Origin of the sequence: Candidatus Acidulodesulfobacterium ferriphilum (genome assembly GCA_004195035.1) — a bacterium.
Classification (GTDB): Bacteria; SZUA-79; SZUA-79; order Acidulodesulfobacterales; family Acidulodesulfobacteraceae; genus Acidulodesulfobacterium; species Acidulodesulfobacterium ferriphilum.
In genome coordinates, this window is record SGBD01000003.1 from 115344 (window position 1) to 227485 (window position 112142).

111 protein-coding genes and 1 tRNA gene (1 of these 112 only partly in view) are annotated in these 112142 nt (G+C 37.3%); 92 read left to right on the forward strand and 20 right to left on the reverse strand.

Annotated elements, in window-relative coordinates; translation table 11 throughout:
• The 3 genes from EVJ47_06470 to EVJ47_06480 all read right to left on the reverse strand — a co-directional run.
• Positions 1–262: the 5' portion of a hypothetical protein gene (locus tag EVJ47_06470; GenBank protein ID RZD14306.1), read on the reverse strand. Its footprint begins 326 nt before the window's first position; 262 of the gene's 588 nt are visible here — the first part of the coding sequence; its start codon is at positions 260–262; its stop codon lies off the left edge, out of view.
• A complete protein-coding gene (locus tag EVJ47_06475; protein RZD14307.1) occupies positions 256–699 on the reverse strand; it encodes a hypothetical protein in 444 nt (147 codons plus the stop codon). Before EVJ47_06475 ends, EVJ47_06470 begins: the two co-directional genes overlap by 7 nt.
• 175 nt (positions 700–874) lie before the next feature.
• Positions 875–1804, reverse strand: coding sequence for a hypothetical protein (locus EVJ47_06480; GenBank protein RZD14308.1), 930 nt, complete (start codon positions 1802–1804; stop codon positions 875–877).
• Between the two features lie 1060 nt (positions 1805–2864).
• Between EVJ47_06480 and EVJ47_06485 the strand changes: the two genes are divergently transcribed.
• On the forward strand, positions 2865–3101 hold the full coding sequence (locus tag EVJ47_06485) for a hypothetical protein (protein ID RZD14309.1): 237 nt from the start codon (positions 2865–2867) through the stop codon (positions 3099–3101).
• A gap of 530 nt (positions 3102–3631) precedes the next feature.
• Here EVJ47_06485 and EVJ47_06490 read toward each other — a convergent pair.
• Positions 3632–4243: an ImmA/IrrE family metallo-endopeptidase gene (locus tag EVJ47_06490; GenBank protein ID RZD14310.1), complete on the reverse strand. Its 612-nt coding sequence runs from the start codon at positions 4241–4243 to the stop codon at positions 3632–3634.
• Complete coding sequence (locus EVJ47_06495; protein RZD14311.1) at positions 4164–4769, reverse strand: XRE family transcriptional regulator; 606 nt, start codon at positions 4767–4769, stop codon at positions 4164–4166. The genes EVJ47_06490 and EVJ47_06495 overlap by 80 nt, the downstream gene beginning before the upstream one ends.
• 148 nt (positions 4770–4917) lie before the next feature.
• Here EVJ47_06495 and EVJ47_06500 point away from each other — a divergent pair, with 148 nt between their 5' ends.
• A complete protein-coding gene (locus EVJ47_06500; protein RZD14312.1) occupies positions 4918–5121 on the forward strand; it encodes an XRE family transcriptional regulator in 204 nt (67 codons plus the stop codon).
• A gap of 89 nt (positions 5122–5210) precedes the next feature.
• On the opposite strand, the gene EVJ47_06505 is transcribed toward EVJ47_06500, so the two are convergent.
• On the reverse strand, positions 5211–5414 hold the full coding sequence (locus EVJ47_06505; GenBank protein RZD14313.1) for a hypothetical protein: 204 nt from the start codon (positions 5412–5414) through the stop codon (positions 5211–5213).
• Positions 5415–5699: 285 nt separating this feature from the next.
• Between EVJ47_06505 and EVJ47_06510 the strand changes: the two genes are divergently transcribed.
• Positions 5700–5915 (forward strand): type II toxin-antitoxin system HicB family antitoxin, encoded by a 216-nt coding sequence (locus EVJ47_06510; protein ID RZD14314.1) that lies wholly within the window; start codon positions 5700–5702, stop codon positions 5913–5915.
• Complete coding sequence (locus EVJ47_06515; protein RZD14315.1) at positions 5908–6132, forward strand: addiction module toxin, HicA family; 225 nt, start codon at positions 5908–5910, stop codon at positions 6130–6132. The genes EVJ47_06510 and EVJ47_06515 overlap by 8 nt, the downstream gene beginning before the upstream one ends.
• 256 nt (positions 6133–6388) lie before the next feature.
• Here EVJ47_06515 and EVJ47_06520 read toward each other — a convergent pair whose 3' ends face one another.
• Positions 6389–6598, reverse strand: a complete 210-nt coding sequence (locus EVJ47_06520) for a type II toxin-antitoxin system HicB family antitoxin (GenBank protein ID RZD14316.1) — start codon at positions 6596–6598, stop codon at positions 6389–6391.
• A gap of 215 nt (positions 6599–6813) precedes the next feature.
• Between EVJ47_06520 and EVJ47_06525 the strand changes: the two genes are divergently transcribed.
• The 3 genes from EVJ47_06525 to EVJ47_06535 all read left to right on the forward strand — a co-directional run bounded on the left by EVJ47_06525 (position 6814) and on the right by EVJ47_06535 (position 10706).
• The gene (locus EVJ47_06525) at positions 6814–7146 is read left to right on the forward strand and encodes a nucleotidyltransferase domain-containing protein (protein RZD14317.1); all 333 of its coding nucleotides are present in this window, start codon (positions 6814–6816) and stop codon (positions 7144–7146) included.
• The gene (locus EVJ47_06530; GenBank protein RZD14318.1) at positions 7143–7406 is read left to right on the forward strand and encodes a HEPN domain-containing protein; all 264 of its coding nucleotides are present in this window, start codon (positions 7143–7145) and stop codon (positions 7404–7406) included. The genes EVJ47_06525 and EVJ47_06530 overlap by 4 nt, the downstream gene beginning before the upstream one ends.
• A 615-nt stretch (positions 7407–8021) precedes the next feature.
• Positions 8022–10706: a hypothetical protein gene (locus EVJ47_06535; protein RZD14319.1), complete on the forward strand. Its 2685-nt coding sequence runs from the start codon at positions 8022–8024 to the stop codon at positions 10704–10706.
• A 527-nt stretch (positions 10707–11233) separates the two neighbouring features.
• Here the strand turns inward: EVJ47_06535 and EVJ47_06540 are convergent.
• The 5 genes from EVJ47_06540 to EVJ47_06560 all read right to left on the reverse strand — a co-directional run bounded on the left by EVJ47_06540 (position 11234) and on the right by EVJ47_06560 (position 14080).
• Positions 11234–11608, reverse strand: a complete 375-nt coding sequence (locus EVJ47_06540; protein RZD14320.1) for a hypothetical protein — start codon at positions 11606–11608, stop codon at positions 11234–11236.
• A 4-nt stretch (positions 11609–11612) separates the two neighbouring features.
• Positions 11613–11903 carry a hypothetical protein gene (locus tag EVJ47_06545; protein RZD14321.1) on the reverse strand — a complete coding sequence of 97 codons (291 nt, stop codon included), beginning with the start codon at positions 11901–11903 and terminating at the stop codon, positions 11613–11615.
• Positions 11904–12359: 456 nt separating this feature from the next.
• Positions 12360–12545: a type II toxin-antitoxin system HicA family toxin gene (locus EVJ47_06550; protein ID RZD14322.1), complete on the reverse strand. Its 186-nt coding sequence runs from the start codon at positions 12543–12545 to the stop codon at positions 12360–12362.
• The gene (locus tag EVJ47_06555) at positions 12542–12745 is read right to left on the reverse strand and encodes a type II toxin-antitoxin system HicB family antitoxin (protein ID RZD14323.1); all 204 of its coding nucleotides are present in this window, start codon (positions 12743–12745) and stop codon (positions 12542–12544) included. Before EVJ47_06555 ends, EVJ47_06550 begins: the two co-directional genes overlap by 4 nt.
• 516 nt (positions 12746–13261) lie before the next feature.
• The gene (locus tag EVJ47_06560; protein ID RZD14324.1) at positions 13262–14080 is read right to left on the reverse strand and encodes an XRE family transcriptional regulator; all 819 of its coding nucleotides are present in this window, start codon (positions 14078–14080) and stop codon (positions 13262–13264) included.
• Between the two features lie 136 nt (positions 14081–14216).
• Between EVJ47_06560 and EVJ47_06565 the strand changes: the two genes are divergently transcribed.
• The 11 genes from EVJ47_06565 to EVJ47_06615 all read left to right on the forward strand — a co-directional run bounded on the left by EVJ47_06565 (position 14217) and on the right by EVJ47_06615 (position 21169).
• Positions 14217–14414, forward strand: coding sequence for a DNA-binding protein (locus EVJ47_06565; GenBank protein ID RZD14325.1), 198 nt, complete (start codon positions 14217–14219; stop codon positions 14412–14414).
• A complete protein-coding gene (locus tag EVJ47_06570) occupies positions 14407–14718 on the forward strand; it encodes a hypothetical protein (protein RZD14326.1) in 312 nt (103 codons plus the stop codon). Before EVJ47_06565 ends, EVJ47_06570 begins: the two co-directional genes overlap by 8 nt.
• Positions 14715–15617 carry a helix-turn-helix domain-containing protein gene (locus EVJ47_06575; GenBank protein RZD14327.1) on the forward strand — a complete coding sequence of 301 codons (903 nt, stop codon included), beginning with the start codon at positions 14715–14717 and terminating at the stop codon, positions 15615–15617. The genes EVJ47_06570 and EVJ47_06575 overlap by 4 nt, the downstream gene beginning before the upstream one ends.
• A 106-nt stretch (positions 15618–15723) precedes the next feature.
• Entirely contained in the window at positions 15724–15996 is a 273-nt protein-coding gene (locus tag EVJ47_06580; protein RZD14328.1) for a hypothetical protein, read from the forward strand.
• Positions 15997–16010: 14 nt separating this feature from the next.
• Positions 16011–16802, forward strand: coding sequence for a hypothetical protein (locus EVJ47_06585; protein RZD14329.1), 792 nt, complete (start codon positions 16011–16013; stop codon positions 16800–16802).
• 2 nt (positions 16803–16804) lie between these two features.
• Positions 16805–17902, forward strand: coding sequence for a hypothetical protein (locus tag EVJ47_06590; protein ID RZD14330.1), 1098 nt, complete (start codon positions 16805–16807; stop codon positions 17900–17902).
• Positions 17892–18107: a hypothetical protein gene (locus EVJ47_06595; GenBank protein ID RZD14331.1), complete on the forward strand. Its 216-nt coding sequence runs from the start codon at positions 17892–17894 to the stop codon at positions 18105–18107. The genes EVJ47_06590 and EVJ47_06595 overlap by 11 nt, the downstream gene beginning before the upstream one ends.
• Before the next feature lie 190 nt (positions 18108–18297).
• The gene (locus tag EVJ47_06600; protein ID RZD14332.1) at positions 18298–18573 is read left to right on the forward strand and encodes a hypothetical protein; all 276 of its coding nucleotides are present in this window, start codon (positions 18298–18300) and stop codon (positions 18571–18573) included.
• A 197-nt stretch (positions 18574–18770) separates the two neighbouring features.
• Positions 18771–19481: a hypothetical protein gene (locus EVJ47_06605; GenBank protein RZD14333.1), complete on the forward strand. Its 711-nt coding sequence runs from the start codon at positions 18771–18773 to the stop codon at positions 19479–19481.
• 387 nt (positions 19482–19868) lie between these two features.
• The gene (locus EVJ47_06610) at positions 19869–20060 is read left to right on the forward strand and encodes a DNA-binding protein (GenBank protein RZD14334.1); all 192 of its coding nucleotides are present in this window, start codon (positions 19869–19871) and stop codon (positions 20058–20060) included.
• A 23-nt stretch (positions 20061–20083) separates the two neighbouring features.
• On the forward strand, positions 20084–21169 hold the full coding sequence (locus tag EVJ47_06615; protein RZD14335.1) for a site-specific integrase: 1086 nt from the start codon (positions 20084–20086) through the stop codon (positions 21167–21169).
• A 5-nt stretch (positions 21170–21174) separates the two neighbouring features.
• On the opposite strand, the gene EVJ47_06620 is transcribed toward EVJ47_06615, so the two are convergent.
• A tRNA-Lys gene (locus tag EVJ47_06620) sits at positions 21175–21250 on the reverse strand.
• Positions 21251–21488: 238 nt separating this feature from the next.
• Here EVJ47_06620 and EVJ47_06625 point away from each other — a divergent pair.
• From EVJ47_06625 to EVJ47_06635, 3 genes are all read left to right on the forward strand, one after another.
• The gene (locus EVJ47_06625) at positions 21489–22139 is read left to right on the forward strand and encodes a phosphoribosyltransferase (GenBank protein RZD14336.1); all 651 of its coding nucleotides are present in this window, start codon (positions 21489–21491) and stop codon (positions 22137–22139) included.
• Positions 22140–22274: 135 nt separating this feature from the next.
• Positions 22275–22583 carry a DUF59 domain-containing protein gene (locus tag EVJ47_06630; protein ID RZD14337.1) on the forward strand — a complete coding sequence of 103 codons (309 nt, stop codon included), beginning with the start codon at positions 22275–22277 and terminating at the stop codon, positions 22581–22583.
• A gap of 43 nt (positions 22584–22626) precedes the next feature.
• Positions 22627–23889, forward strand: coding sequence for a hypothetical protein (locus EVJ47_06635; protein ID RZD14338.1), 1263 nt, complete (start codon positions 22627–22629; stop codon positions 23887–23889).
• A gap of 67 nt (positions 23890–23956) precedes the next feature.
• Here EVJ47_06635 and EVJ47_06640 read toward each other — a convergent pair whose 3' ends face one another.
• Positions 23957–24493, reverse strand: a complete 537-nt coding sequence (locus EVJ47_06640; GenBank protein RZD14339.1) for a DUF2249 domain-containing protein — start codon at positions 24491–24493, stop codon at positions 23957–23959.
• A 20-nt stretch (positions 24494–24513) separates the two neighbouring features.
• The gene (locus EVJ47_06645; GenBank protein ID RZD14340.1) at positions 24514–25008 is read right to left on the reverse strand and encodes a hemerythrin domain-containing protein; all 495 of its coding nucleotides are present in this window, start codon (positions 25006–25008) and stop codon (positions 24514–24516) included.
• Between the two features lie 359 nt (positions 25009–25367).
• On the opposite strand from EVJ47_06645, the gene EVJ47_06650 reads away from it, so the two are divergent.
• The 3 genes from EVJ47_06650 (at position 25368) to EVJ47_06660 (ending at position 27306) form a co-directional block, all read left to right on the forward strand.
• A complete protein-coding gene (locus EVJ47_06650) occupies positions 25368–25817 on the forward strand; it encodes a glycine cleavage system protein H (GenBank protein ID RZD14341.1) in 450 nt (149 codons plus the stop codon).
• A gap of 42 nt (positions 25818–25859) precedes the next feature.
• Positions 25860–26141 carry a thioredoxin family protein gene (locus EVJ47_06655; protein ID RZD14342.1) on the forward strand — a complete coding sequence of 94 codons (282 nt, stop codon included), beginning with the start codon at positions 25860–25862 and terminating at the stop codon, positions 26139–26141.
• 169 nt (positions 26142–26310) lie between these two features.
• Positions 26311–27306: a hypothetical protein gene (locus EVJ47_06660; protein ID RZD14343.1), complete on the forward strand. Its 996-nt coding sequence runs from the start codon at positions 26311–26313 to the stop codon at positions 27304–27306.
• Positions 27307–27364: 58 nt separating this feature from the next.
• On the opposite strand, the gene EVJ47_06665 is transcribed toward EVJ47_06660, so the two are convergent.
• Positions 27365–29803, reverse strand: coding sequence for a vitamin B12-dependent ribonucleotide reductase (locus tag EVJ47_06665; protein RZD14344.1), 2439 nt, complete (start codon positions 29801–29803; stop codon positions 27365–27367).
• Between the two features lie 286 nt (positions 29804–30089).
• On the opposite strand from EVJ47_06665, the gene tolQ reads away from it, so the two are divergent.
• From tolQ to EVJ47_06875, 42 genes are all read left to right on the forward strand, one after another.
• A complete protein-coding gene (gene tolQ / locus EVJ47_06670; protein ID RZD14413.1) occupies positions 30090–30767 on the forward strand; it encodes a protein TolQ in 678 nt (225 codons plus the stop codon).
• Positions 30768–30836: 69 nt separating this feature from the next.
• A complete protein-coding gene (locus tag EVJ47_06675; protein RZD14414.1) occupies positions 30837–31220 on the forward strand; it encodes a biopolymer transporter ExbD in 384 nt (127 codons plus the stop codon).
• Positions 31221–31271: 51 nt separating this feature from the next.
• On the forward strand, positions 31272–32042 hold the full coding sequence (locus EVJ47_06680) for a TonB family protein (protein RZD14345.1): 771 nt from the start codon (positions 31272–31274) through the stop codon (positions 32040–32042).
• A 40-nt stretch (positions 32043–32082) separates the two neighbouring features.
• Complete coding sequence (locus tag EVJ47_06685; protein ID RZD14346.1) at positions 32083–33453, forward strand: hypothetical protein; 1371 nt, start codon at positions 32083–32085, stop codon at positions 33451–33453.
• 86 nt (positions 33454–33539) lie between these two features.
• Positions 33540–34343, forward strand: a complete 804-nt coding sequence (locus EVJ47_06690; protein RZD14347.1) for a tetratricopeptide repeat protein — start codon at positions 33540–33542, stop codon at positions 34341–34343.
• The gene (gene tsaD / locus EVJ47_06695) at positions 34291–35391 is read left to right on the forward strand and encodes a tRNA (adenosine(37)-N6)-threonylcarbamoyltransferase complex transferase subunit TsaD (protein ID RZD14348.1); all 1101 of its coding nucleotides are present in this window, start codon (positions 34291–34293) and stop codon (positions 35389–35391) included. The genes EVJ47_06690 and tsaD overlap by 53 nt, the downstream gene beginning before the upstream one ends.
• Positions 35392–35397: 6 nt before the next feature.
• A complete protein-coding gene (gene rsmA / locus EVJ47_06700) occupies positions 35398–36267 on the forward strand; it encodes a ribosomal RNA small subunit methyltransferase A (protein ID RZD14349.1) in 870 nt (289 codons plus the stop codon).
• A gap of 25 nt (positions 36268–36292) precedes the next feature.
• Positions 36293–37774, forward strand: a complete 1482-nt coding sequence (gene glpK / locus EVJ47_06705; GenBank protein ID RZD14350.1) for a glycerol kinase — start codon at positions 36293–36295, stop codon at positions 37772–37774.
• A 96-nt stretch (positions 37775–37870) separates the two neighbouring features.
• Positions 37871–38230, forward strand: coding sequence for a hypothetical protein (locus EVJ47_06710; protein ID RZD14351.1), 360 nt, complete (start codon positions 37871–37873; stop codon positions 38228–38230).
• A gap of 4 nt (positions 38231–38234) precedes the next feature.
• Positions 38235–39161, forward strand: a complete 927-nt coding sequence (locus tag EVJ47_06715; GenBank protein ID RZD14352.1) for a hypothetical protein — start codon at positions 38235–38237, stop codon at positions 39159–39161.
• 21 nt (positions 39162–39182) lie between these two features.
• The gene (locus tag EVJ47_06720; GenBank protein ID RZD14353.1) at positions 39183–39647 is read left to right on the forward strand and encodes an FxsA family protein; all 465 of its coding nucleotides are present in this window, start codon (positions 39183–39185) and stop codon (positions 39645–39647) included.
• Positions 39648–39650: 3 nt separating this feature from the next.
• Positions 39651–40010: an aspartate 1-decarboxylase gene (locus EVJ47_06725; GenBank protein RZD14354.1), complete on the forward strand. Its 360-nt coding sequence runs from the start codon at positions 39651–39653 to the stop codon at positions 40008–40010.
• Between the two features lie 120 nt (positions 40011–40130).
• A complete protein-coding gene (locus EVJ47_06730; GenBank protein RZD14355.1) occupies positions 40131–41426 on the forward strand; it encodes a hypothetical protein in 1296 nt (431 codons plus the stop codon).
• A 51-nt stretch (positions 41427–41477) separates the two neighbouring features.
• Positions 41478–42341 (forward strand): pantoate--beta-alanine ligase, encoded by an 864-nt coding sequence (locus EVJ47_06735; GenBank protein RZD14356.1) that lies wholly within the window; start codon positions 41478–41480, stop codon positions 42339–42341.
• 71 nt (positions 42342–42412) lie between these two features.
• On the forward strand, positions 42413–43396 hold the full coding sequence (locus EVJ47_06740) for a DUF3365 domain-containing protein (GenBank protein ID RZD14357.1): 984 nt from the start codon (positions 42413–42415) through the stop codon (positions 43394–43396).
• Positions 43397–43420: 24 nt separating this feature from the next.
• Entirely contained in the window at positions 43421–44329 is a 909-nt protein-coding gene (locus EVJ47_06745; protein ID RZD14358.1) for a DUF3365 domain-containing protein, read from the forward strand.
• A gap of 130 nt (positions 44330–44459) precedes the next feature.
• The gene (locus tag EVJ47_06750; protein ID RZD14359.1) at positions 44460–45746 is read left to right on the forward strand and encodes a hypothetical protein; all 1287 of its coding nucleotides are present in this window, start codon (positions 44460–44462) and stop codon (positions 45744–45746) included.
• A 20-nt stretch (positions 45747–45766) separates the two neighbouring features.
• Positions 45767–47464: a DUF1957 domain-containing protein gene (locus EVJ47_06755; GenBank protein RZD14360.1), complete on the forward strand. Its 1698-nt coding sequence runs from the start codon at positions 45767–45769 to the stop codon at positions 47462–47464.
• Positions 47465–47493: 29 nt separating this feature from the next.
• A complete protein-coding gene (locus EVJ47_06760) occupies positions 47494–49308 on the forward strand; it encodes a hypothetical protein (GenBank protein ID RZD14361.1) in 1815 nt (604 codons plus the stop codon).
• 9 nt (positions 49309–49317) lie between these two features.
• A complete protein-coding gene (locus EVJ47_06765) occupies positions 49318–51429 on the forward strand; it encodes a DUF1925 domain-containing protein (GenBank protein ID RZD14362.1) in 2112 nt (703 codons plus the stop codon).
• Between the two features lie 100 nt (positions 51430–51529).
• Positions 51530–53227 carry a glycogen synthase gene (locus tag EVJ47_06770; GenBank protein RZD14363.1) on the forward strand — a complete coding sequence of 566 codons (1698 nt, stop codon included), beginning with the start codon at positions 51530–51532 and terminating at the stop codon, positions 53225–53227.
• A 45-nt stretch (positions 53228–53272) separates the two neighbouring features.
• Positions 53273–54649: a hypothetical protein gene (locus tag EVJ47_06775; protein ID RZD14364.1), complete on the forward strand. Its 1377-nt coding sequence runs from the start codon at positions 53273–53275 to the stop codon at positions 54647–54649.
• Positions 54636–56018: a sugar transferase gene (locus EVJ47_06780; protein RZD14365.1), complete on the forward strand. Its 1383-nt coding sequence runs from the start codon at positions 54636–54638 to the stop codon at positions 56016–56018. The genes EVJ47_06775 and EVJ47_06780 overlap by 14 nt, the downstream gene beginning before the upstream one ends.
• Positions 56015–57556, forward strand: coding sequence for a DUF445 domain-containing protein (locus EVJ47_06785; protein ID RZD14366.1), 1542 nt, complete (start codon positions 56015–56017; stop codon positions 57554–57556). The genes EVJ47_06780 and EVJ47_06785 overlap by 4 nt, the downstream gene beginning before the upstream one ends.
• Positions 57557–57631: 75 nt before the next feature.
• Positions 57632–58390 (forward strand): signal peptide peptidase SppA, encoded by a 759-nt coding sequence (sppA, locus tag EVJ47_06790; protein ID RZD14367.1) that lies wholly within the window; start codon positions 57632–57634, stop codon positions 58388–58390.
• 263 nt (positions 58391–58653) lie between these two features.
• Entirely contained in the window at positions 58654–60582 is a 1929-nt protein-coding gene (locus EVJ47_06795) for an aconitate hydratase (protein ID RZD14368.1), read from the forward strand.
• A gap of 66 nt (positions 60583–60648) precedes the next feature.
• Positions 60649–61497 (forward strand): NAD(+)/NADH kinase, encoded by an 849-nt coding sequence (locus tag EVJ47_06800; protein RZD14369.1) that lies wholly within the window; start codon positions 60649–60651, stop codon positions 61495–61497.
• Positions 61498–61527: 30 nt separating this feature from the next.
• Positions 61528–63228 carry a DNA repair protein RecN gene (recN, locus tag EVJ47_06805; GenBank protein ID RZD14370.1) on the forward strand — a complete coding sequence of 567 codons (1701 nt, stop codon included), beginning with the start codon at positions 61528–61530 and terminating at the stop codon, positions 63226–63228.
• A 91-nt stretch (positions 63229–63319) separates the two neighbouring features.
• Positions 63320–63814 carry an N-acetyltransferase gene (locus EVJ47_06810; GenBank protein RZD14415.1) on the forward strand — a complete coding sequence of 165 codons (495 nt, stop codon included), beginning with the start codon at positions 63320–63322 and terminating at the stop codon, positions 63812–63814.
• Positions 63815–63909: 95 nt separating this feature from the next.
• Positions 63910–64254 carry a rhodanese-like domain-containing protein gene (locus EVJ47_06815; GenBank protein RZD14416.1) on the forward strand — a complete coding sequence of 115 codons (345 nt, stop codon included), beginning with the start codon at positions 63910–63912 and terminating at the stop codon, positions 64252–64254.
• A 31-nt stretch (positions 64255–64285) separates the two neighbouring features.
• A complete protein-coding gene (locus EVJ47_06820; protein RZD14371.1) occupies positions 64286–65113 on the forward strand; it encodes a kinase/pyrophosphorylase in 828 nt (275 codons plus the stop codon).
• Between the two features lie 76 nt (positions 65114–65189).
• Positions 65190–66551: a TldD/PmbA family protein gene (locus EVJ47_06825; GenBank protein ID RZD14372.1), complete on the forward strand. Its 1362-nt coding sequence runs from the start codon at positions 65190–65192 to the stop codon at positions 66549–66551.
• A gap of 27 nt (positions 66552–66578) precedes the next feature.
• A complete protein-coding gene (secA, locus tag EVJ47_06830; protein ID RZD14373.1) occupies positions 66579–69224 on the forward strand; it encodes a preprotein translocase subunit SecA in 2646 nt (881 codons plus the stop codon).
• Complete coding sequence (argJ, locus tag EVJ47_06835) at positions 69163–70398, forward strand: bifunctional glutamate N-acetyltransferase/amino-acid acetyltransferase ArgJ (protein RZD14374.1); 1236 nt, start codon at positions 69163–69165, stop codon at positions 70396–70398. The genes secA and argJ overlap by 62 nt, the downstream gene beginning before the upstream one ends.
• A gap of 17 nt (positions 70399–70415) precedes the next feature.
• The gene (locus EVJ47_06840) at positions 70416–71123 is read left to right on the forward strand and encodes a polysaccharide deacetylase family protein (GenBank protein ID RZD14375.1); all 708 of its coding nucleotides are present in this window, start codon (positions 70416–70418) and stop codon (positions 71121–71123) included.
• A gap of 141 nt (positions 71124–71264) precedes the next feature.
• The gene (gene rpsB, locus EVJ47_06845) at positions 71265–72083 is read left to right on the forward strand and encodes a 30S ribosomal protein S2 (GenBank protein RZD14376.1); all 819 of its coding nucleotides are present in this window, start codon (positions 71265–71267) and stop codon (positions 72081–72083) included.
• Positions 72084–72202: 119 nt separating this feature from the next.
• Positions 72203–72757: an elongation factor Ts gene (locus EVJ47_06850; GenBank protein ID RZD14417.1), complete on the forward strand. Its 555-nt coding sequence runs from the start codon at positions 72203–72205 to the stop codon at positions 72755–72757.
• 1 nt (position 72758) lies between these two features.
• Positions 72759–73484, forward strand: a complete 726-nt coding sequence (locus EVJ47_06855; GenBank protein ID RZD14377.1) for a UMP kinase — start codon at positions 72759–72761, stop codon at positions 73482–73484.
• A 28-nt stretch (positions 73485–73512) separates the two neighbouring features.
• Positions 73513–74073, forward strand: a complete 561-nt coding sequence (locus EVJ47_06860) for a ribosome recycling factor (protein RZD14378.1) — start codon at positions 73513–73515, stop codon at positions 74071–74073.
• Positions 74074–74084: 11 nt separating this feature from the next.
• A complete protein-coding gene (locus tag EVJ47_06865) occupies positions 74085–74804 on the forward strand; it encodes an isoprenyl transferase (GenBank protein RZD14379.1) in 720 nt (239 codons plus the stop codon).
• Positions 74770–75612, forward strand: coding sequence for a hypothetical protein (locus EVJ47_06870; GenBank protein ID RZD14380.1), 843 nt, complete (start codon positions 74770–74772; stop codon positions 75610–75612). Before EVJ47_06865 ends, EVJ47_06870 begins: the two co-directional genes overlap by 35 nt.
• Positions 75613–76764, forward strand: a complete 1152-nt coding sequence (locus tag EVJ47_06875) for a 1-deoxy-D-xylulose-5-phosphate reductoisomerase (GenBank protein ID RZD14381.1) — start codon at positions 75613–75615, stop codon at positions 76762–76764.
• Here the strand turns inward: EVJ47_06875 and EVJ47_06880 are convergent.
• On the reverse strand, positions 76751–77122 hold the full coding sequence (locus EVJ47_06880; protein RZD14382.1) for a hypothetical protein: 372 nt from the start codon (positions 77120–77122) through the stop codon (positions 76751–76753). The two genes, EVJ47_06875 and EVJ47_06880, sit on opposite strands and share 14 nt — an antisense overlap.
• A 121-nt stretch (positions 77123–77243) precedes the next feature.
• Between EVJ47_06880 and EVJ47_06885 the strand changes: the two genes are divergently transcribed.
• The 8 genes from EVJ47_06885 to EVJ47_06920 all read left to right on the forward strand — a co-directional run bounded on the left by EVJ47_06885 (position 77244) and on the right by EVJ47_06920 (position 90391).
• Positions 77244–77762 carry a gamma carbonic anhydrase family protein gene (locus tag EVJ47_06885; GenBank protein ID RZD14383.1) on the forward strand — a complete coding sequence of 173 codons (519 nt, stop codon included), beginning with the start codon at positions 77244–77246 and terminating at the stop codon, positions 77760–77762.
• Between the two features lie 69 nt (positions 77763–77831).
• Complete coding sequence (locus tag EVJ47_06890) at positions 77832–78755, forward strand: Ppx/GppA family phosphatase (protein RZD14384.1); 924 nt, start codon at positions 77832–77834, stop codon at positions 78753–78755.
• Positions 78756–78825: 70 nt separating this feature from the next.
• The gene (gene guaB / locus EVJ47_06895) at positions 78826–80283 is read left to right on the forward strand and encodes an IMP dehydrogenase (protein ID RZD14385.1); all 1458 of its coding nucleotides are present in this window, start codon (positions 78826–78828) and stop codon (positions 80281–80283) included.
• A 6-nt stretch (positions 80284–80289) separates the two neighbouring features.
• Positions 80290–81834, forward strand: coding sequence for a glutamine-hydrolyzing GMP synthase (gene guaA / locus EVJ47_06900; GenBank protein ID RZD14386.1), 1545 nt, complete (start codon positions 80290–80292; stop codon positions 81832–81834).
• Positions 81835–81841: 7 nt separating this feature from the next.
• Positions 81842–85660: a DNA polymerase III subunit alpha gene (locus EVJ47_06905; protein RZD14387.1), complete on the forward strand. Its 3819-nt coding sequence runs from the start codon at positions 81842–81844 to the stop codon at positions 85658–85660.
• Between the two features lie 67 nt (positions 85661–85727).
• Positions 85728–86690: an acetyl-CoA carboxylase carboxyltransferase subunit alpha gene (locus EVJ47_06910; GenBank protein RZD14388.1), complete on the forward strand. Its 963-nt coding sequence runs from the start codon at positions 85728–85730 to the stop codon at positions 86688–86690.
• 160 nt (positions 86691–86850) lie between these two features.
• Positions 86851–88629, forward strand: a complete 1779-nt coding sequence (locus EVJ47_06915; protein RZD14389.1) for an HD domain-containing protein — start codon at positions 86851–86853, stop codon at positions 88627–88629.
• A 181-nt stretch (positions 88630–88810) separates the two neighbouring features.
• Complete coding sequence (locus EVJ47_06920; protein ID RZD14390.1) at positions 88811–90391, forward strand: cobyric acid synthase; 1581 nt, start codon at positions 88811–88813, stop codon at positions 90389–90391.
• Positions 90392–90568: 177 nt separating this feature from the next.
• Here the strand turns inward: EVJ47_06920 and EVJ47_06925 are convergent, their stop codons facing one another.
• From EVJ47_06925 to thiE, 3 genes are read right to left on the reverse strand one after another with little or no spacing between them, the layout of a single operon-like run.
• Complete coding sequence (locus EVJ47_06925) at positions 90569–91474, reverse strand: FtsX-like permease family protein (GenBank protein RZD14391.1); 906 nt, start codon at positions 91472–91474, stop codon at positions 90569–90571.
• Positions 91455–92093, reverse strand: coding sequence for a cell division ATP-binding protein FtsE (gene ftsE, locus EVJ47_06930; GenBank protein RZD14392.1), 639 nt, complete (start codon positions 92091–92093; stop codon positions 91455–91457). Before ftsE ends, EVJ47_06925 begins: the two co-directional genes overlap by 20 nt.
• Entirely contained in the window at positions 92080–92745 is a 666-nt protein-coding gene (gene thiE, locus EVJ47_06935) for a thiamine phosphate synthase (GenBank protein ID RZD14393.1), read from the reverse strand. The genes ftsE and thiE overlap by 14 nt, the downstream gene beginning before the upstream one ends.
• Before the next feature lie 166 nt (positions 92746–92911).
• On the opposite strand from thiE, the gene EVJ47_06940 reads away from it, so the two are divergent.
• From EVJ47_06940 to EVJ47_07025, 18 genes are all read left to right on the forward strand, one after another.
• Positions 92912–93097, forward strand: a complete 186-nt coding sequence (locus EVJ47_06940) for a hypothetical protein (GenBank protein ID RZD14418.1) — start codon at positions 92912–92914, stop codon at positions 93095–93097.
• 84 nt (positions 93098–93181) lie between these two features.
• A complete protein-coding gene (locus EVJ47_06945) occupies positions 93182–93871 on the forward strand; it encodes a hypothetical protein (GenBank protein RZD14394.1) in 690 nt (229 codons plus the stop codon).
• A gap of 10 nt (positions 93872–93881) precedes the next feature.
• On the forward strand, positions 93882–95204 hold the full coding sequence (locus tag EVJ47_06950; protein ID RZD14395.1) for a S41 family peptidase: 1323 nt from the start codon (positions 93882–93884) through the stop codon (positions 95202–95204).
• Positions 95198–96460 carry a divergent polysaccharide deacetylase family protein gene (locus tag EVJ47_06955; protein ID RZD14396.1) on the forward strand — a complete coding sequence of 421 codons (1263 nt, stop codon included), beginning with the start codon at positions 95198–95200 and terminating at the stop codon, positions 96458–96460. The genes EVJ47_06950 and EVJ47_06955 overlap by 7 nt, the downstream gene beginning before the upstream one ends.
• Before the next feature lie 20 nt (positions 96461–96480).
• Positions 96481–97329, forward strand: a complete 849-nt coding sequence (gene pyrF / locus EVJ47_06960; GenBank protein ID RZD14397.1) for an orotidine-5'-phosphate decarboxylase — start codon at positions 96481–96483, stop codon at positions 97327–97329.
• A 51-nt stretch (positions 97330–97380) separates the two neighbouring features.
• Positions 97381–98175, forward strand: coding sequence for a 23S rRNA (guanosine(2251)-2'-O)-methyltransferase RlmB (gene rlmB, locus EVJ47_06965; GenBank protein RZD14398.1), 795 nt, complete (start codon positions 97381–97383; stop codon positions 98173–98175).
• Between the two features lie 137 nt (positions 98176–98312).
• The gene (locus tag EVJ47_06970) at positions 98313–98516 is read left to right on the forward strand and encodes a cold-shock protein (protein RZD14399.1); all 204 of its coding nucleotides are present in this window, start codon (positions 98313–98315) and stop codon (positions 98514–98516) included.
• Between the two features lie 293 nt (positions 98517–98809).
• Positions 98810–100651 carry a translational GTPase TypA gene (gene typA, locus EVJ47_06975; protein RZD14400.1) on the forward strand — a complete coding sequence of 614 codons (1842 nt, stop codon included), beginning with the start codon at positions 98810–98812 and terminating at the stop codon, positions 100649–100651.
• Between the two features lie 30 nt (positions 100652–100681).
• Positions 100682–101503 carry an acyltransferase gene (locus tag EVJ47_06980; GenBank protein RZD14401.1) on the forward strand — a complete coding sequence of 274 codons (822 nt, stop codon included), beginning with the start codon at positions 100682–100684 and terminating at the stop codon, positions 101501–101503.
• A 9-nt stretch (positions 101504–101512) separates the two neighbouring features.
• On the forward strand, positions 101513–102169 hold the full coding sequence (gene rimI / locus EVJ47_06985; protein RZD14402.1) for a ribosomal-protein-alanine N-acetyltransferase: 657 nt from the start codon (positions 101513–101515) through the stop codon (positions 102167–102169).
• A complete protein-coding gene (locus EVJ47_06990) occupies positions 102145–104145 on the forward strand; it encodes a dihydroorotate dehydrogenase (GenBank protein RZD14403.1) in 2001 nt (666 codons plus the stop codon). The genes rimI and EVJ47_06990 overlap by 25 nt, the downstream gene beginning before the upstream one ends.
• Positions 104146–104186: 41 nt before the next feature.
• Positions 104187–104873: a hypothetical protein gene (locus EVJ47_06995; GenBank protein ID RZD14404.1), complete on the forward strand. Its 687-nt coding sequence runs from the start codon at positions 104187–104189 to the stop codon at positions 104871–104873.
• A gap of 28 nt (positions 104874–104901) precedes the next feature.
• Positions 104902–105852: a phosphate/phosphite/phosphonate ABC transporter substrate-binding protein gene (phnD, locus tag EVJ47_07000; GenBank protein ID RZD14405.1), complete on the forward strand. Its 951-nt coding sequence runs from the start codon at positions 104902–104904 to the stop codon at positions 105850–105852.
• Between the two features lie 39 nt (positions 105853–105891).
• On the forward strand, positions 105892–107319 hold the full coding sequence (locus EVJ47_07005; GenBank protein ID RZD14406.1) for a HAMP domain-containing protein: 1428 nt from the start codon (positions 105892–105894) through the stop codon (positions 107317–107319).
• A 14-nt stretch (positions 107320–107333) separates the two neighbouring features.
• Positions 107334–108002: a response regulator transcription factor gene (locus tag EVJ47_07010; GenBank protein RZD14407.1), complete on the forward strand. Its 669-nt coding sequence runs from the start codon at positions 107334–107336 to the stop codon at positions 108000–108002.
• 599 nt (positions 108003–108601) lie between these two features.
• Positions 108602–109414 (forward strand): 4Fe-4S dicluster domain-containing protein, encoded by an 813-nt coding sequence (locus EVJ47_07015; protein RZD14419.1) that lies wholly within the window; start codon positions 108602–108604, stop codon positions 109412–109414.
• 41 nt (positions 109415–109455) lie between these two features.
• Positions 109456–110625, forward strand: coding sequence for a polysulfide reductase (locus EVJ47_07020; GenBank protein RZD14408.1), 1170 nt, complete (start codon positions 109456–109458; stop codon positions 110623–110625).
• Between the two features lie 17 nt (positions 110626–110642).
• A partial coding sequence (locus tag EVJ47_07025) for a twin-arginine translocation signal domain-containing protein (protein ID RZD14420.1) occupies positions 110643–112142 on the forward strand: 1500 nt, incomplete at its 3' end.

Genomic DNA, 112142 nt, shown 5'->3' on the forward strand with positions numbered 1-112142 from the left:
ATACATACACGCTCCCCTTGCCTATGGCGGGGGAAAGAAAGATATTGAAGCCGGCGGCATTAAGATATTTTAAGTAAGATAACGACTTTGGATAGGTTTCGGCCGTCTGGTCTTTTAAAATTTTAATCTCGCCGGTCGAGAAATTTTTAGCTTTTACCGTAAATACTGTATCAGGCGGATATAATTTTAATTGCTCAAGTGATTTTTCTATCATATACTCCTTATTGTTAATAGTTGAGAAATTTTTCCCGAGTATTAACATTCAGAATTGCTTATTGTTAATACTTTGGACAAATTGTCCAAACTGTTAGCATTTAGAATATCTTTAGCTTTTTCTATTCCTTTATCGGTTAATTGAATACCATGCCAGAACGAATGTTCGCCTTCGTATGTTTCTATATATCCGGTTATTTCTAAATCCCGTAAAGAGCGGCCTGTGGCGACTTGATATTTATTAACATCTCCTTTAAATCTATAAATAGAACAGCAAACAGGATTAGTTTTACACCCGAAAAAATCTAATAGAATTTCCTGTCGAAACAGATATTGCCAGTAGAAATTTGTTTTGTCTTGCAATTTATCTTTGCGCCAGGCCCAGTTATTCAGGATTGTTAAATTAGAGTTATCATATAGAATTGTCTTTTTGTAACAAGTTGTAAGAATCCATTTTTGAAGCTTTGAAAATCTTGTTTTATTCATAATTTTAATACCCCCTATTCCGTGAATTTTTACTTTTTTTTTTGGGGGGGGGGATGACCCCCCGCTACTCAACATGCAACAATTATCAGCAACATCAATAACGCCAAATTCTAAAATTAAGTTTCATACTATATATATGGTTTTTTTTCACGTACTGAAAATTTTATGTATTTTTTTATTTACCAATGTAGGCACGAGAAATAGTTTCTCGTGTGTGTCCCAGCTCTGGAGCTATTGTTTTACAGGCATTATGATACAATTCTTTTTGATTTGCGTCCATTTTGGCATATTTTATACCACCTGCGGCAGGGGCGGTCATGCCCGTTATTTTATAGTATCTAAAGTGCGCATATTCATGTCTTAAACCGTGGGGATGTGCCTGATCTCCGTCTATTTTTTTAAGAGATGTAAATGTTCTATCTATCAAACCCCTTGTCTGTTGAATATTGCCGGTAATTTTATAATCTTTAACTAGTTCTTTTACTTCTTTTACCGTCGCGCCGCCGTCATGCATTTCGAACTCCCGATAATTGCCATTTTTAGTCCACGCCGGCATAAGGTAAATTTTGCCATTTTTAGTAATATCCCGTCCGTGAACCATTGCCCATGTTGCTTTTAGGGCTTCGTCTTTGCGAAAGCCATAGCTTTCCATTAGTTTGACTGACGCTTGAACTTCTATGGGTCTATTACCGATGTAATCTTTTGCTTTTTCTGAGAGAGAGTAAGACTTGTCTGAATTTGAAGTATTTAGAATATCCCTGCCCGAACCGATACCTAACTCGCCGTTATTAATTTTATAAAGAGTGTTGCCGGCTTCTTTCATGATGTGCCGTAAGGCCGTCATTTTGTTTTGCATTGTTCCTATATCGTAGGCTTTCGCAGTTTTCCAATATTCAACCAAATTTAGCATATCAGTTTTTGCGATCTGCGAAGGGCTTTGAAATTTTGTGTTGACTTTGTAGCCCATTTCTTTGAAATCTTTAGCGATTAATACTGCTTCGTCTCGAATATTAAAAGAAGTTTTATCGCTAAGTTTGTGAAAATCATCATTTAGTCTCGTGTTAATTTTGCTTGCGTACCATACCATTGAATTTTTTAGACTCATTTTTTTCTCCTTCTTTTCCCCTTGGGGGGTGTGTCTATTTTAGGCAAAACTCTTCCGACGGTCTTTTTGCCTTGGCCGGTAAAGGTGGTTGGTTTATTTTAAATCCTATAAACCGAAGGTTGAGTTTAAACTCGGACAGATTTTTTTACGGGAATCTTGTAACCCAGCAGACTTTTATAGTGTCCGCATAACTATTTGCTGTCCGTTTATCCAAGTTTGCGCTATTAAAAAAATACCTTTTACAGGTATTAGCGTTCTTACGGTATGGATAATAGGGGACGGACTCCCTGATATGATGACATTCTGGTTCAATTTTATTTCTGTCAAAAATAAAATTATAGACGTTGAAAATACCGTCATTTTTTTTAATATCTCTTTGAAAGTAGGTTTTATCTTGTTTTTATAAACTCGCTTCAGTATTTTTTATTTTCGCTTCTGCTCAAAAAAAAATACTTAAGCTCGTTTAGTTTTTTAAGGTGGTTTTTGCTGGCTTCAGTCTTGCTGTTTTTGCCTGTTTTTTTCTACGAAAAAAGAGCGGCAAAAAGAGCGCAAGCCTTACGGCGCAAAAACTAATCTGTCAGGGTTTTGGACAGGGGAGTTTTGTGGCGAAACTGTTTCGTCACAAAATAAGGTAATAGATAATAAATTCTCTATGATAGTTTTAAGGTAATTTAGGCAGAATTTGCCTATAAAAGATAAGATAATTTTTATTGATTATGAGACGAAACCATCCGTGAAATAAACGATAAATTTTATCAAGAAATAAAGATAAAATTTATGTTCTAATATAAATACAAGCGGAGTAAAAGTTTTCGGCGTAAGCTGATTATCATAAAGATAACGTTTTCATAACTCCGAACTGAAAACGGCATTGCCGATAGTCGTTATAATTAACGATAATATAAATATTAATTATAATATCTCATAAATAAAAAAGGTTGTCAAGAGAAATTTTTGAACAATCGGAGGGCTTAAAAGGGCAAATACGGGATTCTGGCAATGTGCGCAAATTCACATTGATTTTTTATAAGATTAATTTATAATAAATATTGGAGGGATTATGAGTATGACTACCGTCATAGTAATAGTTTTAACTGCCGCAGGCGTTATTATCGCCTTTTTTATTCAAATAAACATTAGAATTAAAGACTTAAAACAAGACTTAAAAGCGGAAATAGATAGTATTAGAAAAGAAATAAGAGACGATCGCAAGGAAATGGGAGACGACAATAAATGTCTTAGAGATTATATTTTTTCGTATATGAGCGATAAAGCTAAAAAAGAATCCTGCCCATAAACTCTTAAATAACTACATTGAGGGAACTCGCTTTTGACGACAAAAGCTATTCCCTCAAACTCCCTTAAGCAAAATCGGGAATGTCTTAGAAACCGTGCCAGTCCTTCCATGTGCCTGCTCCCGTTGGTCGCATAGTCCGATTTTTCTTTTTGGCGGCCATATGATATACTTATATTATCAATTAATATTCCGAAGCCGGGACGGCATTAAAAATACAAAAACGCATACATGTAATTTTTTAGAATATAAATTAATTAATAAAATCAATAAGTTAAAAAGAGCTATACTCTGCTTTGGGAGCAGGGTGTCGGAGGTTCAAATCCTCTCGCCCCGACCATTTTTCAAGCCTTTCAAGATGCATAAAAAAATCAAATTTTATGACTATGCCTAATTTTGTGCCCACATTTTATTTTTCCTTTAGAAACCGCTTATCCTTATTAATTAGTTACTTTTTATACTGGTAAGTATGTTCCGTACCTATCTACCAAAATAAAACATATCAAGGCAAAATAAGGCTGATTTTGCGGCATTTATTTAAGGTATTTATTTAAGCTGCAATAATCTTCATAAATTTTAAGCCTCGTATTTATAAGGTGCGTTAGAAGCTCTGTTTTTATGCTTTCTATCTGAAATTCGTTAAAAAACATGTTTGCCTCAAGCCTTCCGTATTTTTTCAGTTTTCTTTCGATAAATATAGTCGGATACCAGAATAAAAAGGCTATCACATTTGCTTCCCTTTCAAGTTCCGTTTCATGAAATAATGAAAATGGGGATTGATAAAGCGGATTCAAATTATGGTGGTCCAGCAGGAAATGTCCCAACTCGTGCCCTAAAAACAGGGTGAAAATATTTTCTTCCTTGTCGGGGTTATAATAAATATACCTGTGTTTGTTTAAAACAAAACTCTTCGAGTAGGGAATAGTTTCGTCGATTACGGTAATTATACCTGCATCCTCGGCAGTTTTGAGTAAATCTTCGGGCAGCATTCTTATTTTATTGAAACCTTTAATTCTAATCTCAAGACCATTAATGATTTTAGTTAAGTTCATAATTGTTTTATTTTTATTTTTTATTTTTGTTAATTTTTCCGGCGTCTTTTTGTATTTTACTGCGCCATTTGGAAATGAAGCCTGTGAACTCATTCCAGAGGGTTTCCTCTTCAATTTCTTTCCTTATATATTTATCGATTGCATCGTTTGATTCTAAAATGCCGTTAAAGCCCAAGACAGTAAATCTTTCCCCGTTATCGAGAGCATAATCGCATGCTTTTTGCCACATAAATCTGGCTCTTTTGATCGAGTTTAGCGGGAAATGGTTAGAATCGGCTTCGGAGGCGACTTTATGGAAATAGCTCTCGTTATAAAGCATGTCTATTAGTTCCATAATTTTCTTTTTGTCCGCGGCAGGCAAAGCATTATATTTTTCGTAAATATTATCCGAATTATCGCCGAAAAAATATGATACCGGAACTTTTAAAACATCCGCAAGTTTAATTAATAACCGGGTATCAGGGAATCTAACCTCCCGTTCAATCATAGAAATATATCCCGAGGTTGTTTCTATCTCGTTAGCAAGTTCAAGCTGGCTTAACCCTAATTGTTTTCTTCTTTCCTTTATTTTAAGCCCGACAGATTTTACTAATTTATTTTTATTTTTGCGAATTTTCATTTTTAGATTTTATTTTTTTATATAAGATAATACAAACACATTTGTTTAATTAATATTTGGCATATTTGTAATTGCGAAAATATAGTTGACTTTTACAAAAACAATAGTATTATTTAGATAAACATATTGTTTAAATTATGGAGCGGATGTGGGCTTGAAAGAATTAAGGCAGAGTATCGGATTCTCACAGACTTCACTGGCAAAAGAACTCGGTATAAGCAAAACGGCTATATCTTACATCGAAACAGGCAGGCGAAGACCACCCCTCGGTATAGCCTTAAGGCTTATTATTTTTTTTGGCAGCAAGGGCATAAAACTGACCATAGATGATATTTATCAATCATCCAGGTGAATTAAAAGAGCCCCTCCGCCGATGTCGTGATGACGGCCAATCGCCTAATTATTCTTACCACATGCGGAGATACCGTATAGTATAATTGATTATTCCGGCGAGGCATAATCCGGAGTTGAAACCTTTTTGTCTTTTTTGAGTTTTTCGAGATTAATATAAAAAGTTTTTAAAAAACGGCAAGACGTGACAAGACGGCACAAGACGGGACAAGACGGCGAGGTAAGCCTTGATAATCCTATATCTTTTGTCTCGTTTTTGTCTTGCCCGCGCACAGTTTTATGATAGTTGGACAAAACTCTAAAATTTTAAAATCAGAAAACCCTTGATTTTACCGGTGGGCTGTCCCAGGATCGAACCGCTGACATACTGATTAAGAGTAAATCCAATTAAATTTAATTAACATAGTAATAACAAGCAACGGCAGGCAGACGCTTACTTTTCTGATTTTTATATTTTACCTTAAATTATCCTCTTTTATAGCATTTTTTAGAAAAATCTTTACCGAAATTTTACCGCAAATTTAAAAGATGTGATATAATATTTATTAAAATAATTTCTTATTTCAAGAGAGGTTTACAATGTTTACAAAAGTTTTTACGGCAGTTATACACAAAGAAGGTAATATTTATGTTGCCGATTGTCCGGAAGTTTCTACTGTAAGTCAGGGCTATTCGATAGAAGAAGCCGTTGCAAATCTCAAAGAAGCAACAGAATTATATCTTGAAGAATTTCCGCTTTCGGAAGAAATATCAAAGCCGTTAACTACTACTTTTGAGGTTGCGGTTAATGCCTAAGTCGTTAAATTTATCCGGCGAAGATGTCATAAATAAACTTTCAAAACTTGGATTTTTTAGAGACCGCCAGCGTGGAAGCCACGTCGTATTAAAAAAACATACCGATAACGGTGATATAGGTTGCGTCGTTCCATTACATAAAGAAATAGCCAAAGGCACATTGCATAGTATTTTAAAGCAGGCAAAGATTACTTGGGAAGAATTTATAAGTATATAGATATTTTCTGTCCTGTATTTAGAAATTCAAATTTAATTTTTACTGTCCGCCGGGCGGACACCTCGAACACCTTTAAAATCCCTATAATCAATTTTAAGCCGTTTGATTTTAGGTTAATGGTTTTATACACCATTGTATTAAGATTGGTTAGATTATATCGGGCAAGACTAACATGAAATTTTAAACGGTTTCTTGAGCCCTAAATTACCTCGTATTGCTTCACTTCAAAGCACATAAGATTTTATGAAAATTAAATTTAAGCATACATCAGCCTGCCCTTCGGAAGAGGTATTTCTCTGCCGAATTCTTTGGCGGTTTCTATCCATTCGTCAATAATTACATGGATATTTTTAACGGCTTCTTCGTAAGTCTTGCCGTCCGCTATGAATCCGTGCAGTTCGGGAACCTCGGCGATAAAACTGCCGTCTTCTTCGCTCCAGTATATTATTATTTCGTATTTAGGCATTGTAATTTCCTAAAGCTTTAATTTATATTTTAAAATTATATTTCTAACCTGTCCAGTTAAAAACGAACAAGGCGTCCAGTTAAACCGAAATACGCATCCGGTACCTTTTTCTGTTGCTATAGAATTTTTATGCCGGTTATGGTCTTATTACAAAAAAAGCTCACACAGGACTTAAACGAATATTTCGTAAATTAAAAATATGATATAATAATTTTATGGAAAAGATAGCAGACAAAAACGTTGATATTGCAAAAAAAATTATTACGGAAGAAGTTGAAAAAGCCGGCTATCAGGTTGACAGGATAATTTTATTCGGTTCCAGAGCAAGAGGGGATTATAAGGAATACAGCGATTATGATTTATTTATTATATTAAAGCAAAATATACCTCATGATGTTGAAAATAAATTATTTGTAGCTTTCAATAGAAGAATGAATAAATTAAATATAGATAACGATATAATAATAACTTCTTCAGGCGAACTTAAAAAAAATAATAACGTCGGAAATATCACTTGCTACGCTCTTAAATATGGAGAGGCCGTATGAATGAGGAAACCGTTAATGAGCGGATTAAATATGCCGACGAGAGTTTAAATGCGGGAAAACAGCTTTTTAAAAATAATCCCGATGAATTTAAAACTACAGTATGTTTTCTCATGCAGCAGGGAGTAGAGAAATATCTTAAAGCATACTTAGTGTTCAACGACATTGAAATTAACGAAGCTAATAAAAATAAAATTCATAATATTGGAAAATTAATTAACGATTGCGAAAAAATAGATCCAAGTTTCAATAACCTTATTTAAAATCAATCCTGAAATTTTATCTAACTTCGCCGTAAATTCAAGATATCCATTTCTCTCTAAAACCATAACATTAGAAGATGAAAAAACAGCCGTATCAATTGCCGAAAAGGTAAAGACATTTATTAACGAAAAAATAAATATTAAAAAGAAAGGCTAAAATTCCAGATCACGGTCATTCTATATAAGGAACGATATGTATAAACATGACGAAAACATTATACCCGACTTTTTCGATTGCCGGTTTACCCCTATCACTTCCACGCAAATACAGGCGGGAGTAAGAGAATAAATAAATCTAACACCATTATTTCCCATTATTTCCATTATTTCGACACCATTATTTCTGGTGCATTTTTACTCCGCCGATGTGGTGCACTTTTAGATTGCCGTTGACAATTTAACCAAAAGCGGACATTTCTACTTTGCCTTGACAATAAATTTATTTCAACTTGACTATTTTTAGGGGGCGGGTATAATTTAACATAGATTATATAAGGCTAAAATAATAATTATATAATTATACCTATATTTATATGTATTAATTGATGATGTTTAAATTTATAAATAACCACGTACCGGTATTAAAGTGGCATTAAATTATTTACGGGGGTATGTATGAGATTTAAATTGAATTTAAAACGCTTACGCAAGATTTATTTATTAATTGCGCTGCTGATTACTTTTACCGCTACCCCATTTATTTTATCGGGCTGCGCTTCGTCCGGTCAGGGTCAGTCGCCGCTGCAATTTAATGGGACATCCATTAACGGGCCGGTGGTGTCTTTCAACTTGACCGGTCCGGTATTTGCACAGACGACGCAACCCTCTAATTTGTGGGGTAGCGTGGTTTGTCAGGGCATGGATTCAAATCACTTATTGCCGCTGAACTCGCAGTACCAAAGTATAGCTCTACTGCCGGGGGATTTAAGCGCCTCCTTTGGGACATGTTTGTCGCTTGGGACAGTGAACGCAGGGAGCCTGAAGAATATACAGGTAACAACTCCACCCCCATTAAGCAATGGTAGCAATGTAAACGTTCTGACCGCATACGACTTAAACACGACCGTTCCTGTACAGGTGAGCTTTACGGACGACACCTGCCTTACTCAAACTCAAAATTGCTATAATGACTATATGGGTATACATTCTACAGGACATTCATATTTAATGGGTTATTATAGTCTTAATTCAACAAAAGAAAACGATCCGTGGTTACTTGGCAACAAGGGCAATTACGTGGTTACTATACAGGAGTTTATAGACGTCATCCCGTCGCTTCAGCCCGGGCCCTCTCCCTCTATACCACAAAATATTACAACTTGTCCGCAAGGACAGACATGCACAAATGGGCCGGATGGGCAAATGGGGTATTGGGTGCCCCTTAACGCTCAGACTACTTACCTCTATGGATCGTCAGCTACGAGTTGCGGCAATGGAGACAAGACTTGTTTAGGGAATGATATTATTAACTCCGGCAATCAGGCCAGTCAAAGGGGGGCGGTCAGTCAAACTCTGGAAATACCGGTTGATTTGTTGCATGCCGCCGCTCTCAACTACTTAAGGGTGGTTATCACGGGCTATGAGGGCGATACCAGACCATGGCCGGAAGCCGTCTGGCATGAGGGGAATAAGAAGAAGAAAGGATACTGGACAAGCCTCAATAATCAGCAAGGATATAACTTCGACACGGGAGTTGCGTGGAACAAAGGACGGATAATAGCTGGGCAGCATTGCGTGAAAACCAACACCCCTGGAGGTAGAAAAACTATTTGTAATATCATTGACTACGGTTACCATTCTGGAAATCACAACTTTAATTATAGCGTGTTCAGCGAGCCGTTTGCGGTGCAGGTTGAGCCGATAGCTGTAGTGCAGTTGGCGGCGGTTCCGTACGCTATCGAATACATGCCGCCGGGCAGCAAGAGTTACTTAAATTACTCCGATACGATGACCGAAGGCACCCAATTTCAGATTGGCGAGAACGGCGGTGTAAGCAATGCGTCAGGCAGCGTGACAGGGACATGTACCGGCACAAATCTTGACTTCAATCTTGGAATATTCGGGGTTGGAGGAGGGTTTAAGAATAGCGACCTCAATTGTAATTCAAGTAGTAACTCCAGTGGTACTTCCCAGGGAACTTCTACGGCGGATACAGACTATATTAAAGCTGCATCGACAAATGGAAATAAGATTTATTCCGAAGGCTACATACCGGGTAATTATTTCAAAGAGGCATTCTGGAATGACGTATTTGAATTAGATATTGATCAGCCCTATGCCGTGTACGACGACAACGGGAATAGCGTCACCAGGTTTCTCCCTGTAACCGGCTACCCGGATTTAGCCAGCATTACTGTAGCCGAATTAGCGGCCTGTGCCGCAGGGGAAACTTCCATAACTATAACCGGCTTAGATGGAACACCACAAACAATAAACCCCTGCCAAGCCGGATTTATTGTTGCTAACCCTCCTAAACCTATGTACCTGACGGGGCCGCAAGCTTTATCTCTTCTGTCGTTGGATCCATTTTATCCAACCGGCCAATCCTTCGACCCCTCGTCCTCGCCTACATCGTCTAATCCGAACCGTTTCACCATCCCTCAAAACATACCAACGAAAAACTGCGGTCCTTATAATATAACAAGCCAGTTCTGTGGGACTGAAATTAAGAACAGCACGGAGGTGAGCGGCACAGCAGGTAATCAGACCGGCATTGTAACAGGGGTAACGGTCGCCAACACCAACAAGAACGCCTCGGACTGGGATATTAATTTAACGGGCACATATAAATCCGTCAGCGCCGGGGTTAGCGTAGGAGGGACCACGGTCAATATACTGGGCACTAGTAACAGCTCTGGCGCTCAGATGAACTATTACAATTCCACCACGCTTAGCGTTGAACAAGCGATTACCTTCCAGACCGAAGTGGCCGATTCCAATTATTATATTTTAATACTATCTCCTTCATCGATTCCCACCCCCTCATATTCGAATTGCGCTGATAACTTCAAAAATAATCTCATCACGCTATATCCTTATCAGGACAACAACTTCTCCACCTTGCTGTTCAGGGATCCATGCGCTCCTTCCCCGCCCTTTCCTTTTCATCCCTCTTTAAAGAGGGGAGCGCCGATGCCAAAAATACTAATACAGAAGGTATTTCAGGAGAATCCTTACCTTGTTAATGAAATCCTGAAGCGGCGGCAGTGGCAGCGGTCGCAATTCTTGAAGCATCTTAAGGCTGTCGTTCCGGCTAGCCGCCAGGGTGCTCTGGATATGAGCGGTAAGCCCCTTCGCTGATATTGATTGTTTTTACCGTTATGCTGAAGCGGGTCTCGGCCAGCTTCAGCTATGTCCCTGAGAAAGAGGAAATGATAGGCGAAAAAACATTAAAGAAAATAAGGAATTAATTGCCGATCCTAGTGTTAGATTAAAACGGAATACGCAAACAAGCCTGCTTGCTATGAAAGGGCGGATTTAACGATCGTTAAAAAAGCTAACTGGATACAAAGGCATTAAGATGACTTTAAGACATGCTCACTTGTCGCCGACGCACATAAAAAAGTGGTAGATATACTTGATGAAAAAGTAATTTCCACTGATTTAAAAATTCACAATTCCTTCATGATGCAAGAAATCTAAAAAATATTGGAGTTATGAAAGCCTTGTAAAATATGGTGGGCTGTCCCGGTATCGAACAGGGAACATACTGATTAAGATGCAACTTATCTAATAACGCAAGCTATTGATATTGTTGAGTATTTACCATTGTAAAAAATGCTATGGGACGATTTTGAGACAAAAGACTTGAATTCTTTTTATTTTTTTTAAACCGCTATTTCTAATCCTATTTTGCCGTATTCAACGGTGGGCATCGATTTATTGCCGCCTTCCGCCGTCTTTTTCATATCGATAAGGCCAAGGCTCTCAAGTATTTTAACGTCCGTCGCAATGCTTTTTATATCCCTGCCGGCAAACCTTGCAAGTTCGTTAATGCTTTCGGGATGTTTTTCCTTTATTATATGGAGCAGTTCAAGCCTTTTTACCGTAAGCGCTTTTCTGAACCCTTCTATGCTTTCAAAATAAATTGCCTTTTCGCTTCTAACCCTTTCCCCTTTTTCGATAGCTTCGGCCGCGCTTGCAAAATCTTCCAGAACTGATTTAACGCTTTTTATTCCTATTTTAATCTTCTTAACTTTCATAATATTAACCTCTTTTTTTATTTTTATAGACATTGATATCTTTCATAAAATCCCCGATAAGCCGCCTAATAGTTTTAAATTTATAGTATTCCATACTCTTTCGGTTGTGCTTATGATCGCCTTTGCCTTCGGCATTGTCATAACCTATAACCCGCTCTCCCTTTACTATATAAACGAGGGAATATTTGTAACCGTGAGGTTTGTCCGCCGAAACCGGCACCTGCCATAACTTGATTTCTATAATATTGCCGCTGTCTTCCCTGATTTTTATATGTTTTATTAATTTTGCTTTCATTATTGGTATTATATACCAATAATAATTTAGAGTCAAACTTTATATTAAATATCAAGAGCGTCTTTAATTATGAATATAAACGCAATTATCGATTAGTCTTGTTAGCACAATGTATGGCATTATTTATGACCGATTTAATTCACCATCCCATATCAAAAGCCTTCGAGATTTTAGACGAGCGTTGCAAAATCGTTGCAGTGGATAATGAAGAAAAAATCAACAAACTTTAAAGCCGTTGATTTTACGTGGTGGGCTGTCCCGGGATCGAACCGGGGACCTACTGATTAAGAGTAAATCCAATTAAATTTAATTAACATAGTAATAACAGGCAACGGCAGACAGACGCTTACTTTTCGGATTTTTATATTTTACCTTAAATTATCCTCTTTTATACCGTTTTTTAGAAAAAACTTTACCGAAACTTTACCGGTTTTTTAAATCGAGATTAATTCTTATTCAAGGAAGTGAAATACCTAAATCTTTGCATATTTTACGGGCAAGATTATCGTCTATCTCGTTATGTCTTGGAACAGTAGAATGTTTATTTAAAGAACGATTAAACCACCATGAATGATTACCGCCTTCACGTTCAAATTCGCAGCCGTTAGTCTTTAAGTGTTTTATAAGCTGCTTCCGTTTCATATGGCTATAAGTTCCGTTTCATAGCCATTGCCGGCTTCTTTAATAGCTTCGCCGCGGTAAATTTCCAGAGCCTCTTTAAGGGCTGATTTTAAAGATACTAAAAGTTCTTCTTTAGTTTTTTCTTGGCAGTTTACGCCCGGGATTTCTTCTATCCAACCTATCCACCAGGGACCAGATTTTTTAATTATAGCAGTAAACATTTTAACCCCTTTTTTAAATTTATTTAAATATATATCTTAAGTTTACATAAACTATTAACTTTTTGCAATTTTTCTTTTTTACTGTCCGCCCGGCGGACACCTCGAACACCTTTAAAATCCCTATAATCGATTTTAAGCCGTTTGATTTTTGGTTAATAGTAAATTACCTGTTTTAAGTTTATCGGGGCTTAAATCATAAATGCGGCGGTTCTTAAAGGGTAGATTTGATTATAAAAAGCGGTAATCGTCCTGTATGGACTAAAGATACCTTTTAAAGCTCTGGCAGGATTTAAACAGGCTAAAGCCTGCCGGTTAATCAACAGACAATTTATTAACGACAATCCAACAGCAAAAAGCCGCTATTGGATTGTCTAAAATTGCCTGCTACGCCTTATTTTACAGCGATAAAGCATACTATTAAATAAGGTTGATAAACCTTTTAAATCCAGCGGAATCGGCGGCGGAAAAAATCTTTTTTTTATAAAAGGGGGGAGCAAAAGCAAAAAACTGAAAAGATTAATCATTATCAAAATTTTTAACTGTAGGTCTTGGTTTAATTGCGGCGATAACTTCGCCAATAATTCTAATATCCTCTTTTTTAAAATAAAAATCATCATATACTAACCTTATATATTTAGCGGTTTCATAGTTTTCATTTACATATAAGAAAGCATAAAAAAGATTTTTTTTATAAGTATAATCGTGGATTATTTCAATATATCTGACTAACTTATCATTATTAGGTTTTTCAAGAATAAACAATTTTTTTGGAATTTGATGTCCTTTTCTAACTTCTTTTATGAAAAAATCAGAATAATCAAAATTATCTAAATACCTAATAATTAAATAATCGCCTGCAAAAGCGGTAGGAATTAAGGAATCGTCATTTATAACTACGGCGTAATAATTATGACCGTTAGTTTTAAAATCTTCACGAAAAGGGTCGTAAAATTTCCTTTCATCAACAAGTAAATTTCCTTTATTTCTAAATTGCAAGAAATCTAAATCCTTATCATTATCAATAAACCTGTCAGAAATTAAAAGTTTTAATTTATATTTTGGCGGAGTTTCCGGGAATAAATCAATTTCGGGGGTTAAAACTTTTCCAATTAATTCTTTCTCTTTAGATATTTTTATCTCTAATGCTTTAAATATTTTTTTTATAGTTGAATTGCTATATTTTTGCTGATAAGATTCAGCAAGCCCTATTAATGAACGAGTAATATTAGCCATTTCTGCAAGTTGAACCTGTGTTATGCCTTTTTTTATTCTTGCTCGCTTAATATAATCGATAATATCTTTATCTATTTGCTCTAAGGCAATAAGTTTTGTCATATTTTTTGTTTTTTTAAATTATTTTATTGACAATGTTAAATTTTATTGGCATAATTAATATTAATAACTAATGTTATATAATTTATAACATTATAGTTTATTTATTGTTAAATATTATATTTTAAAGGATATTAAAATGCAAATCGAAAAACTTGAAAATTATTACACTCTAAGAGAAACAGCGGAAAAATTACGAATAAAACCGACGACACTTTATGGTTGGGTGCGGAACAAAAAAATAACTTGTTATAAAAACGGCAGAAAATATCTTTTTACGGATAAAGACATCTTAAATAAACTTAATAAAAATCGTATCAATAATGATAATGAATAACGCCAACATAACGCCTGATTTTGACATAATCGAACTACTTAAAAGCAAAAAACTATCTTTAGATGAGTTAGGCTTATATGTGATGTTGTGGGCTATATCCGATAAATCGTTAATATTGCATAACATAACAGAATTAGCAAAGCTTGGGAACTGTGGCACAGATAAGGTTAGTGGACTAATCAAAAAATTAATCGAAAAGAAATTGTTAATAGAACGGCGCATAAACCAGCGGATATATTTTTTTAAAGTTATTCGTCCGGACGAAAACTATGAAACTGCTAAAATGGAGTTTTTAAAGCTATGACAGACAAAACCGACATATTAGATTTTGACCAAAAATACGGTTATGTTCAAGTTCCTAACGTGCTTGTCCTGAATATGTCAAAACTTCAATTATCCGGTAATGAGCTTGCTTTATTGATAATTATTCGGATGTTCGCATACCAAAGAAATTATAGCTTTCCGTCCTTAAAAACACTTCAAAAAATATCTGGTCTATCTCATCGAGGCGTCATCTATATTATTAAAACCCTCGAAAATAAAGGATATTTAGAAATAAAAAGAATTTCTCAAAAAAATAATTTCTACAGTTTCAAGCCCTTAAATGATTTATTAGAAAAGATTATGAATAATAATATAGATGAAGAGGTAGTCAAAAATTTTGACTACCCTAGTGCAAATTTTGCACTACCCCCAGTGCAAAATTTGCACCCGAATAAGAAGAATATAAATAAGAATAAAAACACACACACAAAGAAAGAAGAAAAAGAAAGCGTGTGTGATGAAATCAAAAAAACAAAAACTTTTCAAAATACCGAACCGGCAATTATCGAAAACCTTTTACAGAAAAACGGCGAAAAGGCAGTAATTGCCGCGAAGTATATCGAAAAGACATTTGCCGGACAGGCAATAAGAAATCCGGCAGGGCTTTTAATTAAAACCCTTGAACGTGGGACATATTCCGAATTGCCGCAGGAAACAAGAAATCTTGCCAGCATAAAAGCGGACATCGAAAGGCTTAACGATAAATATAAGGGCTTTTCCGTGTTTCAAGGGGAAAAGATAACAGAAATTTCAAATATCGGCGGCAGGATAGCATTTAGGACTAATGATATAACGAAGGATATGACGGTAACGCCGGCTAAAAGCTACGAAGAATTTGAAACATACCTGAATCGGCAAAAAGGCATAAATTCATCTTAACGGCGGGTATAAAACTATTAACACCTTTCAAACAAGGGCTTAAAACGCAAATTAGAAAGGGTTTTAAAATATAATTTACATTAAAATAACAAAAAAAGGTGAAATTATGAAAAAACTAATTTTAATCGCAGGGATAATAATTACGGGATTAGCTTTATCCGGGTGCGCTAAAAATCCGGCTATGGTTTATCATCGTTATTCATACTACACAAAGCACCATAAGCAAGCTTATAGGGTTTATGCGGCTTGCAAGAAAATTCCTGACTTCGTAAATCAAAAAAAATCAATAAATTTCGATGTGTCAAAAGAAAATAAGAATTGCTTTAACGCATATTATAATATTTTTTTTCACTTTCAGGGTAGGGGTTATGTACATTAATTAAAGGAGGATTTATGAAAAAGCTATTAATTATCGCAGTTTTTACGGTTATTTTTGGAATATCAAGCAGTGCCTATGCGCAAATGGCGGTTTTGTCAGTTCCAAACCCGCAGTCGTTAGCAACGCAGGCTGAAACTACGGCAACGGCGATTAATACTAAACTTCAAACAACTTTGCAGGACATAAGAAATGCGCAAGCGGTTCAGGAAGCGACTAATGCTTTTAACCAATTTCAAACATATCAGAACGACTACTACGAAGCGACCGGATTTTTGCAAAACTTAAAGCAATTAGACGGTGTAAGTAGCTTTTTGCAGAATTATACGCAATTTGTGCCGAGTGTTCAACTGAACACGCCTAACGGAAATCTGGATCAGTCGCTTGTTAATTATGTAAATGGAATGGGGGCAAGCGATTTAAATGCGGCGAACCCTTGGGATAATGCAATAGGTGTAAATTCGACGGCGGCGGACGCTCAGGCTATAAGTCAAGCCGCGATTAACAGCGAATCGTCAACGGCGGCATTAGACAGCAAAGAAGCGCAGACGGCTACTACGGCGGGACATTTAATATCAACGCAGGCTACAAGCGCAAACGGTCTTGACGCGGCAAGATTAAGCGCAAGCGCGGACGGCAAAATCATAGAATTATTAAGTGAAATACTTCAAAATCAGGCGGTAGAAAATCAGGCAAATGCGGCACAACAGGCGGAAACATTAAGGGCGAAACAGCAGGCAATATACGAAAGACAAAATAGCGAACAAACAAGCAAATCTTTAGCTAAAAACTTTGCGGCGGGGTGGTAATTATGAAAAAACTACTTATTTTAATAATTTTGTTTATATCGATAACGGCGGGAGTAAGGGCGGCTTATGCGCAGACGGCTACAACGGCGGGAAATACTACTGGACAAACAAATATTACGATTACGCAGTATCCGCAAATCGGCGTAACCTCGACGATACCGTCAACATTCGGAAATCTAATGAATAATAATATTATGCCGTTAGAAAAAACGATACTGCCTTTTTCTTTTCTCGTGTTTTTGTTCGCAATGGCTATAAGGCTATATTTAGGGGAAGAAAAAGGCTATATGAAAGAAATATTTTATATGATTTTCATAATGTCAATTTTGATTATGTATAACACTATTTTTCTATGGCTCAATTCAGTATGCGACGGCATAGCGCACGCTATAATGCCGGCAAACGAAGTTTCATTATTTTTAAGCTCGATACTTAATTGGAATCACCCGGGCATTAGCTTTCTTGCTTTTTCGTTATCCGGTTTTGCGGCAACGGCGGCGCTGACTCTTGCAAGCATTGCGATATGGATTCTTGAATGGCTAAGATATTTATTACTTTCTTTTATGTATTTAGTGGGTCCGATTACGATAAGTTTATCGATGATACCGCCGCTCCGACCATTCCTTAAGGCTTGGATAAAAGATACGATAGAAATAATGTGCTGGTTTATAGTTACTGCGGTTCTTTTCCAAGTCTTTAATACGATTCTATCGACGGGGAACACATACCCGTCTTTGCAAAATTTATCCCCTCTGGCAGTTGCAGGGATTTATACCTTTTTAGTCGTTCTGATAATTTTAACGCCATATCTGACATCAAAACTTTATCAAGGCGGAATGGGGGCTTTGGGGTCTATTGCAAGCTATGCGACAATTTCTTTGATAACCGGCGGAGCTTCGGCGGGACTCGGAGCGGCGGGAGTATCGGGGGGCGGACTTGCCGGTAATTTAGGGGCTAAACTTGCCGGTAAGGGCGGAACGACAGCGGCAAGACACGCGGCGGAATCGGGGGGCGGGTATTCATCGGCACAAATACGGGCGGCGGCAGGCAGACGCACAAATAAAAATCCATATAATAAAAGGGGGAACGATGAAGAATAAACTTGAATTTCTTAAAAAGAACAGGGTAAATATTACATCGATTTTTATTTTAGCATTTGCTTTGTATTATTATTTTGCCGGAAATATAAACGACGCTTTAGGATATATTCTTTTAGGAATTGTTTTAAATTTATTGAATTTGGCACATAATCACCTTAAACCAAAAGAAAACAACGGGGCTAATAAGCAAAATCAGCCCCGATAAACTTAAAACAGGTAATTTACTATTAACCAAAAATCAAACGGCTTAAAATCGATTATAGGGATTTTAAAGGTGTTCGAGGTGTCCGCCGGGCGGACAGTAAAAAATTAAATTATCGTGGCGAAACTGTTTCGCCACGAGAAAATTAAATCATCGTGCGGACACTGTGTCCGCACGATGAAAGGGGGACGATATGAAAAACGAAAACAAGAAACAAAATTACAGGGTCATCGTGAAAATTAACGAAATCGTAATAAGCTTTATAGCCGAAGACAAAGAACAAATGAGCGAACAGCTGAAATTTTTATACAAGGGAATAGATATTCCTAAGGAAAGATTATACAAGGAAGACGGGACGGACGGTATCGTCGAAGTTACCAATGATGTTATCGTTTCCGTTGTTAATGAAATTTTAGACTGCCACAGCTTCAGGCTACCTGAATATCAAAAATATATCGAAGAAATTTAAATATTCCGGGTCCGGAAAAAAGGGGGAACGATGATAATTGAAAAAAAGGACATTAACAACATCGCAAATATATGTGATTTCTTTGAAAGCCTAAAATTTAAGTATTCGGAATTGGACGGATTATATGATTTATCGGAAGATGTTGAGATAAGCATTGATAGACTATTAGCCGCAATGGAAGAAGAAAAGGGGCAATAATGGGCGCACATAAAAGGGTTGATTTTAGCGAAAGGGATAAACAATTATTATATCTTTTATATAAACATAGGTATTGTGATTTTACGGCTTTAACTATGTTGAATATTAAATATGATACTTTATATAGACGATTAAAGAAATTAATTAAATCCGATTATGTTAAAAAATTAAATTCTGAAAATATTAAAATCGAAATTTACAGCTTAACGCAAAAAGGCGAAAACTGGCTTACTCAAAACATCGAGCAGGAATTTAATAAACCGATTTTAAGTAAAATTAAAACATCGTCTTTATATAACTTTAATCATCACTTATTAATCGCAAGAATAGGCGCATTATTGGCAAGCAGAAATATCGATTATGAAATAGATTTAACCTGTAAAAAAGCATATCCAGAACTTAAAATAATACCGGATATAATCATTAAAAAATACGGCGGATTAATCTGCTTTGAAATCGAACTTGAATACAAAACGGCGGAAAAATACGCAAAGAAATTGTCGCAATTACAGAACAGCGCGGATATAAAAAAGTTAATATATTTGACACAGGGGAAGCCTGATAAATTACAAAATAAAATATCGATTATAGACCGATATAAGAAGGGTAAAAGTATAGATGAAAGATTTATTGATAACGAAACGAAAAACAAAATAATATTTGTAGAATTAAATAATTTTATTCAGAATATAGACGAATTTATATCCTAAAAAAGAACTAAAAAAATCACACACAAGAACGGACGGAGAAAATAAAAAGAAAATGAAAGAAACGAAAAAGATAAAAAATAATTCAAGTTTTGGCGGAAAAAAGATAAAAAATACCGTTCCGTTTTTCGTATGTTGCAGGTCGGAAGGGTATTTTTAGGGCAAAAGGCACTGTTCCCCTACTCCCACTTAGTAGGTGGTCGGGGAGTTTAAAAAGCCAAACTTCCCGACCACCTACTAAAAGCGTGTGGGAGTAGGGGAACAGCAAAGGCAAAAGCAGAAGCGAAAGACAAAAGCAAAAACCAAAGCAAAAGACAAAGGCAAACTGCGAAAGCAAAATTGAAAAAAAATTATTAATTATAAAAATAACTTCTACACGGAAAAAAAATTATGCTGATAAAAATTAAAGAGGTTGCCGGAATGTTAGCGATGAACCAAACAAGCATTTACAAACTTGTTTATCGTAAAGCTATTCCTTATGTCAAAATAGGCGGAGCTTTAAGGTTCGATAAGGATAAAATTATCGCTTGGATTAATCAGAATAGCTGTGATATGATTAATCCGAAAAGTAAGCGTTTGTAAATGTCGTTTAAGGGGGTGAATCAATGGGCATTTACAAAAAAGCTAACAGCAATAATTTTATGATGAGCAAAACGGTAAACGGTTTGACTTATTTTAAATCCAGCGGCACAAATTTAAAAATGGAAGCAAGGGCAACTTTCGACCGCTGGGTCATCGAGCTTAAAGAACAAATCCGGACCGGCGAGCCGGTAAAGCAGAAACAAGAACCTATAATAAATAATTCTACTTTTTCGGAGCTTGCCGATAAGTATTTGGAATATACCGCCGGACGCTTAAAAAGCCATAAAGGGCTTTTCACTTTTTACAAAAAACTAAACGGCTATTTCGGAAATAAAACCTTAACGACTATTTCAATAGAGGATGTCGAAAATATGCAGTCCGATATTTTAAAACAGGGGCTTTCAAACGCATATGCAAACAGGTTATTAATTCATTTTAAAAGAGCGTTAAAAAAAGCGGCCGATTGGGAAATAATATCCGACGATGTTCTTAATAAGTTTAAAAAGGTTAAACTCGTAAAAGGGGAAACAAAGCGGTTAAGGTATCTGTCCGAAGATGAGGCGCAAAGGTTTATCGGTAATTGCGATATTAATTTAAAATCTATCGTAATAACTGCTTTAAATACCGGTATGCGTAAATCGGAAATTCTGCATTTAGCTTGGGACAGGGTAGATTTAAAGAACCGGATAATCCTTTTAGATAAAACAAAGAACGGCGAAAGGCGAGAAATACCGATAAATCAAACACTTTACGATGTCCTGCTGCAGCTGCCGAGGCATATAAGCGGCTATGTATTTGCAAATCCTAAAACCGGCAAGCCTTACAATAACGTTAAAAAGAGCTTTGGATCGGCGTTAAGAAAAAGCCATATTTTTGATTTTAGGTTTCACGATTTAAGGCATACTTTTGCAAGCTGGCTTGTTATGGGCGGGGTAGATTTAACGACCGTTAAGGAACTGTTAGGGCATAAGGATGTCAGGATGACTTTAAGGTATTCTCATTTAGCGGCAAGTCATATATCTAATGCCGTTAAGGTTTTAGAAAAAAACTTTACCGTTTCTTTACCGCAGGAACAAAAGCAAAAATCCGAATATCTTGAAAGTGTTTAAATATCTGGTGGGCTGTCCCGGGATCGAACCGGGGACCTACTGATTAAGAGTCAGTTGCTCTACCGATTGAGCTAACAGCCCACATAAATGAATAAATAAAAAGGCAAGCGTATTATAAACATTATACTCGATAATTATATACTATTTTTATTTTTTTAGTCAATTCTTTTCACAATTAGTGATATACTTCTAAATAAGAGGCTGCATTTTAGGGTACCTGCTTAAAGCATTTACGGCAGGCGTAAAAGATAAAGGATAAAAATAACTTAAGTTTCTCGGTAAATGCGGGAGGCGGATAAAAAGATTATCCGAAAGGCATATGATATTTAAAAATCGGCAGGAAGCGGGAAAGCTTTTAGGGAAAAATTTATTAAAGCATAAATATAAACCGGAAAAAACTGTGGTTATAGGTTTATTACGGGGCGGGATTCCTGTTGCTTATGAAATTGCAAAGGCATTGAACGCGCCTTTAGATGTTGCATTAGTAAGAAAGATAGGCGCCCCGGATCAGGAAGAATTAGCCATAGGGGCGATAGTGGACGGTGAAAATCCGAAGGTTTATCTCAATAAATCTTTAATATCCCGTATCGCAATGCCCGAAGGTTATATCGATAGAGTTAAAGAGATTAAGCTCGAAGAAATCAGGAAAAGGGAAAAAATTTACAGAAAAGGGGGGGGAAGGATAGATGTTCACGGCAAAATAGCAATAGTTGTGGACGACGGTATTGCAACGGGCGCTTCCATCAAGGTTGTAATAGAGGCTTTAAAGGAAGAAAAACCTGAAAAAATAATAATCGCCGTTCCTGTTATCCCAAAAGACACTCTAAACGAATTAAAAAAAACTGTAGATGATGTTATAGTTCTGGATGCCCCCGAAGAGTTTTATGCCGTAGGAGAGTTTTATGAGGACTTTGGTCAGACAACGGATGAGGAAGTAATCTCGCTTCTTCAAAAATCGAAATCTAAATAGGTGAAAATTGTGATTTAAATCAATTTAATTGAATTATATATTTGATAAACTTAGATTTAGAGTTTTAGAAGAAAAGACATCTTATATTAATGTTAAGGCAAAAATTTATAAGGCTTTTTAAATCGGAGGTTTATCATGGCCATAGTTAATGAAAATGATATTTTAGAAAAATTAAAAGATATAGTTGACCCTGAACTCGAAGTTAATATAATTGATTTGGGGCTGGTTTATAAGGTGAATATAGATGATAACGGAAATGTTAGGATAGATATGACTCTAACGGCTAAAGGGTGTCCGATAAGCGATGTGATAAAGTACGAGGTAGAAGAAGCGCTCAAAAGTATTTCCGGTGTCAATGCCGTAAGCGTCAATTTTATTTGGGAGCCGGAATGGAGCCCGACGATGATAAAAGACGGCGCATTAAAAAGGCTAAAAACCCGTTAATTTTTTAACCAGTTTAATATTTTAATACAATTATAATATCATAATGAACGCAACTGACAGCTCCATTAATATAGCGCTGAGGCATATTAAAACGGCCTTGATATTTTTGCCGATTTTTTTCATCGTAATGTTCCTCGACTCAAGAAGCTTTAGCGTCTATTTTTTTATGAACACAAAAATAATTTCTCTTACGCATATATTTACTCTCGGTTTTTTGATGATGGTCATTATGGGCGCTTCTTATATGCTTTTACCGGTGGCGCTTGGCGTAAAAATTGCTTATGAAAAGCTTTTCTTCCCTGTTTATTATGTTTTTGTCGTTTCTTTATCGTTATTTGTTATAGGAATGCATTATTTAATTCCCGTTTTAATAGCAGTGGGCGGGCTTTTTTTATTTATTTCTATTTTGACTTATAACATTAATATACTCATAAGCTTAAAAAAAGTAAAAAAATGGGACTATTCGGCATTAGGAATTGCTTTCGCCTATTCTTATCTTTTTATAGGTTTATCGATAGGATTATATCTATCATTATCATTTTATTTTAATATAGGTTTTAATCTTTACGATATATTGAAAGACCATATTTATTTGATGTTTGCCGGCTTTGTCGCTATGCTTTTTATAGCTGTTTCCTACAGGCTTCTTCCGATGTTTTATATGACAAAAACGCCTCCTAATTACTTTTGGAAAACTGATTTAACAATTATTAATTTGGGTATTATTGCCATACTAATCTCGTCGTTTTTTAACGGAGGAACCGGTTATATTTATTTTTACTTGAACGATGCAGGCGAAACGCTTTTAGGTCTTGGAGTCTTGTCGTATTGCTTTATATTTTTTAATCTTATGCTGAAAAGGCTTAAAAAGAAACTTGATATCACTACATTTTATTTATATAGCGGAATTATATTTTTAGTTATAACGGCTACTGCCGGTTTATTGTTAATCATTATACCGCAAAGGACTATGGACTTAAATTACGGCATATATTATTCCTTTGGATTTACCGCTCTTTTTTGTTTTGCGGGTATGATTATCATCGGGTTTTTGCATAAAATATTCCCGTTTTTGATCAGTCTGAAAATATTTGAAAAGGCAAAGAAAGGAGCGTATAACAAACTTTTTAGCAATATGAAAGCCAAATATTTCGAATACTTAATCTTCGGTCTTTTTTTAACCGGCGGGCTGCTCGGTATGTTCTCCTTATTGCTTATTTACATGGTTCTAATTAAAATTACCGCCATTATTCTTTTAGTTTCTTCTATATTGCTTTTAATCCATATATTTTCAATGGAATGGTAAATAAATTATCCCTTCGCTCCTTTAAGGAATTGGCGCAGGCGATGGGCGAGCAGAGGGGGGTAATCAATTATCTCCAGACTTTTATCGTATAAAGGTCTTCGCCTGTTTCTTCCGTTAAAAACTTATACCCGGCGTCTTTTAACCTTGGGTATAAATGTATGGGTTTTCTTTCGTGGGTTATATATAAGGCTTCGCCCTCTTTAATATTTTCTAAGGTTTCAAATATCTTAAGAAGGGGTTGCGGCGGTTCAAGCCCTCTTACATCTATTTCCACGCCTTTTTTATGGGCTAAATTCTTAAGGTCTTCGTCGGTGAAGTTTTTTTCATCTGCTTCTTCCGATACCTTAATGGGTTTCTTGCCTGTTTTATCTCTAAAAAATATTATCTGAAATCCTTCCTGTGTTTTATTCGTGATGTGTTCAAAACCCTTATTTTTTAAAACGGAGTAAAGCGGAAACGGTTCAAAGCTGTTTGTTAAATCCAAAGCCTCATCCTCTTTTAATCCGTTAATCGCCTTCATAATTCTTTGAAACGGATCTGCGCCGTTTTTAATATCTTCCCTGACATCTAACTTAATTCGTTTTAAATTATTTATGGTTTCCATAATTATAACCTCCTACGTTTTTATTTGATTGTTCTCATCTTTTCCATTATGCCTTCTTTTTCGTCTGCGGTTAAGTGCATATCCGCCATATTGAATAATATGTGGTCTTCCTTGTCGATATGTTCCGATAAAAGGGAAGCAAATGAACCGCCGACGGATACGACGGTTTTATAGTTGCCGCCGGCTTGATAGTCTTTAATGCTTTTTTTAAAATCTTCCGAAAGCTCTCTGCTGTGCTTGTGTTCAATAAGCATAACATGTATAGGGCCTGTTTCTAAACCTATATAATTTCCGAGAACGGGGAATAAAGCCTCTTCCTCTTTTTTAAAATGAATTTCTAAATCCTTATCGATAAATGCGGTTATTTCATTAAGTTGATTTATAAGGTTTTTTCTTAAACTATCCGAGGAGCTTGCCCCAATCTTTTTTAAATACCCTTCAAGATTATTTAAAACTCCTCTGACGATTTCGTGGTCGCTTCTTAAAGACATAATTGGGTCGAGATTTGTATCCATAATCGATAGCTCCTTATTTGTTCTGATTTATTTAATTTATTTCCAACTTTTTAACAAATTAATGAAAGAACATAATATGATTTTATCATAATTTTATCATATAATTAATTTTACGCAGTGATAAATATCACAAAAATATAAAAAAAATTATATTAAAATATAATTAAATTATTGCAGGCATTTTATTTTATGTACGAATATTAATTATATATGTATAAGCGTGAGAAACATTGATAACATTATGTTATAATTTTAGATAATATATGATAATATATAACATGGCATAGCAATAAGCGGCAGCAGAAAATCGTAACTGCCAATCATAATCAAACCATAACCAAAAATAAAGGAGAGCGTAAATGGCTGAAGTACAGGGTTGCGAACTTCCGGAGGATTTATATTACGATGTCGAAAAGGACACATGGGCAAAGCCGTTAGGTAATAATATAATTATGCTCGGAATGACCGATGTGGCTCAAACTCAAGCGGGCAAGATTTTGCATGTAACATTTAAAAAAATAGGCAGTCTTGTTCAAAGAAGGGGTAATACCGCGACAATCGAAAGCGGTAAATGGGTTGGGCCCATTCCGTCCCCCGTTGCGGGCGAAATAGTCGAGGTTAACGAAGCCCTGTTAAAAGACCCTCTCCTATTAAATATATCTCCTTACAAAGACGCATGGGTGAGTAAAGTGAAAGCATTCGACTTGAGCGAATTAAAGAATCTTTTAACCGGCTCCGAGGCGGTGGAAAAATACAGAGAAAAAATAATAAAGGAACAGATTCAATGCATGAGGTGTTCAAGCCAGTAATAATATTTCATTAAAATTATCAAATTATCGTTATTATAAATTATGGCCGATGAAATTAACAAAATAAAGGCAAAGCATGATGTTATACTCCTTGTTTCCAAGTGGTGTGAAGAGTGCGTGCCTGCGGATAACGCGTGGAAGAGATTACATGAGGAACGCAAGGACTTTAATTATAGGTCTTTAGATGTTTCCGAACCCGAAGGAAGACGGCTTTCGATTGAACTTTACATAAGAAGCGTGCCATCCACCGTTATCGATGGAAAGCTTTCCTATGTCGGAATTCCCACCAAAGATGATGCCAATGAACTGCTCAATTTAGCTTGATTTATCAAAAAATCTAGATACCCTGCCTTTATTTATTAGTCCATTCATATATTTATATTATCTTATATTATTGCGTAAAATAGTTAAAAATTGTAATTGATTTATTTGTTTTAATATGTTAAAACAAACCAAAATTAATTAATTTTAAACTTAAACGGAGGGAGTTATTATGAGATTTTTTGCACGAAAACTATTATTAACCATGGCTTTGGGTTTTCTGTTCGTACTTATAGGTTCGGTTAATGTATTTGCGGCGACCTACGGCGTATTTACTCAGGTCGCCGTCAATGTTCCCGGAGATATTCCATCTGTTGTCCATAATATCAAATCTGCCTTGAATCATGCGGGTTGGAAGGTTGTGGGAACAACTAATATATCTCTTCCAAAAAGCGATACTCATAAAGCAATCGTCATAGCCGCAACGAATAACGTCTATAATAAATATATGGTCGATAACGGCAACAATCCGGCGGCCGCTTTCGGACTTCCATTAAGAGTAGAGGTCTATACCACGCCGGCCCAGGGTATTGTCGTCAGTATGTTAAATTTACCTGCTTTAGCAAGAACATTTTCCGGAAATTCTTATGTAGATTATGCAATTAAAGTAAATAATATGTTAAAGCATGCTATAAGGGGCGCGGTAGGCGGCACCCCTTCAAATCTGCAATACGGTCCGATGAGAAGCGGGAGGTTTCCCGGCGGTATCGGGGGCGGTTCTTTTCCCGGCAGTATTGACCAGATATCGAACTATTCCGGCAGTACTAATTCTAATTTAAGGGGCGTCGCACAATTAATAGAAGCGGGGATTGGCCGTAATAACGGCAGATGGCGGTTAGTTTACGAGATAAGCAAACCTTCGATAGGTTTTATAGAATTTGGCGTTACAAGGAATTCGACGGAAAGACACTCTATCGAAATCGACAGCGGCGCAAGGGCAACCTCCTCGTATAAAACCCCGGGGATAGACCATGGCGCGTCTTTTCCGATAGAAATACTTGTTTATAGGGACGGAAATTACACCGATGTGTCGATACTTGGCGAGATGTGGAGAATGAAATATTATTTTGCCGATGCGGGAATGTTAGCATTTATGACACATATGGGAATGCCGGGTTCCATACAGGGTTCTTTAAAACAGATGATTTTATACGGGTTGGCATACTAACCCCCACCCTGTCCCCTCTCCCATAAAGGGGGAGGGGACTAAGGAAGGATGATGCTTATCATCCGCAATCGGAGTATCCGCAATCAAGGCATACCGTGCAGCCTTCCGCATGTTTTAAATTAGAACCGCCGCACATCGGACAGGCGCCCCTTCCTTGAACTTTATATGTATCTATATGCCCGTTTTTCTGATTTTTATGAGATATTTTCAGACTTCCATTTTCCAACAGGCTTTTTTCAAGCGCTTTTCCGATAGCATCCGCGCATGAGTATATTATGTTATCGCCGAAACCGTGCGGTATATTACATCTAATGCCTTTTAGCTGGTTTATTATTTCTTCGGTGTCTATTCCCGACCTCAAAGCTAAGCTTACCATTCTGCCGGTTGATTCGGTTTGAGACTGCGCACAGCCGCCGGATTTGCCGATAGAATTAAATATTTCAAAAGGCCTTCCGTTTTCGTCGTAATTTATCGTTACATATAAAGGTCCGCAGCCGGTTATTGTTTTAATCGTAATTCCATGTATAATATCAGGCCTCTTTCTCGGCTCGATTCTTTTTTCGCCGCCGCTTTTTTTTTCAACGGCGGGTTCGATGCCGATAGGTTCGGTTACCGGAGAACCGCATACCGGACACTTATATTTGCCGTTTGCGGAAGGACCTGTCGTTAAGACCTGTTCCCTCGAGCCGTCTCTGTAAACCGTAATACCTTTCAAATTAAGATTATACGCAAGCAGATATACCTCTTTAATATCTTCTTTTTTTGCAGAGTTTGGAAAATTTACGGTTTTACTGACGGCATTGTCCGTATATTTTTGAAATGCCGCTTGAAGCATAACATGCCATTTTGGCGTAATATCGTGCGAGGTTATAAATATGCGGCTTAAATATTCATAGATTTCGGGGCTTAATAAATTAGGCGGCAAATCTTTATAAGAGTGCCCAAGATTACCGTTCTTAACGACAAAATCTATAAGTTCATTTGAATAAACGCCTAAACTTTCCAGTATATTTTTAAAATTTTTATCGGTTTCTATTAAAGTTTGATTGTCTAAGACATGCCTTTCATAAGCTAATGCAAATAACGGTTCTATTCCGCTGGATGCTCCGGCAATTATGCTTATTGTGCCGGTCGGGGCAATGGTTGTGGTTGTTCCGTTTCTCATAGCCTTATAGCCTTTTTCTTTCCAGACGGAGCCTTCAAAATTAGGAAAACTGCCCCTGACCGTCCCAAGTTCTTCCGATTTTAATTTTGATTCCTTATCTATAAAACCCATTATTTTTTCGGCTACTTTAAGCGCCAGGTCGCTATTATACGGTATTTTTAATTTTATAAGCGTATCGGCATATCCCATAATCCCCAGCCCTATTTTTCTATTGGAAAGCGTCATCTGTTTTATTTTTTCGATGGGATAATGATTTTTGTCTATCACATTGTCTAAGAAATGAACTGCCGTATGCACGGTTTTTTTAAGCGACTCAAAGTCAATAATATCAAGGTAATAAGGCAGGATAGCATCAGGCTTTTCATTAAGCCTTTTTAATGCCTCTTTATAATCAAATTTGCCTTTTTTGCTTTCATATCCCTTTATGAATTTTCCAAGATTAATGGAACCCAAATTGCAGGATTCGTAGGCAACTAAAGGCTGTTCCCCGCACGGATTAGTCGCCTCGATTTTGCCGGCTTTAGGGATAGGGTTAAGTTTGTTTATTCTGTCTATAAAAATAATTCCCGGTTCCCCGCTAGACCATGCCATTTCCACAATTAAATCGAAAACTTCTTTTGCATTGAGATGTTTAACGATTTCATTGTTTCTCGGGTTTATCAACGGGTAATTTTCGTTTTTAATAACGCGGCTCATAAAATCTTCCGTGATCGCAACGGATATATTAAAATTGTTAAGTTTTGAGGTATCTTTTTTAGAAGAGATAAAGTCTAATATATCAGGGTGGTCTATTCTTAAAATACCCATATTGGCTCCCCTTCTTGTTCCGCCTTGCTTTATCGCCTCCGTTGCGCTGTTAAATACCTGCATAAATGAAACAGGGCCGCTTGACACGCCCTTTGTGGAATGAACGGTATCATTTTTGGGTCTTAAATTAGAAAAAGAAAAGCCTGTTCCGCCGCCGCTCTGGTGTATTAGCGCTGTATTTTTTATTGTCTCGAAAATCGATTCCATAGAATCTTCGATTGGAAGAACAAAACAGGCGGAAAGCTGCTGCAGCGGTCTTCCCGCATTCATTAAGGTAGGGGAATTTGGTAAAAAGCGCAGGTTTGCCATCTCTTCGAAAAATATCCCTGCTATTGTTTCAGCCTCTTCTTTGGTTTTGCCGTAATTTAAATCGGCTTCGGAGATGTTCTTTGCCACCCTTTCAAACATTCCGGATATTGTTTCGATAATTTCACCCTTTTCGTTTTTAGCCAAATATCTCTTCTTTAAAACCGTTATTCCATTTTCGGAAAAGCTTTTTATAAGCGGGTCATTTTTATCTTTCATCTATACCTCCCCTTATATTAATTTTAATGAATATTTAATTTTAAAAATTTTTACAATTAACAATATGTAGATATTTTTTTTATTTCTATACAATATATTGTAATTTATCTTTTGTCAATATCTTTTTTTAATTACCGTTTTTAATTGTAAATCATTAAAAAAAGTTTTATAATTTTAAAATATGAACAAGAAATAATAAATAAAATAATAAATAATAAGAAATACATAAAAATTGCAAGGGGGATATTAAAATAAAATAATGCATAGTTTAAATTACCTGCATAGCATGAATATTTTAACCCACATTCTAAGCACAAACATCGTTGTAAAATTAGTCCTTTTAATTCTATTTTTTTTCTCTTTGGCGTCATGGGCTATTATTTTTTATAAATTAAATTATCTTAATAAAGCAAAAAAGGAAGATAAAGAGTTTCTCGATTTATTCTGGGAATCTAAAAGATTGGATTATGTTTATACGGCCACCAAAAATTTTAATTATAGTCCTGTAGCCTCTATGTTTAATGCTACATACAAAGAACTTGTGGACATTAAAAAAAAATCGGAAGAAAAGGATAAGCTTTTTGGTAAAGAAAATAATGGAGAGAATCAAGCATATATAGAAAGGGCTTTAAAAAAATCACAGCTCTCGTCTATTGCAAAACTTGAGATTTCCCTTCCATTTTTAGCGACGGTCGGCTCCACTGCCCCATTTATAGGCTTATTTGGAACGGTTTGGGGAATAATGACATCATTCGAAAGTATAGAAAAAGCAGGGACAGCCGGCTTGGCGATTGTAGCTCCGGGTATTGCTGATTCGCTTATTGCGACGGCGGCGGGTCTTTTTGCGGCGATCCCTGCCGTTATTGCATATAACTATTATTCAAATAAGGTAAGAGTGATAGCTAACGAGACTATCGATTTTGCATATGAATTTATGACAATAATCGAAAGGCAGATTCTATAATAATTAATTATGTTTATATCTTTTGGCGATAGAGACGATAAAAAAAGTTTTTCTTCCGGCTATAAGCTTATGTCCGATATAAACATTACGCCGTTTGTCGATGTAATGCTGGTTTTGCTCGTTATCTTTATGGTAACCGCCCCGATATTGGTTCACGGAATTAAGGTTCGCTTGCCGGCGGCTTCGGCGCGGGCATTAAAAGCCCCGGAAAAAACGATAGTCGTTTCGGTTACTTCCGGCAGGTATGTTTATATAAACAATTTGAGGGTAAGCCCCGCCCTTTTGACCCAAAAATTAAGGATTTTATATAAAAACAGGAGGGACAAGCAGATATTTCTTAAAGCAAGTTCAGTCCTGCCCTACGGCTATGTAATAAGGATAATGGCTGCAATAAAAGACGCCGGCATAACAAAAATCGGCATGGTAACGGCAAATCTCAGCCATGTTAAGTAATTAAGCAAACGCTTTTAGAAAATTATCGCATTTATTTTTTAGCAAGTTAAAATGTTTAACGAAAACCGAAGCGGAATTGGAAAATATTATATATATTCGATTTTATTTCATGCGGCTTTAATCGGTCTAATAATATATTTAGGGATAAGGTTTAAACCGGAAATTGAGTCTATCGGCTCAAAGGTAGTTGTCAGCGTTGTGAGCAGCGTTCCTGGACCGCCTGCTTCTGTTAAAGCGATATTAAAACCGCCTGTGCCAAAGATTAAAAGACAAATTATAAGCAAGCCCGCTCAGGCAAAAAAACCTGTGCAATTACCCGTTACTAAAAAGCCCTCATCTATGGTTTACCCGAAAAAGGTTCTGCCGAAGTCCGTTCCCGTTAAAAGATATGTTAAGAGGCAAGCCCCTGTTCCTGCGGTTAATTCCAGTGTCTATACAAATTTACATAATATGATAAGCCTTAATAACGCATATAGCAAGGTTCAGGAATCTTTGATCAGGGGAAATATCCATAACTTTCAGGGTTATGTCAATAAAATAGTGTCGATTATTACATCTCATTTCGATATTTCTCTTTCTAAATATTTGCACTACAAGTCCGTGGTTGCCTTCCAAATATCCGCTTCGGGAAGGATTTACGGCGTCAGGCTTGCCAAATCTTCAGGCAACGGCTATTTCGATTCTCAATCGATCGAAGCGGTAAAATTATCAAGCCCGCTGCCTTCGCCGCCCAAAGGGTTTATGAGCTTTATGAACTCTAAGAACGCAGGCGAGGGGGCTTTAATAGCCTTTAATCCGAGAGAGATTCTAAAAAATAAGTAATATTATAATAATATATAAGGGAGGAATAAGGCGGGCAAAAATGTTTAAATTTAAACCTAACGATTTTTATAGGTGTAAGGTTTTTTACACCATATTAACATCTTTTTCGATTTTATTTACTTTATTTTTATTTCCGGTAAATTCGTACGCAAAGGTATATATAAATATTTATGCGGCAAGAATTAAAAAAATCAGGGTTGCCGTTCCTAACTTTAAAAATATTTCAAAGTACGGACAGCATCAAAGAATCGCAAAAAAAATTGCCCGCATAATCAGGCACGACCTTTCCGTTATCGGATATTTTCACATAGTAAACCCGCTTTCGTATCTTGAAAACTCTAAATATGCCCCTGTAAGCGTTAAGAAAATAGATTTTACAAACTGGAGCGTGTTAAGCGCGCAATACTTGATTAACGGCGAATATAAAACTGAAAACGGTATTATAAAAATTAAAGCTAATCTTATAAGCATCTATTCTCAAAAATTACTTTTTACCGAGAAATTAGAAGGACATGATAAACAATACAGATATCTGGCAAATAAGTTTGCCGACGGTATATTGAAATTTTTAACCGGGATTAAGGGGCCGTTTACGACAAAAGTGTTTTTTGTCGGGGAACAGGACGGGGCAAAAAATATTTTTATGATGGATTTTGGCGGGCATAGGGTCAAAAGAATTACAGATAACCCGTCGATTAATATATTTCCGCATCCGTCTCCCGACGGCGGCAAGGCTGCCTATATTTCTTTTAAAGACGGTGATCCCGCCATTTTTATTAAAAATTTAAATACAGGCAGAACTGCAAGGTTTAATCTCCCTGGCCCTGCCGATTATGTCTCCTGGTCGCCTAAAGGAGATAATCTGGCTATAGCGCTCACCCCGGATCATTACAATACCGAGATATATACTATTAATATAAATGGAGGGAATCTTAAGCAGTTGACCGACATAGGCGGCATTAACACATCTCCGTCGTTTTCCCCCGGCGGAAATAGAATTGCCTTCGTGTCAAACAGGGGAGGAAGCCCGCAAATTTATGTAATGAATTCCGACGGAAGTAATCAGCATAGAATTACTTATAATAATAGCTATTATAATACGAGCCCCGCATGGTCCCCTAACGGGAAAAAGATAGCTTTTGCCTCATTCGTAAACGGCGCGCTTCAAGTGTGTATTATGAATGCGGACGGAACGGATGAAAGACAGATTACCGATACGCCGTATAGCGCCCAGCATCCCGCATGGACAAGGGATTCGAGGATAATTACTTTTGATACCGAAATTGCAGGAAGACAGGAATTATTTATGATAGATGTAAATGAAAGCGGCATGATAAGGCTGATGCCCCGCCTATTTCCCGAAATGCAAAATTATTATAGTCCCGAGTGGACATTAAAATCATCTTATTGACCTTATTCTCAAAATTATTGAAAAATATTGCTTTATATGATAAATTCAATGTAATATTTATAATTATAATACGAGGGCATTACATTATGAAAAATAAAAAATATTTTAGAGTTTTTCTTCTGCTTTTTGTTTTTTTATTTTTTACGGCGGCTTTTTTATCGGGATGCGCCGAGATGGAACCTGATACCATACACAATTTAAAGGTTCAGGTTAAGAAATTAAATAAAAAGACCGGCAAATTATCCCAAAGCAATACTTATTTAGAGCAAAAGCTTCATGACATTCAGGTAAATATAGCAAATCAAGGGGTAAAAATAGCTGATATAAATTCTAAACTAAGGGATATTTATGGAAAATATGAAGTAGAATCCCACAATCTCCATATGCTTCAAAAAAGGTTTAGAGATTATCGCTTAATTGTTAATAAAGAACTTATTACATTGCTTAAGCATGCTCAAATTAAACCTCCGGTAGAAAAAATCGCTCCGCCCAAAAAGGCGGTTATCAGTGTAAGCCCCAAGCTTATGGAGTTTAATAAGGGTATGGATTTATATAAAAAGAAAGATTACGCTAACGCCGTTTTAGCTTTCAATAAATTTATAAGTAAATATCCGCAGTCAAAAGACATCCCTGATGCCGTATTTTATAAAGCTGTATCAAACTTCAATCTTAAAAAATATCCCGTATCCATATTGGAGTTCCATAAATTTTCCGAAGTTTATCCAAAAAATTCCCATGTTCCTATGGCTATATATTTACAGGGAATGGGGTTTTTAAAGCTTTCCGATAAGTCCGACGCGTCGATTTTATTTCAACAGGTTGTCTCAAAATATCCGGATGCGGAGGCTTCAAAACTTTCGGCGGCAGAGCTTAAAAAACTTTCGAAATAAAAGTATGGGCTATTCCGAAAATATCATTAATCTGGCATTTGAGTCAAGTTGCGACGATTTTTCCTGCGCCGTGCTTTTAAAAGATAATAAAGGCATAAAAATTCTTTCTAATATAACATATTCGCAGGATTTTGTGCATGATATTTACGGAGGCGTCGTTCCCGAACTTGCTTCAAGGAATCATATAAAAGCATCTTTACCCGCCCTGTCGTTTGCTTTGTCAAAAGCCGCCATCGCACTAAAAGATGTCGGCTTAGTATCCGCTACGGCCGGACCGGGGCTTATCGGCTCCTTATTAATAGGACTTATGGAGGCAAAAACTATATCGTATGCGCTAAATATTCCGTTAGTAAAAATAAATCATATCGAAGGACACATATTCAGCCCCTTTTTGGAAAATAAAGAGGAGTTTCCCTTTATTGCATTGGTTATTTCAGGAGGACACACCCATATATATTTGGTAAAATCCCACAGCGATATAAAACTTATCGGAAAGACAAGGGATGACGCCTGTGGAGAACTGTTTGACAAGGTTTCTAATTACCTTGGCTTTGGTTATCCGGGCGGCAGGATTATAGACGAGCTTGCCGAAAAGGGTAATAAGAACGAATTTAAATTTACCCTTCCGATGGCGCATAGCCGTAATCTGGATATGAGCTTTAGCGGACTTAAGACAGCCGTTATTACATTGATAGATAAACTGGGGGGGCGGGGCAAGATTAAAGAAAAAATAGTTTTTGATATTTTTGCTTCTACAAGAGAAGCGGTAGCCAGGATTCTTTATAAAAAGACCTTAGATGCGTGTAATATTTACGGAATAAATACGGTAGCGGTTTCCGGCGGGGTTTCTGCTAATTCAAGGATAAGGTCTCTTTTTGGGGAACCCGCGAAAAATCCTTGTTTTAAAGTAATTTTTCCTTCTATTTCGCTTTCGACCGACAATGCCGCAATGATCGGTTACGCCGGTTTTTTTAAACCCCCGGTAGATCCCCTTAAAAATAAGGAAGAATTCTTAAATATTAACGCCGATTCCTCATGGGAGTTGTAAATTATAATGGAAAATTTACTTAGAAGCCGAAAAGTAATTTATGGGCAAAATTTTTTAATAAATAAGGAAACAGCCCGCAATATTATAGATTCATGCAATTTTTCTTTTAACGACAATGTTCTTGAAATAGGTCCAGGAGAAGGGATATTGACCGAATTTATTATAGGAAATACAAAAACATACACTATAATCGAAATAGACCCCTTTTATTATAATTTTATTAAAGGAAAATTTAATTTAAATAAATTTAGCGGAATCAATATCGTCAACGAAGATGCCCTTAAATTTGATTATACGGGATTAAGCCGCAATCTTTCCTCCAAAATAAGGGTTGTGTCAAATCTGCCTTACGAAATCTCAAGCCCTATCATAGAAAAATTTATAAGAGAAAAGGATGCTTTTTCGGATTTAACGCTCATGTTTCAAAAGGAGTTTGCACAGAGGCTTTATGCAAAAGAAAATGATTCGGAAAGAGGGGCTTTAAGCATTATTGCCGATATAAATTTTGAAATTATCAAACTTTTAGAGGTGGACAAATCAAATTTTAATCCCGTGCCAAAGGTTGATTCGACGGTATTAAGGATAATCCCAAAATATCATACGGATGATAATTATATTTGGGCGGTAAATTCCCCATTCTTTAGTTATTTTGTGCATCAAATTTTTAAGCTGAGAAGAAAAAAACTTAAAAACTCTATACATGCGTCGTTTTTTGGGGTGCCTCCCGACATAAAGATGAAAATATTTGCGGAATTAAACATCGATTTAAATAAAAGGCCGCAGGAATTAACGACAACCGAGTTTATAAAAGCGGCAAAAAAATACGACGACTATTTGAAAATTGCAGAAAAACGGTATAATAATATTAACGGTTAACAGTTAAGTCAGACAGGGTAAATTTATGAAAAAGGTAGTTATTGCCCTTGATTTGGGTACTACGGGCAACAGAGCTATAGCTTTTAACAAAGATGCCGTCATTACCGCCAGTTCTTATTATGAATTTCCGCAAATTTATCCCAAGCCTGCATGGGCTGAACAAAATCCGTACGATATTCTAAATTCCGCCGTAAAAGCCCTTAAGGAAACTATTGAAAAATGTAATTCGTATGAGATAACCTCCGTTTGCATTACAAACCAGAGAGAAACCGTCATATTGTGGAATAAAAGAACAGGGAAACCTGTTTATAATGCCATAGTCTGGCAATGCAGACGGACTGCAAAGTATTGCGAGGATTTAAGGGAATTTAGCCGTGGTATAAAAGAAAAAACAGGTTTATTTTTAGATCCGTATTTTTCTGCAACCAAAATCAGGTGGATAATGGATAATGTTAAAGGCGTTAAAAGTTTAACGGACAGAGGGGAAATAGCCTTTGGAACGGTCGATAGCTGGATTTTGTGGAATTTAACGGGCGGGAAAGTCCACGCTACGGACGCTTCAAATGCTTCGCGGACGCTTTTATATAACATTAACACATTAAAATACGATGAAGAACTTCTTGAAATATTTAATATTCCCTGGTCGGTTCTTCCGGAGGTGGGCGACAGCAACCGCAATTTCGGCTGCACGGATAAGTCTGCGGCAGGCAAATCCATTCCCATAATCGGAATTTTGGGCGATCAGCAGGCTTCCCTGTTTGCCCACGGCGGCTTTGAAACGGGCATAATAAAAAATACATACGGAACGGGGCTTTTTGCGATGATAGAAACCGGCAATAAAATTTATAACTCTAAGAAATTGATTTCGACGATTGCATGGAAATTGGACAGCCTCCCGTATTACGCTCTGGAAGGAAGCATTTTTACCGGCGGCGAGATTATACGCTATATTAAAGACAATTTTAACTTTATAAATTCGGCAGGGGAATCTTCCGATGCGGCTAACGGCATAGATTCCAACGGCGGCGTATATTTTGTTCCGGCGTTAACCGGTCTTGGCGCGCCGTTTTGGGACCCGTGCGCAAGAGGGCTGATTATCGGCCTTACAGGCGCCGCCTCCAAAAACCATATTATCAGGGCGGCATTAGAATCGTTAGCTTATCAAACAAAAGATGTTATTTTGGAATTTAAAAATTCGTTAAAAAAAGATTTGAACTTATCAAAATATAAATTAAGGGTCGATGGAAAAGCAAGCGAAAACGAGTTTTTAATGCAGTTTCAGTCCGATATTTTAAATATGACCGTCGAAAAAACGGTTTTTACGGAGATGACGGCCTTTGGAGCCGCTGGGCTTAGCGCAATAACCACCGGCTTTTGGACAATCGACGAATTTTATAATCTTAAAAAAATAGAGCGTGTTTATAATCCGCAAATGGACGATAAAACAAGAAACGGTTATTATGACAGGTGGAAAAGGGCAGTGTCAAAATCTTTGAAATGGGCATAGTAATGGATTAAAGTTAGACAAGCAGTGTTCAATGTGATATAATTTAGTCTAAGTTTAAGGATGTCCAATTAAAAATAAGTTAAATAAGGGGGTAAAATGCGTAAAATTACTATCTTAACTTTAATTTTAATATTATCCTTGGTTGTATTTTCAAAAGATTCTTGGGCAGCCAAAATGTCAGGCCAGGCCAATGTCCATAGCGCTAAATTTCAATATGAAAAAGGCCTTGGCGCAATGAAAGGGGGTTATTACTATACTGCGGTTCAACATTTTCAAAAGGCTATTCTTGTAAAACCGCATTTCGCATTAGCCTGGGCGCAGATGGGGGTGGCTTTATATAAACTTGGGTTTCCGTCTCTGGGCATAGTCAGTCTTCAAAAGGGGTTAAAATATAATCCAAATATCAAATGGGCAAAAATTAAATTAAAAGAATACCTTGCCTCTCCAAAAAGATAACTAAATGATTTTTGATAAAGTTGAAGCCGGGGGTAAACCCGCAGGTTCTTACAGGGGTTTTGGCAAATTTGCAAAGTCATCCATATTTAAAAACATTATCAAAGAAAAGGCTTTGAGTCTTAATATCGCTTTTGTCTGCTTTTACGGATCAAGAAATTATAACCTTGAAACAGACAAAAGCGATTATGATTTTTTTATTGTCTATTATCCCGCCTTTGATAATTTCTACGCCAATAGATTTGAAAGATTTTCGGTTATAGAAAAGGAGTACGACTATTTTATAACCCCGATCCATGAATACTTTAACCATGCAATGAAGGGTAATATAAAGTTTATAGAACCTATCATATGCGGGACGGTTTTTGAGATAAAGAATTTTAAAGCCGTAAAGGTCAGAGATGACGGCAAAGCTCCCGGACGATTCCGTCCCCGTGAAGTTCCTTCGGGACTTTCCGGATTATTAGAAAAAGTAAGAAAATTTATTTTGATTAATTATAAAAAAAATTTTAATGCTATGATGGGAATAGTAAATAACAAAAAACTAAATATCGTTAAAGGATTGTACACATCAAGCACATTAAAATACAAAGAGACTCACGGGTATGACATTAAAGAGGCAATAAATTCTTTAAGGATACTTTGCTTACTTGAAAATTATATTAAAAGCGGACAGTTCTCTTTCAGGGTTAAAGGAAACCCTGTTTATAAAGAGTTTGAAGATTATATGCTTAAAATAAACGAGGGGATTATCTCGAAAGAGATTTATTTAGAAATAGTAGGTAAAAAAGTAAACGATGTTTTAAAATTAAAAAATAACTTAGATATATTATATGAAGAGCAAAAACAGGCTGTCATAGAAGCCGAAGAAGAAATTAAAGATTGCGTTAAGAAACTTTGCAGAGATTATATCTGTTTTGCAAAACAGATATAATATGTTATATAATTATTAATTATGGGTGTTTTAGCAAAAATATTTTTTTCTATTTTAATTTATCTGTTTGTCGAGATTTATGTCTTTGTGGAGGCTTCTATCCTGATAGGCTTTTTTCCCGCCGCTATTTTGCTAATTTCCTTTAGCATAATAGGGTATATGATTACAAAAAGAATAAAAGGCATCTCTTTTCAAAAAGCGGCGGCGGATTACGCAAACGGCGAATCCCCGTCTAAAAATTTAGTTAAGACGGCAGGTTTTTTTATAGCGGGCGTGCTGTTTCTTATGCCCGGGTTTATTACCGATTTTATTGCAATACTTTTTTTAATCCCATTTTTAAACTATTATTTAATGTATTTAATTTTTAGATATTTTAAAAATAAATTTAATGGTTCCTATGTCTATCAAAGTCAAAACGGGGGCGGTGATTTTAATGGCGGCGCTTTCACATTTATTTCGCTGCCTTTTAAAAAGAACGGAAAATAATATATGTATAAAATTTTACTAAAATCAAAAATTCACAGGGTTAAGATAACCGATGCCAATCTTGAATACGAGGGCTCTATTTCCATAGATGAGGAACTTATGGATAAAGCCAATATTTTGCCGTATGAGAAAGTTAATATTTGGGATATAAACAACGGCAAAAGGTTCGAGACATACGCGATCCCCGCTACGAAACACTCGGGGGATATTGTCGTTAACGGGGCCGCTTCAAGAATGGTTCAGGTAAACGACATTATAATTATTGCAACCTTCGGGCTTTATGACGAAAAAGAGCTAAACGGATTTAAACCCACGCTGGTTTATGTTGACGGGAAGAATCACATAAGCGATGTGGTTAAATAATTTCGTATATTTATAGTATTTATCATTCGTCATTTCGCAGGACGCGGGAAGGGCGAACGGATTTTTGCCACAAATGCCTGAGCGGCACGGATTTGCGCCTATGGCCCGAACGAGACGTAAATGATTAAAAAGTATTTTGCCGATTATATCTTTATATCTCAGGCGGCTTCCCAGCCGTTTATCGAAAACGGCGAGCTAATAGCGGATGAAATATCCGGCAAAATTTTATCCGTTCTGAAAAGCAATAAAAAAAACTATCCGTCCGTGGAAAGAAGTGGGGATTTCCGAACAATCATCATCCCCGGCTTTATAAACTCTCATACCCATACCGATCTTACTATTAAACCCGATGATAAAACGCCCGAAGTCTTTTCAAAATGGGTCATGTCTTTAATAGAAAAAAGGAAATCCTTCAGCCCCGATAAACAAAATAGGCTCAGGATTAAAGCTTTTAAGGAGTTTGTAAAAAGCGGGACGACTCTTATCGGCGATATAATCCCGTTAGATTCATTTTATAATATAAACGACTCCCTTTTAAAAACCAAACTTGTTCCTAAGGTTAAGGGGTTTATTGAATTAAGGGGTCTTGACCCTCTCCGCGCGCCTGCAATATTAAATGAATTTAGAGCGTTTCATAAAAAATACAATAATATTTTAAGGAAAAGCAAAAATTATTTTTCCTTGGGCATTTCTCCTCATTCTATCTATTCCGTATCGGAAGAGCTGTTTAAAGAAATAATAAAAGAAAATTCAAAAATAAGGCTTAAAGTAGCAATCCATGTCTCCGAACATTTGGCCGAAACCCTGTTTATATCGGGAAACGGCGGGGATATAGCAGTCAATCTTTTACCGGCATTAAATCTGACCAAATTTTCAAAACCGCTTAAAATATTTTCGTCACCCATATCTTATCTGGATTATTTAAAAATCTTGAATCAAAATACATCGATAATTCATGCGAATGAAATAAACGATGAGGATATCGAGATTATAAAAAAATCAGGCGCGAATATTATTCACTGTCCGAGAAGCAACGCCTTTTTTAATTCAAAAAAACTTCCGTTAAAAAAAATATTAGATAAAGGCATTACGGTTTCATTGGGGACGGATAGCCTGTATTCAAATAAAACGCTGAGCATCCTTGACGAACTCAGGTATGCAAAAAAAATACATTCCGATATTTCTTCTAAAGACTTATTTGCTATGGCAACGATTAACGGCGCTAAAATCCTTTCTTTTCCAAATGTTACCGGAACGCTGGAGCCAAATTCTTACGGGGATTTTACCGTTTTTAAAATAGATAAAAATATAAAAGTAAACGAAGGCAATATCTATGATAATATATTATCGTTTAAAAAAACTGACATAATAAAGATTGTAATAAACGGAAATGTTGTCTATAATAAACTTAATTAAATGAGGTAATACTATTTATAATAATTATAATAAATATAAATATATGAATATTTGATTAAATTATATTATAAAATTAAACTTGCGATGAACATTATAACGAGTATTGCCGAAATGAAAAAAATTTCAAAGGATTTAAAGGAATCATCGAGGCAGATTTCTTTCATTCCTACGATGGGTAAGCTTCATGACGGACATCTAAAGCTTATAGAAGAAGGCAAAAAATACGGCGAAGTTATCGTTTCGATTTTTGTCAACCCTGCACAGTTTGGTCATGATGAAGATTTTGAGAATTATCCGAGAGATTTCGAGAATGATGTTAAAATATTAAAAGATTTAAATATCGGTTATCTTTTTCATCCGCAGGCAGATATAATCAAAAATACGGCGACATTTTTAATTAACCCCGAATATGCGAACAGGCTTGAGGGCGTTTTCAGGCCAACCCATTTTCAGGGCGTCCTTACGATAGTGATGAAACTATTTTGTATAATAAATCCGGATTTTGCTTTTTTCGGACTGAAAGATTACCAGCAATATATTTTAATAAAGAAAATGGTTGAAGATTATTTTCTGGATGTAAGGGTAATCCCTGTTCCTACCGTAAGGGAAAAGTGCGGACTTGCAATGAGTTCAAGAAACGCGTATCTCGATGAAAAGGATAAAAAAATTGCCTGCAATTTTTACGGGTCGTTAAAAAAAACAACAGATTTATTTAAGGCGGGCGAAATATCGGGAGAAAAGCTGACCGTTTCAGCCATAAAAGAATTGATTAAAAGTGGATTTAAAATAGATTATATAAAAATTATGGACCAAGGGTTAAATACTGAAAAACGAACCGTTGATTCCGGCGATATTCTGCTCGCCGCCGCAAAATTTAAAGGAGTAAGGCTGATAGACAATATTTTTTTCGAATAATTTCCTAAAGATTTCAAGTAATTTTAATTTGAATTTTTAAAAAAATAAAAAATGGGGAGTAAGGAGGTCTTATGTTCAAAAATCTTTCTTTAAAAACTAAATTTACCCTGATTATGGCGATTGTCGGATTCGCGGCAATTCTTGCCAGCCTGATCTGGACTTTAAGTTTATTTCATTATTTCGGCAGGAAAGTTCTTATCCATGAAGCACACATAATATTAAATTTTGAAAATTCCACCAGATATTATGTTTCTCAAAAATTAAGGCCGGAGGCGATAAATAGAAATAATAATTTTAATAACATACCCTATGATGCCGACGATATAGGCAGAAATGCAAAACTGCAAAAAATAATAAGCGAAAATAACGATTTTTATATACACGCTTATTCGGGGACATCCGTTGCCATGCATGTAGGAAAATTAATGAGGGAATTCGTGCCCCCCTTCATTTATTCGGAACCCGCGTTGAGTCCGTTGAACTTAAGAGATAAAGCAAATCCGTTCGAGATTAGCGTTATAGGTAAATTTAAATCTAATCCGTCTTTAAAATCAGTCAGCGGCTTTCATGTTTTTAACGGGAAATCATATTTTTATTTAATGGAGCCGGTTATCGTCAAGAAAAGCTGCATGGTTTGCCACGGAAATCCGTCAAACCCTTCGCCTATAACCGCGGCGGTAGTAAAAAGATACGGGGATACGCACGGCTGGCACTGGAAGGTTGGAACGGCGGCCGGAGTCTTAAGCATCTTAGTTCCGACTAAACACAGGGCAAATATTGCATTGCACAATGCTATCATAATAACGACGGCTTTCCTTATCCTATTTATTTTAGCTTTTATAATCGCAATCTATTTTATTAATAAGGCTATCATTAAGCCGATACACGAGATGACCAAATTGGCGGAGGATGTTTCGGTAGGCAAATCCAACGAAGATTTTAAAGTTAAAGGAAACGACGAAATAGGCGCCCTTGCTAAATCATTTAACAGGCTTAAAAAGAGCTATTTAAAAGCCGTTCAGTTATTGGCGGATAGAAATAAAGAAAAAAAATAAAAAAACAGGGTTAGGGGAGGTCTTATGTTTAAAAATCTTTCTTTGAAAAAGAAATTTACCGTAATTATGTTAATTGTCGGGTTCGCTGCAAACTTAACCGTTGCCGTGGGCGCTTTTTATTATATTCAGCAATTTAAGAAAAACGAGCTGATGCATGAAGCAAAAATGGTTCTTTTTGCGGAAAAGGCGGCAAGAGATTACGATTCCGGCAGTTTAAGACCCGCGGTTATGAAAGCAACCGACAAATTTGTTATTCAGGCCGAATCAGCCACATTTTTAGCCCTCGGCGTTGCAAAATTGATTAAAAAGTTTCTGCCTCATTATACATATTCTGAGCCGACGCTTAACCCTTTAAATTTAAAAAATAAGGCAAATTCATTTCAGGAAAAAATCATAGACAGGTTTAAATCCAGCCCTTTTTTAAAATCGGTAAGCGGTTATCACACATTTAACGGTTTATCTTACTTTTATGTGATGAAGCCCGTTGTGGCAAAACAGGGATGCATGGTTTGCCACGGCAATCCCGAAAATAATTCTCCTATAACCCAGGCCATTGTTAAAAAATACGGAGATACGCACGGCTGGCACTGGAAGGTTGGGACGGTCATAGGGGCTCTGAGTGTTTGGGTTCCTACAAAATACATAGACCAGGCCGCTGTTAACGATTCTATTATAATAGGCGTCGCAATCTTTGTCCTGCCGTTTTTGGCATTCTTAATAGCGCTTTTATTTATAGACAAAGTTATTATAAATCCGATACACGATATGGCGAAATTGGCGGAGGATGTTTCGGTCGGCAAGTCAAACGAGGATTTTAAAGCCAGAGGAAACGACGAAATAGGCGCTCTTGCCAAATCATTTAACAGGCTTAAAAAGAGCTATTTAAAAGCCGTTCAGTTATTGGTGGAGAGAAATAAAGACAAAGATAAATAAAAATATTTTTGTTATCCTTGAAAAAATATATTTTCGAGATATACTTAAAGCAGATGCGGTAAAAAAGAAATAATAAGGCGTAATGCTTAAGGTCCTGTTTTATCTAACGGGATGCGGGGTTTACAGGCAAATGGAAAATAAAAATAGCTTGAAGGTTACTCTTGTGTTTAATCGGGATTTGTTAAATAAAGCCGAAATAAAAAAGATAATCTATGTTAAAATTCCCGACGAGAAAAAGAAAAATAATTTAATTAAAAAATTAGAAGTAAAGGCCTTAGATGAAAATATCCGGTTTCAAAAAAGAAAGCTTCCGCAGTCTTTTAATCCCGTATTTAAAGGGCATATCCTTTTTTCAGAAAAAATAGAATTAAGCGATAAAAAACTTATCGATTTTGCAAATATATTTTTTGAGAGATTGGAAGAAAATTTTGGAATAAATGTCATAAATTATAGTTTGATAGATGCCAAAAAAGGCGCTCTGAAAGAAAATTACAAATTAAAATTGTTTGATTTCGAGATATTTAATTATAATTTTATTGAGCATAGGGCTATAAAAAAGGGGTTAACCGTCGCAGGCGGCGCAAAAGAAATTAACGAACTTGCGGAAACCATTTTTGTTAAACCGGAATTAAAAATTAGAGTCAGAGAGAAAAAACCTGCAAAGCCCGCCCTGAAAAAGGCGTTTAAGATAAAAGAGGAAAAGGCGCTTAAAACACCGGGGGAAAAAGCCAAACCTAAAAAAATCGTTAATAAAAAAGCCATCCGCGGTAAAGCAGTAAAAGAAAATGAGCCTGCCGAGGCTTTCAGGGCATTTGAAGCCCCCGAAGAACAGGCAGCCGGAGCGGTAGAAGTTAGCGAAGCCAATACTTCCGCCGGTACCCGCGAACAGGTAAGCTTAATCTCTTTGAATTGGAGCTTATTAAGCCCGTCAGAAAGCCTTCCTGTGCTTGAGAATGGCGAGCCTGAGGAGATAAGGCAAAATAGCTGGGTAAGGATTTATTTTCAAAAACCGAGCGTCAGGCAGGTTGTTTGGAGATTAAGGGATAAACCGGGAACAAATTCTGCGAGACCTATTCTAAGAGTTTATGTCGATGATAAAATGCTTTGGTATGAACTGTTAGATAATCAATTTGGAAGCAGGTACATTATTTTTCCCGATGATTATGAATTAGCTAAGACATGGGTGGAGATCGGATATATATTAGAAAAAGGGGAATTTATATTTATAGCGAGAAGTCCTATCTGGCCGCCTGCCTGCTTATTTAAAAGGCTGCCGAAAATAAATTCCAAAAAAAGAATTCCTAAAGGGGTCGCCTTAATAGGCGCAACGGAAAGTATCCCCGGAGGCAGGCATCTTCCGGTTAATTTATCCGGCGGTTCGGGGGCAGGCTTTTTTGTTTCGGGCGCAGGAAAATAAGTAAGGTAATAATTTTACATATGAACAATAAAACAGGAAAATGGATTCCCGTCCTGCATTTTCACTTACCGTTTGTCAGGCATCCGGAAAGTCCGAAATATTTGGAAGAGGAGTGGTATTTCGAAGCGGTTACCGAAACATATCTCCCTTTATTGGAGGTTTTTGAAAATCTTGAAAGAGACAATGTGGATTATTGTCTCACAATGTCTTTGACGCCGACACTTTTGAGTATGATGAATGACGATTTGCTTTCCGAACGGCTGGGGGAGTATGTCAGACTTCGTTTAAAGGTTTTGGATGAAGAGGCGTTCAGAACGGAAGGCGACCCCGATTTTCACCCTGTTACCCTTTTTTACAGGCAAAGGTATAAAAATTGGTACGAAAGAATAAAAAACGGCGGCGGGAAATACCTTATAAATGGGTTTTTAAGTCACTATGCAAAAGGGCATTTAGATATTATAACCTCTGCCGCCACCCATGGATTTCTTATGTCTATGGTGGGGGAACCTGAGGCCATAACCGCCCAAATCGAGGTTGGGATAGAAACGCATAAAAATATTTTAGGAATAACCCCGACGGGCATATGGCTTCCGGAGTGCGGCTATACCGGCGGGTTCGATGCGATTCTTGAGCGGCATGGTTTAAAATACACATTTCTTGACCAGCACGGAATCGAATTAGCCGAGCCTGAACCGCCTAACGGCTGTTTTTCTCCTATTATCTCTCCGTTTAATGTCGTAATGTTCGGCAGGGATCCTGAAAGCTCAAGGCAAGTGTGGTCTTCAAAAGAGGGGTACCCGGGTACTCCCGTTTATCGCGAGTTTTATAGGGATGTCGGATTTGATTTAGACCTGCCGCATCTGACCCCTTTAAGGCATGGCGGCATTAAGACTTTTACGGGGCTTAAATATTATGCCATTACCGGAAGCGGAACATATAAAGAGGCTTATAGGCCTTCAGCCGCAAAAAGAAAGGCTTATGAACACGGCGCTCAGTTTGTCTATCACAGGGAACTTCAATCAAATTATCTTAAGGAGTTTATCGATGAACCGCTTATCGTTTCTATGTATGACGCCGAACTCTTTGGGCACTGGTGGTTTGAAGGACCGTGGTGGTTTGAATCCGTGTTTAGAAGAATGCATGAAAATAATTTTATAAAAGGGGTTACGGCAAAGGAGGTCGCGGAAACTTCATTACGCAGATACAATGAGACGGTAAAATATATCCGCAAAAGTGAAAAGGACGGAGACAATGAAAATGAAAGTTTTTCGGAGTTTGCCGCCAATGTTTATGATAGGAATAATATTTGGGTCGCGGAGCCTGCGACATCCTCATGGGGCGGCGGCGGGTATGCAGAAGTGTGGCTTAATGGAAAAAACGACATCATACAGCCTTTTTTGACGGATTTAGTTATGGAATTAATCGATATTTGCGCAAACAGATATGATGATGTAAAATATCAGGAGGTAATTAATCAGGCGGCAAGAGAACTTCTTTTAGCCCAGTCCAGCGATTGGCCGTTTTTGCTTACGACCGGGCAGGCGGTAAGTTATGCGGAAAGGCGGGTTAAGGCGCACCTGGCAAGAGCCAGAAGGTGTATTTTAATGTCCGTCGGCAAAGAACCGTATGATGAAAAATGGTTTAAGGATATAGCGGGTAAAGACAATATATTTCCATGGATAAATGCTAAGGCTCTATACGGCAAAAGTATTTGTTAACGCATTTTTACGGGGAGAATATAAATTAAATGGATTTAGTTCTGTGGTGGCATATGCATCAGCCTGATTACAGGGACTTAAACGGCGAATTTATGCTTCCATGGGTTTACCTCCATGCCATAAAAGATTATATCGATATGCCTTTAAATATAATGGCAAACCCGGGCATGAAGGCTAATATAAATATTACCCCGGTTTTAATAGACGAATGGCAGGATTATAATTATTTATTAAAAAAGGCCTTGAACGAGATAGATGCGGTTAAAGCCGTTCAAATAATACCCGACCCTTTTTTAAGACCGCTTCTTCTTCAAAAATTGGATGATAAAACAAAATCATGGATGATAGTGCATTATAAATGGGCAAATTATGAAAGAATGGTGAAGCGGTTTGAACATTATAAAACGCTTTTTGATATAACATCGTCAGCTTTCAATGTTTTTTATCTCAACGATTCTTACTATTTCGATTTGTGCGTCTGGTTTCATCTTGCCTGGTGCGGGGAATGGATGAAAAGATATGACCCCGTGATCAATTATTTTTTTAAGAAAGGGCATAATTTTACTATCGACGACAGGCGTTTACTTCTTAAAAGACTGGCAGAATGGATGAATTACGGCGTATCTTTATATGGATTTCCGGCGGTTAAAGGTGGAAAAAATCCAACCCTGCCCCCCAAATATCCAAATTTTATCGAAAAAGATAAACTGAACGAATTAAATAAAAAAAGGGCGGGCGAGTATTTCGTGACGCTTTCCCCAAATTATCATCCGATTATTCCCCTCCTTATCGATATTCATGGAGGAGCCATTTCCGCTCAAATGACCGATATAAACTATGAACCCGTCAACATTCCTGAATATCCCGAAGGCCTTGACAGCGCCAAAAAACACCTCGATATACTAAATGATTACTGGGCCGAGTCTGGCAAGGATATCAAGGCGTTATGGCCGTCCGAAGGGGCGCTGTCTTCGCAATCGCTTGACCTTTTTAATGAGTACGGCATAGATATTTGCGCAAGCGGAGAAGAACTTCTTTCCATGTCCATGGGAATAGATGTACGCAAGCCGGCTTCAACCCACGGCAGAAATGTTATACCCCTCTATAAGGTTTACAAATGGAAAAATACGAATCTTAAAATAATTTTTAGAGACTCCGGACTTTCCGATTTAATAGGATTTACTTATGCTAACTGGAGGGGGGACGATGCGGCAAACAATCTTGTGGGTAAACTGAATTCTATAGATGATTTTGATAAAGAGGCTGTTGTCGCTATTATATTAGACGGCGAAAACGCTTGGGAATATTATCACGAAAACGGGTTTTATTTCTTAAATGATTTATATTCGTTAATTTCCTCGTCAATTAAAATAAATCCGTTATTTATAGACGATATTTATAAAAATTACGATGCGGATAACTGCATTAGACTTGACTATATATATCCAGGCTCATGGGTAAATGGCAATCTGGGTATGTGGGTCGGGGAAGAGCAGAAAAATAAGGCATGGGTTTTGCTCTGCAATGCAAAGGAAGAATTCTTAAACTGGGTTAATGGCTTAATGGATAACGAGGAAAATAGCAACAACAAAATAATCAAAAAAAGGATTAATTCGGCATTAAGACTGCTTATGGCGGCAGAAGGGTCGGATTGGTTTTGGTGGCTTGGGAAGGATAGCCCTCTTTTTTCTCAATACTCTATGGAGAAAATTTTCAGGAATTTTTTAAAAAATCTTTATATAACAATGGACAAGCCCGTGCCAAACAACCTTTTCCGTTCTTTAGCTTCCACAGAAAAAACTATTGCGGAAATGGGCGGAGCAATGCAAAGGGGGCATAAGTGAAAATTCGCCATGGTTAATTTTATTTTAGGTTTTCACTGCCATCAACCCGAAGGAAATTTTGATTTCGTTTTTCAAGAGATTCACAAAAAATCGTACAGTCCGCTTATCAGAACCCTTTTAAAATATAATGTAAAGTTTTGTTTTCATGCCTCGGGGGTATTACTTGAGTGGTTGGGGGAAAATGACCCTGAATTATTAAGCCTAATTGCAAAAGCGGTCAAATCCGATCAAATCGAATTAATGGGCGGCGGCTATTATGAACCGATACTTGCAATGGTGCCGCAAAAGGACAGGATAGCCCAGCTTGAAATGTTGAGCGAAAGCCTATTCAGGCTTTTCGGGAAATATCCGCAAGGGGCGTGGATTACGGAAAGAATATGGCAGCCTGACATAATTAAGGATTTAAAAGAAGTTGGTTTAAGTTATGCCTTTTTGGATGATTTTCAATTTTTTCAGGCAGGTATATCTCCTAACGATATAGATAGTATTTTCAGGACGGAATATGACGGGGCATATCTGGATATATTTCCTATACATGAAAGACTGAGATACAAACTCCCCTTCGCAAACCCGGACGAGTCATTAAACGAGGTTTTATATTTAAACGGCAGGATTTCAAACCTTTCCGTGATGTTTGACGACGGCGAAAAAATGGGGGGATGGCCCGATACTCATGAATGGGTTTACGGCAAAGACGGCAAAGAGGGATGGCTCGATAATTTTATAAAACTGGCAAATAATAGTCATTTGCCGCTAAAATTTGAGCTTCCTTCAAGTATTTTAAATAATACATCCAAAAGGGTCCCTGTATATTTGCCTATTTCGAGTTACAGGGAAATGGGGGAGTGGACACTGCCCGTAGAAAAGAGGCATAATTATGAAATTATAAAGTCGGAAAATCCTTTGGCGCCGTTAGGCGGAGGTATATGGCATAATTTTTTAACAAGGTATCCCGAAGCAAATTTACTTCACAAAAGAATGCTGAATTTAAGCTATAAAATCAATTATGCAATTAAAACATACCGTAAAAACCTTAAAGAGGCTTTAAACGAGCTTCTAAAGTCTCAGGCTAACGATGCGTACTGGCACGGCGTTTTTGGCGGGATTTATCTTCCCCACCTTAGAAGGGCTGTTCATAAAGCCCTTATCACATCTTATTTGCTGTATAAGGAGAAGGTTAAAGAAGGTATGGAAATAGAAATGTATGATTTTGATATGGACGGGGAAAAAGAAATCCAGCTTTCCAATAATTGCTGGCTTATCATATATAAGCCGTCTGCAGGCTCTTTTTTGGCGTTAGATTATTTAGGTAAGGGCTTAATTCATTCTCTAAGCGATGTTTTTTGTCTTCATAACGAGTATGATATTATGAAATTAAAAGAAAATAATTTTAAAAAAGACGGCAAGAACTTAGATAATAATAAAGAAAATAATGAAAATCCTCCGCAAACAATCCACAAAGATGTAAAATACCCTTCGGATTTGTCGGAAAAGGATTTAATAATATACCCAGATTTATTGCCGGCATTTGAAATTAAATTTAACGACAGGCAGATTTACTTTAAGGGCGGGTCGGTTAAAAAGAATAAAGATAAAAAATCCATTACAATTAAAACTTCAGGCTTTCTTAATAATAATCTTAACGATGATAATTATAAAAATGATGATGAGATTTTCACAAGTTTAAAGATAGAAATAGGTAAATCTATCGGCTTTTTCATTGATTCTAAATCCATGGCAAGCGGAAATTTAGATATAATTATAAGGCTTACGCTTCCCGGCGGAAACGGACCTGCAGTGAATATTACAACCTTCGGGGATATAAAAGGTTTAAGCGATTATTTCAAAAAAGAATTAAGCGCAGGCGTTGACAGCGCTGTTTATATCAGCGATTCTTTTTGGGGCGGGAATATTATTATCAAACAGCAGGCAGGCGGCAAATTCTCTAAAAAATATGATTTTGTTTTCAGCCCTATAACCACAATTTCTTTGTCGGAAAGCGGATTTGAAAGGATTTTTCAGGGCATAGAGATTAAATATAGTTTTAATTTAGTTATGGAAGAGGTTTTTCGGAGTATAATAATATTAGATATAGAAAAGATTAAAAAGAACAATACCTAATTGCCGCTCGTCTTTTGCAGACAAAAGACGAACGGCAATAACAATTATATAATTTCAAATCACTGTCAGAAACTATTGTAATTGTTTGAACATATTATAAATGCTGGATTATCGCTTCGCTCTCGTGCCTTACGGCACTCGTGAAGTTCCTTTGGAACTTTCCCGCCTTCGCGGGAATGGCGGGCATAAGAAGGATAAGGCGGGAAACATGGGACAATTTAATAACGAAATATGGTTTGTGGGAGCGGAAATGGCGCCCTTGGTTAAGGCCGGCGGTTTAGGCGATGTAATGGGCAGTCTTCCGGGCGTGCTGTTAAAAGCGGATATAAATGTAAGGGTCGTTATCCCGTATTATAAAAATTTAATCCCGCAAAATCTTATAGAAATTAAAGAAAGCTATCCTGCCGGCAGGGTTAATTTTGGAGAAATTCCTTTTGAATTTGGAATTAAAACCGGAATTACAAACGGGGGGATACCCTTGATATTGATAGAGCAGAATCATTTTTTTAATCGCGAAGAAGTTTACGGTTCCCATGGCGGAATTCAGGGTTATAAGGACAATTTGTGGCGGTTTGCCATGCTTGCCCATGGTGCGGCTTATGCAATGAGGATTTTTGGGATTCCGCTTATAATTCACACGCATGATTGGTCCGGCGGTTTTGTTCCCGCCGTTATAAGACAGACATTCGGCGATAAAAAAGTCCGGTTTGCGGGCGCAGGCATATTAAATGCAAAGTTAAGCAAACATATAAGCGCGGACGGTTTGAGGCCTGCCGTAATTTTTACCATCCATAACCTCGGGTATCAGGGGGTTTACGGCATCGACGATTTTTACGATATTGGAATAGATTTTAGATATAATTCTTCTTCCGCTTATGAACATTTTGGAACCTTAAACAGTTTGAAAGGAGGGATGCTTCTTAGCGATTTTGTCACAACCGTCAGCCCCACATACGCAAACGAGATCACGACCCCTGTTTTCGGTTTCGGGCTTGACGGAGAGTTGAAAAATCTTTATAACGACGGTAAATTAAAGGGAATACTTAACGGAATAGACTTAGATTACTGGAATCCGAAAACCGATAATCTTATACCGCACAATTTGAATTTACAGGAAAATAATTATAAGCCGAAAGATTACAAGGAGTGGAAAGAGTTTAAACTTAAAAATAAAAAGGCATTATTTTCGGAAGTTTCGCTGCCGCTAAAAATAGGCAGGAACGGCAAGCCCTTGCCTCTTTTGGGTATTGTAAGCAGGTTTACCGAGGAAAAAGGGATAGATATATTTTTAGATTCGCTTTTTAATTGGGATAATTTTCCGTTTCAGGTTATCATATTGGGGAGCGGCAAAGATTACATCGAGGGGAAGGCATTATATCTGTCGGAAATATACAGAGATAAGGTTTATTCCCATATAGGCAAATATGATGAAGCCTTATCCCATAAAATATACGCCGCATCGGATATTTTTGTTATGCCGTCAAAATTCGAGCCGTGCGGATTGTCCCAAATGATAGCTATGAGATATGGCGGCGTCATTGCAGCGGGAGATACCGGCGGGCTTCACGATACGGTTTCGGATATAATGGATACAAATGCAGGGAAACCGTCCGGCATTTTCATTAAACATTTGGACGCAAACGGTGTTTCATGGGCGCTTAATGAGTTGTATAATATTTACATGAGTAATAATGACGAAATATGGGGTAATCTGGTTATTAATTCTGCAAATAAGCATTTTGGATGGGATAATTCAGCCAAAATTTATGAAAATTTATATTATAATATCATAAAATAGTTTCTAAATCGGGATTTGGGAGGAAATTAAATTGAGGTTTTTGGCTTGAACATCCTGTTATTTATTAAAATAGCCGTAATAGCCGTATCATGCATTATTTTAATCGCAATAGCCGTAAAACGACCGGATTTAGCCGGCTTCTTTGAAAAGGCGGCGCTTTTCGGAATATTTTTATTTGCCCTTTTCATACCTATTAAAGACGGATTTGCCCTGTTCGGCATGGTTACAGCTATTGTTTTCTTCATCGCATATAAAATTGCAAAGCGGGATGCTTCTATTCCTAAAACAGGTTTTAATATACCTATTCTGGTTTATACGGGTATCTGCGCGGCTTCTTTTTTATGGACATACAGCATGAAAGACAGCATTAACGAAGGCGGCGAAATAATTTATTTTGTCCTGTTCTTTTTTGCGGCGGCAACTTTATTGAACGCAAAAAAAAGAATAAATTTTATGGTTTATACATTTACATTTTCAATAAGCATTGCTATAATTTACGGTTTTTTTCAGGGAATTTTTATAAACGCTATTCATTCGCCAAACAGATTAACGGGGCTTATAGGCAACTGGACAGGCTTTCCGGTTCAGGTTTCCTATGGTTTAGTTGTTATAATGGCATATTATTTGATAAATTTTAAAAAACAAAACAAAAGGACATGTGCTTTTTTGTTCTGGATATTAATATCGGCGGCAGGATTTTTCGATATAGTATTTTCTAAGGCAAGATCCGCATGGATAGGGATTATACCGGCCGTTTTTGTTCTGATGTATTTAAGGTCGAAAAGACTTTTTTGGGCAGCTTTGGTTTTGCTTTTAGTGTTAAATATCGGAATGTTTTCCGTTTCAAAAACATTTAAAAGCAGAATGCTGGCGATGTTTAATCCAAAAATTTATAAAATGGAATTAAAAAATCACGGAGATATAGAAAGCCATCTTGCTCTAATAAAATCCGCATGGGCTGTTTTTAAAAGATTTCCTTTAACAGGTGTAGGAGTCGGGGCGTTCTCAAAATATTTTGACGAGCATAAAGGGGTTCATTTCCCATGGTATTATAACCCTGAGACGGGAGAAAAAATTTACGACCTGTATGATAACTGGCCCGAAAACGGCTATATGCAAACCTTAGCCGAAACAGGGTTGTTTAGCTTTCTGGCATTGATGTGGCTTTTTTTTCTTGCATTAAAGCAGCCGGTTAAACTTTTCAGGAGTACGGATGACGAATTTAAACGAAAAATAGCCGCATTGACCCTGGGAGTAAGTATTGTTTTTTACGGTTCTTTTGCGGGGGTTTCCAATATGTCTAACGACCAGCTTGCCAACCTCTGGCTTTTTTTCTTAGCTTTATTTGCGGCAGTAAATTTAATGCCTGGGGTAATACCAAAATCAAAAGATTTTCAAAACCAAAACGATGTTATCTCATAGAAGTAAAATCCTTGCGCAATATCTTTATGTTTTATCCGTTATCTTTGTGTGCGGAAGTTTTTTCCTTGCATTTATAACTTATGATACGATAAGTCCTTTAATTATCGGTTATAAGTTATATGGTATAACGGATTATATCTGGCTTTTGATCCCTACCTGTATTATTTTATATCTACTCCTTTTTGCCTTTGGAATGTATTTGAACTTAAATATTAAGAATTTTAAATCCGATGCCGTAAAGCTTTTAGAGATAACGGTTATAGCGATATTTTTAATTTACGCAATTTTATTTATGTTTAAGATAACATATATTTCAAGGCTTTTTATAGGATATTTTGCGGTTTATTCATTTTTATCGCTTGTTTTGGCGGATTACATAGGAAGGAAACTTGCAAAAGGCCTAAAAAGGCGCGGTTATTCCATTAGAAATATTCTTCTTGTAAGCGGCGATGGCAGTAATTTTAATGCCGATGTTAAAGAAACGATTGCATCGCAGGAGTACCTCGGGATAAAATTGGTCAAAGAAATAAACAAGGGGGATTTAAATGAGCTGGGGGATTTTGTTTTAAATAATCCGATAGATGAGGTTATATTTGACATTAAGGGCAATGAATTAAGCGGTATTAAGGATACGATACTTTTCTTAGAGGAAAAGGGGATAACGGTTAAAATATTAACCAATTTTATTCCATTTAAAAATTCTAAGGTTTCCTTTGAAAAATTAGGCGGCTTTCCCATTATTTCCTTTTACACGTCTCCGGAGGACGATATACGGCTTTTTGCAAAAAGGGTATTAGATATCGCCGGTTCGATTATTGCCGTAACAATATTTTTTATACCAGCCGTCATTATAGCAGTTTTAATTAAACTAACATCTGACGGCAAGGTGTTATATAAGAGCAAAAGGGTCGGTAAAAACGGAAGGCTGTTTACATTTTATAAGTTTAGAACGATGTATGCGGGAAGCGATGAACTGAGGGAAGAGCTTATAAAAAAGTATAGCAGGGACGGAATAGAGATTAAGATTAAAAATGACCCGAGGCTTACAAAGATAGGCTGGTTTTTACGAAAAACCAGCCTTGATGAACTCCCCCAATTTTATAATGTATTACGGGGCGATATGAGCCTTGTCGGTCCCCGCCCGCCGATGCCCGACGAGGTTAAAAAATATTCGATAAAGCAGAGGCGGAGAATTTCTATGAAGCCCGGAATCACCTGTCTCTGGCAGATTAGCGGAAGAAGCGAGCTAAGTTTTAACGACAGGGTTGAGCTGGACTTAAAATACATCGATAACTGGTCGTTGAAACTTGATTTTATAATTCTTTTGAAAACGGTTCCCGCCGTTTTGTTTGCTAAAGGGGCATTATGAAATACGGCAATAAAGCTTTTGCAAATCTTTTTCTTTTAATTGCGTTTTTTCTTTTTATCGGCACTTTTTTAATCAATATATCAAGTATCTGGATATATATACTTCAAAGGGCATCGGAGGCTGCGTTGATTGGCGGGATTGCGGACTGGTTTGCGGTTACCGCCCTTTTTAAGCATCCGTTTAATCTTCGCATTCCTCATACCAATATTATCGAAAACAACAAGGAAAGGCTTATAAATACGGTAAGCAATATGGTTAACGATACATGGCTCGGAAAAAATTTTCTTGGCGCGGAGATAAATAAAATAGATTTTTATGGCATTATTATAAAAATCATAGAAAAAGATAAATATAACAAAAAAATAAGATTTTATTCACGGAAATATCTTATTAAATTTTTAAAATATGTGAAAACCGATAAATTTAATAAATTTGTAAACGGCAAAATCGGTGAGGCTTTAGATGAAAATTTATCGGAAAGGATTGTGAACGGTATAACATTATTTGTGAAAGGCGGTGATTTCGATAAAACTTACGGCATATTAGCGGGTTATATTAAAAATTATGCAGCCAAATATGAAACGAAGGACATCACAAAAAAGATTATAGAATTGTCATCTTTGGAAATAATGAATTCGATAAAAATTTCAGGAAAAAGATTAATAAATGATAATTTTGATAACGCCATAATAAATTTGTGTGATTTTGCAAATATAACCATAGACAAAAACGAATCCTCTTTGAAAAAGCAGATAAGGGAAGTGATTGAAAAATATAAAGACGATTCGGTTATAAAAAAGATTTTTATATTTGTTGCACGGGAGACGAATGTTTTGGATGTGGAACTTTTATCGAATGAAATTATAGCAAAAATAAAGAATTTTATTAATGAAATAAGAAATGATCCCTTAAATGATATAAGATTGAATATAAAGGATTATGCCTTAAGTATTTTGGACAACCTGGATGAAGAGGTTAAGCATCAAGTATTAAATAATATTGAAACGATTATTCATAAAAATTCCGATAACTTAAGAGATTATCTCTTAAGTTATTTAGATAAGGCATCAGGAAAGAGATTTATTAAAAACCGGCTGTTAAGTTTTATAAAGTCCGATGGAAATAATATTATGAGCCAATTTAACGAACCAATCAAAAATGGGCTTATGACGGCAGGCTTGAACACAGTTAAGGCAATAATAGAAAATAATAAGTCATACATACTTAATAAAAATTTATTTAAAGAAAAATTTGATTACGGAATAAGCTTAATTCGGGATGAGATTTCAGAGAAAAGCGGCGAGATAAATAGTTTTTTTAGGAGAAATACCGTCTATGCAATGAAGCTTAACCATTCCATAATCGGAAAACTAGTAAAAAGGTATTTAGAAAGTTTGGACCATAAAAAATTGGTCGGTCAAATAGAATCCAAAATCGGAAATGATTTGCAATATATAAGGATAAACGGAGCATTAGTAGGTTCCATTGTGGGCATACTTATTGCGCTTATCGGCTTGTTTTTGAAAAGCGTCAGGTAAAGTGTCATGGTTCGGAAAAATTATGATATAATATAATGCACTTTGCATCAAAAATCTTTAACGAGGTTTAGAATTATGTCTATATTTAAACGGAATAAGGTGGCGGTAATCCGCTATTCAGGCGCTATTACATCGCAAAGCGTATCGCCTTATATTAATATTTTTAAAAAGATAGAAAAGATTAAATCCATAAAAGGAATAATATTTATAATAGACAGCCCCGGCGGCAGCGCCATACATTCGGAGCTTTTATATTTCGCAATTAAAAGGCTTCAAGAAAAGGGCAAAAAGCTTTACGGCTATCTTGAAGTTTCTGCTTCGGGCGGTTATATGATTGCCTGCGCTTTAGAAAGACTGTACGCCCCTTCCTCGGCTATTATAGGTTCCATCGGCGTTATAAGTATGAAGCCTGTGTTAAAAGATATACTGGAAAAGTTAGGTATTGGTTATGAAGTGATAAAAAAGGGAAAACACAAGGATATGTGGCTTTTTACAAGAAAATATTCGGACGAGGAAAGAGCGAGCATTGACGAACTTCAGGAGGATATTTATACGCGCTTCATTGAAATAGTGTCGGGCGGGAGAAAAATTCCTCAGGAGGATATTTTAAAACTTGCAACGGGTGAGCTATTTTCATCCAAAAAATCCCTTGCAAACAAATTAATCGATGAAATATCGGACTTCGATAAAGCCCTTGAAGACCTTTGTAAAGAGGTTAATGTCGATCCATCTAGAACCGTTTATATGAGCATAAAAAAACCGTTTTTTCAAAGAATAATAGGCGGCTCCATCCTTAATGCGATAGAAGATATATATTACAGGGCGATATATTAGCCAACCGCAAGAAGTTTTATCCGCTGCCGGAAACCATAAAATCTGTTTACTTTTTTAAAAAATAATATTATAATAACTGAAATTTTTTTAAACCTTTTTAGTTTTAACCCGAAAAAATACCTTAAACATTAAATTTGCGTATAATTAAAGCGATACTTAAAAATAAAACACCTGTTTAACTTTTTTAAATAAATTTATTTATTAAAAAAATATTGATAACTTTTTGCAATAATATTAATATTTAATCAGGAGGAAATTAATTTATGGGACTTAGCTTAACGGACAAAATTTTAAAAGCGCATCTCGCAAAAGGCGAATTGAAGCCTGGAGAGGAGATAGCAATCAAAATCGACAGAACATTGACCCAGGATGCCACAGGCACTATGGCCTATCTCCAGTTTGAAGCGATTGGCGTTCCAAGCGTTAGAACCGATTTATCTGTAAGCTTTATCGATCATAATACCCTTCAAACAGGCTTTGAAAATGCGGATGACCATAAGTTTTTACAAACCGTTGCCGCAAAGTACGGTATATATTATTCGAAGGCAGGAAACGGGATTTGCCATCAGGTTAATCTTGAAAGATTCGGCGTTCCAGGAAAGACGCTTTTAGGCTCCGACAGCCATACCCCTACGGCAGGCGGCGTGGGCATGATTGCCATCGGCGCAGGCGGACTCGATGTTGCCGTTGCTATGGGCGGCGGGGCATTTTATATGACTGCTCCAAAGGTCGTTTTAGTAAAACTTTCGGGAAAACTTTCGGAGTGGGTTTCCGCTAAGGATGTGATTCTTGAGCTTTTAAAGAGATTGACGGTAAAGGGTGGCGTCGGAAAGATTTTTGAGTACGGCGGAGAGGGCGTTAAAACCTTAACCGTTCCTGAGAGAGCCGTTATCACGAATATGGGCGCGGAACTTGGGGCTACTACATCTATTTTTCCAAGCGATGAAAAAACCCTTGAATTCTTAAAAGCCGAGGGCAGGATTGACGATTATGCGCCGCTCGCCGCCGATGAAGGCGCTGCCTACGATGAAGTTATAGAAATAGATTTAAGCTCTTTGATTCCCTTGACTGCCAAACCGCATATGCCGGATCAGGTGGCCAAGGTTAGCGAGCTAAAAGACATAAAGGTTGACCAGGTTGCTATCGGAAGCTGCACCAATTCTTCTTATGTCGATTTAATGACTGTTGCAAGCGTATTAAAAGGAAAAAAGGTTCATCCCGATGTGAGCCTTGTAATATCCCCCGGTTCAAAGCAGGTTTATGAAATGATAGCCAAAAACGGGGCGCTGGCCGACCTTATAGCATCCGGCGCCAGAATACTTGAATCTACCTGCGGCCCCTGCATCGGCATGGGGCAGGCTCCAAGATCCGGGGCTGTTTCATTGAGGACATTTAATCGTAATTTTGAAGGGAGAAGCGGAACTAAAGATGCGAAAATTTACCTTGTTTCCGTTCAAACCGCCGCGGCTTCCGCATTAACGGGGTATATTACTGATCCAAGGACGATGGGCAAGGCTCCCGATATTAAAATGCCCGAAAAATTTGACATAGACGATTCTATGATATTGCCTCCATCGACAAATCCGGACGAGGTCGAGGTTTATCGGGGGCCAAATATTAAACCGCTTCCGGTTCAGCAGAAACTTCCCGAATCTTTAACGGGAAAGGTTCTTCTTAAAGTGGGGGATAATATTACGACCGACCATATAATGCCTGCCGGTTCTAAAATACTTCCGTTAAGGTCAAACATACCCGCAATATCGAAATATGTCTTTGAGTCTGTCGATGCCGCTTTCTCCGAAAGGGCTTTAAAAGAAAAAGGGGGTTTTGTAATAGGCGGGGAAAACTACGGTCAGGGTTCGAGCAGGGAACATGCCGCGCTTGCTCCGATGTATCTGGGGGTGAAGGCTGTTATTGCAAAATCGTTTGCAAGGATTCATTTTGCAAACCTTATTAATTTTGGAATTTTGCCTTTGATATTTGAAAATCCTTCGGATTATGATAAAATAGGACAGGGAGACGAGCTTTACGCGCCGAATATTCTAAAAGAGCTTGGCGAGCATAAACCTGTTACATTTATTAATAAGACGAAGAATAACGAAGAGTATAAATTTAAGTATAATTTAACAGGCAGACAGGTTAAAATTATTAAAGAGGGCGGATTGCTAAACGAGACGAAAAATTCAAATTAATTTAACCGTCATTCCAGCTAAAGTGGGAATGACGAACTGCGGTATTTGACGGCATTAACAATTTTAATGTTTGCATCCGAATTCAATAAAAATATTAAAAGAGTTCTTATCTCCTATAAAAAAGACGCCGAAGAAGCCTTTAAATCTGCGAACTATGTTCGTGAATTTATAAAAACAAAGGGTATCGATGCGGCGGTGAAGCCAAGTATGAACATAACCGCCGCAGATACCGAAAATGTCGGGCTTGTTGTGGTTTGCGGCGGAGACGGAACCCTTTTGATTACCTTTGGAAAGATTTTTCCTTTAGAAGTTCCCATTATAGGAATAAATTTTGGAAAACTCGGGTTTCTTGTCGAGGTTTCGGAGTCTTTAAGGGATGAGGCGCTTAAAAAGATTTTCGACGGTTCTTTGGAATTTCACCCAAGAATGGCTTTAGACATTAATGTGATAAGGAGCGGCAGATCAATTTCCAAATTCGTTTCGTTAAATGAAGCGACTATCGCAAGGGAAAAAAGTATTCATGCAAGGATTATCGATTTAAGCGTTCATGTCAACGATGTATGGTTGAATGATTTTAGGGCGGACGGTCTCATTATTGCAACTCCAGCAGGTTCTACCGCTTATTCGTTATCAGCCGGGGGGCCTATTGTTCAGCCCGATGTCGAGGCGTTTATTCTCACGCCTATCTGCCCGCATACCCTTACAAATAGGCCTGTAATAATAAACCCGTGTGAATTAAAGATAAAAATTGCGCCGCAGGAGCGGAATATTTTTATATCGGCTGACGGAAGAGACGGTATAAAACTTTGCGATAATGATGAAATAATCATCAAAAAACATCCTTCCAAGGTCTATCTTTCCGCATCTTTAAGTCTTAATTATTGGGATATACTGAGATCGAAACTAAATTGGTAAAACAATTTATTTATTTAATTCCCATATGCGATGATAAAAAAGATATATATAAAAAATTTTGCTACGATAGATTTTTTAGAGGTTGATTTTTGCGAAAATTTAAATGTCTTAAGCGGTGAAACCGGCGCCGGCAAGAGCATTATAATAGAATCTCTCAATTTTTTATTTGGAAAAACAAAAGGAGAGGGCGTCATAAGGACAGGTGAAAAAGAAGGATATGTCAGCGCAGTATTCGATGCCCTTAGCGGGAAAGTTAAAGCCAATTTGGCGCAGATTTTTGAGGAAAATGGGATAAACTTTGAAGAGGACGAAGATATAATAGTAAAGAGAGCAATCTCTATAAACGGCAAGAGCAAATATTTTATAAATAATGAACCTGTAAATAAAACTGCCGCCGAAAGGTTAGAGGGGAGCCTTGTCAATATCTTCGGGCAAAACGATAAAAGGTTTTTAATATCAAATGACAGCCAGCTGGCTTTTTTGGACGAATTTGCCGAAAATATCAAGCTATTATCGGATATTAAAGGCATATATAACGATATTAGCAGACTTGAAAGCGAAAAGGAAAAAGTTAAGAAAAAAATAGGCGACATATCAAGGATTAAGACCCTTAATGCGTATATTATAGACGATGTGGAAAAACTTGAAATTAAATCGGAAAATGATGATATAATATTGCAGGAAGAGCTTAAAAGACTTGAAAACATCAATAGCATAAAAGAATATATCTCCGCATCGATAAATTTAATTGATAATGAAGAATACGGCATACTAAAAAATTTAACCCCGTTAGTATCAAATCTTTTAAAGCTGGCAGATGTCGATTCCAATTTTAAGAAAACGGAAGAATTTAAAAATGCCGAAAGCGCTAAAATTTTAATAGAAGATATACTTTTGTTTTTAGAAAAATATGCGGATTTTGAATTTGATGAACAGAGATTGAGCGAAATCAGATTGAAAATAGACAGAATAATAAGCGCGGAAAATAAGTACTCCGTTTCCGGCCTGAAGGAACTTATAGACTTATATAACAAAGCTAAAATCGAGTTAGAAAGCGTTGCAAATCTCGAAGAAAGGGTAGAGGAGCTTGAAAACAACATCAATGGTTTAAAGGACAGGTTTCTTGGCGCGGCAGATGTTTTGCATAAAAGAAGAGCAGATTCCGCTTCCGTTCTCGAAAAAAAAATAGAAGCGGAGCTTTCATCTTTAGGGATTAAACCTGTCTTTAAGATAGAATTAAATAAACTGGATTTTAAGGAAGGTTTTTCCGAGACGGGACTCGATGAATGTAAATTTATGTTTTCGGCTAACCCTGGTGAAGACCCGAAACCGCTTTCTATGGTCGCTTCGGGCGGGGAACTCTCCAGACTCAGCCTTTGTATGCTAAAGATTGTAAATGTAAAAAGGGGCTCATCTTCTTTTATATTTGACGAGATAGATTCCGGAATCGGGGGAGATGTCGCCAATTTTGTCGGAGGGGCGCTTAAAAACATATCTAATGTTAATCAGGTTATTCTTGTTACGCATCTTGCGCAGGTAGCCTCTTTCGCAGGGAGGCATCTTTTTGTTTACAAAGAAGTAATAAACGGAAAAACATATACTAAAATAAGAGAGCTTTCGCCTGAAGAAAGGGTTAATGAAATTGCAAGAATGCTTTCGGGCTATGCAAAAAGCGAAGCTGCAACCGCTCATGCGAAGGAAATATTAAAGAGGAGAGGTTTTATTGTATAAAACAACAGGCAGGCAGAGGTATGAAAAGAGTGGAAATGTTATATATTATCCATCTAAAGTAAAAATCGAAGTAGATGGGGAGATTTTCGAGATAGTTCTGCGAAGGGCGCTAATGTGCGATGTCAAAGCTCTTTATAATCTTTTCTCGGAATATTCGAAAGCGGGAGAGATGCTCCCCCGTTCAATGAGCGATATATACGAACATTTAAGGGATTTCTATATTGCGGAAATAGAACATTTTGACGAAGAAGATTCGAGCGAAATCATCGGGGCCTGCGCCTTAACCATAGTATGGGAAAACCTTGCCGAAATAAGGTCGTTAGCCGTTAAAAAGCCTTACACAAGAAAGCTTATCGGGACAGAATTAATAACAAAATGTATCGAGGAAGCAAGATTTTTTAAGATAACGAGAATATTTGCCCTTACTTATAAACCGCAATTTTTTCAGAAATCAGGTTTTAAAATAATAGACAAATCGGAACTCCCGCATAAGATATGGAGCGATTGCATAAATTGCGTTAAATTTCCCGATTGCGACGAGACTGCCGTGATGCTCGAGTTTGATAAATTTAACGGTGTAATTTAATAGACAAAATAAAAACTATATATTATAATATCATAATATACATTCTATAAAAATGGAGGCATTACAAATTGTTTAATATTTTTAGAAGGGAAGGACTGTCCGAAGAAATAGAACAGATTACTCCCGAAGAGGCGCTTAAAAAAATATCGGAAGAGCATACAGGCGGGAAGGCTTTAATAATAGATGTCAGAGAACCGCATGAATTTAACGGTAATTTGGGACATATAGAAAATGCAAAACTGATACCCCTAAGACTTTTACCGTTAAAAATAAAAGAACTGGAACATTCCAAAGATAAAGAGATTATTGCTGTTTGCCATAGCGGCGCCAGAAGTTATTCGGCCTGCACGATGCTTAAAAGGCACGGCTTTAATAAAGTCCACAATTTAAAGGGCGGCATGCTTTTGTGGAAAAAAAACGGGTTAAAGTCCCATATCTAATTAATTTAGTAGCGCAGCATACATAATAGGCATGAATCATAAAATAGATTCTAAAAGCGGGGATTTTTATGTTTTTGTGGTATCCGATTCTACGGGTGAAACCGCAGAAAAGGTCGCAAGGGCCGCAATTTCACAATTTTCTATTCCGGATGTCCACTTAAAAAGATTTCTATTAGTAGATTCGGAGTTAAAGCTAAGAGAAATTATTACCGAAGCTTCGGAAAAAAAGGCCCTGATTATTTTTACTTTAGTTAAAGACGGCCTTAGAAATATTATGCTTCAGGAGTCAAATGAAAAGGGTATTACAAGCATCGATATTATCGGTCCCGTGTTAAACTCCATTTCATATATCCTAAACCTCTCTCCTGAACGGAAACCGGGATTGATACACCGTGTAAACGACGAATATTTTAGAAGAATAGACGCGCTCGAGTATGCCGTAAAACATGATGACGGACAGAGAATAGACGAGATCAACGAAGCCGACGCGCTTGTTTTGGGGGTTTCTAGAACATCCAAGACTCCTCTTTGCTTATTTCTTGCCCAAAGAGGATTTAAGGCCGCCAATATTCCCATAATAGACGAACAGAGTATCAGCGATGTTATCTATAAAATTCCCAGAGGAAAGATATTCGGCTTAGTTTCGGATGCCGGCAGAATCTCTAATCTGAGAAAAGAAAGATTAAAAAGAATGGGGCTTCCCTTTTCGACGGATTATATCTCGAAAGAATCTATAGAAAAAGAACTGGCTCATTCAAAAGATTTATATGCCAAACTAAATGCTTTTGTTATAGATATTACCGATAAATCTATCGAGGAAGCCGCCGCCGATATCATCTCCCACATAAATAATAAATAAAGACTCGCCGAATGCTTGTTAAAAATTTTGTTAAGTAATAAAATAAAATAAATTTAATAAAAGGAATGAATTTTAAATGAATTTTGACGATGTAATTTCATTAATAGACGATTATTCTAGGAAAAAGGGTATAAAATACGTGGTTTATCTTTTCAATTCAAAGGTTTTAAAGATGGAGTCGGAAAATAGTTCGATATCAAATTTTATTAATGCCGAAATAAATGGATTTAATTTAAGATTATTGAATAATAAGAGGATGAGCTTTTCGTATTGTCTGGGGCTTGAAGAGCAAAAGATAAGGGATACTTTTGATAACGGACTATCCTTATTAAGCTTTATGGAAGAAAACGAGTATGCTGATTTAGCCCCTTCCTTACATGAATCAGCCGCCGTTCAGGCACCTGATTTTGAAGAAAAATTGGGAATTTATTCTTCAAAATCAGATAAAATAGATATGGATAAAAAAAAAGGATGCCTGATAGAGATGGAAGAAACTGCATATTCCTATGATAAAAAAATATACAAAGTTGATAAGCCAACCTATCACGAGTCATTAACTGCAAAAAGGATTTGCAATTCAAATGGTTTAAATTTATCATCCAGAAAAACCTCTTACGAAGTTTTCTTATCGGTTGCCGCAAGGCAAGGCGCCGACACCGGTTCGGGGTTTGATTTTGATTTTTCCCACGAATTCGATAAACTGCAATTTAAAAAGGTTTCCATGAATGCCGCAAAGAGGGGCGTAGACCAGCTTGGGGCGAGGGTTATAAGCAGCGGAAGCTATAATATACTATTCGATAATTTTACGGCATCAGAGTTTTTGGGGATATTAAAACAGTCCTTCTATGCCAATAATGTTTATAAGAAAAAGTCTATTTTGAGGGGGAAGCTAGGCCAAAAGGTTTTTTCGAGCAAACTTAATATTATCGACGACGGGCTTTTGCCTGGCGGGTGGGCGACGGACATATTTGACTACGACGGGATAAATATGCAAAGAAAACCTCTTTGTATTAACGGCGTTATAAATTCTTTTCTTTACGACATAGAATATGCAAATAGATTTAATACGAAATCTACGGGAAATTCCGCTATGCAGTCGCATACGCTTCCGCCCGAGGTTGGTTCAACCAATTTTTTTATAGAAAACGGGGAAACTCCGCTCGTCGATATTATTTTGTCGATGAAAGAGGGCATGTACATAAATGAACTTATGGGGCTTCATATGGCCAAACCTTATACGGGTGAATTTTCACTCGGGGCATCCGGTTTTTATATAAAAAACGGTAAAATTGAATTTCCGGTTAAAGGGATTGTCGTAAGCGGCAATTTGCTGCATCTCTTTAATAGCATAACAGGCATTGCAAACGATATTCGATTTTTCGGTTCTACGGGTTCGCCCTCAATTTTATTTGAAAATGTTGAGGTTTCCGGCAAATAAATTATAAAATTCACGGAGCAGGATAAAGTGGCGATTAAGTTATTAAAAAGTATTTTTGGAACAAGCAATCAAAGAGAGATTTCAAAATTAAAACATGTATTAGAAAAGATTAATTCCTTAGAGGTCAAATATTCGGGTTTTACAGATGAGGAGCTTAAAGGAATGAGCTTTAAGTTTAAAGAGGAACTTAAGGGGCTTTCAAAAGATAAGCAGGATAAAACATTAGAAGAAATTTTACCAGAAACCTTTGCCGTTGCAAGGGAAGGTGCTAAAAGGGCGTTAAATATGCGTCCGTTTGATGTTCAGCTTATCGGGGGAATGGTGCTGCATTCGGGTAAAATAGCCGAGATGGCAACGGGGGAGGGTAAAACGCTCGTAGCCGTTCTTCCCGTTTATCTTAACAGTTTAACGGGAAGAGGTGTTCATGTCATAACGGTTAACGACTATCTTGCCAAGAGGGATTCGGAGTGGATGGGCAAGGCTTATAATCTTTTGGGTCTTTCCGTAGGCGTAATAACGAATGATTTAGACGACGACGGTAGAAAAAAAGCTTATAATTGCGATGTGACTTACGGTACTAATAACGAATTCGGTTTTGATTATTTAAGGGATAACATGAAGTTTTCTTTAGATGACTATGTTCAGAGAGAGCTTAATTATGCGATTATAGATGAGGTTGACTCGGTATTAATCGATGAAGCAAGGACCCCGCTTATAATTTCCGGCGAATCCGACGAAGCTACCGAATTATATTATAAAGCCGATAGGGCTGTCCTGCATTTACATAAGGATGCCGATTATACCGTCGATGAAAAGTTAAAAACCGCGATTTTAACAGAAGAAGGGATAGAGCGCGTCGAAAAGGAATTGGATATAAAAAATATTTACGATCCGAGGCACCTTGATGCCCTTCACTCCATAAATCAAGCTTTGCGGGCACACGCATGTTACTTTAGGGATGTAGATTATTTAGTTCAGGATAACTCGGTTGTCATAGTCGATGAATTTACTGGCCGCCTTATGAACGGAAGGCGCTACGGGGAAGGGCTTCATCAGGCGCTGGAAGCTAAAGAACGCCTTAAAGTCGAGGGTGAAAATCAGACTCTTGCCACTATCACCTTTCAAAATTTTTTCAGGATGTATAATAAGCTCGCGGGAATGACGGGAACGGCGGATACCGAAGCCGAAGAATTCAAAAAGATATACAATTTGGATGTCGTTGTTATTCCAACCAATAAGCCTATGATCAGGCAGGATTATACCGATCTGGTTTTTGCCACGGAGGCCGAAAAATTTGACGCCGTTTCGGAAGAAATTATAGAAAATTATAAAAAGGGTCAGCCGGTTCTTGTTGGAACGGTTTCCGTCGAGAAATCCGAAAGGCTCAGCGCCATTTTAAAGAAAAAGGGTATCCCTCATTCCGTTCTAAATGCAAAAAACCATGCAAAAGAGGCGCACATTATTGCCCAGGCCGGCCAAAAAAAATCTGTGACAATTTCAACAAATATGGCGGGCAGGGGAACCGACATTGTCCTGGGCGACGGGGTGGTGGAATTAGGCGGCCTGCATGTCATAGGAACGGAAAGACATGAAGCGAGGCGGATAGATAATCAGCTCAGAGGCAGGTCCGGCAGGCAGGGCGATGTCGGCTCTTCAAGGTTTTATGTTTCGCTTGAAGACGACCTTATGAGGATATTCGGTTCCGAAAGGCTTGCCCCGTTTCTTGAAAGGTTAGGATTAAAGGATGGACAGGCAATCGAACACAAGATGATTTCAAAGGCTATAGAAAACGCTCAAAAAAAGGTTGAAGGACATAACTTCGATATAAGAAAAAATCTTATAGACTACGATAATGTTATGAATAAGCAAAGGGAGCTAATTTATGCTTACAGAAAAAGGATACTCCATACCTTTAATCTTGACGAGATTTATGACGAGATAATATTTGACATTAAATCCTTAGTAGAATCATATTTTGAAAGTTATATTCCCGAAAAGTCTCACAGTGAAAATTGGGATATAGACGGGCTCGTAGATGTTATTAAAGTTAATTTAGATGTGGATATTCCCTCATTGCTTGCCGGGGTTCCAGAACTAAATATTCGGGATTCTAAAGATAAGGATAAAGAAGCGGCGAAAACGGCTTTGACGGAGAGGTTTAAAAGGCTCGGCAGGGATGAATTGCTAAATAATATTACAGAGCTGATTAAAAAGCAAATCGATTTAAAAATTTCCGGATTTCCGGAAGAGGAAAGGGTAAACATAATTAAAGCATTATATTTGCAGACGGTTGACAGCCTCTGGAAAGATGCCTTAACATCCTTAGAGAGCTTGAAGGAAGGCATCGGGCTCAGGGGATATGCACAGGTAAACCCGTTAATCGAATATCAAAAAGAGGCATATGGATTATTTATTAATATGCAATTCAGAATGAAGGAAGAAGCTATAAATTCTATTATGACCGTCCAACTGGAAGAAAATTTGGCGGCAGGGGATCTTTTTGCCGGAGCAGGGCTTTACGGCGGCAACTTGATTTTATCGCATGACGGAATACTTCCCGAAAATGAAACAGGACAAAAGCCTATTGTAAAACCTAAAAAGATTGGAAGAAATGAACCATGTCCATGCGGAAGCGGGAAAAAATATAAAAATTGCCATGGAAAAAATCAATAATTTTTTATTTTCGGGTAAATCCTGCGGGTTAAAAAAGAATGGGGGTTTGGATGTCGGATTAATGGTATCTAAAATTCCTTTGAGGGTGAGCGCGGTTTTTACAAAAAACAAAATAAAAGCGGCGCCCGTTATTATTTCAAAAAACCATTCCAAAAATATTATTAATGCGCTGATTGTAAATTCCGGAAACGCAAATGCATGCAACGGCAAATATGGGATATTGGATGCCCGCAGGGTTACAAAAGCAGTTTCTAAAGAACTCGGGTTTATGGAAAATAATATTTTTGTGTGTTCTACCGGCGTGATCGGGGAAAGGCTTAATGCTTCACTGATAGAAAATGCGGTGCCGGAATTGGCTAAATCGGCAAGTTCCGATAAACTTGAGGATTTTGCAAAATCCATAATGACGACAGACACCTTTTTTAAGACGGCATCCAAAGATGTTTTATTAGACGGCGTAAAGTATAAAATAACCGGAACGGCAAAAGGCTCGGGTATGATAATGCCGAATATGGCAACGATGCTCGCATTTATTTTTACCGATATTCCGATTAAGAAGGAATTGGCAGATGTTATGTTTAAAAAGTGTGTCGAAACCTCTTTTAATTCCATTACCGTTGACGGAGACACTTCGACAAACGACACAGCCGCGTTTTTTTATCCCGATGCGGAGCAGGGTTCCCATAAATTTTTAATTAAAAAATCGGATGCGAATTACCTGTTAGTGAAAAAAGCCCTTAGCGGGATATGTTTTGAACTGGCAAAAATGATTGTGAAAGACGGGGAAGGAGCGACTAAGCTCATAACGATTACCGTATCGAACGCTTATACCGAAACCGGGGCAAAAAAAGTTGCTTTTACCGTTGCAAATTCTCCTCTGTTTAAGACCATGATTACGGGAGAGGATTTAAATTGGGGGAGGATAATGGCGGCGATAGGAAGGTCTTCTGTCAAGATAAAGCCGAACGATGTCGATATTTATATAAACGATAAAATCATAGTCGAAAATTCCGCCGCATCTAAAGAACTAAACAAAAATATCGAAAAAACGGTTTTATCCCCGAAGGAAATAAATTTCAAAATAGACCTGAAATGCGGCAAGGCTTCCCGGACGGTTTTGACCTGCAATCTTACGAAGGAGTACATAGACATAAACGCTTCATATAGAAGTTAGCCCTCAAACTTAAATTTATGAAAATACCCGTTTTATATTACCATAAAATAGATTTTCCAAAAAAAAATGCGGTATATAAAGGATTATATGTAACTCCAAAGCAGTTTAAAAGGCAGATGGCTTTATTAAAAATCCTGGGTTATAGCGCCATAAAGCCTGAAGACCTTATATCTTTTATAAAAGGGCATAAACTTAGCGTAAAAAAACCTGTATTGATTACCTTCGACGACGGGTACGAAAATAACTTTATCAATGCTTATCCCATATTAAAAAATTTAGGCTTTACCTCTTTAATTTTTATCAGCACGGGATTTATCGGGAAAAAAAAATCCGTACCGGATGAGAGAGAAAGCGCTCCCGAAGATTTTTTAGATGAAAATGAGATTAAGTCGATGTATGATGGCGGATTTTCGATTGGTTCGCACGGCATCAACCATTATTATCTCGATAAATTAGACGAAGGCGTTTTGATAGACGAATTAACCTTTTCAAAGGCTTATTTAGAAAACCTGTTAAAAACAGACATAAATTTTTTTTCATATCCGTTCGGGGCTTATAATGCTAATGTCATGAGGGCAATTAAAAAGGCGGGTTATTCAGGAGCATTTACGACGGCAAAAGGCAAGGTCGCCGCCGGGGATAACTCTTATGAATTAAAAAGGATAGCCGTTAATGGGTATAACACTATTTTTAATTTTCTTTATAAAATAATTTTCTTGCAATAAAAATGTAAAAATGATAAAAAGTTAAATTTAGTATTTGTAATGTTCGCGTTTTTTATTTTAAATTAACCAAAATCGTACCCGTCTGTCAATGGTGCTTGTTTAACTTACAGGCGGGGAGAAAAAAGCACTTAAGGAGAAGAAATGCCATTTAATGTTACAATTAAGCAGTTATTAGAAGCAGGGGTTCATTTTGGACATCAAACGAAAAGATGGAATCCAAAGATGAGACCTTATATTTACGGGTCAAGAAATGGGATACATATCGTTGACCTTCAAAAATCTATTTCTTATTTTCAATCGGCATACAATAAGTTGCTGGAAATCGCGCAAGACGGAGGGACGATTCTTTTTATCGGCACAAAAAAGCAGGCAAATCCTATCGTTGCAGAAGAAGCAAAAAGGTGCAATATGCCTTATGTTAATGAGAGGTGGCTCGGGGGCATGCTTACTAATTTTGCCACCATTAAGCTTTCCATCCAAAGATTAAAAGAACTTGAAGGACTTAAAGAATCGGAAGAATTTGCTAAATTTACAAAAAAAGAAATGTCAAAGATGGATAAAGAGATTTTAAAACTTCAAAAAATTCTTAACGGAATTAGAGATGTTGAGAAAATTCCCGATGCCGTTTTTATCGTAGATATTCACCATGAAATAATTGCGGCTAAAGAAGCAAAGAGACTTAATGTTCCAATTATAGGCGTTGCGGATACAAATGCCGATCCAGCGCTTGCCGACTATTTAATACCTGGAAACGACGATGCTATCAGAGCGATTAAACTCGTTTTGAGTACAATGGCTGATGCGGTCATAGAAGGGAGAAAAATTTACGAAGAAAGATTCAGCAAAGGGAAAACAAGCGAAAATATGGCAGAGGGTATTAGCGAAGAAACATTTGCGGTACCAGGCGCAGCGGATGAAGGCACAAATTCCGGCAACGAAGATGCGGATGTTTCCATCTAAATCAAAACATAATTATGCTTAATAAAGGTTTAATTTTTAAAGTTAAAAGTTAAGAAGGGGGGAGATAATTGGAAAAATCATCAAACATCGATGCAGGGCTGGTTAAAGACTTGCGTTCAATGACAGGCGCCGGTTTTGTTGACTGCAAAAATGCTCTTATAGAAACTAACGGAAATATCGATAAAGCGGTTGACATATTGAGAAAAAAGGGGCTTGCAAAGGCGCAAAAAAAGGCTAACAGGGAGGCTAAAGAGGGGTTAATTTACTCTTATATCCATGCCGGAGGAAGAATCGGCGTTCTGTTGGAAATTAATTGCGAGACCGATTTTGTCGCAAGGACTTCCGAGTTTCAAGAGCTTGCTAAAAACATTGCGATGCACATAGCCGCTTCAAATCCCCTTTATATAAAAAGAGAACTTGTTTCACCCGAACTCATATCAAAGGAAAGGGAGATATACAAAGAGCAGCTTACCGCAATGGATAAACCGCAAGCCGTTAAAGAAAAGATAGTGGACGGGAAACTCGAAAAATATTATCAGGATGTTTGTTTATTGGAACAGCCCTTTATAAAAGACCCTTCAAAAAACATTGCCGAAATAATAGATAACGAAGTGGCAAAATTGGGAGAAAATATAGTTTTAAAAAGATTTGTAAGATACCAGTTAGGGGAATGAAGTGGGCGGATTCCGGTACAAAAGAATATTACTTAAAGTTAGCGGAGAGGCTTTAGCCGGCGGGAATAAGTGCGGTATCGACCCCGCCGTTATCAATTTTGTTTCCAACGAAATAAAATCGGTGGTAGATTTGGGCGTTGAGGTAGCTATCGTTATCGGCGGCGGCAACATATTCAGGGGGTTTGGCTCGTCGTCAAAAGGCCTTGGCATAGAGAGATCCTCCGCCGATTATATGGGCATGCTTGCAACGGTTATAAATGCGCTGGCATTACAGGCAAGTTTAGAAGATAAAGGGGTTATATCAAGGGTTCAGACGGCTATCGCTATGCAGCAGGTCGCAGAACCTTACATCAGGCGAAGAGCATTAAGGCATTTGGAAAAAAAGAGGGTCGTCATATTTGCCGCAGGAACCGGAAACCCTTATTTTACGACAGATACCGCCGCTTCTCTCAGGGCAATGGAAATACATGCCGATGTGATACTTAAAGCAACCAGAATAGACGGGGTTTATAGCGACGACCCGTTTTTAAACAAAGATGCGACAAAATATAATAAACTTTCATATATCGATGTATTAAACAAAAATTTAAAGGTAATGGATTCTACATCCATTTCCATGTGCATGGATAATATGCTTCCCATAGTAGTTTTTAATCTGCTGATTCCTGGCAATTTATTAAAGGTTGCTCAGGGTGAACCTATCGGAACCATAATTACAAATCCTTAACTTTTAGCTTTAAATTTAAGGTGAAATCATGAATGAAACAGAGATAGTAAATGAAATAAAAACAAAGATGACCCATGCCATTTCGAGTTATAAAAGCGAATTATCGAGGATTAGAACGGGCAGGGCATCCACAGGGCTCATAGATAGCATCAATGTCGAATATTACGGCTCTGTTTCACCGCTTATAAGGCTCGCCTCTATCTCCATTCCTGATAGCAAGACCATAATGATAAATCCATGGGATATTAATTCGCTTGCAGCCATAGAAAAGGCAATACAAAAATACGACCCATCGCTAAATCCGTCAAATGACGGTAAAAGCATAAGTATTATAATACCTCAATTAACAGAAGAAAGGCGAAAGGAAATAATAAAGCAATTAAATAAACTTGCCGAGTCTATAAAGCAGGAGATAAGAAATCACAGACGGACTTTTAACGAAAGGATAAAGGCGTCTGAAAAGTCAAAAGAAATATCGGAGGATATGTCTGCCAGATTTCAAAAAAGGATTCAGGAATTAACCGATGGTTTTGTTAAAGAGGTGGATGAAATAACAAAGCACAAAGAAAAGGAAATAATGGCGGTTTAAAATTTCTTGAAATGGTTAAAAAAATAGATTTTAAAAATATTCCAAACCATCTTGCCATTATTATGGATGGAAATGGAAGGTGGGCAAAAAAAAGAAACTTAGACAGGATAAACGGGCATATAGAAGGAATAAAATCTTTAAGAGCCGTTACTTCAGCCGTAATGGAATACGGAATTAAATATCTTACCGTTTACGCTTTTTCCTCCGAAAATTGGCAAAGACCGAAAACAGAAGTAGATTCCTTAATGCTCCTATTGGACGAATACCTTAACATGGAACTTCCGTTTCTTATAAAAAATAAAATCAGGCTTAATTTTATAGGCAATATAGAAAGGATTCCCGAAAGCTCGAAAAAAACGCTTTTAAGAGTTATCGATAAGACAAAAGAATGCGACAATTTATATTTAACCCTTGCGTTAAGCTACGGCTCCAGAGAAGAGATATTGGCGGCCGCGGTTAGAATGGCCAAGGATATGAAAAACGGTAAAATTAAAATAGAAGACGCGGATGAAAATCTTTTTTCATCTTATCTGTATTCTAAAGATATGCCAAATCCGGATTTTCTTATTCGAACAAGCGGAGAAAAAAGGGTATCCAACTTCATGCTTTATCAGATTGCTTATGCCGAAATCTACTTTACAAAGACTTTATGGCCTGATTTTGGCAGGAAAGAATTAATCAGGGCATTAAAAAATTATGAAAAGAGAGTCAGAAGATTTGGAAAAACTTAAGTTCGATTTTAAGAGGTTTATATTCGGCATTCTTTTCGGCTTCGTTATAATCCTTTCTATATTTTTGTTTAATAAACTTGAATTTTTCTTTATCTGCGTTATTTTAATAACATTGTCGGTTTACGAGTTATTTTTGATATTTGACTTAAACGAGTATAAATATTTTATTCTCCCCGAAATTATTTCTATTTTAATTGCCTTTGCTTTTGTTTTTTTAAGCCCGTCCGTATTTGCTTTTGCGGTACTTTTGTCCATTTTTTTGATTCTTTTTAAAAATGTCCTTTTTTTTAAAAATGATGGCGGCAAAAGCATATTCTTAGATGTATTTTCTATTTTTTACACTGGTTTTTTTATTTCCTATTTATTAAAAATATTCGATATGAATAACGGGAGATTATTGCTAATACTCCTGTTTATTTTAGTTTGGGCGTCCGATATATTTGCGTATTACGGCGGAAGGCATTTTGGAAGGCACAGGTTGTTTTTTTCGTTAAGTCCTAAAAAAACGGTAGAAGGCGCTTTAATCGGACTTTTCCTCGCTATATTAACCGCTCTTGTATTCAGAATTTTTGTAACGGACTACAGGATGTTTACCCTTTTTTCATTTATTGCCGTATCCGCCTTAACGGTAATTTTTGGAATGATCGGCGACTTAACGGAATCTTTAATAAAAAGGGTTGGCGGAAAAAAAGATTCGGGATTTTTAATTCCCGGCCATGGCGGGATTTTGGACAGAATTGACAGCCTGATATTGGCCGCCCCATTTTTTTATTATATCACGCTGTTTTTTTTAAACCATAAAAATTAAATGAAAAATATATTTATTGCAGGGTCCACAGGGTCGATAGGGAAAAGCGCGGTTGAAGTAGCGCTTTCATACCCGGAAAAATTGTCGGTAAAAGCCATAGCTGCAGGGCATTTTACCGGGGAATTAAAGGGACAGATTATTAAGTTAAACCCGTCATATTGCATTCTTTCCTTAAAGGCCGAAATGGATAAGGCAAAATCGGAAATAAGCAATCTGCCTGATATTAAAACTAAATTTCTTTACGGCGAAGACAGTTTTAAAGAATTGGTATTTAATGAAGATATTGATGTTATTTTAAATGCGATTAGCGGTTCTTCCGGGCTTATGCTTTCATACGGAAGCGTGAAAGCGGGTAAAAACTTAGCCCTTGCAAACAAAGAATCTATGGTTATGGCAGGGGATATTTTAAATAGAATTGCAAAATTTAATAAGGCAGATATAATCCCGGTTGATTCTGAACACTCCGCTTTATTTCAGTGTTTGAATTGCGGTAATAAGTCCGATTTAAAGAAATTAATTCTTACCGCTTCCGGCGGTCCTTTTTATGATTTACCGAAAGAAGCGTTATGCGGCGTTACAAAAGATATGGCGTTAAACCATCCAAAATGGAAAATGGGCAAAAAGATAACGATAGATTCCTCCACCCTTGCAAATAAAGGCCTTGAGGTAATAGAAGCCCATTATTTATTCGGCGTTGACGAAAAAGACATCGATGTCTTAATACATCCGCAGGCTATAGTTCATTCTATGGCGGAGTTTATGGACGGTTCAATTATGGCTCAAATGGCGCAAGCCGATATGAAGGGACCAATAGGCTACGCTCTTTCTTATCCGGATCGTTTTCATGGTTTAATGAAGCCGCTCAGCCTTTCCCAAATTGGAAGACTTGAGTTTTTTGAACCGGATACGCTGAAATTTCCCCTCTTAAATATTGCAAGAGAGGCTTTAAGGGCTGGAAAAAGCATGCCTGCCGTTTTTTGCGAGGCTAATGAATTTTTTGTAAATTCCTTTCTGCGTAACGAGATTTCTTTTACCGATATAGCATCTAATGTTCAAAAGGTCATGGAAAGGCACAGTCCTTTCGATATTAATGAAATAGAAGATGTTCTCGAGGCAAAAAAACAGGCGTTTATGATGTCTAAAACTCTTTGAATTCAAGATTGATTAATCTTTTTATAAGTTTTGAAGCCTCATTATATTTAACATCAAAAGGTACATCTATAATAATTAAATCTATTAATTTTAAAATTCCCTTTTTTAAATAAGTGTTTACCTTTTGTTTTATCATGAAATCCGATAAATTGTGTATTTTTTCTTCCCCGATAGAGGGCGACGGACCTAATTTTTCCTGCTCTTTATACAGCGAAAGAATATCTAAGAGCACCGACCTTAATGTATAAATCATAAAGGGATCCGTCTCCATATTTACAAGAAGTTCCGGTAAAACCGAAACTATATTTTCTTCCGACAAATCCTTATTTAAAATATCCTTAATTTTATTTAATTCCATCGTAAAATTTTTTCCAATTTTAATATATTTGTTATATAATAGCACAGATAACAACATAATTTAAATACCTAAAATATCTGCAAATTAAATAAATATGCAATATATTACAGGGAGCGCTTTTATGATAATATTGCCTTATTTAGGTAAGTATCCTAAGATTAACGAAACGGTTTATTTATGTGACAACACGGTCATTATAGGAGATGTCGAGATAGAAAATGGGTCAAGCGTATGGTTTGGGGCGGTTATAAGAGGGGATGTGAATTACATAAGAATCGGCAAAAATACCAATATTCAGGATAATAGCGTTCTTCATGTGCAGCACGACACGGGTCCGCTTATAATAGGAAACGGCGTCACGGTGGGACACAATGCTAATCTCCACGGCTGCAAGATTGGAGATAACTGCCTTATCGGTATCGGGGCGATAGTTTTAACAGGCGCCCGTGTCGGGAAAAATTGCATAATCGCCGCAGGGGCGGTTGTAAAGGAAAATGCCGTTATTCAGGATGGCTCTTTAGTTGCAGGTGTTCCCGGGTCGGTAAAAAAAAGTCTTGGCGAAATCGAAATAAGCTCTATTAAGGAATCGGCAAATAATTATATAAAGTATGTTAAAAACTTTAGAAGGGGGGTAATTTAATTTGGAGGAGGGTAAGGCATTTTGTATATTCGTAAAACAGGGTTTGGAACGAGGGAAGGTAGGTAAGTAATGCTTGCTTCTATTGATATCGGAACAAATACGATACGATGCCTGATTGTTTCTTCGGATAAAGATGTTTTAACCCCTGAATATGTGGATATGAAAATAATCAGATTGGGTGAAAACTTTACAAAAGAGAGAATTATCACAGAGGCTTCTATTTTAAGATTAAAAGATGCTTTAAATTATTACGCCGAAAAGCTTAAAAGATTTGGAATTAAACCGGATAAAGTTGCTATTACAGGCACAAGCGTTTTGAGAGACGCTCCCAACAGCGCGGAAATATTAGAAAGTATTTATAAAGAATTTGGATTAAATATCCGTATTCTTAGCGGAGACAAAGAGGCGTCCGTGACGCTTGCGGGGATCGCTTCATGCTTTAAAGATTTAAAGGAATTTTATGCGCTGGATATCGGCGGCGGTTCCACGGAATATTCCTGTTTCAAAAGCGGGCAGCCTTTCTGGAAATATAGCTTGAATATGGGGGTTGTTCATTTAACGGAAGAAATAGTGAAATCAGACCCTGTATCTGCCCATGATTTGTTAAAAATGGAAAAAGAGATAGATAATAGCCTTAATTCATTAAAACAAAAGATACTTAAAAGCGGTTATAAATTTGAGCCTTTAAATTTGCTCGGAACAGCCGGAACAGCGACGACCCTTGCTATGGTCGATCTGGAATTAAAAGGTTATGACAGGCTTAAAGTGCACGGCTATGTTTTAAAAAAAGAAAATGTCCTAAAGATTTACAAAAAATTTATAGAAAAAAAGGCATATGAAAGACTTAATATAACGGGAGTTGAAAGCGGAAGAGAGGACCTTGTTTTAGCAGGAACCGCTATAATGCTAAAAAGTATGGATTTTTTTGAAGCGGATAAGCTTACCGTTTCGGAATGCGGGTTATTGGAAGGGCTTATAGCGGCGGATATATAATAAATAAATTAAATCATTAAGGATGTTGAGCCGGCTGTATGCCCGGGATTATTAAAAAGGGGGAAGTAAAATGAAGGAGATTATTAAAGAAGCGTTAAGTTTTGACGATGTTCTCATAGTTCCCGATTACTCCGATATTCTTCCAAAAGATGTCGATTTAACAACCAAATTTTCAAGAAATATAAATTTAAACATTCCATTGGTCAGCGCGGCAATGGACACGGTTACAGAAGCAAAAACCGCAATTTCTCTGGCTCGCGAAGGCGGAATCGGTGTAATTCATAAAAATTTAACGGTAGAAGAGCAAAAGATCGAGGTCGATAAGGTAAAAAAATCCGAAAGCGGGATGATTACCAACCCTGTGACGGTTAATCCCGATGATAAAATATCTCATGCCCTCGACCTTATGAAAAAATATATGATTTCGGGCGTTCCGGTAATAAAAGGAACTAAACTCGTCGGAATACTTACGAATAGAGATTTAAGATTTGCCGTAAATTTAGGCGAAAAGATAGATAAGGTGATGACAAAAGAAAACCTTGTTACTGTACCCGTGGGAACTACATTAGAAGAAGCAAAAAAAACCCTGCATGAAAAAAAGATAGAAAAATTACTTGTTGTGGATAAAGATTACAATTTAAAGGGTTTGATAACGATTAAAGATATAGAAAAAATTAAAAAATATCCCAATTCGTGCAAAGATTCGCTTGGAAGGCTCAGGGTTGCCGCAGCCGTCGGTATTTCCAAAGACACGGAAGAAAGGGTTAGCGCGCTGACAAAAACCGAAGTAGATGCAATCGTTATAGATACCGCTCACGGGTATTCCAAAGGTGTTATAGAAATGGTAAAATATTTAAAAAGGCATTATAATCTGGATATTATTGCGGGAAATATAGCCACGATTGATGCAGCGGAAGCCCTTGTTAAGGCAGGTGTTGACGCCGTGAAGGTTGGAATAGGCCCCGGTTCCATTTGCACCACAAGGGTTGTTGCGGGGGTCGGCGTCCCTCAGCTATCCGCAATAATGGATTGCTCAGAGGTTTATAATAAATATGGCGTTCCCGTAATATCGGACGGGGGCATTAAATTTTCCGGCGATATCCCAAAGGCTATTGCTGCGGGGGCCAGCAGCGTGATGATAGGAAACCTTTTTGCGGGAACAGAAGAAAGTCCCGGTGAAACGGTGATTTACCAGGGTAGAAGCTATAAGGTTTATAGAGGCATGGGTTCTCTGGGTGCAATGGTAAGCGGCTCAAAAGATAGATATTTTCAATCCCATATAAAAGAAGAATCAAAATTTGTCCCCGAAGGAATCGAGGGGAGAGTGCCGTATAGAGGGACGCTTTCTGAGGCGGTTAATCAGTTAATCGGCGGATTGCGGGCTGGAATGGGATATTGCGGCGTTCACTCTATAGAAGAACTTAGAACCAGAACAAGATTTATGAGGATAACTTCATCGGGTCTTAAAGAAAGCCATGTTCATGATGTCATAATTACAAGGGAAGCGCCCAATTACAGGCTCGATTAATTTAATATGGAAAAAGTATTTTCTAAAATTCTAATAATCGATTTTGGGTCTCAATATACCCAGCTTATCGCAAGAAAGATAAGGGAAAGCGAAGTATATTGCGAAATATATCCTTTTAATTCATCCTACAAAAAGATAAAGGATTTTAAGCCGGATGCAATTATACTTTCCGGCGGCCCGTCATCCGTTTATGACGGCGGCGCCCCTTTTATAACAAAGGAAATATTTAATATCGATGTTCCTTTTTTGGGGATTTGCTATGGTATGCAAATTATGGCGTATCTCCTTTCAGGGGAGGTTAAGCCCGCAAAAAATAGAGAATATGGACATTCAAAACTCGCTATAATAAAAGAAAGCAAGCTATTTAAGGGGTGTGAAAAATCAAGCCTTGTATGGATGAGCCACGGGGATATTATCGTAAAAACTCCGCCGGACTTTGTTGTAACCTCTCAAACCGAAAATTGTTCCGTTGCTTCATTCGAAAACAGCGAGAGAAAACTTTACGGACTTCAGTTTCATCCCGAGGTTGCGCATACCGCTTGCGGACGGAAAATATTAAATAATTTTCTATTTAATATCGCAAAAGTTAAAAAAACATGGAAGCTCGAAGATTTTATAGAGAATAAAGTGAGGGAGATTAAGAATCTTGCAGACGGTAAAAAAGCTATATGCGCCCTTTCGGGAGGAGTTGATTCCACCGTTGCCGCCGTTCTCGCAAATAAAGCCATAGGGGATAAACTCAGGTGTATATTTGTTGACAACGGTCTTTTAAGAGAAAACGAGGGAAAAGCCGTTATAAAGTTTTATAAAGAAAATTTAAAATTAAATGTAAAACTTGTAAATGCATCTAATTTATTCCTAAAAGCATTAAAAGGGGTTAAAGATCCTGAAAAGAAAAGAAAAATTATCGGAAAACTTTTTATAGAGATATTCGAAAAAGAGGCTAAAAAAATAGCGGATGCGGGTTTTCTTGTGCAGGGGACGCTGTATCCCGATGTTATCGAATCCGTCAGGGTATTCGGCGCTTCAAGCATTATTAAAAGTCATCATAATGTCGGCGGCCTTCCAAAAAAATTAAATTTAAAATTAATCGAGCCGCTAAGGGAATTATTTAAAGACGAGGTTCGCATAATAGGAAAGAATCTAAGAATTCCCGCGGAAATCATTAGCAGGCAGCCGTTTCCCGGTCCGGGACTTGCCATAAGGATAATCGGGGATGTCGATAAAAATAAACTTAACACATTAAGGCAAGCCGATGCCATTGTCACGGAAGAGATAAAAAAATCTGGATTAGAAGGTAAGGTTTGGCAGTCTTTCCCTGTGTTAATTCCGGTTAAAACAGTCGGCGTTATGGGGGACAAAAGAAGCTATGAATCCCTTATAGCGCTTCGGGCGGTGAGTTCGTCGGACGGTATGACGGCAGATTTTGTGAAATTGGATTACGATATTCTAAGGACGATTTCGGCGCGGATAATTTCTGAAGTAGAGGGAATAAACAGGGTGGTTTATGATATTACATCAAAACCGCCTTCGACAATAGAGTGGGAGTAATAATTTTATGGATAAATTCGTTCATCTCCATTTGCATTCGCATTACAGCCTTTTAGACGGCGCTATTAAAATCGACGATATTATAAGCAAGGCCATAGAGTTTAATATGTCCGCCGCGGCAATTACCGACCACGGGAATATGTTCGGCGCTATCGAGTTTTATGAAAAGGCATTAAAAAAATCCGTTAAACCCTTGATCGGATGCGAAATGTATGTTTCAAGATCGGATATGACGCTTAAAAATTCAAATGAAAAATTATATTATCATTTAATTTTACTTGCCAAAAATGAAGAAGGGTATCAAAATCTTTCGAGGCTTATATCAAAATCTTATACCGACGGCTTTTATTATAAACCGAGAATAGATAAAAATATTTTAAAAGAAAACCATAGCGGCTTAATTGCGTTATCCGCCTGTTTAAAGGGGGAAATACCTTATAATTTAATTCAAGGCAAAATGGATTTGGCAGAAAAGAACCTTCAATATTATTTGGATCTGTTTGGTGATGATTTTTATTTAGAAATGCAGATGCAGGGTATAGAAGAACAAAAAAGGGCAAATGCAGGAATAGTCGAATTATCCAAAAAATATGGCGTTCCGCTTGTGGCTACCAATGACTGCCATTATCTTTTGAAAGACGATTACGAAGCCCACGATGTTCTTTTATGTATTCAAACCGGAAAAACGGTAGAAGACAAAGACAGGATGAGATTTTCTACAAAGGATTTATATTTTAAATCACAGGAAGAAATGATAGATATATTTAGCGAGTATCCTGCCGAAGCCATTTCTAACACAAAAATAATAGAAAGCAAATGCAATTTTTCTTTTAAACTTAAAGAAGGACATCATTTTCCGCAGTTTATAATCAAAGCAAACAATGATGACGCGCTTAAGCCCTGCATATCTATACTTGATTTTTTTGAAAAAAAAGTAAAAGAAGGATTTCATGAAAGATTTATAAAGAATCCAACCGCAATGGCAAAAGAATCATACTTAAACAATGCGGAAGCCTATGAAAAAAGATTAGATATGGAGATAGAAGTTATTAAAAAATCTAATTTTGCAGGATATTTCTTAATAGTTTCCGATTTTATCAGGTATGCAAAGGATAACGATATTCCCGTTGGACCTGGAAGGGGTTCCGCCGCAGGGAGCCTTGCGGCATATTGTCTAAAAATTACGGACATAGATCCGATTCAATATGATTTAATGTTTGAAAGATTTCTTAATCCCGAACGAATCAGTATGCCCGATATAGATTCCGATTTTTGTATAAACGGGAGGGATGAAGTAATCAAATATGTTTCCAGAAAATATGGAGAGGAAAATGTCTCCCAAATAATTACATTTGGAACAATGCAGGCAAAAGCCGCCATAAGAGATACAGGGAGAGCGCTTAATATGCCTTATGCCGAGGTCGATAAAATAGCCAAGCTTGTTCCGAACACGCTTGGCATTACACTCGAAGAGGCTGTCAAAGAAGAGCCGAAACTTCAAAATTTAATAAATACCGATTTTAAAGTTAAAAAATTAATAGAGATAGCCAGAAGGCTTGAGGGGCTGGCAAGGCACGCCAGCACCCACGCCGCCGGCGTTGTAATATCCAATAAACCTATTCTTAATTTTATGCCTTTATATAAGGGTTCAAAGGAAACCGATGTTATAACGACTCAATATACGGGGCAAGATTTGGAAAAATTGGGATTTATCAAATTTGATTTTTTGGGTTTAAAAACTCTTACGGTAATGAATGAGGCTATTAAGCTTATAAACGGTAAAAAAACAGGGCAGTCCAATAAACATGAAGGCATGGAACATCCCGCCCCGCTTGCGTCCCCTGCCCCAATCAGGGAGGAGAACGATTTTAACATATATAATATAGATCTAAACGATCAAAAAACATATAAACTTTTATCTTCGGGAGACACCACTGGGGTATTTCAGCTTGAAAGTTCCGGCATGAAAGAGTTGATTAAAAAATTAGCCCCCGAATCGTTTGAGGATTTAATCCCTCTTGTTGCTTTATACAGGCCAGGGCCGCTCGGGAGCGGGATGGTTGACGATTTTATCAATGCAAAGCACGGAAGGGTTAAAATACGCTATATCCATCCTTTATTAAAGGATATACTGAGCGATACTTACGGCGTGATACTCTATCAGGAGCAAATAATGAGAATAGCGACATCCCTTGCCGGATTTTCTATGGGAGAGGCGGATGTCCTAAGAAAGGGCGTCGGCAAGAAACAGGCCGAACTTATAAGCCAGATGAAAGACAAATTTATTAGCGGGTGTGAAAATAAGGGAATAGATAAAAACAAAGCGGAAAAGATTTTTTCGTTAATTACGAAGTTCGGCGAATACGGCTTTAATAAATCACATTCGACGGCTTACGCATATATCGCATATATGACTGCCTATTTGAAGGCAAATTATAAAGAGCATTTTACGGCAGCCCTTTTATCGAGCGAAATGTCCAATACCGATAAACTGGCAAAGATAATCAATGAAGCAAAATCAGGTTTCTATAGCTGTGATATATTACCTCCTTCGGTTAACTATTCGATGGAAAGATTTACGATCGTCAGCAGCAACGGTAACGGGCTTGCAATCAGGGTAGGACTGGGAGCCGTTAAAAATGTCGGCAAGTCCGCGATTGAATCCGTTTTGCAAATACGGCAAGAGGGTTTATTTAAAGACCTGCTCGATTTTTGTTCAAGGGTCGATACAAGAAAGGTGAACAAGAGAACGATAGAAAACTTAATAAAAAGCGGAGCTCTCGATATAAGCGGGGAATCCCGAAAATGGATGCTGAACAATCTCGAAAGCGTGATGGGAGAGGCTAATTTTCTGAGGGAAAAAAGAAACTCCGATCAGTTTGAACTCCCTCTTTTTTCGGGAGAAAATGTTGAAAATGGAGATGGGGACGGAGGCGCGGTTTTTAAGACGGAGGATAAGAAAGATGATAAAAAATCGGTGCTTGCTTATGAGAAAGAATCTTTAGGATTTTATCTTTCAGGACATCCTTTAGACGGATATGAGGAAAAAATTAAACTTATCGGCGAAGGTTCGGTTGCGGAGATTGTAAACAAATATTTAAGTTCGGGGGGGAAAACAAAAGATGAGGCATATGCAATCTGCGGGGTTATAAATCAGTTAAAGATTCACAAAACTAAAAATAATGAAAAAATGGCTTCATTTGTATTAAATGATAAAAATTTGAATGTTCAGGTTGTATTTTTCCCCAAAAATTACTTAAAATACGAAGACATTTTTGATACAAACGAACCGGTGGTTTTGACGGGAAGGATTGATTTCTCTGGATTAACGGCAAATAACAGCAACGAGAGAAACGGGATTGCCGCAGGGGTTTGGCTAAAGGACGATATAGACGGCAATTTTGACGAAGAAAATTATAAAGGCGCCGAAGGCCGGCGGACATCAAATGATAAAATAGACAATATAAGCGACGGGGATATAGAACTTAACATCAAAATTATCGGAGAAAAGATTGAGTTTTTGGATAGCTATAAAATTAAACAAAAGAACAATATCGATATACCAGTGGTAAAAACTAACGGGACGCAAGTCCAGCCATGCCCGCCGATATGCGTTATCGAAATAACCGAAAAAGAAATCCCGCATGATAACGATGCATTAAGGAATTTTTTGGCTGAGTTAAAAGATATGCTATATAATTCAAAAGGGAATAATAAGGTAATTTTGAAGGCGATGGGTTATGAGATTATTTTAAACGGTAATATTTCGGTCGATAAGGAATTGCTTAAATCTAAACCGTTATGCAGGTATTTGAATATTGCATAGCTAAAATAAATAATAAATCTAAAATAAAATATTAATATTTTATTTTTATAACAAACGGAATTCATTTATGGCATTACAGTATCTTGATTTTGAGAAGCCGATAATCGAATTAGATCAAAAAATAGAAGAGCTCAAGACCTTTAATCTTAGCGGCATTACAAATGTTGACGATGAGATAAAAAATCTTGAATCCAAGCGGGATAAACTTATTAAAGATATATTTAAAAATATCGGCAACTGGCAGATAACCCAGCTATCTAGACACCCTTTAAGGCCGTACACCCTTGATTACATTGAGCTGATAACGGAAAATTTTACAGAGCTTCACGGCGACAGGCTTTTTATGGATGATAAAGCAGTCGTAGGCGGCTTCTGTTTTATTAAAAGCAATAATAACGGCGGTTACAGGCAAAGAGTATTGATAGTAGGACATCAAAAGGGGCGCAATACCAAGGACAAGATGTGCAGAAATTTTGGCATGCCTCATCCCGAAGGTTACAGGAAAGCGCAAAGACTCTTTAGATTGGCCGAAAAATATTCTATTCCGATTATAACCTTAATAGATACCCCGGGGGCTTACCCCGGACTTGGAGCCGAGGAAAGAGGGCAATCGGAAGCCATCGCAAAAACAATTTATACTTTGTTAAATGTCAAAGTGCCTGTTTTATCCATTATCATAGGCGAGGGCGGAAGCGGCGGAGCGCTTGCTTTTGGAGTCGGCAACAAGGTGTTGATGCTTGAATATTCGGTTTATTCGGTAATATCTCCCGAAGGATGCGCCTCGATATTATATAAAGATGTTTCTAAAACCGAGGAGGCATCCAATTCGCTAAAACTTACCGCAAAAGATCTTCACGGCCTAAAGGTTATTGACGGCATTATTCCTGAACCGCTTGGCGGGGCGCATAAAAATAAGATATTAGCTTCCAATAATATAAGAAAGGCTATTATTGAAAACCTTGATCACCTTAAAAAATATGACGGTGAAACCCTGAGAAACGACAGGATACGGAAATTCACGGAATATTAATATTTCAAATTAGGTATTTAGGGACTAAATATTAATTGAAAAACGGTTAAATGTATGATATAAACTTGTACTGTACTAATTATTATAAAATAAGCAAACATAAAATTATAGATTTAATATAATTTAAATGGAACATTAGAAAAATTCAATTTATTTAACGATGGTAGAATATCCGGATATTGCCTATTTTATTTCAAAAGACCTTATTTCTAAAAGTTCGATTGAGGAGATTTATGAAAAAATAGCCATTACAGCTGACACCTTTATAAAGTGCAATCTTGTTACCATATTTATGCTCAGCGAGGAGACCGAAACCATAAAATGCATTAAATTTTATCGGGATGGCAAATTTATACAAAAGGATTTTGAAATAATGCTTGGAGAAGGAATTATAGGTTCCGTCGTGGAAAACGGAGAACCCTTAATAAGCAAAGACCTCAAGTTCGACTTATCGGATATATATTATGAATTGGAAAAGCAGTTTTCGGGAATGGCTTCTGTTTTAAGCGTACCTATATATGCAGGCTCATTGGTTTTAGGCGCTCTAAATGTATATACAGAAACCCCGTACGAATTTACCGAAGAAGAGATTGAAATAGCCAAATTTATAGCCTTAATGGGCGGGGTTTTTATATACAGTCTCACCTTATACGAAAATGCGAATTTCTTATACTTAAGGCAAAAAGAGGAAAGCAGGAAGGTGGAAAATCTGCTTGAGGTTTCGAGGCTTGTTTCCTCATCTTTAGACCTTGCCAGCGTTCTCGACCATTCCGTTAAAAGCCTGATGAACTTCACCAACACAAGTATGTCTCTGGTCTATTTTAAGGATGAAGCGCAAATCTTGCCCTGTTATGAATTTTTTAACTGCAATATGAAGGGATGTTCAATTTACGGCGGCTCCATAAATTGTTATACCCTTGCCAATTTCGAATGTCCATTTGTAAAATGTCCGCCTGAAAGCAAAATATTGCAGAAATGCGTTGAGTGTCCTTATTTACTTGATATAGCCCTTAAATTATTCAAAAGTTACGGAATAGAAGAACATCAAAGCATTTCGACCTCTTTTAAATTAAAAGAATATTCCTGCTCAAAAAGTTTAAACACGGGCTACCCCGCCATAGTTCATTATAAGCAGGGCAAAGATAACCTGTGCGACTGTATATTTAAAAATATTCATAAACAGACATTTCTTGCGATACCTGTCAGAACGGATAAAGATTTCCTGGGGATAATATTTCTTTTTGACTATAAAGAGATTAATTATTCCGTTGAAACCGTGGATTTTATATCCAGCCTTGCAGACATAATCTCGGTTGCGATTTCGAATGCGCAGATGGTGGATTATATCGAAGAAACCCATTTTGGCGCTATAAACTCGATATCCGAAGCCATTGAGGCGAGAGACGCATACACAAGAACGCATGGCGACAGATTGATTAATTACGGAATAGAGGTTGCCAGAGAGCTTAATTTAGGCGAAAACGAGATTAAAAATATAAGATATGCGGCAGCGCTTCACGATGTCGGCAAGATAGGAATAAAAGACTCAATATTAAATAAACAGGGAAAGCTAACCGATGAGGAATACGCAGAAATGAAAAAACATCCGGAGATAGGCTATAATATGCTAAAAAAGATAAAATTTTTAACCCCTATCGCAAACGAGATATTGCACCATCAAGAAAGATATGACGGCAACGGCTATCCCGATAAACTAAAAGGCGAAGATATACCGATTATTTCAAGAATAATTGCCGTTATCGACACATTTGACGCTATGACTACCGATAGGCCTTATCGAAAAGCTCTTCCTCTTCAGACTGCGTTAGATGAGCTGAAAAAAAATTCAGGAACTCAATTTGATCCAAAAGTGGTAAATGCTTTTCTGAAAGTCGTCAATCAAGATTTAAACCTCAAAATTGCCGATAGAAATTTATAAACTGGATTCCTGCTTTCGCAGGAATGACACCCCAAGGGTGAATTAGTAAATTCTTATTAAGTCATTCCCGCGAAGGCGGGAATCCAGAGTTATCAAGGCCTTACAGTATTTTAATAATTTCTATCGGCAATTTTGGGTAAACCCGCTAAAAGAAAGTTCCTCAGGGACTTCGTGAGACTGAATGAAAAATATTAATTTTTCCGGCAAAGCCAAATGTTTTATGATACAGGGAACAACAAGTTCCGCAGGAAAAAGCGCTTTGACAACCGGTTTTTTAAGGTATTTTTCGATGGGAGGCTATAATTCATCCCCGTTTAAATCTCAAAATATGTCTTTAAACAGTTTTGTTACGGACGACGGCTTTGAGATTGCGGTTTCTCAAGCTGTTCAGTCTGAAGCGGCTTTTAAAAATCCTATAAGACAGATAAATCCTATTTTAATAAAACCCTCATCCGACTATAATATGCACTTAATTGTGGAGGGAAAGTTCCATGGGAATATGGATTTTAATAATTATAACAAGAAAAAAAATTATTTCCTTAAAAAGGCTAAAGAAAATTTTGAGTTTTTAGCCCGGAATAACGACCTGATAATACTTGAAGGCGCAGGAAGTCCTGCAGAAATAAATCTGTTTAAATTTGACATTGCAAATATGGGTTTTGCCGAACTTTACGGCATTCCCGTAATTTTGGTTGCCGACATTGAAAGAGGCGGCGTTTTTGCCTCTATTTTTGGAACGGTTAAACTGCTTCCGTTAAAATGGAGAAAATTAATTAAAGGTTTCATTATAAATAAATTTAGAGGCAATTTAAAGATTCTGGACCCGGGGATAAAATCCATTGAATCAATGCTTAAAATTCCTTGTCTGGGGGTTCTCCCATACATTAAAAATCTTCGCCTGGAAGCCGAAGACAGCCTTAATTTAATAAACCATTCAGGGAATGGGAGTTCAAATAATTTGACTAAATCTTGTAAATTAAGGATAGGAATTGTTCATTTGGACCATATATCTAATTTTAATGAATTTGACCCGCTTTTTTTTGACGACAGGATAGATGCGCGATTTTTTAAAGAGGCGCCGGATAGGCTGAATGAATTAGATATGATAATTATTCCAGGCACAAAATCCACTATTAGCGATATCTTAAGCATGAAGAAAACCGGAATTTTCGACTATATCAAAGATTTCGAAAAATATGGCGGCGTTATCATGGGGATATGCGGTGGTTTTCAAATAATGGGGAAACGGATTAAAGACCCGTTTCATATCGAGTCTGAAATAGATGCAATGGACGGGTTTGGTTTTTTCGACATAGAGACCGTAATGAAAAACGAAAAAAAGGTCTTAAACCAAAGATACCTGCTTAATTTAAAAAACGGTCCGCATGGGGAGGTTTTGGGCGGATATGAAATACATAACGGGAGAACCTTTTTTGTCGAAGGATATTCGGGTGAAAATATTTACACAGGCTTGTTTGAGCCTGTCGAAACTTTAGATAATCCATCTTCCGCAGAAAACGGTATTTTATCGAAAGATAAGAAAAAAATAGGCACATATATTCACGGATTATTTGGAAATGGGATATTTACAAATTTTGTAGTGGATATTGTCAAAGAAAATAAAGGCGAGGCTTACAATTGTAATATAGAAACGGACTCCTGTTCTTACGACGCGGTCAAAAATCGCAATTATAATTTATTATCCGAAAACATAAGCAAATACATTAACATAGATTTAATAAAAGATTTTGCCGGAATTTAATTAATTTCCTTAAATCACCGTTAGAAATCTATTTTTCTGGATTCCCGCTTTCGCGGGAATGACAATGCGGGGATTTAACTTTTCACCTTAATAGTGTCATTCCCGCGTAGGCGGGAATCCAGTATTTATTATATGTTGAAATAGTTTCAATAGTCTCTAACGGTGAGTTAAGGTAATTTATATTTTTGATTCGTAAAAGAATTTTTTAGAAGAAAGATATGTCCCAAAAAACCCCGATACTAAAGCTATTGTAAAAATTAAAAAGATCTGCAGGCCGCTTAAGAATACTATGCCTATATGAAAATAGGCTAAGAAATCGCTAAAATGATAATATAGGAATATTTTAAATATCACGAAAAGCAGCAGGATAGACAAGCAAAAAGACAGGATCGTTCCAATTTCTCCTTCTATAAACATCGGAATTCTAATATAATTATTAGTAGCGCCTATCAGCTTCAATATCTCTATTTCGCTTTGTTTCCTTAATATGACGAGTTTAATGGCGCTGTAAGATATAAATATCGATAATATAAATAAGAATAAAAATATAATTAGCCCTATAACCTTTGTAAAAAACATAAATTGAATAATTTTATCTTCCAGTAATTTATTATAATAAACAATACTGACGCCTTTAAATGTTTTTATCCGCAAATAAATATTTGATAGAAATATTTTGCTGATAGTATCTTTTTTAAATCTTATTTTTATAAAGGAAGGTAAAAAATCGGGATTTATATCCTTTAAAACGGAGTGTATATGGCTTACTTCGCGTTCCAGAAATTTTAGCGAGGATTTATGGCTGTAATAATGAATGTTTTTTATCCCCTTAATAGTTTTAATATACTTTACAACGCTGTCTTTTTTTGTCCCATTTTTTAGAAATACTATCATTATGTTGTTTTTTTGAAAAAGCCTCATATAATTATAAATATTTGCATAACAAAGAAGAAAAAACAGCATTATGAAGTATGAAAAAGACATTATCGCAAAGGCAAACAGGTTTCCCGCGATATTGGATTTAATGTTTAAAAACGCTATCTTAAAATAATTTATCAGGTAGCTAACTCTTTGTGATATCAATTGTGCGAGCCCTTCCCATTCTTATAAGATTTTTATCGTGCGTGGCTAATATTACGGTAGTCCCTTTATTGTTAAATGATTTTATTATATCTATGATAATTTTGGATGTATCCTCATCTAAATTACCCGTAGGTTCGTCGGCAAGCAATACTTGAGGATTTTGAACCAGAGCTCTCGCTATGGCGACCCTTTGCTGCTCCCCGCCCGATAAACTTAACGGATATTCATCTTTTTTTATAAATAATTCGACGGCCTTTAATATTTCCGTAACATTTTTAACGATTACATCCCCAAAAATGCCCGAAACCTCAAGCCCCAGAGCTACATTCTGAAAAACGGTTCTGTTCGGAAGGAGTTTAAAATCCTGAAACACAAAACCGATTTTTCTTCTTAAGAACGGTATGTCTTTCGGCTTTATATTTTGAAGCTCCGTATCCATAAATTTTATAGCCCCGTGGGTGGGTTTTTCAAGGGCTATCAGCATTTTTAAAGTTGTAGTTTTGCCCGCGCCGGACGGTCCGGTTATAAAAATAAATTCGCCCTTATTAACATTAAAATTCAAATCTCTTAATATATAATTCTTGTCGTAAGATTTATATACATGATTAAATTCGATCAATATTTTTTACCCCCGTCATTTTATCGATGTTCCGCCTGAAGGCAACGGCCGTTTCTAACGGATTTATAGAATCCGAAACGGCGCTTATGACCGCGGCGCCTTTTACGCCGTACGCGGCCAACTCTTCAATATTATAAGTGTTTATGCCGCCGATAGCAATAACCGGTATTTTTACATTGCGGCAAATTGTTTTTAGAATTTCGGGACTCATAATGTTTCCGGCATCTATTTTGGAAGAAGTGCCGTAAACCGGCCCCGCTCCGATGTAATCCGCCCCGTTATTTTGAGCATCCAGCGCCTGTTTTAGATTGTCCGCGCTCACGCCGACAATTAAGTTTGGATAATTTTTTTTTATCATTGCTAAAGGAAAATCATCCTGTCCGATGTGGACGCCGTCCGCCCCTGCGCAGGCCGCAATATCCGGCCTATCGTTCACGATTAACAGCGGTTTTCTGTCAGAGCTAAATTTATTTAAAAGGTTTTTTATGTACAGAGCCGCATAGTAAATATCTCTGGCAGTCAATTGTTTATTTCTCAGCTGCAATACATCGGCATGGCTTTTTACGGCTATTCTTGACAATTCACCCAAATATGTTTTATACTCGGTTATATCGAAGTCCTTAGTTATTATTTGAAAATTAAATCTATTCATATTATATTATAAAATTTTTTATTAATATTAATTTCATTTTAAAAAAAATATTTAAATTTAAATATGATTATAAATTTTTCTTGACAAAAGGTATAGCTAAAAATAGAATAAAAATTGTTAAAGGAGGTGATAAATTTTGAAAAAGCTTACAGTATTAGTTTTAGGAATGTTTTTAGTTGTGTCAACCTTAGCATTTTCCGGTTGCGCAAAAAAACCAGCCCCTAAAGCACCTGCGGCACCTGCGGCTCCTGCAGCCCCAGCAGCTCCGGCTAAGAAAGCGGCACCGGCTGGAAAAGCGGCACCGGCTAAAAAAGCTCCGGCGGCTCCTGCAGCACCGAAAACAAAGAGTTAAGGTTTAGAACTTAAAATTTTTATCCCGCCTTCCTGTTTGTTTACTATATAAAATGGAAAGGCGGGTTTTTAATTTATTGCTTCGATGAAAGAAACTATTTTTTTATTTTTAGTCATTTTTTTTACCCTTCCGCACCCCGCTTACGCCATAAGCCGTTCAGATAAAATTATTTATCAAAAATATCCTGCTATAATAAAAAAACTTGCTTTATATAAAAAGAAATTTAATTTTTTGTCGTTAAAAATTATTAAAAAAAGAAAAGATATAAGTGACTTAAAGAATAAAATCGATATTGCCTTGCTTAAAATAAAACGGCTGAAAGGAAAGATTAATAAAGATAATTTAATTTTAAGGAAATTGATAAGCAAGATATTTATTATTCAAAGAGATAAAGATGCTATAAGATTAACTACCATAAAGGACAGCACTAATTCTTTCATAACTTTTTATCAGTTAAAAACGGTTTTGAATAAGGAAAAGCTTCAATTGGCCGCGTTAATAGCCCGCAGGAATAGATTCTTAAAAATAAAAGATTATCTTAATAAAGAAAAAACCAGTTTAAAAAAGGCATTAAAAAGCCTTGGGGTATCGCGTCAAAAATTAAGCAGTTTAATAAAAGGAATTAAAAGCTATATAAAAACAATAAAGATAAAATATATAAATGAAGAGAAAAATAAAAAGAATAGACTTTTAAAGAATAAGGTTATAAAATTAATGCACAAAATAAATAGCGGTTCTAAAAAAGGCGATGTAGAATTTATTATAATGAAATGAGGTAAAACTTATGGGTAAGTTTTTGAGCGGGCGGTCAGTCAAGCCTGTGTTGTTTTTTATTTTTGTCGTTCTGATTTTAGCCCTTGCAAATAGCAATTATTGCTTTGCAAAAGACAATAAAGAGGCATTGAACGCAAATACCGTTAAAAGCCTGAGGCTTTTTTCGAGGGTTTACACTTTAATAAAAAATAATTATATAAAAAAAGAAAGCTCTAAGAAACTTATCTTTGGAGCGATAGAAGGCATGGTATCCACGCTGGATCCGCATACTTATTTTCTTACCCCGAGCGAATTCAGGCAAATGAAATCGGAAACATCGGGAGAGTTCGTCGGAATCGGCATTAAGATTTCCACTAAAAACCATTATATCGTCGTAATATCGCCTATCGACGGTTCGCCCGCCGCCAGAGCGGGCATTAAAGCCGGCGATATTATCGAAAAAATTAATAATATCTCGACATATAATATGAATATTATGAGGGCGGTAGGCCTTCTGCACGGCAGGGCGGGAACCGCCGTCAACCTTTGGATAGAACGCAAAGGTTTTAAAAAGCCCAAGGTATTTAAACTTGTCAGGGAGAATATAATATTAAAAAGCGTGAAATATATGATACTGCCTCATCATATAGGTTATGTCAGGATTTCGAGTTTTCAGGATCATACAAACAGCCAGCTTTTAAAAGCATTAAAAATTATAACCCTAAAGGAGAACGGGATTAAGGGGTTAATTATCGATTTAAGAAATAATCCAGGAGGTCTTTTAAATCAAGCGGTTAAGGTTTGCAGCGATTTTATAAAAAGCGGGGTAATAGTCTATACGAAGGGAAGGATAAAATCTCAGGATGAAAAATATTTTGCTTTAGGAAAGAGGCCGCCTTTTAAATATCCGGTGGTTGTCCTTGTCAATTCCGGAACCGCCAGCGCCGCCGAAATTACCGCCGGAAGTCTTCAGGCGCATAAAAGGGCTATCGTGGTTGGAACGCAAACATTTGGCAAGGGTTCCGTTCAGACGGTTTACACCCTTCCGGATGGCACGGGCATCGGTCTGACGACGGCCTTTTATTTTTTGCCGAACGGCGTCTCGGTTCAAGATACGGGCGTGATACCTAATTTTGTCATTCACAGTTCAAAGGATTTTATATTTGTAAAACCCCTTCCTAAGTTAAGGGAGGTCGATTTAAGACATCACTTTAAAAATCCTGAAAGCAAGAAAATAAAAGAAAGATATAACTATAAGGCATTTAAGGTATATTATAAAAAAGACGATCAGTTCAGGTTTGCTTATGAACTTCTTAAAAGCTGGAATTCTATTAAAAGTATCGGAGTATATTAGACTTGGCTAAAAATAAAAAAGGCAAAAATGGCGGGTTAAAATATAAATTATTTTTTATATTGGCCGGTTTTTTTATAATTATCCTTTTTTCCGTTTTTATTTATAAATTTTTCTTTTTAGCGCAATACGGCAGGCCTGCAAAACAATATATCAGCCCTGAAAGGTTAAGCAGGGCGGCTTTAAAGACAGCCCTTTATAAAAAGCATCCCGTAAAGAGTTTAACCGGTTTCTTCAAAAAGACATTAAAAGATCTGGATATCCCGCGCCGCAACATTATAGTCCAGCATATCGCTTTAAGCGTTAAGGCGCCGGTAAACCGGCAAAATGATTTGAAAGATATAAGCATAGACTTTTCTAAATATAATATTTTAATATCAAAAGGCCTTGATTTTAATCTAATTAAAAATATTTTTAAAAGCGAGTTTAAAAAATATATAATACCGTCCAAAAGACCTCTCAGCTATTATTTATACGCCGTAAAACATAACAGCGTGTGTCTTTATTTTTATTATAAATCACATCTTTTCCTTAAAGCGGTTTTTATAGTAAAAGGGCAGGGTAACAGCGGGTTTAATTCTATCAAGCAGTATGTGGACTCTCCTAAAATAGCTCTGGATATAGATGATGTGGGTTATGATAAGTCTTTTATAAACAGTTTAATTTCGTTGCGCACCCCGATAACTTTCGCAATTTTTCCTTACGCTCCTTTTTCCAAACAAATAGATTTAATGCTTCATAAAGCGGGATACGAAACCATAATGCATACTCCTATGGAGCCGGTTAATACAGCGCTTTTCCCGGGAGACGGGGCGCTGTTTATTTCGATGAGTAAAAAAGAGATAAGAAATAAAATTTTAACCGATATAAGCAGGCTCCCGTTTATCGATGGAGCAAATAATCATGAGGGTTCTTTGTTTACATCCGATAAGGAAAAAATCTGCGATTCGATATCCGTTTTCAAAAAACGGGGTTTATTTTTTATGGACAGCCTGACCGATTCCAATAGTTTTGCATACAGGTGCGCGTTAAAGAAGGGACTTCCTTCCGCGCAGAGGGATGTATTTATCGACGATAAGCCGTCGGTTAGGTATATAAAAAATCAAATTAAGGCTGCCGCGGCTTTAGCCAATACATTCAAGAGGGTTATAGTTATAGGCCATCCGAGGCAGGATACGGTAGCGGCTTTGATGAAAGAGATTCCGGAGCTTAAGAAAGAAGGGTATGTTTTTGTTCCGCTATGCGAATTTTTAAGATAAAATGAATAAATAGTCTTTATATGAAAAATTTTAAAGAAAAGGTCATAATCGCATTAGATTATAATAATCTGGACGCGGTAAGGGGCATACTGGAAAGACTTAAAGGGGAAGCCTGTTTTTATAAAATAGGACCTGTTCTTTTTACATCCTGCGGCATTCAAAGTGTTAAGCTGATAAGAGATTACGGGTGTAAGATATTTTTAGATCTTAAATTTCACGATATCCCGAATACCGTTTATAATGCCGTTAAATCTGCAGGGGAGTTAGGCGTCGATATAATAAATGTTCACGCCTCCGGAGGCGTGAACATGATGAAATCGGCAAAAAAAGGGGGGATAGAGGCGGCAAAGAAAACGGGTAAAAATATCGATGTTATCGGTGTGACGGTACTTACCAGTTTAGCGCAGGAGGATTTACGGGATATTTTTTACTATCAGGGGCATGGCGTTAATTCCGAAAATCCAAAATCAGGTGATGCGGGTAATGTCGGAAGTTTAGTTTTACATCTGGCAGGATTAGCCAAAATTTCCGGTCTTGACGGGGTTGTGTGTTCGGGATACGAATCCCTTGAAATAAAAAAGGTTTTAGGCGATAACTTTAAGACGATTGTCCCGGGAATAAGGCTGGCAGGGAGCGGTTATGCAGCGGAAGTTCATCGGGACGCCGGAGCCGCCATTGCCACGGAAGGAGAAAATATTAAAGGCGGCACACGGAGAGACGACCAGAAAAGAGTGATAACCCCTTCCATGGCATTTAATTCTAAAGCGGACTATATTGTCGCAGGAAGGGAGATTACAGCCTCCAATGACCCGTTAACGGCTTTAAAGGCAATTTATAACGATATCGAAAGATTTGCCGAAAGAACATAAATTCCCCCTCTATGGGATATCTTTGCCTGCGCTTATAAAGACAATGTCTTTATGCAAGCAAAGATGGTTAGGGCGGGGAGGGAGGGATGTAAACCTGTGCAATTGACTATATACGGGACGAATACCATTAAAGAAGCGGTTCTTTCAGGCAAACTGCGAAAAACTGTTTATGCAAGCGAGAAAAAGTGGAAAAACGGCCTTATCGATAAGGATCTTTTAAAATTAATTAAAGCAAAAAGCGTTAAAATCGAAATAAAAAATGACAATATTTTTATAAAAGAGTTTGGCAAAGAGGCCTTTATAAAAGGTATAGCGGCAACCGTAGAATATAATGAAAAGCAGTACGAAGAGTTATTCGAGAGTAAAGACAGGCGGCCGCCATTCTATTTGATTTTAGATGAAATAACGGATCCGCAAAATTTAGGTTCTATTATCAGAACGGCTAATTGTTCAGGCATCTCGGGGATTATAGTGCCGAAGTCAAACTCTATTTTTATAACTTCTTCCGTTGCGAATGTTTCGCAAGGTGCGCTATTTTATGTCGATATCGTCAGGGTTACCAATATTGCCAGGGTTATAGACGACTTAAAAAAGCGGGGCGTTTGGGTTATAGGGCTGTCTGCAGATTCCGAAGGCGACATTTATTCAATGGATTATAATATTCCTCTGGCTGTTGTTATCGGTTCCGAGGGTAAGGGTTTAAGAAGGCTTACAATTTCAAAATGCGAAAGTATTTTAAAGATACCTATGGTCGGAAATGTAAACTCTTTAAATGCAGGGATTAGTTTTGCCGTTATGGCGTACGAAGTGCTAAGGCAGAGGACATATAATAAAAAAACGGATTAAAAAATAAACTTGACATTATTTATTTAGTGTTATATTCTTTATATTGACTTGTTTATCTATTTGTTTGGATGAAGGTCTAATTTTAACATTTAACGACTATTCTTATTAGTCGTTAAAGGAGTAAGGAGAAGTAGAGTATGAGGTACCAAGGGAAAGTGAAATGGTTTAACGACAGCAAAGGTTTTGGATTTATTGAACAAGAAAACGGACAGGATGTTTTCGTTCATTATTCTGCGATTACGCAGGACGGCTTTAAAACCTTAACAGAGGGACAAAAAGTAGAGTTTGAAATCACCAATGGCGCAAAGGGTCCACAAGCTATCAATGTAACAAAGGCTTAATCTTTGCATATGAATTAAGCGGTGTATGTTCTACTTGCATTCATAATTTGATTCGTTCACTATCCTGTATGGAAAAGTGGTGCTAAGAAATAAAGAATAAAGTAATAGCAAGCAATAAAAATATACCGTTTTAAGGTTCGGCCAGTTTAAAATCATTTACCCCAGTAAATAAATTTAATTTATTGGGGTTTTTTATTGTTTATAACAATAAAAATAAGTGTGTTATAATAATACGATTAATATATACATTATTCATTTTAGCGATGGATAATATTTGTTTGGAGGCAGAATAATTGAATTACCAGGAAAAAATTAGAAACATTGCGGTTGTTGCCCATGTTGACCACGGCAAAACCACATTAATAGACAAAATGCTTAAAGAAAGCGTAAGTAAAAGAGACTTCGAGGCTTTGCCCGAAAGGGCAATGGATAGCGATGATCTCGAAAAAGAACGCGGAATAACCATTTTGTCAAAATGCACAGGTATAAAATTTAAGGATTATAGAATTAATATTGTCGATACGCCGGGGCACGGGGATTTTGGAAGCGAGGTAGAAAGGGTGCTTGCCATGGTTGACGGTGTTTTACTTTTGGTTGACGCCTTTGACGGACCTATGCCGCAGACCAGATTTATTTTAAAAAAATGTTTAGAGTATAATCTGAAAGTTGTTCTTGTAATAAATAAAATAGACAGACCTGGGGCAAGACCCAAAGAGGTTCTCGAAATGGTTTACGATTTATTTCTTGAGTTGGGCGGCGAAAACATCAATTTGAATTTCCCGGTTATATATTCCTCGGCAAAAGAAGGCTATGCAATAAAAGACCTGGACATCCTTCCTGAAGATAGGTACAAAGACAGACTTAATCCGCTTTTTGAGGCAATTGTGGATTTTATACCGCACCCCCCTATTCTGAACAACCCTAATCTCGAATTTTTGGTTACAAGCATAGGCCATGACGATTTTCTTGGCGCAACCGCCATCGGTATTGTTAAATCAGGGAAACTTAAGGTTATGGATCAGGTATATTTATATAATATTAAGGACGAGCTGGTTAAAGCGAGGCCGACAAAGATATTTTTATTTGACGGTCTCAAAAAACAAGAAACAAGCGAAATAAACGAAGGCGATATTGCCTTAGTAACAGGCCTTACAGGCGTCGGCGCTGGGGATTATATAGTAAAAGATAAGCCTGTATCCCCGCTGCAAAGAATAAAAATAGACGAGCCCGTTATTCTTGTTAATTTTATAGTTAATAAAAGCCCTTTTTCCGGAAGGGAGGGGAAACTTGTAACAACAAGGCAGTTAAGGGAAAGGCTTTATAAAGAGGCGCTGAATAATGTCGGGCTTAAGGTTTCAGACACAGGCGACGAAACAGTATTCGATGTTTACGGCAGAGGACTTTTACATTTATCCATTTTAATCGAAAAGATGAGGCGGGAAGGATTTGAATTTGCGCTGTCCAAGCCAAGGGGTGTTATAAAGGAGATTGACGGCAAAAAGATGGAGCCTTACGAACTTTTATATATAACTGTTAAAGACGAATTCACAGGAGCGATTTTAGAAAGACTTTCGTCTATGAAGGGCAACCTTATAGATATGACTAAAGACGATAAAGGAAATACCTATCTTGAGTTCGTTATACCTTCAAGGAGCATAATGGGGTTTCATAATGAATTCTTGACGCTTACCAAGGGTACGGGGACAATGAACCATAACTTTTATAAATTTGACGAATATGCCTTCGATATTTCCCCAAGAAAAAACGGCGTAATGATATCCATGGAAAACGGCGAGGCTAATTCATACGGTTTATTTAATCTACAGGATAGAGGCAGTCTTTTTGCGAGCCCTCAGGATGAGGTTTATGAAGGGATGGTAATAGGAATTCATTCGAAGCCGGGGGATATAACGGTCAATCCTTGCAAAAGAAAGCAGCTTACCAACATGAGGTCAAAGGCTTCCGATGAAATGATTACATTAACCCCGCCTATAAAACTTACTATAGAATATGCGCTTGAATTTATCGAAGATGATGAGCTTGTCGAATTTACCCCGAAATCTATCCGCTTACGAAAAAAACTACTGTCCGAAAGCGACCGTAAAAAAGGATCGAGGGGACTCCTTAAGGTATAAAGCGTAAAAAGAAGAGAAGGTGCTTTTAAAATGAGAGTTAAAATTTGCGCGGTGCAGATGTCTTCCTCGGCAGATAAGAATACATCGCTTAAAAAGGCAATAGATTTTTTATCTATGGCTTCAAAAAATAAAGCTAATATCGTCTGTTTTCCGGAGCTTTTTGCGACCAATTGGTTTCCGCAGGATATGGAAATAAATAAAATAGATGAAAATTTTAAATTAGCGGAGGATATCGGCGGAACGACTTTAGAGTTATTAAAAAAACAGGCAAAAAGTTTTGGTATGATTATTATTGCCCCATTTTTTGAAAAAAGGGGTGACAATTATTATAACAGCACAGCCGTCATAAGTGAAAATGGCGAGGTTTTGGGGGTTTACAGCAAGATTCATCTCCCCAATGTCGAATATTATTATGAAAAGTCATATTTTTCCAACGGGAAAGATATTCCTGTTTTTAATACCAAGTTTGGAACAATCGGCGTTCAGATGTGCTGGGATAATTTTTATCCCGAAGTTTCGCGAATTTTAGCCATTAAAGGAGCAGAGATTATTTTTGCCCCTACCGCCTCTGCTTTTAACACTAACAACAAATGGTTTTTATCCATTTCTGCAAACGCTTTTGTTAACGGGGTTTATATATTAAGAGTCAACAGGGTGGGCAGAGATAAAGCACTCGATTTTTATGGAAAATCGTTTTGCGTTTCTCCCGACGGAACTATTCTTGATGATTTTGCCGGACTTAATGAATGCGCCGTTATTTACAATATCGAAACAAAAGAGGTAGAAAGAGCCAGAAAGAATTGGCCTTTTATTAAGAACCGTTTCAACGAAGCATATAAAGATATTATATAATTTTCTATAATGTTGGAAGATATGCAATTAAACTGCGTAAATCTTAAAGATATTATTAACCCTGCCCCGCCGTTAAGCGAAGGTCTTGACAAAAACGAAGAACAAAATAAAGCCGGTTTAAACCGGACTGCCGAAACAACGCCGGATTCACAGCCTATACTGGATTACACTATTAAAGAGATGTTTAATATACATATGCAGGCTTCTCAAACAATATGGGACAAAAAGATGTTTGATGACGAGTTTAAAAGGCAAGGGTCCGGCTTTATCGTCTGTTACACAAACGACGAATATAAAAAATCGGATAAAACCGTCAGCAAAGCTTTTATCCACGCCGGAAATACGGATGATAATATAAATCTTAGCCTAAAATCCAAAATTATCGCGTTCTTTATTTTTTATACCGTTTTGGATGAAATGCATATCCTCGATATTACGGTTGCTAAAAATGAGCAATCGAAAGGAATCGGAACATTTATGCTGAATTATATCCTTAAAAAATATATAGATTTGGGTATAAAATATTTTTATCTGGAAGTAAGGGTGTCGAATGCCAGAGCGATAAATCTTTATAAAAAATTCGGCTTTAAAATATTTATGTTAAGAAAAGGTTATTATGACGACAACAAAGAGGACGCTTTATGTATGGTAAAGGAGGCCGTTTAAGAGATTTGGATAATTCGGACATTAATAATTCAAAAAGCAACGCCGTTCGTGATACGCTCATTATAAGCGAAAAGTGCGAAATAACGGTTAACCAAAAGATAAAAGATACCGAAGGAACCTATATTTTGAGGCTTAAAAACAGGTTCATAGCGTCAAATTATGGGCCAGGCCAGTTTGTTATGATTAAAATCAACAACGGCGACAACGGCTTTGATCCGTTATTAAGCAGGCCGTTTTCGATTTTTAACAAATTTAACGAGAATGAATTTGAGGTATTATACAGGGTTTGCGGAAGAGGAACCGGTATTTTAAGCAAAATCCCGAAGGGGAATTTTTTAAATGTAGTTGGTCCGCTGGGAAACGGATTTGATTTTAATACAGATTCGGAGAAAAATAAAATTCATGTTTTAATTGCAGGCGGCATAGGCATTGCTCCTTTATATCCCATTCCGGGGCATATACTTAATAATTACCGGTTTGACGAAATAAAAGCGGACGGCGGCTTAAACAATGAATATAACAACAATAAGAACGGCAAGAATAAGAAGGATAAGATAGTTTTATATTACGGCGCAAGGAAGGCGGAGGAGCTTTATTTCAGGTATAGCATCCATTCGAGGTTTGACGAGGTTTACTTTGCAACGGACGACGGATCGTTTGGATTTAAGGGAAGCGCAGTTGAATTACTGTTTCAAAATATCGGCGAATATTTAGGCGAAGATAAAGCGGAAGATTTTAATGTTTCGTTTTATGCATGCGGTCCCAAACCGATGCTTTCGGCATTAGCCGATAAGTTTGGGGAAGCCAAACTTTTAGAAAAATTACAGTTATCTTTGGAGGAAAGTTTCGGATGCGGCATAGGCGTTTGTCTTGGATGCGCGGTAAAGTGCAAGGATGCCGGCGGCGATGGTTCAAATTTTGCTTATAAAAGGGCTTGCCAGGACGGCCCTGTTTTTCATGCCGGCCAATTATACGGCTTTACCGGCAGCAAGGATGTTTTACAAACAGCTTTCCGAGAAAAAAATCATGGGCAAAATTTAAATGAAAATCAAAGTATAGACCTTTCGGTTAAACTTGGAAATTTAAAACTCGATTACCCTGTTATGCCGGCATCAGGGACATTCGGGTATGGCGAGGAGTTTATAAATGTTGTAGATTATACATATTTCGGAGCGCTTGTTACGAAAGGAATTTCGTTAAATCCGTCTAAAGGAAACGAAATGCCGAGAATTTGCGAGTCATCCTGCGGTTTAATTAATTCTATCGGGCTTCAAAATGTGGGCTTCGAAAGATTCAGGGATGAAAAACTATCATTTTTAAGGCATTTTAGCAAACCTGTAATTGTAAATTTTTTTGGAAAAAGTGTGGAGGAGTACGTTCTGCTTGCGGAAAAGTTATCGGGGCTTCAAGGAATTAGCGCTCTGGAGGCAAATATTTCATGTCCCAATATAAAAGAGGGCGGAAGGTCTTTCGGATCCGATCCTGAGATTGTTTATGAGCTGGTTTCATCCGTAAAGGAAGTTATGGGCGGCAAATTGCCTTTGATAGTAAAATTACCCCCTATGGTAAGCGACATCTCTTTGATTGCAGAGATTTGCGAGAAAGCGGGGGCGGATATTATATCCTTAATAAATACAATCCCTTCCGCTTCAATAGATATAAAAACCAAAAGTTTTAAATTAAGCAGGGGCTTCGGGGGTCTTTCGGGTCCCGCCGTTAAGCCCGTCGCCTTAAAACTTGTAAACGATGTTTATAACAGCGTAAGGATTCCCGTTATAGGAATGGGCGGAATAAGCTCGTGGGAAGATGCGGCGGAATTTTTTTTGGCCGGCGCTACGGCGGTTGCGGTAGGAACCTATTCGTTTATAAATCCTAAAATAATTCCGCAAATAGTCGAAGGACTTAAGGGATATTTAGCGGATAACGGGTTTAACGATATTTATGCTATAATCGGTCTTGCAAATAAAAATAAATAGAAATAATGAAATTAAATTCGAAACAAATTAATAAATAAACGATGGAAGCAGGGTGCCGGAATAAAAATAAAAGCGGTATTTTGTTATCGATTTACGATATCTTGCTTGATAAATTCGGAACAATGAATTGGTGGCCGGCCAGGTCGGATTTTGAGGTTATAATCGGGGCGATATTAACGCAAAATACCGCATGGACAAATGTCGAAAAGGCTATAAATAATCTGGACGCCCACGGGCTTTTATCTTTTGAAGCCCTTTACGAAATCGATTTGAATTTGTTAAAAGGGTATATTAAGCCCTCGGGATATTACAATCAAAAGGCAAGAAAAATTAAGGAGTTTATAAATTTTGCCAAAAGAGAATATAATTTTTCCCTTGAACTTATGAAAAAAGAAGATGTGCCGACAATGAGGGGAAAACTTTTAAAGATTTTCGGCATAGGCGAGGAGACGGCGGACAGCATTCTTTTATACGCACTTAAAAAGCCGGTATTTGTTATAGATGCATATACCAGAAGAATACTTGAAAGACACGGTATAATTAAAGGCGCTTCAAAAGAAAAATATGAAAACCTGCAAAGATTATTTACGGCGAATATTGTTCCCAGCGAAGCAAACATTAAAATATATAACGAATACCATGCCTTGATTGTAACGGCAGGCAAAATGTTTTGTAAAAGGACCCCGTTGTGCGATAATTGTCCGTTAAAAGAGTTAGAATTAGAATAAGTGGGAAAAAAGAAAGAAAAAAAGCATCATGAAAAATAAATTAATATTGTTTATTTTATTGGCAGGCGCAATAATAGGAGGTTCATTATTAGCAATTTATAAGATAAACTATGACAAGACGGCGAAAAATGTAATAAATCTCGATAAGTTATATCCGCTGCCCTCGATAGTCAAAAGCCCCGCTTTAACTTATCCGCGAAAACAACTAAACCCGCGAAACCCGCTTAATCCGCAAAAAACTTTTAAGCTTGCCATAGCTTCCATGATGTCGCCCGTTGCAAATATAAATGCTTACGAGCCTTTTGCAAAATATCTTCGCCTTGCCCTTCATATGCCGGTGAAGATTATTCAAAAGCGCACATATTTAGCCGTAAATAATCTGCTGATAAATAATAAGATTGATTTAGCCTTTATTTGCACCGGGGCTTATGTGTACGGCGGATTAAAAAACAGGGTAAAAATAATAGCGGTGCCGGTTATAAACGGAAAAAAAACATATAGGGCTTATATAATAGCGCATAAACCCTCAAAAATTAAATTCGTCAAGGATTTAAAAGGCGGAGTGTTTGCGTTTACCGAGCCGTTATCCAACACCGGCTATGAGTATCCAATGCGTTTTTTTAAGAATAACGGCATAAATCCGGAAATATATTTTAAACGGGTAATGTTTACTTATAATCATACCGATTCGATTAAAGCGGTTGCGGCAGGTATTGCCGACGGCGCTTCGGTCGATTCCATAGTTTATTTTTACACATACAATAAATATAAAAGCGTGAGGCTTCACACTAAGATTATTTTGAAATCCCCTTTATTTCCTATCCCGCCCATAGTTATGTCCGATGGGGCGGATAAAAGATTAAGGGATGAAGTAAAAAAAATTCTTTTAGATATGTCAAAAAATCCGAAGGGAAAATTAATTTTAAAAAAACTTGGCATAGACGGTTTTGCCGTGCCGGATTTAAATAGATATAAGTAAATTAATAAATTTAAATGAAAAACCGTTAAATATTTTTTTATGAGATTTTCTTTATTTTTTTCAATTATATTAATCCTTAAAAAATTTTATAATATTTCTTTAAGGATTAAAGTTATAGGACTTGTTATATTTGCCGCTTTAATACTTGGGTTGCCTGTTATATACTTTGTAAATAAAGACTTTTCGCAACAAAATAATATACAATTAAGGCTAATGAGCAAGACTACCTCCGAACAGTTATCGTCCCAGTCCGTGAATTATATTCTTGAGGATAATATATATGCCCTGACGAGATTATTGAAAAACTCGCTTAAAAGCGATCCCGATGCGGTTTATGCTTTTATTCAAAATAAAAGAGGCGAGGTTATCGCATCTACTTTTAACGGCGGATTTCCTGCAGGCTTGCTAAAAGTTAACGATTTTAAACCGAAAAGTTTATCCACCGTTAAAATTAAAACTACCAAAGGGATGATATATGATACATCCGCACCTATTTTAGAGGGAAGGCTTGGTGTGGTGCGTGTCGGAATTTCATCCGTAAGGTCAAATCTGACCCTTTATTCGCTGATAAGATCCATATTTTTTTCCATGATATTTGCGGCCGCTTTAGCCATCATACTTTCGGGCGCAATCGCCTGGTGGGTTATGGCCCCGATAGTTAAATTATCGGAGGCTGTTAATATGGTAAAAAACGGCAGTTATGATGTAAAATTGGATGTTAAAAGGGATGATGAAATAGGAAAACTTACAAACGGCTTTAATGAAATGGTAAATAGTTTAAAAAAGGCAAATTTGGAACAAATCGAAAATGATAACTTAAGAAAAAACTTCATTACAAATGTGATAAAGGCTCAAGAAGAAGAAAGGAAAAGGATAGCAAGAGACCTGCATGACCAGTTTGCGCAGATGCTTGCTTACATAAAAATAAGATTTGGGCTGCTTAAGGATTTAAATGACTTTAAAGAGGCCAGAAGCAGCATTATTCAAATTAGCGAAGATTTGGCAAAGGCGCTTGACCTTGTCCGCGATATAGCGAAAAGTTTAATGCCCGGAATATTGGACGAGATGGGCTTAGTCTGTGCCGCCTCCAGTTATATAGACGATATTAATAAAAAAAGCGCGGATTTTAGGGTAGATTTTTACACGGGCAGTCTTAAGGATAAAAGATTTCATCCTAATACCGAAATTAATGTTTACAGGATAATTCAAGAAGCATTATCGAATGTCATACTTCATTCGCAAACTAATTATGCGAAAATAAGCCTTGAAGAGAGTGACGGAAAGATAAGGGGCGCTATCGAAGATTACGGAATCGGTTTTAAATATGATATTATTAAAAAAGATAGTTTTGGAATATTCGGAATGATAGAAAGGGCAAAACTTTTAGGCGGCGATTTGGAAATAGAATCTATCCCGGGCAAAGGAACCGAGGTTAAGTTTTGGGTGCCTGCGGCGCAAATAACTTAAAGGTAAATAATATAATGATAACAATAGTTTTGGTGGATGATCATCATCTGATGCTTTCCGGCCTGAAAATGATAATAAGCGGACAGGAGGATTTACAGGTAGTAGGAACGGCAAGCGATACAATATCTGCTATAGAGGCCGTTAAAACAAACAAGCCGGATGTCATAGTTCTTGACATTTCTTTGCCTAAAGCCAACGGGCTCGATATGATATCCCGGCTTAAAAGTGTTTCTCCAGAATCAAAAATACTAATTTTAACCATGTACGAAGACAGGCAGTATGTTTATAAAGCGCTTGAAAATGGCGCTCTGGGTTATATACCCAAAAAAGCGGCAGAACATGATTTGATTTACTCTATAAGAACGGTGGCAGGAGGAGAATTATATATTCATCCGTCTTTAGTCAAAAGCTTAATTAATAAAGAGGACAACGAATATCGTTATAACGATAACGGCTCGTCAAACAGGGAAAGATCATTATGGGATAGTTTAAGCCCGAGAGAACAGGATGTTTTGATATTTGTTGCAGAGGGTTTTTCAAACAAAGAGATTGGCGAAAAACTATTCATTAATGAAAAAACGGCAGCTACCCACCGTTTAAGGGGGATGGAGAAATTGGATCTTTTAAACAAATCCGACCTTGTCGATTTAATTTTCTTTAAGCTTAAACTTCCGAAAAAGTAATAAAAGCCTTATAAACCGGCATAAATTCAAATAAATCCGCAATTTAAGTTTCTTTCGTAATATTTTTTCTTCACTATATTTCCGATTTTTTCTTACAAAAATCATATTTTGTATTATTTAAAATAAGTCTGTCTCGTGATAAAAGTAATAATAGTCGAGATGATTTTAATGCGGCGATGGATTGACTTCCATTATATTAGTATTACACTTAATATTAGTATTACTATACTTAAAGTAAATTCAGGATAATTTTAATATTATTAGGGGGCAAATGAATGAAAAAAGAAAATGACAGGGAAAACAAAAGGGTGAAAGGGGAGGAAAAAGTAAGCGAAAGGGGAAAGAGCGAAAAATCAAAAAGGAGAAAATTTCTTAAAATGCTCGGGTTAGGAGGATTGGCCGCAGCCGCCTTCGGGTTTGCCGGTTTATCAAAATCCAAAGAGGCATTAGCCGCCCCTTTGAAAAAGGAAAAAGGGAAAAAAAGCGGATTAAATACGCCGGAAAAAGGAACGGGAGTTCCGACGGGCGCTTTGAAAAATAAGAGATGGATGGGGTGGATGAATCCGTCGCAGGATGTAAACGACGGATGGAACGAGTGGATGAGGACGATAGAAAACCCTCATAACCTTCCTATCTGGCACGATAATTTTTACACCATTAAAGATTCAAAACCGAAACATCACTGGGCAATGGTTATGGATTTAAGAAAATGCGTCGGATGTCAGGCTTGCGTTATAGCGTGTAAAAGCGAAAACAATGTCCCTCTTACGGTTTTTAGAACCGTGGTTCAGGTAATGGAGACGGGACATATGGTTCCCGATAAAGACGGGATAGTTGTTACGGACGAGGGAAATTTTACTCCCGATACTAAAAGATTCAATTTGCCTAGGATGTGCAATCACTGCGATCACCCCTCGTGTGTGGAGGTGTGTCCGGTAAAAGCAACTTTCAAGAGGCAGGACGGTATAGTTTTAATAGACTATAATGTTTGCATAGGGTGCGGAACCTGTCTTCAAGCCTGTCCTTACGATATGCGTTTTTTTAATCCGGTTCAGCATACGGCGGATAAATGCACATTTTGCGTTCACAGAATAGACAGGGGGCTTATGCCTGCGTGCGTAACTTCATGCGTCGGAAGAGCGAGAAAGTTCGGGGATTTAAACGACCCCAAGACCGAGGTTTCGAGGCTGATAGCCGGATATCCGACTTCGAAACTTAAAATTTCCACTGGAAACGATCCTCAGGTTTTCTATATAGATTTAAACGGGATGTTAGTCGATCCGACTAACCCCGAAGAGGTTAAAATGGTTTATACTTACGCAATGTCTTTTAATACCACCGCATATCAAAAATTAGGCGGGACAGCCGTGCTGCCCATCGTGGAGGAAATGGAAGACCCTTATAAAGATTAACCAAGTTCAATTTTAAAATTTTAAAGCAAGGAGTAAATATTATGACTTTATTAAACGGTTTTTTAGAAAATCCGGTGTGGGGTTTGCCGATAGTGATTTATCCGTTTCTGTCGGGTCTTGTCGCAGGGTCGTTTGTCGTTGCATCGCTATCGCACCTTTTTGGAATGGAAAAATTCAGGCCGTTAGCTAAACTTGCGGCGATAGTCAGTTTTGCGATGCTTATACTTGCGGCGCAGGCGCCTCTGGCAGACGCGCTCCAGCCTTCGAGGGCTATATGGGAATTATATTTCAGGGACCATTTTCCATACTCGCCTTTGGGCATGTTCATTATTATATGGACGCTTTATATAATCCTTATGCTTTTTGAAATGTTTTATCTGTTCAGGGTTTCTAATATAAAAAGGGCGGAAGAAGATAGCGGATTCAGAGGAAAATTGGCAAATTTCTTTACGCTCGGAAATAAAGATTTATCGGAAAAAGCTGTAAAAAAAGACCATAAAGCCCTTATGGTTATAGCCGCACTGGGCATAGGACTGGCGTTTTTGTTTCACGGATATGTCGGATTTTTATTCGGCGCCATAAAAGCAAGGCCGTTGTGGTCGGATCCTCTTATACCGGTTTTATTTATAACATCGGCTATCGTTTCTGGTATTGCGCTTATGGGCGTACTATACGTGATAGGCTTTTCGTTTTATTCCGATAAAAATAAGGTAAAACCTGAAACCGTGTATGAACTTAATAAAATTTTGTTGTTAATGATAGGATTCGACCTGTTTTTCGACTTAACCGAATGGCTTTATTCGGTTCGTTCTTACGCTCCTAAAGATTTATACGAAGGATGGCACGCTGTTTTCAGCACGGGTGCAGGGGGCGTTTTAGCTTTTAATTACCATTTTATGCAAATAACGCTTGGGCTTATTATACCTGGACTGCTGCTTATTTCAAAAAAAGTAAGGAATTCAAAGGTATGGACGGTAATAATAGGCTTGCTGGTTTTAGCGGGTGTTTGGGCAATGAGGTTTAACACCGTCGTAGGCGCGCAGCTCCAGACAAAAATCGGGCAGGGGACGGTTCTTTTCGATATTCCGTGGTTAGGTTACGACGGATATATAACCGGAATCGGATTATTTGCATTAGGCATCTTTTTAATATTCGTTTTCGGCTATTTATTGGGGTGGGAAGATAAACCCGAATTAACCGGTAATAATTAAAATAAGGAGGATTTGTAATGTCAATGAATAGAAGAGATTTTTTAAAATATACGACATTCGGCGCGGCGGCGGTTTTTACCGGAGCTGGTTTGACCCAGTGGGCAGGCGGGATGTTTCATTATGAGGGCGAATATGTTTTTCCCGGCAGGACCGAAAACTGGCCCAAGGTGGATGTAAAATTTACCACCTGCAAGCAGTGCCATAGCGACTGTGCGGCTATGTCGAGGGTGTTTAACGGAACGCTCATTAAATTGGACGGCAGTCCTTACGATATACAGACGACACAGCCGAGCATTCCTTATTCTACGCCCGTGAACGAGGCAATAGCGTATGTCGGAACAAATTTTGACACAGCTAAGCCTTTCGTTGACGGCGCTCATTCCCTGTGTCCCAGAGGTCAGGCGGGAAGGCAGGATGCTTACGACCCCTACAGAATCTATATGCCCCTAAAAAGAGTGGGGGAAAGGGGCTCCAAGAAGTTTAAAACGATTTCCTACGAACAGCTTATAAGCGAGGTGGTGAACGGAGGCTATCTCTTTAAGGACATCCCCGGTGAAGAAAAGCGGTTTGTCGAGGGGTTTAAGCACCTGTGGAACGGAGGCGAGGGCAGGTTCGTCCCCGCAAATCCCAGATACCCCGACTTCGGACCTAAAACCAACCAGTATGTTTCTTACTGGGGCAGGGGCGAGGGAGGCATAGCCAACTTAATGACCAGATTCGCCAATGCCCTGGGTTCGGTAAACGCCCTGCCCCATGTCTCTATCTGCGAACTCTCCCACCATGTTTCGACATTCAGGACATTTCCCGGAACCAACATGCTGAAGCCTGATCTGCCCAATTCGGAGTATTTATTAGTATTCGGGGCAAACTATCTGGAAGCCAATTTCCCTATGCAGACCTTGGCGAGAAGGTCCGTTGCCGCCACCTCGTCGGGCAAATTAAAAATAGTCGTGATAGATGTAAGGGCGGGCAATCAGGTAGCCCATGCCGATAAGTATATTCCGATAGCCCCCGGGGGAGACGGGGCTTTAGCCATGGGGATGCTCAGGTGGATAATAGAAAACAAACGATACGACGAAAATTTCCTTAGCAACTTAAACCACGGCTCAGCCAATAGCAACGGAGAGCCCAACTTTTCCAATGCGTCCTACTTAATAGTTGCGGATGAATCCGATAAGGATTTTGCCAGGTTCTTAAAGAGCGGAAGCTCCTTTTACGCCATAGACAAATTTAGCAGAAAGCCCGTCCTGGCTTCCGCTTCCGCAAAAGGCGAGCTGTGGCCCGCCGGATTTTTATCGCTTAAGCCCGTAAACGTAAACGGGGTTAACTGCATGACGGGCATGCAGATGTTATGGGCGGAGCTCGTCAAGCATACCATAGACGAATATGCCAAAGAAGCGGGACTTGCCCCGAGGGTAATACCCGAGCTTGCATCCGAGCTTAAATACGACGAACCCCTCTTGAATGTTTCTATCGACAGGAGCAAAGCTCAAAACATGGGTATAACTATGCAGGAA

Coding starts and splice junctions, on each gene's coding strand:
- EVJ47_06730 (RZD14355.1), top strand. CDS start 40,131: ATGATTAAAAAGTATTTTGCCGATTATATCTTTATATCTCAGGCGGCT.
- EVJ47_06760 (RZD14361.1), top strand. CDS start 47,494: ATGGATTTAGTTCTGTGGTGGCATATGCATCAGCCTGATTACAGGGAC.
- EVJ47_06625 (RZD14336.1), top strand. CDS start 21,489: ATGATATTTAAAAATCGGCAGGAAGCGGGAAAGCTTTTAGGGAAAAAT.
- EVJ47_06770 (RZD14363.1), top strand. CDS start 51,530: ATGCTGGATTATCGCTTCGCTCTCGTGCCTTACGGCACTCGTGAAGTT.
- EVJ47_07015 (RZD14419.1), top strand. CDS start 108,602: ATGAGGACGATAGAAAACCCTCATAACCTTCCTATCTGGCACGATAAT.
- EVJ47_06875 (RZD14381.1), top strand. CDS start 75,613: ATGAAAAATATATTTATTGCAGGGTCCACAGGGTCGATAGGGAAAAGC.
- tolQ (RZD14413.1), top strand. CDS start 30,090: ATGAATATTTTAACCCACATTCTAAGCACAAACATCGTTGTAAAATTA.
- EVJ47_06650 (RZD14341.1), top strand. CDS start 25,368: ATGGCTGAAGTACAGGGTTGCGAACTTCCGGAGGATTTATATTACGAT.
- EVJ47_06655 (RZD14342.1), top strand. CDS start 25,860: ATGGCCGATGAAATTAACAAAATAAAGGCAAAGCATGATGTTATACTC.
- EVJ47_06475 (RZD14307.1), bottom strand. CDS start 699: ATGAATAAAACAAGATTTTCAAAGCTTCAAAAATGGATTCTTACAACT.
- guaB (RZD14385.1), top strand. CDS start 78,826: ATGAAGGAGATTATTAAAGAAGCGTTAAGTTTTGACGATGTTCTCATA.
- glpK (RZD14350.1), top strand. CDS start 36,293: ATGAAAAAGGTAGTTATTGCCCTTGATTTGGGTACTACGGGCAACAGA.
- EVJ47_06920 (RZD14390.1), top strand. CDS start 88,811: ATGAAAAATATTAATTTTTCCGGCAAAGCCAAATGTTTTATGATACAG.
- EVJ47_06530 (RZD14318.1), top strand. CDS start 7,143: ATGAATGAGGAAACCGTTAATGAGCGGATTAAATATGCCGACGAGAGT.
- EVJ47_06795 (RZD14368.1), top strand. CDS start 58,654: ATGGGACTTAGCTTAACGGACAAAATTTTAAAAGCGCATCTCGCAAAA.
- phnD (RZD14405.1), top strand. CDS start 104,902: ATGAAAAATAAATTAATATTGTTTATTTTATTGGCAGGCGCAATAATA.
- EVJ47_06555 (RZD14323.1), bottom strand. CDS start 12,745: ATGTTTACTGCTATAATTAAAAAATCTGGTCCCTGGTGGATAGGTTGG.
- EVJ47_06825 (RZD14372.1), top strand. CDS start 65,190: ATGAATTTTGACGATGTAATTTCATTAATAGACGATTATTCTAGGAAA.
- EVJ47_07005 (RZD14406.1), top strand. CDS start 105,892: ATGAGATTTTCTTTATTTTTTTCAATTATATTAATCCTTAAAAAATTT.
- rimI (RZD14402.1), top strand. CDS start 101,513: ATGTTGGAAGATATGCAATTAAACTGCGTAAATCTTAAAGATATTATT.
- EVJ47_06710 (RZD14351.1), top strand. CDS start 37,871: ATGCGTAAAATTACTATCTTAACTTTAATTTTAATATTATCCTTGGTT.
- EVJ47_06720 (RZD14353.1), top strand. CDS start 39,183: ATGGGTGTTTTAGCAAAAATATTTTTTTCTATTTTAATTTATCTGTTT.
- rpsB (RZD14376.1), top strand. CDS start 71,265: ATGCCATTTAATGTTACAATTAAGCAGTTATTAGAAGCAGGGGTTCAT.
- EVJ47_06950 (RZD14395.1), top strand. CDS start 93,882: ATGGGTAAGTTTTTGAGCGGGCGGTCAGTCAAGCCTGTGTTGTTTTTT.
- EVJ47_06910 (RZD14388.1), top strand. CDS start 85,728: ATGGCATTACAGTATCTTGATTTTGAGAAGCCGATAATCGAATTAGAT.
- EVJ47_06690 (RZD14347.1), top strand. CDS start 33,540: ATGAAAAATAAAAAATATTTTAGAGTTTTTCTTCTGCTTTTTGTTTTT.
- EVJ47_06885 (RZD14383.1), top strand. CDS start 77,244: ATGATAATATTGCCTTATTTAGGTAAGTATCCTAAGATTAACGAAACG.
- EVJ47_06890 (RZD14384.1), top strand. CDS start 77,832: ATGCTTGCTTCTATTGATATCGGAACAAATACGATACGATGCCTGATT.
- EVJ47_06800 (RZD14369.1), top strand. CDS start 60,649: ATGTTTGCATCCGAATTCAATAAAAATATTAAAAGAGTTCTTATCTCC.
- EVJ47_06980 (RZD14401.1), top strand. CDS start 100,682: ATGAGAGTTAAAATTTGCGCGGTGCAGATGTCTTCCTCGGCAGATAAG.
- EVJ47_06850 (RZD14417.1), top strand. CDS start 72,203: ATGACAGGCGCCGGTTTTGTTGACTGCAAAAATGCTCTTATAGAAACT.
- EVJ47_06990 (RZD14403.1), top strand. CDS start 102,145: ATGTATGGTAAAGGAGGCCGTTTAAGAGATTTGGATAATTCGGACATT.
- EVJ47_06565 (RZD14325.1), top strand. CDS start 14,217: ATGCAAATCGAAAAACTTGAAAATTATTACACTCTAAGAGAAACAGCG.
- EVJ47_06840 (RZD14375.1), top strand. CDS start 70,416: ATGAAAATACCCGTTTTATATTACCATAAAATAGATTTTCCAAAAAAA.
- EVJ47_06780 (RZD14365.1), top strand. CDS start 54,636: ATGTTATCTCATAGAAGTAAAATCCTTGCGCAATATCTTTATGTTTTA.
- EVJ47_06880 (RZD14382.1), bottom strand. CDS start 77,122: ATGGAATTAAATAAAATTAAGGATATTTTAAATAAGGATTTGTCGGAA.
- EVJ47_06575 (RZD14327.1), top strand. CDS start 14,715: ATGACAGACAAAACCGACATATTAGATTTTGACCAAAAATACGGTTAT.
- guaA (RZD14386.1), top strand. CDS start 80,290: ATGGAAAAAGTATTTTCTAAAATTCTAATAATCGATTTTGGGTCTCAA.
- EVJ47_06560 (RZD14324.1), bottom strand. CDS start 14,080: ATGACAAAACTTATTGCCTTAGAGCAAATAGATAAAGATATTATCGAT.
- EVJ47_06515 (RZD14315.1), top strand. CDS start 5,908: ATGCCTAAGTCGTTAAATTTATCCGGCGAAGATGTCATAAATAAACTT.
- EVJ47_06685 (RZD14346.1), top strand. CDS start 32,083: ATGTTTAAATTTAAACCTAACGATTTTTATAGGTGTAAGGTTTTTTAC.
- EVJ47_06615 (RZD14335.1), top strand. CDS start 20,084: ATGGGCATTTACAAAAAAGCTAACAGCAATAATTTTATGATGAGCAAA.
- EVJ47_06665 (RZD14344.1), bottom strand. CDS start 29,803: ATGAAAGATAAAAATGACCCGCTTATAAAAAGCTTTTCCGAAAATGGA.
- EVJ47_06605 (RZD14333.1), top strand. CDS start 18,771: ATGGGCGCACATAAAAGGGTTGATTTTAGCGAAAGGGATAAACAATTA.
- EVJ47_06590 (RZD14330.1), top strand. CDS start 16,805: ATGAAAAAACTACTTATTTTAATAATTTTGTTTATATCGATAACGGCG.
- EVJ47_06860 (RZD14378.1), top strand. CDS start 73,513: ATGAATGAAACAGAGATAGTAAATGAAATAAAAACAAAGATGACCCAT.
- EVJ47_06995 (RZD14404.1), top strand. CDS start 104,187: ATGGAAGCAGGGTGCCGGAATAAAAATAAAAGCGGTATTTTGTTATCG.
- EVJ47_06915 (RZD14389.1), top strand. CDS start 86,851: ATGGTAGAATATCCGGATATTGCCTATTTTATTTCAAAAGACCTTATT.
- EVJ47_06660 (RZD14343.1), top strand. CDS start 26,311: ATGAGATTTTTTGCACGAAAACTATTATTAACCATGGCTTTGGGTTTT.
- EVJ47_06585 (RZD14329.1), top strand. CDS start 16,011: ATGAAAAAGCTATTAATTATCGCAGTTTTTACGGTTATTTTTGGAATA.
- EVJ47_06755 (RZD14360.1), top strand. CDS start 45,767: ATGAACAATAAAACAGGAAAATGGATTCCCGTCCTGCATTTTCACTTA.
- EVJ47_06740 (RZD14357.1), top strand. CDS start 42,413: ATGTTCAAAAATCTTTCTTTAAAAACTAAATTTACCCTGATTATGGCG.
- EVJ47_06545 (RZD14321.1), bottom strand. CDS start 11,903: ATGAAAGCAAAATTAATAAAACATATAAAAATCAGGGAAGACAGCGGC.
- argJ (RZD14374.1), top strand. CDS start 69,163: ATGAACCATGTCCATGCGGAAGCGGGAAAAAATATAAAAATTGCCATG.
- EVJ47_06495 (RZD14311.1), bottom strand. CDS start 4,769: ATGAAAATTCGCAAAAATAAAAATAAATTAGTAAAATCTGTCGGGCTT.
- EVJ47_06570 (RZD14326.1), top strand. CDS start 14,407: ATGAATAACGCCAACATAACGCCTGATTTTGACATAATCGAACTACTT.
- EVJ47_06725 (RZD14354.1), top strand. CDS start 39,651: ATGTATAAAATTTTACTAAAATCAAAAATTCACAGGGTTAAGATAACC.
- EVJ47_06510 (RZD14314.1), top strand. CDS start 5,700: ATGTTTACAAAAGTTTTTACGGCAGTTATACACAAAGAAGGTAATATT.
- EVJ47_06630 (RZD14337.1), top strand. CDS start 22,275: ATGGCCATAGTTAATGAAAATGATATTTTAGAAAAATTAAAAGATATA.
- EVJ47_06580 (RZD14328.1), top strand. CDS start 15,724: ATGAAAAAACTAATTTTAATCGCAGGGATAATAATTACGGGATTAGCT.
- EVJ47_06540 (RZD14320.1), bottom strand. CDS start 11,608: ATGAAAGTTAAGAAGATTAAAATAGGAATAAAAAGCGTTAAATCAGTT.
- EVJ47_06785 (RZD14366.1), top strand. CDS start 56,015: ATGAAATACGGCAATAAAGCTTTTGCAAATCTTTTTCTTTTAATTGCG.
- sppA (RZD14367.1), top strand. CDS start 57,632: ATGTCTATATTTAAACGGAATAAGGTGGCGGTAATCCGCTATTCAGGC.
- EVJ47_07020 (RZD14408.1), top strand. CDS start 109,456: ATGACTTTATTAAACGGTTTTTTAGAAAATCCGGTGTGGGGTTTGCCG.
- EVJ47_06600 (RZD14332.1), top strand. CDS start 18,298: ATGAAAAACGAAAACAAGAAACAAAATTACAGGGTCATCGTGAAAATT.
- EVJ47_06745 (RZD14358.1), top strand. CDS start 43,421: ATGTTTAAAAATCTTTCTTTGAAAAAGAAATTTACCGTAATTATGTTA.
- EVJ47_06550 (RZD14322.1), bottom strand. CDS start 12,545: ATGAAACGGAAGCAGCTTATAAAACACTTAAAGACTAACGGCTGCGAA.
- EVJ47_06480 (RZD14308.1), bottom strand. CDS start 1,804: ATGAGTCTAAAAAATTCAATGGTATGGTACGCAAGCAAAATTAACACG.
- EVJ47_06490 (RZD14310.1), bottom strand. CDS start 4,243: ATGAGTTCACAGGCTTCATTTCCAAATGGCGCAGTAAAATACAAAAAG.
- EVJ47_07010 (RZD14407.1), top strand. CDS start 107,334: ATGATAACAATAGTTTTGGTGGATGATCATCATCTGATGCTTTCCGGC.
- EVJ47_06765 (RZD14362.1), top strand. CDS start 49,318: ATGGTTAATTTTATTTTAGGTTTTCACTGCCATCAACCCGAAGGAAAT.
- EVJ47_06525 (RZD14317.1), top strand. CDS start 6,814: ATGGAAAAGATAGCAGACAAAAACGTTGATATTGCAAAAAAAATTATT.
- pyrF (RZD14397.1), top strand. CDS start 96,481: ATGAAAAATTTTAAAGAAAAGGTCATAATCGCATTAGATTATAATAAT.
- EVJ47_06485 (RZD14309.1), top strand. CDS start 2,865: ATGAGTATGACTACCGTCATAGTAATAGTTTTAACTGCCGCAGGCGTT.
- tsaD (RZD14348.1), top strand. CDS start 34,291: ATGCGGAGGCTTCAAAACTTTCGGCGGCAGAGCTTAAAAAACTTTCGA.
- EVJ47_06675 (RZD14414.1), top strand. CDS start 30,837: ATGTCCGATATAAACATTACGCCGTTTGTCGATGTAATGCTGGTTTTG.
- EVJ47_06750 (RZD14359.1), top strand. CDS start 44,460: ATGGAAAATAAAAATAGCTTGAAGGTTACTCTTGTGTTTAATCGGGAT.
- EVJ47_06635 (RZD14338.1), top strand. CDS start 22,627: ATGAACGCAACTGACAGCTCCATTAATATAGCGCTGAGGCATATTAAA.
- EVJ47_06610 (RZD14334.1), top strand. CDS start 19,869: ATGCTGATAAAAATTAAAGAGGTTGCCGGAATGTTAGCGATGAACCAA.
- EVJ47_06595 (RZD14331.1), top strand. CDS start 17,892: ATGAAGAATAAACTTGAATTTCTTAAAAAGAACAGGGTAAATATTACA.
- EVJ47_06945 (RZD14394.1), top strand. CDS start 93,182: ATGAAAGAAACTATTTTTTTATTTTTAGTCATTTTTTTTACCCTTCCG.
- recN (RZD14370.1), top strand. CDS start 61,528: ATGATAAAAAAGATATATATAAAAAATTTTGCTACGATAGATTTTTTA.
- EVJ47_06870 (RZD14380.1), top strand. CDS start 74,770: ATGAAAAGAGAGTCAGAAGATTTGGAAAAACTTAAGTTCGATTTTAAG.
- EVJ47_06645 (RZD14340.1), bottom strand. CDS start 25,008: ATGGATACAAATCTCGACCCAATTATGTCTTTAAGAAGCGACCACGAA.
- EVJ47_06970 (RZD14399.1), top strand. CDS start 98,313: ATGAGGTACCAAGGGAAAGTGAAATGGTTTAACGACAGCAAAGGTTTT.
- rlmB (RZD14398.1), top strand. CDS start 97,381: ATGCAAGCAAAGATGGTTAGGGCGGGGAGGGAGGGATGTAAACCTGTG.
- EVJ47_06680 (RZD14345.1), top strand. CDS start 31,272: ATGTTTAACGAAAACCGAAGCGGAATTGGAAAATATTATATATATTCG.
- rsmA (RZD14349.1), top strand. CDS start 35,398: ATGGAAAATTTACTTAGAAGCCGAAAAGTAATTTATGGGCAAAATTTT.
- EVJ47_06535 (RZD14319.1), top strand. CDS start 8,022: ATGAGATTTAAATTGAATTTAAAACGCTTACGCAAGATTTATTTATTA.
- EVJ47_06940 (RZD14418.1), top strand. CDS start 92,912: ATGTTTTTAGTTGTGTCAACCTTAGCATTTTCCGGTTGCGCAAAAAAA.
- EVJ47_06820 (RZD14371.1), top strand. CDS start 64,286: ATGAATCATAAAATAGATTCTAAAAGCGGGGATTTTTATGTTTTTGTG.
- EVJ47_06865 (RZD14379.1), top strand. CDS start 74,085: ATGGTTAAAAAAATAGATTTTAAAAATATTCCAAACCATCTTGCCATT.
- EVJ47_06520 (RZD14316.1), bottom strand. CDS start 6,598: ATGCCTAAATACGAAATAATAATATACTGGAGCGAAGAAGACGGCAGT.
- EVJ47_06640 (RZD14339.1), bottom strand. CDS start 24,493: ATGGAAACCATAAATAATTTAAAACGAATTAAGTTAGATGTCAGGGAA.
- EVJ47_06715 (RZD14352.1), top strand. CDS start 38,235: ATGATTTTTGATAAAGTTGAAGCCGGGGGTAAACCCGCAGGTTCTTAC.
- thiE (RZD14393.1), bottom strand. CDS start 92,745: ATGAATAGATTTAATTTTCAAATAATAACTAAGGACTTCGATATAACC.
- EVJ47_06905 (RZD14387.1), top strand. CDS start 81,842: ATGGATAAATTCGTTCATCTCCATTTGCATTCGCATTACAGCCTTTTA.